The organism is Aeromonas sp. FDAARGOS 1411, from assembly GCF_019047125.1.
GTDB lineage: Bacteria > Pseudomonadota > Gammaproteobacteria > Enterobacterales > Aeromonadaceae > Aeromonas > Aeromonas veronii.
On record NZ_CP077214.1, the window covers coordinates 1265425 to 1380767 of the forward strand.

Below are 115343 nucleotides of genomic sequence, written 5' to 3' on the forward strand. Positions count from 1 at the left end.
GATCCTCGACAAGCCTGCCAGCCTGACGAAAGAGGAGCGGGCAATCATCAATACCCATAGCTTCGAGACTTACCAGATCTTGCGCCATATCGAAGGGTTTGAAGAGATTGCCTGTTGGGCGGCCTATCACCATGAGGAGCCGGACGGGGAGGGCTATCCGTTCCACCTGCCGGCATCCGCCATGGCGCTCGAAGCGCGGATCCTGCGGGTTGCCGATATTTTTCAGGCAATGGTGCAGGACAGACCTTATCGCCGCGGCCTGCCTGCCCGTGACGCATTGACCTTTATGCAGCAACTGGCGGATCAGGGGCGGGTCGATCCCGCTGTGGTGGCGGTGCTGGCCGATCACCTGCCGCAGATGATGATGGCAGCCATTCCGGATCACGAGCCGGATCATGCCATCAATTGAGGGAGAGGCTGGCCGCTGACTCATACCGCCGCGAGCCAGCTATGCTTGGAACAAGCCGAGCATGGTGCCGGTACCGGCGCACAAGACGCCAGCTTGATGGACTACCGTAGGGGAGCAGATATGGAATCGCTAAAAGCCAAGGATTATATGCAGAGCAGACCCATCACCTTCACTGCCGACATGATGGTGCAAGCTGCGGTCGAGAAATTTTTGAACAGTCATCAGCTCGGTGGCCCGGTGGTGGATGGTCAGGGCCATCTGATTGGCTGGATCTCCGAGCAGGATTGCATCGCAGTGCTGCTTAAGGAGGCCTATCACTGCGAACAGGTGGCACAGGTCAAGGATGTGATGCGCAAGGAGGTGTTGTCGGTGGGACCCGAAACCAGCATTTTGAGCCTGGCGGAGATGATGATGGGACAAAAGCCGAAGATCTATCCGGTGGTGGAGGATGGACGCCTGCTCGGTGTCATCAATCGCCACAACGTCATGCAGGCCATTCACGCCCAGCTCACTACCTGTTTTGTCCATCACACCCACGGTTAACCCTGTTTTCCTCTCTCCCAAGGCAAGCTTCGGCTTGCCTTGGCTATTTCATATTCTGCGATTTATTCATGTTATGCCATCTTACAATGGTTGTTTTGTCATGTTTGAGGATCGGCCAATCTCTCTGTCTTCCCATATATAACGCTACGTTAAGGCTTGCACCGTTCCCGCTCGCTCTTTAGGATCGCTCGCAGCTAATCGATATGGCCCCTCTGGGCACCTATTTAAGGAATTCGTACCTTGTCTCTCTCTATCGAGGCGCTGCGCCGCCGTCTCTCTGCCTGCATGAATCTCGACGCCCGCCGCCTTTCCAGCCGTCTGCACGGGGTCAAGAAGCTGCCTGAAGGCAAACAGGCTGCCGTGCTGGAGACCATCGCTGCCGATCTGGATGCCGCGCAAGCGCGCTATCAAACCCGTCTGGCCGGAGTGCCCAAGGTCACCTATCCGGACAACCTGCCGGTCAGCCAGAAGCAGGCGGAGATCGCCAAGGCCATTCAAGAGCATCAAGTGGTGATCATTGCAGGGGAAACCGGCTCGGGCAAAACCACCCAGATCCCCAAGATCTGTCTGGCGCTCGGGCGCGGAGTGAAGGGCTTTATCGGCCACACCCAGCCACGCCGTTTGGCAGCCCGCACCGTGGCGGCCCGTATTGCCGAGGAGATGGAGTCCGAGCTTGGCCACTACGTGGGTTACAAGGTGCGCTTTACCGATCAGGTGAGCGAGCAGACCCACATCAAGCTGATGACCGACGGTATTCTGCTGGCGGAGATCCAGAACGACCGGATGCTCACCCAGTACGACACCATCATCATCGATGAGGCCCACGAGCGCAGCCTCAATATCGACTTCATCCTGGGCTATCTCAAGCAACTGCTGCCAAGGCGCCCCGATCTCAAGGTGATCATCACCTCGGCCACCATCGACCCGCAACGTTTCTCCCGCCATTTCAACAAGGCGCCGGTGATCGAGGTCTCCGGCCGCACTTATCCGGTGGAGGTGCGCTACCGTCCGCTATTTGTTGATAAAAAAAGCAGTGACAAGAGCGAAGGGCTGGAAGAGCGCGACGAACTGCAGGGGATCTTCGATGCGGTGGAAGAGCTGGCTCGCGAAGGGCTGGGGGACATCCTCATCTTCATGAACGGCGAGCGGGAGATCCGCGATACCGCCGATGCCTTGCGCAAGCTCAATCTGCGCGATACCGAGGTGTTGCCGCTCTACGCCCGTCTCTCCAACGCCGAGCAGAACAAGGTGTTCCAGCAACATGCCGGGCGGCGTATCGTGCTCGCCACCAACGTGGCGGAGACCTCGCTGACGGTGCCGGGCATTCGCTACGTCATTGACCCGGGCACCGCCCGCATCAGTCGTTACTCCTGGCGTACCAAGGTGCAGCGCCTGCCCATCGAGCCGGTCTCCCAGGCCAGTGCCAACCAGCGTAAAGGGCGCTGCGGTCGGGTGGCGGATGGTATCTGTATCCGCCTCTACTCCGAGGAGGATTTCAACGGCCGTCCCGCCTTTACCGATCCCGAGATCCTGCGTACCAATCTGGCCTCCGTCATCCTGCAGATGCTGGCGCTCGGCCTTGGCAATATGGAGGCGTTCCCCTTCGTCGAGCCGCCAGAATCCCGCCATATCAAGGATGGCCTGACTCTCTTGAAAGAGCTGGAGGCGGTGCGCGAGCTTCCCGCCACCGGCGATCGTGAGGCCAAACTGCAGCTGACCGAAACCGGTCGCCAGCTCTCGCGCATCCCCCTTGATCCGCGTCTGGCGAAGATGGTGATCAGCGCAGCGCAGACCGGCTGCTTGAGCGAGGTGATGGTGATCACTGCGGCCCTCAGCATTCAGGATCCCCGCGAGCGGCCCATGGAGAAGAAGCAGGCCGCCGACGAACAGCACAGGCGCTTTGAGGACAAGGATTCCGACTTCCTCGCCTTCGTCAATCTGTGGAACTACCTGAAAGAGCAGCAGGATGCCCTTGGCAGCAATCCATTCCGCCGCATGTGCCAGAAGGAGTTTCTCTCCTACCTGCGGGTACGCGAATGGCAGGACATCCACTTCCAGCTGCGTCAGACGGTCAAGGAGCTGGGTTTTAAAGCCAACCAGGAGCCGGCGGATTTCAAGACGGTGCACTGCGCGCTGTTGACCGGCCTCTTGAGCCACATCGGCAACAAGGATCTGGAAAAGCCCGAGTTCCTTGGTGCTCGCAATGGCCGCTTCCACCTCTTCCCGGCCTCGGGCCTGTTCAAGAAGCCGCCCAAGTGGGTGATGGCCGCAGAATTGGTTGAAACCTCGCGCCTCTACGCCCGCATCAATGCCAAGATTGAACCCGAATGGGTGGAGCCGCTGGCAGGCCACCTCATCAAGCTGCACCACAGCGACCCTCACTGGTCGAAGAAAAACGGCGCCGTAATGGCCAAGGAGAAGGTGACCCTCTATGGCCTGACGCTGGTCAATGAGCGCACCATCAACTTCAGCCGTATCGATCCGGCGCTGTGCCGCGAGCTGTTTATACGCCGCGCCTTGGTGGAGGGGGATTTCGAGACCCGTCACCGCTTCTTCAGCGACAATCGCAAGCTCCTGGCCGAGGTGGAGGCGCTGGAGCACAAATCCCGTCGGCGCGACATCCTGGTGGATGACGAGGACTTGTTCCGCTTCTACGATGCCCGTTTGCCGGAGGAGGTGATCTCCGCCCGCCACTTCGACAAGTGGTGGAAAGAGGTGCAAAAGCAGGATCCCGAGCTGCTCAACTTCGAAAAAGAGATGCTGATGAAGGGGGATGCCGCTCACATCAGTGATCTCGACTACCCCAACTTCTGGCAGCAGGGACGCCTCAAACTCAAACTGACCTATCAGTTCGAGCCGGGAGAGGCAGCCGATGGCGTGACCTTGCATATTCCGCTGCCGCTCTTGAATCAGGTGGAGGTGAAGGGGTTTGAATGGCTGATCCCGGGGTTGCGTCATGAGCTGCTGGTCGCCCTGATCAAGTCGATGCCCAAGCCGATGCGCAAAAACTTTGTGCCGGCGCCGAACTACGCCGATGCGCTGCTCGCCAGCCTCAACCCCGAGCAGGGGCCGCTGCTGGACGAGATGGAGCGCCAACTTCGCCGGATGACCGGCGTGACCGTGCCCCGCGAATCCTGGGACTGGAATTCGGTGCCCGATCACCTGAAACTCACCTTCCGGGTGGTGGACGACAAACACAAGAAGGTGGCCGAAGGGAAAGATCTGGAGGCACTTAAAGAGTCCCTGCGCGGCAAGGTGCAGGAGACCCTGTCACAAGTGGCGGACGATGATATCGAGCAGTCCGGCCTCACCCTGTGGAGCTTTGGAGAGCTGCCCCAGGAGTACAGCCAGAAGCGGAGCGGCTTCGAGGTGAAGGCCTATCCGGCGTTGGTGGACGAGAAGGACTCGGTTGCTATTCAGCTGGTGGAGAGCCCGTTGGTGCAGCAGCAGCTGATGTGGGCGGGCCAGCGCCGGCTGGTGCTGCTCAACGTGCCATCTCCCATCAAGTATCTACAGGAGAAGCTGCCCAACAAGGCCAAGCTCGGGCTCTATTTCAACCCGTTTGGCAAGGTGGCGGAGCTGATTGACGACTGCATCGCCTGCGGCTGCGACAAGCTGATCGAGCAGCATGGCGGGCTGGCCTGGGACGAGGCCGGTTTCGAGGCGCTCAAGGAGTTTGTCCGCGCCGAGCTCAATGATGCGGTAGTGGAGGTGGCCAAGCAGGTGGAAGCCGTGCTGACGCTCTCCCATGAGATCAAGAAGCGGCTCAAGGGCAAGATGCAGCTTGATACCGCCTTTGCCATGTCCGATATCCAGCAGCAGCTCGGCAACCTCATCCACAAGGGCTTTGTCACCGAGACCGGCTGGCAGCGGTTGCCTGACTTGCTGCGTTACCTGCGGGCCATCGAGCGTCGCCTGGAGAAGCTGGCTATCGATCCCAACCGGGATCGGGTCTACATGCTCAAAGTGCACAGCGTGGAGTCGGAGTACAAGGCGCTGCTCGCCAAGATCCCCAAATCCCAGCTTATTCCCACCGAGGTGGCCAATATTCGCTGGATGATCGAGGAGCTGCGGGTATCGTTTTTTGCCCAGAATCTGGGAACCCCCTATCCGGTCTCCGATAAACGGGTGCTGAATGCTATCGCTCAGTGCTAAGCTGCTATCTGTCTGTTTTAACTGCGTGATATAGAGTGTGGGAAGGGGCTGCCAAGGTGGCGGCCTCTTTTAAACGGAAGTCAGGGAGGCAAGGATGCTGGGGATCTGGTTGAGTGTGGCGCAGGTGGTGATCAGCGGTTATCAACCCATCGCGGAACAAACTTGGGTGCAGTTGAACCCGGAATATTACCCGCTGGCGCGCACGCCGCCTGCGATGTTTGTGGCTTGGCGTGGCAATCAGTTTCCGCCGCTGGCCCAAAAGCAAAAGCACGGTCGCTGGCAGATCCTCTTTCCAGCCCGGCTGGTCCCCCCTTTCGATCTGTTCGAGGGGGAGGCGCAGATCTCCAAAACCTATCTGGCAAGGCTGCGGCGCATCGACGAGATGGCTTACGGGGTTGTCCCCGGGCAGGCTGTTGCGGCTGGTGCAATCGTGCAGCAGGGGAGTGGATTCCCTGCTTATCACGCGCAACCTGTCGCGCCCTTTATTGCCGAGTTTCGCACACCCCAAGACGCGTTCGGTGGTGTTGATATGCCCAGCGACCCCGACGAGAGCGAACCTCTGCTCGCTCAGCTGGGGGTGACCTTTCGCACGGCGGGGATGAGTGGTACCCAAGAATATGAGGGAGTAGCGAGCGCCGATATGGCGCTCGCCAGCCACACGGCTAGCTTATCCGCAGGCAGTGACGCCATGCTTACCCTCTCGGCTCCTGCGGCCGGCGGTCCACAAACTGTGTGTCATCAGGTCGCCGCAGGGGAGACCCTGTGGCGTATAGCGAATCAGTTATCCAGCGCTCAGGGAGCAGATACCTACAGCTATTTGCTGGCGCTGGTGGCAGAGAATCAGCCGCGGTTTGGCAAGAGCATTCGGGTCAGAACGGGGGAGGGACTCTACTGCCCGCGCGCCGAGACCCTGGCGCGGTTTGATGCCCTGAGCCCAGCCCAGCGTCAGCAGCAGTTCGCCCGGTTGGAGCAGGGGCGCTAAATGCAGAGTCAGTACCTTGTATCCGAATTTGGCCCGTGGTAGTATTCGCGCTCGTTTTGCGAGGTGCTGACCGGTCGCAGTTAGCACCATAAATTCATCCAAAAGAGATACATACTATGTCTTTCGTATTCCAAGCTGAAGTCCGTTCTGACCTGGGGAAAGGTGCGAGCCGCCGCCTGCGTCAAGCTGACCAAGTTCCTGCCATCGTTTACGGTGCAGGCAAAGAAGCCCTGTCCATCACTGTTGACCACAAGAAAATGATCCTGGCTCAAGAGAAGCCGGAATTCTATGAGTCTGTACTGACTCTGGTTGTCAACGGTGAAGAAGTTAACGTAAAAGTGAAAGCTATCCAGCGTCACCCGGTACGTTACAAGCTGATCCACCTGGACTTCGTTCGCGTTTAATAGCGAACCGTCAGGTTGAAGAAAAGCCACTCTCAGGAGTGGCTTTTTGCTATCTGGCATCTTGTGAGCAGGCTGAAGGGACTTACCTGATAAGCCAGCAAGGCGGTTATCCCAGCTGGCTAAGGGCCTGTTGGCAACGCTGCTCGGCGGCATCAAGCTCCAGCAGTACCATCCTGATATCTTCCATCTGCTGTTGCAGTGTCTCCCGTTTTTCCTTAACCAGTCCCAGCATGGTTTGTAACTGGGTGCGGCTGCTCTTGTCGGCATCATAGAGATCAAACAACTCGCGGATCTCGGCGAGGCTGAACCCGAGCCGCTTGCCGCGCAGGGTGAGCTTGAGGCGAACCCGATCCTGCTTGCTGTAAATGCGGGTTTGTCCCTCTCGGGCGGGATTGAGCAACCCCTGATCCTCGTAGAAACGGATACTGCGCGTCGTAATATCAAATTCCCGGGCCAGCTCACTGATGCTGAAGCGTCGTCCTTCATCCTTGTTGTTCATACAGACTTCTTGGCGAACTAAATCCTGTCTGCACCTTACCTAAACGTAAACTGCACCGCAACTCTTGTTCCATCGCGTCAGAACCCCTATGTTATGGCCATGTAACAAACAGAGGCAGGCAAATGGATATTGCAATTGTGGCGGCAAAACGGACTCCGATGGGGGCGTTTCAGGGGGCATTGGCAGAGGTAACTGCGCCTGAGTTGGGTGCCTGTGCCATTGAGGCGGCACTACAGCAAAGCGGGCTGCGTCCGGAGCAGGTCGATGAAGTGTTTATGGGCAATGTGCTGGCGGCGGGCGTGGGGCAAGCGCCAGCCCGGCAAGCGTTGTTGAAAGCAGGGTTGCCAGATAGTGTGCCTGCTACCACGGTCAACAAGGTGTGCGGATCCGGCATGAAAGCTGTGATGCTGGCGGCGGATACCATCCGCCTTGGTGACAACAGGGTGGTGGTGGCAGGGGGGATGGAGAGCATGAGCCGTGCCCCCTATCTGCTGGATAATGCTCGCAGCGGCTTTCGGATGGGGCATCAAAAGGTGCTGGACCACCTATTCCTCGACGGTTTGCAAGATGCCTATGATGGCCAGCTGATGGGGATACATGCCCAGCGCAGCGCCGATCAGGCCGGTTTGACCCGCACTGCCATGGATGAGTTTGCCTTGGCGTCATTGCAGCGGGCCCGCGATGCGCAGCAAGCCGGCGCGTTTGCATCCGAGCTGGCAAGTGTCTATCGCGGTGATCGCTTGTTGCTGGCCGAAGACGAGCAGCCTGGCAAGGGCAGACCGGAGAAGATCCCGACCCTGAAGCCTGCATTTGGCAAGGAGGGCACCATTACGGCGGCCAATTCGAGCTCCATCTCGGACGGTGCGGCGGCGCTGATATTGATGGATGGCGCCACGGCGCAAGCCTGGCAGGTACCAGTGCTGGCACGGATCGTCGGTTATCAGAGCCACGCGGCGTTGCCCGCCGAATTTACCTCTGCGCCCATTGGCGCCATTTCACGCTTGCTGGCGCGTCTTGCATGGTCGGTGGAAGAGGTGGATCTCTTTGAGATCAACGAGGCCTTCGCCATGGTCACCATGCTGGCCATGAGCGGGGTCGGCATCCCTCATAACAAGGTTAATGTGCATGGTGGGGCCTGTGCGCTTGGTCATCCGCTGGGGGCGAGTGGCGCACGCATTCTGGTGACGCTGATCGCCGCGCTGCGGCAACGGGGTTTGCGGCGAGGCGTGGCCGCGCTCTGTATCGGGGGCGGGGAGGCGACCGCTATCGCGGTCGAGGTGAATGACGAGACGAATTAATTGGTGGCTTCCATCGCCAGCAGTTGTTCCGTGACCCAGGTGGTGGCGGCCAGATAGAGGTGACTCACCTTGTCCTCGCTCAGCCCCAAGCGGGCTGTTCTGGCCGTTACCCGTGACCAGTTGGCGCTCTCGTAATCTTCACAAAACGCGAGGTAGAAACCGAGATTGCCTTTTCGCTCCAGCAGCGCCAGCCGAATATCGTCGATAAGAGGGATAGTGCCGAGCAGCTTGTCCATCGGCTGTTCCATCAGTACATCCAGCAGGGAGAAGAGACCGGTGATAAAGGCTTGTTGTGCCTGCTGGCTCGGGGCGTGGGCGTGGGCCAGCAGTTCACAGAATCGGGCTCGGATCATCGACATCTGGTAGAGCTCGGCGCTCTTGCCCTTGCCGGCGCTGGTCGCGGCTACCAGCGAAACAAATCGCTTTAGTTGGGTGTTTCCCAGATAGATGGCAGCCTGGCGAAATGACGAAATAGGGTTGGTGTGGCCTTTGAGATGGTTGACATAGCGCAACAGCTTGAGAGAGAGGGAGATATCCTGACCGAGTAGCTGCTCAATCTTGTTGATATCAGGCTCTGCCTCGTTGACCACGTTGAGCAACTGCATCACCACGACTTGCGCTGGCTCCATGGTGGCTTGCTTGACCATCTCGGGTCGACTGAAGAAAAAACCCTGGAACAGCTGGATCCCCAGCTGTTTGACCCGCTCGAACTCTGCCTTGTCCTCTACTTTTTCTGCCAGATAGGTGAGCCCCAGCGTCTGATGCCGCTGGATAAACACTTTGATCTGCATCAGGGGGGTGGCACGAAGATCAAACTTGATGATGTGGATAAAGGGGAGAAAGCGCTCCCAATCCGGTGACATGGTGAAGTCATCGAGTGCCAGTTGATATCCCAGCTTGTGCAGCTGTTTCACCTTTTCCAGCAGGGCATCATCCGGTGGGGAATCTTCCAGAATTTCAATCACCACTTTTTCGGGCGGCAGGCACTCTGCCAATCCCTCCAGCAGCAGTGAGTGGGGGAAATTGATAAAGCAGGGGCGGCCTCCCAACAGCTGATCGATATTTTGTTGGAGGAACTGTTCGACCACCAGGCGTGACGTCGCCTGCTGGGAGGAGATGCTCGGGAAGACATTATTCAGACTATCGCGAAAGAGCAGCTCATAGGCATGAGTGTTGAGGTCTCTGTCGAGGATCGGCTGTCTTGCTACGTAGGAATACATGCCTTGCTCCAGTAAAGGTACTGGGTTGATTTTATGGTGTTGCAGAACACTATGCCAGTGTTCACCTTATTGAGTAAGGCAATAATTGGCATAGCGTTTTTTGCAGGGAAGGAATTTAGAAGAGATAGCTCAATTGTGCACCAGCCAGCCAGGCATCCCCTTCAGAAGTGCCCTGGAAGGTGGAGGTCGTCATCGGATTACCCGGTTGCAGCTCCATTTTTTCAGTGACATCCACCTTTTTACCATCGATCAGGGTCAGCCCCAGATCCACGGTCAGGTTGGGCGTGAACTGATACCCCATTCCCACGCTGTACCAGAGGCGATCGGCATCCGGGATGGAAATGGTACGACGATCGGCTGGCACAGGGCTGGCGTCATAGGCCACACCGGAGCGCAGTTGCCATTTGGGAGTGACCTGATAGGTCATACCGATGGCGTAGCGCCAGCTATCTTCCCAGTGCTCGTCCTTGATGTGCATGTTCTGCAAATTGTTGAGATCAGCTTCCAACTGAACGAATTTGCTCCAGTTGGTCCAGTTCAGGCTGCCGTGGAGAGCCAGCTTGTCAGTCAGCTGATGGAACGCCGCCAACTCTGCCGTCGCTGGCAACGGCAGATCCAGACTACCGGTATCTCTGATCTCGGTAACGGAGCCATCTGCATTGGGTCGGCCCAGGATAGCATCTCCCGAGAGGGTCAAAGTGACATCGTGACGGTAGGAGAGGCCAATTCGGGTTTGCTCGGACAACTCCAGCAAGGTGCCGACATTCCAGCCCCATGCCCAGCCATCCCCTTGCAAATGTTTTGCGATCAGGTTGCGAGAAGGGAAGGTGCCACCGACTTCGCCTTCGCCCTGAATAGCAGAGATCCCGGCACCAATTGACCACATCTCATTGATGCGATAGGCGAGTGAGGTACCCAGATCCATGGTCTTGATATCGGAGACATTGCCAAAGTGTCCCGCGCTGTAGTTATCCGGCATCTTGACGCCAAGGCCGTAGTAAGAGGTTGCCGAGAAGCCGAGTCGCCACTGCTCATTGAGTGGAATGATGAGATAGGCGTTGGGTACCCAGGCTGCGGCGGCGATATCGTGTGCACTGGCATCGGAGGTGACGATACCGGCTTTGGTCGGCAAGCGGGTGTTGCCTTCAATATTGACGTCAGGACTGACATAGATGACTCCGCCAGAGAGCGCCATCTGATCGAAGCGGGTCATGGCTGCTGCATTGCGGGAGAGTACACTGGCGTTATCCGCGATGGCTGCCTCACCTGCAAAGGCGCGTCCCAGTCCTGTAGCGGACTGTTCAGCCAGCTGGAACCCGGCGGCATGAGTCTGACCCGCGATCACCAACAGGGCGATGGCGGACGGTTTGATGATGGGATACATGGCAAAATCCTTGCTGTTACCCGAAGGTTCAATAGGTCATATGAATGGAGGCAGGATTTTATATGGTATGACCAGTAAGGCAACGGTAATGGCCAGTATCTGGATAAAACAAGATTAAATGCTGGAAGGATGCATTCTAATAGCTTGATTAAAAAAGAAAAATAAACAGCTGTGTGCTACATGTGTGCGCTGAACTGGCTTTTGCGGATAAAAAAAGAGCGCCGTCAGGCGCTCTTTCCATTCTATCAATAATCAGAACTTCATGTTGAACTGGGCAGAAGCCAGGAAGGCGTTGCCGTGGGAAGTTCCTTTCCAACGCAGGCTGTCGGAGTGGCTACGCAGACCTTCGTTGACGTCAACTTCTTTACCGTCCAGATAAGCCATACCAAAGTCAACGCTCATATCGGTGTTGATATGGTAGGTGGCACCGGCGCTGTACCAGATACGGTCTGAGTCGGGAATGCTCAGGCTGCGGTAGTCAGCTTCGATCGGGGTGTTGTCATAGGCAAAGCCCATGCGAGCTTCCCAGGCCGGGTTGATATACCAGGTACCGCCGATGGAGTAACGAGTAGAGTCTTTAAACTTCTCATCTTTTTGCAGACATACGCCGCCTGCACATTGGCTGCTGGTTGCTTTCAGCTCCTGGAAGGCGCTCCAGTCAGTCCAGTTTACAGAGTAATGAACAGCAAACTGTGGGCTCAGGCGATGGTAACCGGCGAACTCGGCTTGTGCAGGCAGATCCAGCTTCAGGTTGCCATCCACTGTGCGATTCAGTGAGCTCGCGCCTTGGAAGTCACCGTCAAAGCTCATATCGACTTGTGAACGGTAGGTCAGTGCAAAGCGATGGTTTTCATTGACTTCATACAGGGTACCAACGTTCCAGCCAAAGCCCCAGGTGTCGCCTTTCAGGTGAGCCAGACGAGTATCTGTCGGCAGCGGGCCACCTTGGCTAGGTGGATTCAGCGGGCCCAGCAGACCGGCATAGCGGTTGAGTTCGGCGGCACCGTAAACGGCGTTGATACCGGCACCGACACTGAAGTGTTCGTTGACACGATAGGCAATGTTCGGGTTGATATTGAAGGTCATCAACTCGGTATCACCAGCACCGGCACCAGCCGGGAAGGTTTTGGAGTATTCGGTGGAGAGACCGTAGTTGGAGAAGATGCCAATGCCCCAGGCCCACTGGTCATTCAGCGGCTGAATAAAGTAGGAGGCGGGAACGAAGGCTGCCGGAGCAATGCCACTTTCGCTGGCTGGAGCCATTTTGTTAGCGCCAGCGTAAACAGCACCATCCACATCCACATCCGGTTTGATGTAGGTGCCAGAGACAGAAACTGCCATCTTGTCGAAGGTGGTCATGGCAGCCGGGTTACGGGCCAGCACGGAGGCGTTGTCGGCAATAGCTGCTTCACCGGCATAGGCGCGACCCAGACCGGAGGCAGAGTGCTCGTTCAACTGGAATGCCGCAGCATGGACTTGACCGGTGGCCAGCGCGATGGTGGCGGCAATCAGGCTCTTCTTGAAAATAGTTGTCGTCATGGTGTTCTCTCTTGTAGGCAGATTTTTTTGCCGATATTGGCTGCACGTTCAATGCAAACCTCGACAAAATCCGTTTTTATTTCAGCTTCTTCCCAATCAATTCTGGCGTGATTCTATGGATCTGGTAGGAGGTAAGAAATCAGACCAGTGACAGCAGAATACATAAAAGTGATCGATGTGTTAATCATTTGTTTTAACTTGCTGTTTAATTCACCGTTTTCAGGGGCTAAAGATGGATTATTGACCTGGATTGCCGATCTCCGTCACAAAAATAATTTTGTCAATTTTTCGAAATCTTGAGGCAAATGAGTGACAAAGGGGAGTAATCAGGGGGGGAACAGGCAGCGGCTCGTGACCGCCGCCTGCTATTGAGGATGGATCTGAGGTTGTTAACCGGCGATGTTAAATGTCCCACTGCAGACGTGACTGCAGGGCGTTGGCAACGGGGGCAAGTGGCTCTTTCATCTCGCCAATCAGTACCATATTGGCGCCTTTGAGCTGGACTATCTCCCCTTTGAGGGTGCCATCTTCAAAGGTGGCCTGTTGCAGGGTTAATGGAACATGTTTGGGCACTAAAAAGAGGGTGACAGGCCCCATCTTTCCCTGGATCACCATGTGCAAGGCTGGTCCCTGATAAAACGAGCAGTGATTGACATAGGTCACCTTGAGCCCATCCATCCCGCTTAAGGTGGCGCCATACTTCTCCATCTTGGCATTTATGTTATGCAGATTGACCTGCTCATCGACACCTTCAATAAAGGGTTCTTCGCCATAGACATGAGCCATCGCCACCTGTGCGAGGGAGAGAGCCGCAGGAGCCGTTTCTGGCAGCGTGATCCAGCGGGTGCTCATTCCCAGCAGGAAGGCGACCGATGCAGCCAGGGCGATCTGGCGCCAGGATGTCGATGTCCGGATCTTGACTGGCTCTGTGCCAAGGGGGCGGGATGGCGGCATATCATCTGGCGCGTCACTGTCTTGCAGCATGGCTTGCCTGAGCAGGATCCGCTCGGCCAGTCCGGCGGGGACCTCAACCTGCATGGCGTGCTTGAGAGTTCTGTCGAACTGCTTCATCTCGTCGAGGTAGTGCCGATTGGCCTGGCTTGCGTCAGCGGCTTTGAGAAAATCCGGCAGTTTATCGTTGGGCTGGATCATGGCGTTGCGGCGAAATTCGAGTTCATCCATGTCCGTGTCCTCTTGCTTGGTTCTTCTGCTCCATCGCCTCCTTGATCTGGTTGCGGGCGCGAAACAGTCGGGTCATGACGGTGTTCTTGTTGAGGCCGAGCATCTTGGCAATCTCCTCACCACTGAATCCTCCCACGACTTGCAGCAGCAGTGGCTCCTGGTACTCCTCGGGCAACCGGGCGATGTGACGGTGCAACCACTCGTTCTCCATCTCCTGTTCGCTGTGCAGCGCATCGTGCTGGGGTTGAGGGTGATCGTCGAGATCAATCAGCTCCAGCTGTTTGCGTTCAAAGCGGCGGGCGTTTTCCCGTCTGAGGATGGTGATCAGCCACCCTTTGGCTGCCTTGTCATCCTGCAGGGTGTCGATAGCCTTCCATGCACGCAGAAAGGTCTCTTGCACCAGATCTTCCGCTACGTTGGGATCCCGGGTCAGCCAGTAGGCATACCGGTAGAGATCGCCGTGCAGCGCATGAACCAGTGCTTCAAATTTGGTTTGTTTGTCAGCCATGGGATCAGAGACCGGCGAAATGGCCGGATCATTTCCACCAATATGCTGCTGAGCACGTTTTTTTCTAAAAAACAGCTGTGCCATAGAGCAATCCTTGTCAGGGGGCGTGGCGGCGGGAGCGGGAACTCCCGTGCGCCAGCAGGTAAATCAGGTGCGCAATACCGGCAGCTTCATCTGCCCTGAGGGTACGCGCCAGAGCGCGCCACTCGATGGGGGGGCCAGAAGAGGGTCGTGAAAAACAGGCTCGCTCGAGTGCGGCTAGCGCGTTGCCGACCCGATTATGCCCAGCGTCAGGCAACTGGCCTAATTGATAATAGGAGACCTGCCAGCGCAAGGTCGCCCACCGGATCAGCGTCTTGCGACTGGCATCCGGCTGGTGTCGGGCAAGGGCTCGTTGCAGTTGATAGAAGGCGCGCCAGCGGGGCCAGTGGCGCCATAGCGCACGCAGCGTTATGGCCAGCACGACCCACCAAAGGCTCTCTCGCAGTGCCATCTGCGATGTCTGCTGATCAGGTTGCCGATTTGTCGTTGCCTGAAACGTCAGCGTGATGGCAGGTAGGCTGGCCTGCTCAATCCGGCCACTTTGGGTATTAAACCAGGGCAGATCAATGGGGGGCAGCTGGTAGTCGCCGCTCTGCTCCGCGACCAGAGTCTGGCGCCACTGTCGCTTAAACAGCAGCTTGCCATCTCGGTAACGCTCCTGCTGTTGCTCGCCATCGGGATGTGCCTGTATGCCGCTTGGCAGTTGATGGGCCATCAGGGGGGCAAGCTGGATCTGGGCACTGTCACCATTTTCCATGGTCAGGGTGAGGATCCGGATCAGCGGTTCACCCACTTCCCCCGTGGTGGCCGGTTCAAGTCGTTGACTCAGGGTCAGCCGGGTGGCCACCGGCGTGGCGGGGGCCTTGTCAACCCTTACCTCGAGCGGTGCCGCGCGGGCCGAGAGTTTTTGGGGCTTGCCCCCTTTCTGCGTGAGCTGCCCCTGCAAGCGGGGCGAGTCGAGGTGCCAGAGCCCAGGCGCTTTTGCCTGAACGAGCCAGCTGCGGGTGAGCCTGCCGGGCAGACCAGCCTGAGCGGGGGCGATCCACTCGTCGCGACCGAGGCGACGGATAGTGAAGTGGGCAGAGCTGAGTTCGCTCAGGGCCGGGTTTTGCATACTGGTGGGCAGCCATAGTGTCAGCCGGTAGATCACCGGCTGGCCGGGATAGAGCGGGCCCTGATGATCAAGGCTGGCCTGCATCTCGAGGGGCGAGGGGGCTGCGGGTTGCGGCAGCGCCGCTGTTTTCACCTCTCTCAATGGCAGGGTGAGCGAGGGAGTGAACTCATTTCCCAGCTTGAGCGGGGCAATCACCACCTCGGTATTTGCGGTTGAATTGCTCTGGTGCAGCGGGATCTGCCAGCGAGTCAGTTGTTGTACCGGGGTCGTGACCCGGCTCATGGTCACTCTGCCCACTGCAAATTGGCGCAGTAGGGGGGAGATCTCCAGCTCGTTGCTCTGGCGCTCGCCATCCGCTTCGATGATCAGCAGCCAATCGCTGGGGTCAGCCCCCGGCAGCAGCTCTGCCCGGGGGGGTAAGGCCCAGCAAAGTGGACTCGCCAGTGCGAGCAACAACCCCCATCCTGCCCGCGTCACCAGGGCTCCTCCACCTTGATAAGATCCCGGCGCAGCGCCTCTTTACGCAGTCGCTGCTCCAGTAGCAACACCGGGGGAGAGGAGGGCAAGGGCATTGCCGTCGCCTGCTGAGCTGCCGATGGTTCGGGCTGCTTGCTGTTGCTGGTATCGGGAGCGGCCGCCGCTGTGCCCTGTAACAGAGAGAGGTTATAGAGCGCATCTTCATGGCCGGGTTCAAGCGCCAGAGCGGCCAGATAGGCCTCTTTGGCGGCCGCAAACTCCCCCAGTTGCAGCAGGGCATTGCCGCGGTTGTAGTGGGCGGTGGCGCTCGTCGCTTCCTGATAGGCTGCGATGGCTTGCCGGTAGGCACCAGCCCGATACCAGGCGTTGCCGCGCCAGACTGGATCGTTGAAGGTGCGGGCAGCCCGCTTAAAATCCCCCTCTTGATAAGCCTGCATCGCTTGTAGATCTCCCTTCTCTGCTGCTTGCAGATCTTGCGGCGCAAGCAGCTGAATTCCCACCATCAGCGCCACCATCAACCGGGCGCCGACTCTGGCCAGCAAGGCGAGCGGTAACAAGGGGATTAGCAACCAGGGGCCAAGATCCAGTGGCGCCGGGGTGAGGGCCGAGGTAGTCGTGGGCAGCGGTGCAAAGCGGGGGACATCACTGGCAAGCCACTGCAGCTCACCGCCGAGACGGTTGGCCAGTGCGGCAATGGCCTGACTATCGGGGGCGGGCAACTGCGCGGGCATGCGGGCGGCAAATCCCAACTCATTGGCCGGAATGGCGGGCATGGGGGCCGGTTGACCACTGCTGGCGAGCAGAATATCGAGGCGTGCTGACTGGGTGTCGCGGCAAAGAAGGCGTTGCTGGCAGGGCCACAGGGCGGCGATTTGGGTCATCTGATTCCGGGTGAGGTCGTCGGTGATCAGCAGTAGACGCGCTTGTTCTCCAGGGGCCAGCTGCTTCATGGCAAGTTCCACCGCCCGTGCCGGATTGCTGCCTTGCAGCGGCATGATATCGGGGCGCAAATCGGGCAGCAGTAACGCGAGGGCCTGATGATCCCGGGTGGGCGGCATGGCGAGGTAGGCATCGCCTGCGTAGAGGATCAGCGCAATGCGCTCGCCCTTGGCGTGGCTCAGCAGCTGCTGCAACTGCCATCTGACCCGGGTCGCCCGATCTGGTTTGAGGTCGGTGGCGGTCATCGAGCGTGACAAGTCCAGCAGCCAGATATCGAGCGGCGCCGCAGGCTGCTGTTGCAGCTCGCCGCGCAGTGCGGGGCCACTCAGGGCCATAATCACGGGCAGGGTTGCCAGCCAGAGCCAGGGGCGCTGAGGACGAGATGCTGGCAGCAGATAAGCCTGCATAGCAGGTGCGAGCAGCGGAGGCCGGCGACGACGGCGCCACCCTTGCCAGAGCCAGGGGATGAGTGCGATCAGCCACAGGGGGCGGAGCAAGATCAGCTCCATCTGCGCGTGCCTTGTGCCAGCCAGTTACGCACCATGCGAAACTCCAGTCTGCTTTGCCCTGATGGCAGAAGCAGCAAGCCACAAAGCAGTGCCAACGGCCAGGGGTAGAGCTCGAACACCGGCTGGTAGTGGGCAACGGGCATAGGGGCAGGTTCAAGGGCATTGAGAGTCGCGTTGATGGCATCGAGATCGCTTTGGGTGCGTGCCCGAAAGTAACGCCCCTGGCCTGTCTGGGACAGCGCTTGAAGAAGGGGCTCGTCCAGTTCGCTGCTGGGATCGGCCTGACCGCTGCCCACCTCATCGTAGGGTTGGATAAAGGTATCGGGATCGGCCCCGACCCCCAGCGTGTAGATCCGTATTCCCTGCGCTGCGGCGAGTTTGGCCTCCTGCAGCGGGTCGGCACTGCCTGCGGTATTGCGGCCATCAGTGACCAGCAGCAGGGCGGTGGGGCGACCCGGATCCCCATGCTGACGTGCCAGCTGGATGGCTTCGCCAAGGGCGGTGGTTCGGCCGACCAGATCAAAATCGAGCTCGTCGCTCAAGGTCAACAGCGCCGGGATCTCCTGAGTGAGGGGAGAGAGCAGGTAGGCGTGATCGGCAAATACGATGAGGCCCACCCTGTCTCCGGCCCGTTTGGCGATCAGCGCCTTGATCTGCTGGCGCACCGCCGTCAACCGAGCTTGCTGCTCTCCGTTATCGAGCATATCAGGGGTGCGCATACTGTCTGACAGATCCACCGCCAGCAGCAGATCCCGACTCCCTTCATATTGGATAACCGGTTCCCCCCACCACTGGGGGCGGCAGAGGGCGAGGATAAGGGCGCACCAGAGCAGCATGGCGCGCCAGAGCGGCAATCCGGCGTGGGGGCGCAGCAGCGCAAACCCGGGGTGAGCCAGATAGCCGCGGCGCAGGGGTGGCAAGCCGAAGCGCACCAGCAAGGGGAGCACCAGCGCCAGCGCAAACCAGGGCCAGGCCAGGATCATGGATGCCTCCGTCCGGCTTTACGCCCCGAGCGGGGGTGAAGTTGGAAGAAGAGGGTTTGACCCCAGCGGCGATAATGTTGCCGAAGCTGTTCGCTCTGCTCACTGCTCGGGTTCTGGCTGCCATAGAGCCAACTGCTCCAGTGAGACGAGAACTGGCTGAAATCGCTGCCGCCGTGACGATCGACGAAGGCGAGCCAAGCCTCTCCCTGTAACTGGCGCGCCTCGGGCCAGCGTTGCAGTGCTTCATGACGCAGGGCCTCCTGTATGCGTGCCACCAGTAGTGCCGGATCTCCCTCCAGCTGGCGACACCAGCGGCGGTAACGTATCACCCTGCGGGCAATCAGGATGATCAGCAGCAGCAATAACCCTGTGATCAATAGCCACAATAGCGCCTGCACTCTGGGGTCAAGACTCTGTTCAATCAGAACCGGCCCCGGGTGGATGTCTCGCATCAGGGCGACCAGCGGCGGAGTGATGGCGTCGGAGGCTGGACTGGCGCTGTCGAGTTCGGCGGGCGAGATCATCCCTGATGACATAACCCCTCCTGCCACTGCTGTTGCAGAGTCTGGCTGTTATCGAGCAGATAGAGGCGCTGCACCAATGGCAACAGCAACTGTTTGCCGTGGGCCAGCTGCTGCTCGGCGGCATACCGGTAGCGCTGGGAGAAACCGGCATGGCCCCCATCCAGCCAGCCCTGATAGTGTTGCCCTGGCCGATCGATGGCCACCGGCAGCTGGCCGTCAGGAGGAAGGGCTGCCTCGAGGGGGTCGCGGATCTGCCAATAGTGGATATCGTGGCGGCGGGAGAGCAGCTGCAACTGCTGACAGAGCGCTGACTCACAGGGTCTGTGGTCGGTGATCAGCGTCAGTTTGGCACCATGGGGCAGCTTCACGCTGGCCAAGGTGTCGGCCAGTGAATGGGATAGTACCCGACGTGCCAGCCCTTGCTGGTAGTGATGGCAGAGGGATTCGAGCAGGGGCAGCACGCTGCCGCGCTGGCTCTGGTGATTTGGGACAAGCCCGTGGCAGATCAGGGTGTTGTGCTGCCTCTCCCCTTGCCAGATCAGGGCTGCCGCCAGCTCGCATCCCAGACGCGCCTTGAGCTGCCGAGTGGAGCCGAAATACATGGCGGGAGAGAGATCGAGCAGCAGCCAGTGCGCCTGATCGAGCTCCTCGCTATAGAGGCGGGTATAGGGACGACCGAGGCGCGCCGTCACTCGCCAGTCGATATGGCGTACCTCGTCACCAGCCTGATAGGCGCGCAGCTCGCGAAACGTGAGTCCGGGAGAGCGGCCCAGTTTGCCGCGTTCGCTGCTGCTTCTGCCTGCGTGAGGTGGCTTCCTGGCCTTGGCCCAGAGCCGGATATTGAGCAGCCGTGGCAGCGACAGGGCGATATCGGGATGGAGCTCCGGCGCTAGGGACATGGCACCTGATCCAGCAGTTGGGCGATCAGGATGTCGTTATCCAGATTGTCGGCCAGTGCCTGATAGCTGGGTAAAAGGCGGTGGCGCAGCACCGGATAGGCTTGCAGCTGGATATCTTCAGGCAGCACATAATCTCGTCCGGCAAGCCAGGCGCGGGCGCGGGCGGAGCGAGCCAGCCCAAGTGTGGCGCGGGGGCTGGCCCCTACGGCAATCAGTGGCTCAAGGGCAGGGCAAAGGCCACTACCCGGGCGGGTGGCGCAGACCAGCTCCACCAGATAGTGCTCCAGTCTGCTTTGCATGGTCACCGCCAGCACTTCGCTGCGAGCACCTTGCAAGCTGGTCTGGCTCAGGGTCACCGGCGCCGCGCCAAGTTGTTCGCCGCTGGCGTTGAGCTGCAAGATGGCGAGCTCCATCGTGGGGCTCGGGTAATCCACCATCAGCTTGAGCAGAAAGCGGTCTAGCTGGGCCTCCGGCAGGGGATAGGTCCCCTCCTGCTCGATAGGGTTCTGGGTGGCGGCCACCATAAAGAGAGGTGGCAGCCGCCAGCTCTTTTTGCCCACGGTGATCTGGTGTTCGGCCATGGCTTCAAGTAGCGCTGATTGCACCTTGGCCGGCGCGCGGTTGATCTCGTCCGCCAGTATCAGATGATTGAACAGGGGGCCGGGCTGGAATACAAAACTGGCATCCTGCGGGTGAAACACCTCGCTGCCGGTCAGATCTGCCGGGAGCAGATCAGGGGTGAACTGGATGCGAGCGAAACGCCCCTCGACAGAGCCAGCAAGCGCTTTGACGGCACGGGTTTTGGCAAGGCCGGGAGCGCCTTCGATTAATACATGTCCTTCACATAACAGGGCGATCAACAGCCCTTCGATGAGCTCATCCTGACCCAGAATTTGACTGGCAAGATAGTCCCTCAGTTGTTTGAACTCCGCCGCTGCCATGTGATAAACCCGTTGTTTTTATGGAAGTTGATCTTTTTATACTCCAGTTGAGCCACAAGGGCGAGTGAAGGGCGCCAGCCTTGCTGAATTTAGTTTCAATCAGCTGTATGAAACTTGTGATTGGATTGTTAAGATGTGGCGCAATGAGGTCAGACCTCTCCCTTATAAACCCAAGGAGCCAGGATGAAACAGCCATTGAAACTGACGACTCGCCAGGGCGAACGGATTGCCGTCGTGGCGGGGCTGCGTACCCCCTTTGCCAAGCAGGCTACCGCCTTTCATGGCGTGCCTGCAGTCGATCTCGGCAAACTGGTGGTGAGCGAGATGCTCGCCCGTACCGATCTCGATCCCAAGCTTATCGACCAGCTGGTGTTTGGTCAGGTGGTTCAGATGCCGGAAGCCCCCAACATTGCCCGCGAGATCGTGCTCGGTACCGGCATGAGCGTCAATACCGATGCCTATAGCGTCTCCCGCGCCTGCGCCACCAGTTTCCAAGCGGTGGCCAACGTCACCGAATCCATCATGGCCGGTACCGTAGACATCGCCATCGCCGGCGGTGCTGACTCCTCCTCCGTGCTGCCTATCGGGGTGAGCAAGAAGCTGGCTCGCGCCTTGGTGGATCTCAACAAGGCGCGCAATCTGCAGCAGCGCTTCAATATTCTGCGTCAGCTGCGAGTCAAGGATCTGCTGCCGGTGCCGCCCGCTGTGGCGGAATACTCTACTGGCCTCTCCATGGGGCAGACCGCCGAGCAGATGGCCAAGAGCCACCAGATCAGCCGCGAGGCGCAAGATGCGCTGGCTCACCGCTCCCACACTCTGGCCGCGCAGGCTTGGGCTGATGGCAAGCTCAGCGGTGAGGTGTTTACCGCCCATGTACCGCCCTACAAATCACCGCTCGAGCGGGACAACAATATCCGTGAAAGCTCGGATCTCGCGAGCTACGCCAAGCTCAAGCCGGTTTTTGACCGGGTCCATGGCACAGTGACTGCGGCCAACGCCACGCCGCTGACCGATGGCGCCGCCGCAGTGTTGCTGATGCGCGAAGGTCGGGCGAAAGAGCTTGGCCTCGAACCGCTTGGCTATATCCGCAGCTTCGCCTTCTCGGCCATCGATGTCTGGCAAGACATGCTGATGGGCCCCTCCTATGCCACGCCGCTGGCGCTGGACAGAGCCGGCATCACGCTCAGCGATCTGACCCTGCTCGACATGCACGAAGCCTTTGCCGCCCAGACGCTGGCCAACCTCAAGATGTTTGCCAGCCACGAGTTTGCCCGTGACAAGCTGGGCCGTGATCAGGCCATCGGCGAGGTGGACATGGAGAAGTTCAACGTCCTCGGCGGTTCGCTGGCCTATGGCCACCCCTTTGCCGCGACCGGTGCGCGGATGATCACCCAGACCTTGCATGAGCTGCGTCGTCGCGGTGGAGGACTGGGGCTCAACACCGCCTGTGCGGCGGGTGGATTGGGCGTGGCTATGGTGTTGGAGGTTGAATGATGAGCGCTAAGACTTTTTCCCTTGATGTTCGCAAAGATGGCATCGGCATCCTCACCATGGATGTGCCGGGCGAGAGCATGAATACCCTGAAAGCCGCCTTTGTCGAGGAGATCCGCTCCGTACTGGACGAGGTAAAACGCAACAAGGATTTGATCGGGCTGGTGATCACCTCCGGCAAAAAGGACTCCTTCATCGCTGGTGCTGATATCACCATGCTGGCCGCCTGCACCAGTGCCAAGGATGCCGAGACCCTGTCACGAGAAGGGCAGGAGATCTTTGCCGAGATCGAGGGGCTGACCATTCCGGTGATCGCCGCCATTCACGGCCCCTGCCTCGGTGGCGGGCTGGAGCTGGCGCTGGCCTGCCATGGTCGGGTGGTGACCGATCACGGAAAATCTGTGCTGGGGTTGCCGGAAGTTCAGCTCGGTCTGCTGCCGGGCTCTGGCGGTACCCAGCGTCTGCCGCGCCTCATCGGGGTGGCCAAGGCGCTGGATCTGATGCTGACCGGCAAGCAGGTGCGGGCCAAACAAGCCAAGAAATTGGGGCTGGTGGACGATGTGGTGCCGCCGTCAATCTTGCTGGATGCAGCCATCAAGCTGGCCAAGAAGGGCAAACCGCGCCATCAGTTGAAACGGGATCTGCAGGGCAAGGTGCTGGAGACCAACAAACTGGGTCGCAAGGTGCTGTTCGATCAGGCCAGCAAGGGGGTGAAAGCCAAGACCCGCGGCAACTACCCGGCGCCGGAGCGGATCCTGGACGTTGTGCGCATCGGCGTGGAGCAGGGGATGAAGGCCGGCCTGGCCGCTGAATCCCGCCACTTTGGCGAGCTGGTGATGACTGCAGAGTCTGCCGCCCTGCGTTCCATCTTCTTTGCCACCACCGAGATGAAGAAAGAGGTCACCTATAAGGGGGCCGAGCCGCGCAAGGTGGCCCATGCCGCCGTGCTGGGCGGTGGTCTGATGGGGGGCGGCATCGCGTTCGTCACCGCTACCAAGGCGGGCGTGCCGGTGCGGATCAAGGATGTGGCAAGCGCTGGGATCGGCAATGCCATGCGCTACAGCTATGACATTCTGGCCAAGAAGCTCAAGCGTCGTCACATCTTGCGCAGCGAATTGGAAAAGCAGATGAGCCTGTTGACCGGCACCCTCGACTACTCCGGTTTCCACCGGGTCGACATGGTGGTGGAGGCTGTGTTTGAAGATCTCGCGCTCAAACACCAGATGGTGAAAGACGTGGAGCGTGAGTGCGGTGAGCACACCGTGTTTGCCTCCAATACCTCCTCTCTGCCCATCAACCAGATTGCGGCAGAGGCGGCGCATCCGGAGCGGATCGTGGGGCTGCATTACTTCAGCCCGGTAGACAAGATGCCGCTGGCGGAGATCATCCCCCACGCTGGCACCAGTGCCGAGACGGTCGCCACCACCCTGGCTTTTGCCCGTGCTCAGGGTAAAACGCCTATTGTGGTGAAGGACGAAGCCGGTTTCTACGTCAACCGTATCCTGGCGCCCTACATGAACGAAGCGGCGCGACTGGTGCTGGAAGGGGAGCCGGTGGAGGTGCTGGATAGCGCGCTGCTGGACTTTGGTTTCCCGGTTGGTCCCATCACCTTGCTGGACGAGGTGGGGATCGATGTAGGGGCCAAGATCTCCCCCATCCTCGAGAAAGAGCTGGGCGGCGAGCAGTTCCAGGCGCCCAAGGCGTTCGACAAGCTGCTGCAAAATGATCGCAAGGGACGCAAGAACGGCAAGGGCTTCTACCTCTATGGCAAGGCTGCACCGCGCAACAAGCTGACCGGCAAAGAGGGCAAGAAGACGGTGGACGAGAGCGTCTATGGCGTGCTCGGTATCAAGCCGTCTGCCAAGCTGGCTCGTCAGGAAATCGCCGAGCGCTGCGTGTTGCTGATGCTCAACGAAGCGGCGATGGCGCTGGATAGCGGTGTGGTGGCGTCGGCCCGTGATGGCGATATCGGCGCCATCTTCGGTATCGGCTTCCCGCCATTCCTTGGCGGCCCGTTCCGCTACATGGACACGCTCGGGATCGATCATCTGGTTGGCCGTCTGGAGTATTACCAGAAGCGCCACGGCGACCGGTTTGCCCCCTGTGCCAGCCTCAAGGCAATGGCTGCAGAGCAGCAGACCTTCTACTGATAACCGCTGCAGATTGACCGCAAGACCACGAGGCCCGCACCCCATGTGGGCCTCTTTCTATGTTGTGGTTTGTTCGGGTTGTACGGCTTGGGCAGCGCTCATGCTGGCAGAAGCAACCGATTAAAAAACGGCCCACCGAAGTGGGCCGTCGAGATATAACGTCACGGATCAGATCCCCGGTTTGCGCTCCGGGCAGCGGCCGATGATATCGGGTGGCAGATCGCCGTTATCCTGTTCCAGCACCACGTCGAATCCCCACAGCTGATGCAGGTGTTTGAGCACCTCATGGCGTGAGTCGCCAAGGGGGATGCGGTTGTGGGGCACATAGCGCAGGGTGAGGGAGCGATCCCCCTTCACGGCGACGTTGTAGACCTGAATATTGGGCTCCAGATTGCTGAGGTTGTACTGGGCCGACAGAGTATTGCGCACCTGACGGTACCCCTCGTCATTGTGGATGGCGGAGACCTTCAGATAGTTCTTCAGATCGTCGTCATCAATGGCGAACAACTTCATGTCCCGCATCACTTTGGGACTGAGGAACTGGCTGATAAAGCTCTCATCCTTGAAGTTCTGCATGGCAAAGTGGAGGGTTTCGACCCAGTTGCTGCCGGCATAGTCGGGGAACCAGTATCTATCTTCCTCGGTCGGGTTCTCGCAGATGCGGCGCAGGTCGGTAAACATGGCAAACCCCAGCGCATAGGGGTTGATCCCCGAGTAGTAGCGGCTGTTGTAAGCCGGTTGATAGACCACGTTGGTGTGGCTGTGCAGCACCTCCATCATGAAGCGATCGCTCAACTTGCCCTCGTCATAGAGGTGATTGAGGATGGTGTAGTGCCAGAAGGTGGCCCACCCCTCGTTCATCACCTGAGTCTGCTTTTGCGGATAGAAATATTGGCTGATTTTGCGCACGATACGCACCACTTCCCGCTGCCAGGGCTCCAGCAAGGGTGCATTCTTCTCGATAAAGTAGAGAATGTTCTCCTGGGGCTCTGCGGGGTAGCGCCTGTCCTCCACGCCAGCGGCTTTATGCTGCTTGGGCAGGGTTCGCCACAGCTCGTTGACCTGAGTCTGCAGATAATCTTCCCGCGCCTTCTGACGCCGCTTCTCCTCAGCCATCGAGATCTTCTGGGGACGCTTGTAGCGATCCACCCCGAAGTTCATCAGGGCATGGCAGGAGTCGAGCAGCTGTTCCACCGCCTCGATGCCATGCTTCTCTTCGCACTGGGTGATGTAGTTCTTGGCGAACAGCAGGTAGTCAATGATGGAGGAGGCATCGGTCCAAGCCTTGAACAGGTAGTTGTTCTTGAAGAAGGAGTTGTGACCGTAGCAGGCGTGTGCCATCACCAGCGCCTGCATCGGCATGGTGTTCTCCTCCATCAGGTAGGCGATGCAGGGATCGGAGTTGATGACGATCTCGTAGGCCAGCCCCATCTGGCCGCGCTTGTAGTTGCGTTCGGTATGGATAAAGCGCTTGCCGAACGACCAGTGCTGGTAGCCGATGGGCATGCCAACGCTGGAGTAGGCATCCATCATCTGCTCGGCGGTGATCACCTCGATCTGGTTGGGGTAGGTATCCAGCTTGTAGAAACGGGCGACCCGGGCGATCTCCTGGTGATAGGTCTCCAGCAGATCGAAGTTCCAGTCTGGTCCGTCATCCAGTGGCGCTACACGTTTTTCTGTTTCGATCATGTGACCTCCTCACGCCGCTTGTTTCTTGAACAGCTCGCGGAACACCGGATAGATATCCTCGACCTTGCGAATGTGCTCCATCGCAAAGTGGGGGAACTGGCTGGCTACCGACTCATATTCGTGCCACAGGGTCTGATGGGCACGGGTAGTGATCTCGATGTAGGAGTAGTACCGCACCCTTGGCATGATATCCCGCGCCAAGATCTCCCTGCACTGCGGTGAGTCATCAGCCCAGTTGTCACCATCCGACGCCTGCGCCGCATAGATGTTCCACTGGTTGGCCGGGTAACGCTCGTTGATGATGTCATTCATCATTTTTAGCGCACTGGAAACGATGGTGCCGCCAGTCTCCTGGGAGTAGAAGAACTCGTGTTCATCCACCTCCTTGGCCTGGGTGTGGTGGCGGATATAGACCACTTCGACGTTCTTGTAAGTCCGGCTCAGGAACAGATAGAGCAGGATATAGAAACGCTTGGCCATCTCCTTGGTGGCCTGATCCATGGAGCCCGAGACATCCATCAGACAGAACATCACCGCCTGGCTGGAGGGGACGGGCCGTTTGACGAAGTTGTTGAATTTGAGATCGAAGGTGTCAATAAACGGCACCGCATCGATCCGTCGTTTCAGCTCCCTGATCTCCTTCTCGAGCAGGGTGATTTCTGCAAAGTGCTCGTTGGGATCGGCGGCCAGCAGAGCCAGCCTATCTTCCAGTTCATGCAACTGGCGTTTCTTGCCAGCTTGCAACGCCATGCGACGCGCCAGCGAATTTTGCAGGGAACGCACCACGTTGATGTTGGCGGGCACCCCGTTGGAGGTGTAGCCCGCCCGATAGGTTTTCACCTCCATCAGCTGATTGAGCTGGGTTTTCTGCAGCCTGGGCAGCTCCAGATCTTCAAACAGCAGATCGAGATACTCATCCTTGGAGATCTGGAACACGAAATCATCGGCCCCTTCACCCTGATTGGATGCCTGTCCCTCGCCGGAACCCTGTCCGCCGCCCCCTCCTTTGGGACGGTCAATCTTGTCGCCGGAGACGAACTGGTCATTGCCGGGATGCACCATCTCCCGTTTACCACCGTGCCCCTGATGAAAATGGGGCTCGCCGATATCCTTGGTCGGGATGCTGATGCTCTCGCCCTTGTCTACGTCCTGAATGCTGCGCTTGGAGACAGCATCCGAGACCGCTTGTTTTATCTGCTTCTTGTAGCGGCGGATGAAGCGCTGCCGATTGACAGCGCTTTTGTTTTTGCCGTTGAGCCTGCGGTCGATAAAATGCGCCATAACTCCCCCTTGAACAGTCAGGGTCAGGATGACTTGCGTACCCTGAGATACCATTCGGAGAGCAGTCGCACCTGTTTGCGGGTGTAGCCTTTCTCCATCATCCGTTCGACAAAGTTATCGTGCTTCTTCTGCTCCTCGGCCGAGGTTTTGCTGTTGAAGGAGATAACCGGCAGCAGCTCTTCCGTGTTGGAGAACATCTTCTTCTCGATCACGGTGCGCAGCTTCTCGTAACTGGTCCAGTTGGGGTTACGGCCTGCATTGTTGGCCCGGGCACGCAGCACGAAGTTGACGATTTCGTTGCGGAAATCTTTCGGGTTGCTGATCCCGGCAGGTTTTTCGATCTTCTCCAGCTCGCTGTTGAGGGACGCTCTGTCAAACAGCTGGCCGGTTTCGGGGTCACGGTACTCCTGATCCTGGATCCAGAAGTCGGCGTAGGTAACGTAGCGATCGAAGATGTTCTGACCGTACTCGGAGTAGGACTCGAGATAGGCGGTCTGGATCTCCTTGCCGATGAACTCCACATAGCGCGGGGTCAGATAGCCCTTGATGAACTCAAGGTAGCGATCGTGCAGCTCTTGCGGGAACTGTTCGCGCTCGATCTGCTGCTCCAGCACATAGAAGAGGTGCACCGGGTTGGCGGCCACTTCCGCGTGGTCGAAGTTGAAGACGCGGGAGAGGATCTTGAACGCAAAACGGGTAGAGAGACCATTCATCCCTTCGTCTACACCGGCGTAGTCGCGATACTCCTGATAGCTCTTCGCCTTCGGATCGGTGTCCTTCAGACTTTCGCCATCATAGACCCGCATCTTGGAGTAGATGCTGGAGTTTTCCGGCTCTTTCAGCCGTGACAACACCGAGAATTGGCCCAGCAGTTCGAGGGTACCCGGGGCGCACTTGGCCTCGGTCAGTTCGCTGTTGACCAACAGTTTTTCGTAGATCTTCACCTCTTCCGAGACGCGCAGGCAGTAAGGCACCTTGACGATGTAGACCCGGTCGAGGAAGGCTTCGTTGTTCTTGTTGTTGCGGAACTGCTGCCACTCGGATTCGTTGGAGTGAGCGAGCAAGATGCCGTCAAAGGGGAGGGCTGAGAGCCCTTCGGTACCGTTGTAGTTACCCTCCTGGGTTGCTGTCAGCAGCGGGTGCAGCACCTTGATGGGCGCTTTGAACATCTCAACAAATTCCATCACCCCCTGGTTCGCCTTGCACAGCGCACCTGAGTAGGAGTAAGCATCGGCATCATCTTGGGCGAAGTGCTCCAGCATGCGGATATCGACCTTGCCGACCAGTGAGGAGATGTCCTGGTTGTTGTCATCACCAGGTTCAGTCTTGGCGATGGCGATTTGATCGAGGATGGAGGGGTTGACCTTCTCCACCTTGAACTTGGTGATGTCGCCACCAAACTCGTGCAGACGCTTGGCAACCCAGGGCGACATGATGGGGCGCAGATAACGGCGCGGGATGCCGTACTCTTTTTCTAGGATTTCGCCATCCTCTTCGATGTCAAACAGACAGAAGGGGTGATCGTTGACCGGTGAGCCCTTGATGCGATAGATGGGCACCTTCTGCATCAGGGATTTGAGTTTTTCTGCCAGCGAGGATTTACCGCCGCCAACAGGGCCCAACAGATAGAGGATCTGTTTCTTCTCCTCCAGCCCCTGGGCGGAGTGTTTGAGGTAGGAGACAATCTGCTCGATCGCCTCTTCCATACCGTAGAAATCTTTGAATGCCGGATAGCGTGCTACGACGCGGTTGGAGAAAAGCCGGCTCAGTCTGGGGTTGGCAGAGGTGTCTACCATCTCAGGTTCACCGATGGCGGTCAGCAGACGTTCGGCCGCAGAGGCGTAGCAGGCTTTGTCCTGCTTACACATATCTAGGAACTCCTGGATGGTATATTCCTCTTCTCTCGCTTTTTCATATCGCTGTTGGTAATGCTCGAATATGCCCATAACTTTGCCCTCGTTATAGTCGCTTACCCTGAAAAAAGTGGATGACTGCTTTTGTGTTGTGCGCTTTTAAAGCCTAGTCAACAGACTCCAGTAATCCATCACGGTTGATAGGTTAAATTCTGAAGAAACCTGCCCGATCCTTGTGCGGGGAGGGTCAGTCAACAACACCGCTATGTTACTGACTGTTAAATTATTTTTGCCACGATAGTGAGGTAAATGTCAAAGACATAAAAAATAAATGTTTATGGGAAAGAGGGAACTTATTGCGAAAAGATTAAGGGGTTTGACGAAAGGCAATGGGGCTGCGGGTTGGCGGGGTTATGGATGAGAATGTCATTACGTGAACGTCAACGTAAATTACATTATTTGGAGTTTTGACTCTAATTTTTACATTGACGCTACATTTTGAGTGCCCTAGATTGGCGATGTGTGAGCAGCAAGATGCTTTAGCAAGAGAGTTGACTGTTGCCTCACCAAGCTCTGTTTAAGCACGTTTCCGTTGGCTTGACCCTCGCAACCGCGAGGGTCTTCTTTTTCTGCGTCTGTAAACGCTTGTTTCTGCTGGTGGCTATTGAAGCCACCAGCACTCATCTATCAAGGGTAGGCTTGTTGCACTGCCGCCAGGACGCGGGCAAACGGGTGGGCGGCCAACTGGCCTGCGCCCGCCAGCGATTTGGCCTTGACCCGGCTGGTCAACGGTGTGGCGATACCGCACAAGAAGCGGGCCAGAACACGCGCATCCACGGAACCTGTCTTGGCAATCAGCGGATCGCACCAGGCGCGGATCCCCGCCTCGTTTGGCATGGTCAGTGAGGGCAGGGGCGGGAGATGCGCCACCTCGCCGCGACAAACCGAACAGTGGCCACAATGAACCGGCGCCACCTCATCGGCAAAATAGCGGGCGAGGCGGTGGCTCAGGCACTCACTTGAGGTGAAAAAGTCGAGCATGGCTTGCAGTCTGGCCAGCTCGCTCTGCTCTTTTTGCAGGAACAGGGCATGCAGGGCATTTGCTTCCTGCTCGTTGTCCCACCCCTGACGGGTGATCCGGTAGACCTCGGTCATCTGTTTGCTTTCAAGCTCGATCCAGCCTTGCTGCTGCAGGTAGTCGAGCGCCGCAACCGCCCGCTGTCGCTCTCCCTGATAGCCCTGCCAGAGGGCGTCAAAGTTCATGGTGCACCAGCTGCGCGCTTGCGGGGCGCAGGCGAACAGTTGCTCCAGAAACTGGCGGCGATCCGGATTGAAGCGGCTCACTATCTCGCCTTTATCCAGCACAAATTTGAAGCGGTAGTCGGCGTAATAGCTATAGGCCGGAGTGATGATACCTGCCATCTCCAGATAGACCAGCAGGGTTTTAAGGGGCAACTGGCGGATATTGGTGTCGTTGGAGAGGCGCAGCAGGGTGAATTCCCACTCGCTCCCGCTCTGCTTGATGATGGCAAGCAGCTGGAGGATGGCACTCAAATCCGGCGTATCGCCGTAGACGAAGTTCTCCAGCACCGGTAGCTGGCTCTGGTTGGCCAGCACGATACAGCGCGATGGCTGGCCATCCCGTCCGGCGCGGCCAATCTCCTGGCTGTAGTTTTCAATGGACTTGGGCAGATCGTAGTGAATGACCCGCCGGATATCCGCTTTGTCGATCCCCATGCCAAAGGCGATGGTGGCGACGATGCAGTCCACCTTGCCCGCCATGAAATCGTGCTGGATCTGACTGCGCAGCGCCGAGTCGAGTCCGGCATGATAGGCGCGGGCGTTGATCCCTTCTCTCATGAGTTGCTCGGCACAGGCTTCTGCGGTGTGTTGCAAGGTGACGTAGACGATGGTGGGGGCCGCCGGATCGTTGGCCAGCTCCTGTGCGAGCCAGCTATCCCGCGCGTCGGGCGACAGGGGAATGACTGCCAGATCAAGATTGGGGCGATAGAAACCGGTGACCACGACCCCCTCCGGCGCGATGCCGAATTTGGTCTGCATATCCTGAATCACCGCCGGTGTGGCGGTGGCCGTCAGCAGCAACACCTGCGGGATCTTCAGGTCATGGCGATAGCTCGGCAGCTTGAGGTAGTCGGGGCGAAAGTTGTGGCCCCACTCCGAGATACAGTGCGCCTCATCGACGACCAGCAGCGAGAGCGGCACTTGCTGGATAAAGCGGCGAAAGCGCTCGTTCTTGAGTCGCTCCACCGAGATCATCAGGATCTTGAGCTGGCCATCCAGCGCCTGCTGCATCACTTGTCGGCTCTCCTCCGGGCTCTGGCTCGAGTCGAGGGTCGCGGCGCTTATTCCCTTGCTTTTAAGGAAGGCGAGTTGATCGTGCATCAGCGCCAGCAGCGGCGATATAACCAGGGTCAGGTGAGGCAGGGCGAGGGCAGGCAGTTGATAACAGAGTGACTTGCCGGAGCCGGTGGGAAAGATGGCGGCGGCACTCTGACCAGCCAGCACCCGGCTGATCACCGCCTCCTGGCCTGGCCTGAGTGCGGAGAAACCAAAATATTGCTTGAGCAGGGATGGGATCATGGCAAGGCTCCGCAGCAAATGGGGGATGATAGCACAGCGACGCCGGTCACGGATGACACAGGAATGGTCGTGAGGGCAAGGGCAGAGAGTGTTGATAAAACGTACAAAAATGGGTGGTTGCGCTGTGGTTAAGGTTTTGTTGCGGTTTTTTGTGATGGAAACGGGATATTTTTTGGTGAGTCTCTGGAAAAAAAAGATGGCGAATGGGATATTCCGTCATGCAATCCGGTGACTGGCGGATCGGCCCGACAGAAGGCTGGCCACAGACACCACATTCGGGCGACAGGGGTCTCCCGATGGGTGGTTGCAGACAGGACTCATGATTCATGCACTACGGTGCTTAGGGACTTTTTTGATGACACAACAACACCCCCTCCTTCGGCTGGTCAATAGCACCAGTCTGGTCAGCCAGATCCTGGTTGGTCTGGTATTCGGTATCTTGCTGGCGATGTTTGCCCCCGAGTGGGCGAAAACGGCTGGTCTGCTCGGCAGTCTGTTCGTTGGCGCACTGAAAGCGGTAGCCCCGCTGCTGGTATTCGTACTGGTGATGGCGGCCATCATTGGTCACAAGCAGGGTCAGAAGACCAATATGCGACCGATCCTGCTGCTCTATCTGTTTGGTACCTTCTCTGCGGCCGTGGTCGCGGTGATTGCCAGCTTCCTGTTTCCCTCCAACCTCCATCTGGTGGCCAATACTGCCGAGATCACCCCACCAGGCGGGATCACCGAGGTGCTGCAGACCCTGCTGTTCAACGTGGTGACCAACCCGGTCAAGGCGCTGATGGATGCCAACTATATCGGGATCCTGGCGTGGGCCATCGGTCTGGGTATCGCTATGCGCCATGCCAACGAGAGCACCAAGGCGCTCATCACTGACCTGTCTCACGGTGTCTCCGCCATCGTGAAAGCGGTGATCCGCTGTGCTCCGCTCGGGATCCTGGGTCTGGTTGCCTCCACGCTGGCTGAGACAGGCTTCGATGCCCTGTTTGGCTATGCTCAACTGCTGGTGGTGCTGATCGGCTGCATGCTGTTTATCGCCTTTGTGGTCAACCCGTTGATCGTCTTCTGGAAGATCAAGCGCAACCCCTATCCGCTGGTGCTGACTTGCCTGAAAGAGAGTGGTGTAACAGCCTTCTTTACCCGCAGCTCTGCGGCCAATATCCCGGTCAACATGGCGCTGTGTGAAAAACTGCGTCTGCCGGAGGATACCTATGCGGTCTCCATTCCGCTGGGTGCCACCATCAACATGGCGGGTGCTGCCATCACCATCACTGTGCTCGCCATGGCGGCGGTACATACCCTGGGGATGGAAGTGGACATGGCAACGGCTGTGCTGCTCTCCGTGGTTGCCACCGTCAGCGCCTGTGGCGCATCCGGTGTCGCCGGTGGCTCCTTGCTGCTGATCCCGCTGGCCTGCAGCCTGTTTGGCATCAGCAACGACATCGCCATGCAGGTGGTGGCCGTCGGCTTTATCATCGGCGTGTTGCAGGATTCTGCTGAGACAGCACTGAACAGCTCCACCGACGTGCTGTTCACCGCCGCTGCTTGCATGGCCGAAGATGAAACCCTGCTGGAACCTTCCGCGCTGCCCAGCAGCGAGGCGTGAGCCGGTAGCTCGATTTTTCGATTCAGCCCCTCTCTGTGAGGGGCTTTTTATATCAGCGGGCCTAAATGTGTTGAGGAGAGGAGTGCGCAAGAAAACATTCATTTTGATGAAATGTTTGGTTACAAATAGCCGACAGACAGTGCGGGTGCTGCCCCGTTAAAATAGCTGCGGAATAATAAGGTTCAGGCTAAAAAACGAGATTAAATAATGAAAAAAACTACGCTTTCGTGGGCAATTATTGGTGCATTAGGTTTGGTTGGTTGCGGTGGTGGTGGCGGAGATAGTGGTGGTGGTGGTACCACGCCACCGGAGCCGCAACCGAGGGCGCTGCCGGTGGCTGGCGTTTATCTCCCCGTCCTGATGGACGCTCAGGGGCAGTTAATCAACCGTCCGGTCAACGACAGTTATCGTGCGGTCGGTTTTGTCTATCCGGCGTCCACAGAGGGCACGGGTTGGGCGATGAACATTGCTGAGAAAAGAAGTGCCACAGTCAGCACTTATACCTTCCCTCAAGGCTTCTCTTCTCTGAATAAAGGTGAGGGTTACCCACTGACGTTGTCGTTGCTGGTGAACAAAAGCCAACCCAGTACCTTCGACTCGGCTGAGCAAAAGTCCAATACCAATGTTGATGGGTTGGTCAAGGTGGCGTCTGTGCCAGATACGGCGGGAAGCAGCCAGTCACTCTGGGTACTCGATTATCGACCCGTCAAAGCCAAAATCGATTCTGCACTCACTATTCAGAATTGGGGCGGCCAAGTGGCATTGCAGCCGATGGTCACTGCGCCTATCAACGCGGACTCCTGGTACAACCTTGGGGAGAGTGCACTGTTTCAAGATTTCAAAACCGAGCGCAGCAACAATGGCTTGGGGATCAAGCTGACCATCCTGTTTAAAGAAGGGTGTTCTGTAAGCGGTGAGACAGAGGCCAACACTCAAGGTTTGAACAAGCTGACGCTGACCGGTTGGAATAATCGCTCATGCAGTTTCAATACCTTGACAGGGCCTGCTGATATCAAAGAGGGAAAAATTTATGAGGGGCTCTGGGAAAAAAGGATGCGTGATTTTGCCGATCGCAACGCCAGTGTCACCGCATATCTGACCATGAAACCGGGTAGTAATGGCCAGAAAGACACTCTGGTGCTCGGTATTCCGGAAATTACCGGCATCACGCCGTTCCTGTTGGAAGCGCAGCCACTCTAATCAGCCAGAGAGAGTGTGTGTTTATCAAGAGATGCCAGTCGCTTGCCCGACTGGCATTTTTGTTGGTCGAGTTTCGGAGCGAAGCCCGAAATATGATGATGCTGGAGCAGGATAAGGTCTGTGTCCCAAGTTTTGTGTGAGTGTGGATTACGTAACCCTGTGATGAGAGGCAAGACTATTCAGGGCGGGATAACGCAATAAAAAAAGCCAGCCGAATGTTCGGCTGGCTTTTTTGCTATCAGAGCAGGTTGCGAAGATTAACCAACCAGCTGATAGAGGATGGCAGAGATGGCGATCATCCCCATGGTCGCAACGAAGGCGTTGCTGATATGGCCCTGATACTTCGCCATGGCCGGGACGCGCTTGATGGCGTACATCGGCATGATGAACAGGATGGTGGCGATAATCGGGCCGCCCAAGGATTCAATCATACCCAGGATGGAGGGGTTAGCCACGGCGGTGCCCCACAGGGTCAGGATGAAGAAGGCGATGATGAACATCTCGACTTTCTTGGCATTCGGCTCTTTGCCAGACTTGCGCATGTTCTGCACGATCATCCCTTTCAGACCTTCACGGGCACCCAGATAGTGACCGAAGAAGGAGGAGACGATGGCCACGAACGCAACCAGCGGACCGAAGTAGGAGATGATGGGGCTGGCATGCTGGTTGGCCAGATAGGAGAGCACGGCGATGTTCTGGGCCTTGGCTTCTGCCAGCTGGGCCGGTGTCAGGCTCATGACGCAGGAGAAGACGAAGAACATCACGAAGCCCAGCAGCACCATGGCGGTACGCTTGAGGATGGCATCGGCTTTCTGGACGGCGTGATCACCGTGATCGCGGCGCTGTGCCAGGGAGAAGCTGGAGATGGCCGGGCTGTGGTTGAAGGAGAAGACCAGTACCGGGATGGTCAGCCACAGGGTGGTGGCGAAATCTTTGGCAGAGGGTACTTGCTCCAGCGCGGCGCCGGTCCAGTCAGGGATCAGGTACAAAGAGATACCGGCCAGAATGGCGATCAACGGATAAACCAGCAGCTCGGTCACTTTCAGCATCAGCTTTTCACCGGCCAGCATTACCGACATCATGCCCATGATCAGCACAATGGAGAGGATCCAGCGCGGTGGGGCACTCATCTGCAGCTGATTGACCATAAAGCTTTCCACGGTGTTGGTGATACCCACGCCATAGATCAGCACGATGGGGTAGATGGCGAAGAAGTAGAGCAGGGTGATTAATTTACCGGCACCCACGCCAAAGTGCTCTTCCACCACTTCGGTGATGTCTGCATTTGGCTTTTTGGAGGAGAGCACGAAGCGGGCCAGACCACGGTGTGCCAGATAGGTCATGGGACCTACCAGCAGCGCCATGACGACCAGCGGCCAGAAACCGCCCATACCCGCGTTGATCGGCAGGAACAGGATCCCCGCGCCAACCGCGGTCCCGAACAGACTGATGACCCAGGTAGAGTCGCGTTTTTCCCAACGAGTGGTTTGAGTAGAGCGGATCCCTTGCTCTGTTGACGCCGCAACTCCCTGCGTGCCAGTGACTGTGTTTGACATCTATCTCACCCCGAATGTGTGGTTCTTATTAAGTCGGCGCAAGGATACGGTTTTTCTAATCAAAAATGTTGATCAAATTCATCTTTACGGCACGAAAAACCGCACTTTCTTATGGAAATGTGATCAAAACAAGAAAAATTCAATTATTGTTTATCAATTAGCACGTTATTTTAGTGTTAATGATTAAATCTCGCCCAGCCAAATGTAGGTAAATTGTTATTTTGCGAGATGCTGGGCTAGCTGGTTGATCATGCTGGCGGTGGCCCCCCAGATAAAGTGCTGTTGCCAGGGGATCCAGTAGATAGTATGCGCTTTCCCCCCTCTGTAAAGGGTCAGGGGGATGTGGTTGCGCCGATCCAGCAGATGGGTCAGCGGCACTTCAAAGGCGTGATCCACCTCATCCGGACTCAGAATGAGGGGATAGTTGCCATCGAGCAGCCCCAGCACCGGCAGTACCTCGAATCGTGACACCGTATTGAGCGGGTTGAGGGTGCCGATCACTTCAATCAGTCGGGCCGGAATGCCGAGCTCCTCTTCGGTCTCCCGCAGCGCCGTGGCAATGAGGTTTTCGTCGCCGGGATCCTGTCGCCCGCCGGGAAAGCTGATCTGCCCCCCATGATGGCGCAACCGGGGGCTGCGCCGGGTCAATAACAGGCTGAGCCCCTCATCGCGCATCACCACCGGGATCAACACCGCCGCCGGACTGAGCCCGCCGATGGCGAGGCGATGGGCCGGGGCGGGTCGCTGCAACTGGAAGCGGGTCAGCAGTTCGTGGCGATCCATGGCGGGGAGCTCTCCTGTGCGTTGGCCAGACAGTGGGGAGGGTTACAGCGCCGACAGCGGCGGCAGGATGCGGGCAACCTTGTCATAGGTCTCCTGATATTCGCTGTCGGCATCGGAGTCGGCGATGATGCCGCCACCGGCCCAGCAGTGCAGGCGACCCGCTTCGGCGATCAGGGTACGAATGCAGATGCTGGTATCCATCCGGCCATGCTGGCTGAGATAGCCGATGCTGCCGCAATAGGCGTTGCGGCGCTGGGGCTCCAGCTCTTCGATGATCTCCATGGCCCGGATCTTGGGGGCGCCGGTGATGGAACCACCCGGGAAACAGGCCCGCAGCAGATCGACTCCTTGCCAGCGTGCATCCAGCTCACCGTGGATGGTGGAAACCAGATGATGTACCGCCGGAAACGACTCGACCGCAAAGAGATGAGGCACGCTGACCGAGCCCGGCCGGCTGACCCGACCGATGTCGTTGCGCAGCAGATCAACGATCATCAGATTCTCTGATCTGTCCTTGTCCGCCTGCGCCAGCTCCTGCGCGACTTGCCGATCGATGGCCGGATCGGGGTGGCGAGGGCGAGTGCCCTTGATGGGTTTGGTTTCGATATGACGGCCATCAAGCAGCAGGAACCGCTCGGGGGAGAGGCTCAGCAGCGCGCTCTCCGGCAGGCGGATAAAGGCAGAGAAGGGGGCCTTGTTGGCGGTTGCCAGAAGACAATAGGCCTGCCACTCATCCCCCTGATAGGGGGTGCTGAAACGCTGGGTCAGGTTGATCTGGTAGCAATCCCCCGCAGCGAGGTATTCCTGAATACGGGCAAACTTCTCGCCATACTCGGCACGGCTCATATTGCTCTGCCACGACCCCTGCAAGGCAAAAGAGGGGGCCGGGTTGGCCTGCTGCTGTTCAAGCCAGGCCCGCCGGTTGGCAAGGCCTGCTTTATCCCCCCAGTGCACCAGCTGCCAGTCGCCGGTCGCCACATTGCGCAGCAGCGCCCAGTCGTAGATACCTACCGCCATGTCCGGTACCGCGATATCGGCGGCGGCCTGCACTGGCAGTCGCTCGAAGCGACGGCCGAGATCATAGCCAAACAGGCCGAGGGCGCCGCCAATAAAGGGCAGGTGAGTGGCACACAGATCCAGTTCCCCCAGCAGCTGTTGCTGGGTATGGGCCAGCAGGGCGAGGGGATCTTCGTGGTGTTTGCTGATATTCGCCCCGATACGCAGAGTGGTCACTTCGCCGCGGGTTTCGAGGGTCGCCAGCGGATCGGCAGTGATGATATCAAAGCCGTTATCGGTACCGAGTGGTCCCGCCGATTCCAGCAACATGGCCCACGGCTGATGTTGCAGGCGGGCAAAAAGCTGATGTAGTTCAGCACTATGGTCTAGATGATGGATATGAAGTGTTGGCGTCATTTTATGTTACACAGGCAACAGTTTGGTTCCCGAACCCTAGTCGGTGCTGGTGGGCAAGCGTATCATAGGTGTCGGTGACTTAAGAAAAAACTGCCGTGTCGTTCGTTTTTTGCTGGTTGATAGTTTTTAGCCAGCACGTCAGCACGGCCCATCATATGGAAGCCCTTGCCCTGCTTTGTGGCAGAGACAAGGACCAGTGAGGATGATATGAGCATTATAAAAAAACAGGATTTCATCGATTCTATCGCAGATGCCCTCCAGTACATCTCCTATTACCACCCGTTGGATTTTGTTCAGGCTGCCAAAGCGGCGTATGACCGCGAGGCCAACCCGGCCGCCAAAGATGCGCTGGCCCAGATCCTGATCAACTCCCGCATGTCCGCCGAAGGTCATCGTCCGCTCTGCCAGGACACCGGCATCGTGACCTGTTTCGTCAAGATCGGCATGCAAGTTCAGTGGGACAGCGACATGACAGTGCAGGAGATGGTGGACGAAGGGACCCGTCGTGCCTACACCAATCCTGACAACCCGCTGCGCGCCTCCGTGCTGGCCGATCCGGCCGGCAGTCGCAAAAACACCAAAGACAACGCCCCTGCCGTGGTTCATATCGACATGATCCCCGGCAACAAGGTGGAAGTGAGCATCGCGGCCAAAGGCGGCGGCTCCGAGAACAAATCCAAGATGGTGATGCTCAACCCCTCTGACGATATCGTCGAGTGGGTGCTGAAAACCGTGCCGACCATGGGCGCAGGCTGGTGCCCGCCCGGCATGCTGGGCATCGGCATCGGCGGTACCGCCGAGAAAGCTGCGGTACTGGCCAAAGAGGCCTTGATGGAGCACATCGACATTCAGGAGCTGATCGCCCGTGGCCCGCAAACCACTGAAGAGAAGCTGCGGGTCGAGCTCTACGACAAGGTCAACAAGCTGGGGATCGGTGCCCAGGGGTTGGGCGGCCTCACTACCGTGCTGGATGTGAAGGTGAAATCTGCGCCGACTCACGCCGCTTCCAAGCCGGTGGTGATGATCCCCAACTGCGCCGCCACCCGCCACGTTCACTTCGAACTGGATGGTTCAGGCCCTGCCGAACTGACTCCGCCGAAACTGAGCGACTGGCCGGAGATCACCCGTGAAGCGGGTGGCAACGTGCGCCGCGTCAACGTCGATGGCATCACCAAGGCCGAACTGGCAAGTTGGAAGAGCGGTGATACCGTGCTCCTCTCCGGCAAGATCCTCACCGGCCGCGATGCTGCCCACAAACGTATCGCCGACATGCTGGCCTGTGGCGAAGGGCTGCCGGAAGGGGTCGATTTCACCAACCGCTTTATCTATTACGTTGGCCCGGTCGATGCGGTGCGCGACGAAGTGGTTGGCCCGGCTGGCCCCACCACCTCCACCCGGATGGACAAGTTCACCGACATGATGCTGGGTGAAACCGGCCTTATCGGCATGATCGGCAAATCCGAGCGTGGCCCGAAAACCGTCGAGAGCATCAAGCAGCATAAGGCCGTCTATCTGATGGCCGTCGGCGGCGCCGCTTATCTGGTGGCCAAGGCCATCAAGAAGGCGCGCGTGGTAGCTTTTGCCGATCTTGGCATGGAAGCGATCTACGAGTTTGAAGTGGAAGATATGCCGGTGACCGTAGCGGTCGACTCCGAAGGCAACAATATCCACGAAACCGGCCCGGCCTACTGGTCTGCCAAGATTGCCGAGCTGGACGGCAAACTCTCCTCCTGAGTGACCGTTTCCGCTGCCGGTTAACGGCATCGGCAATGAATAAAGAAGGCGCGTCCATCCGGATGCGCCTTGTTGCTTTGGTTGGCCTGTTATGGGCTCAAGTTGGCCGTTTGCGGCAAGCGGATATAAAAAAGGATGGCGTGACGCCATCCTTTTTTCGTTGTGCTTGTGCTCTGTCAGCAGCGCAATCGCGCTTGGCTTAGGCCTTTTTCAGGTAGGCAGCAACCAGTACGATCTGCACGCCGTTGACCTTGCCTTCGATATGAAGCGGGTTGTTGGTCAGACGGATGCCCTTGACCAGGGTACCGCGCTTGGCGGTGAAACCGGCGCCTTTCACATCCAGATCCTTGATCAGGGTGACGGAGTCGCCCTCTTGCAGCACGGCGCCGTTGGAGTCAACGGTCGGTACGCTGTCGTCATCTTCGTCAGCAATACCAGCTTCAGCCCAAGCCTTGGCTTCGTCTTCCATGTACATCATGTCCAGCAGATCCTGAGCCCACACTTCACCCTTGCCGGAGAGTGCTTTGAGCTGGCGCCATGCCATCACCTGCACTGCAGGCACCTGGCTCCACATGCTGTCACTCAGGCAACGCCAGTGGTTGACCACCAGGGTATCCGGTTGTTCCAGCTGACCACGGCAGGTGTCACAGATAGCAACGCTGTGATCATCGTCGCTGGCGGGGGAGTGAGGCACCACGAAGGCGGTCAGCGCCTGCTCGGCGCTGCACAGTTCACACTTGGCGCCCGCGCGCGCTTGCAGAATGGCGTTGATGGTCATGTTGTTGGTCCCATAGCTAGTGGTAAAGCGACCCGCGTTGGACGGGGCGCGTGAAAGAGGGGGCGGAATATAGCATAAAACCCCGCACTTTGTCAGGTCTGCCCTGGCTCACAGGGTTGGCTGTGCTGTTGCGCGGCGCTGATCGTCAGGTATTGAGAGTGCAATTTGAAGCGGGATCGCTAGAATGAGCCTCCTTTTTGACTGCAAGGCAGGGGCATTCGTGCTGGCTCAACGTTTTCAACAACTGGATCGACTGCTCACCCGCTACAAACGCTGGTGGCAGTATCAGCCATATCATCATCTGACCATGGCCTTTGTCGATGAGGCGCCCGAACTGGCGGCACTGCTCAATGGGCTGACCCTTGCCCAGTTGGCGGAGCTCGATGCGGATATGGATGCACTCAGCAGTCTGCTTGCCCCCTGGATTGCCGAGGGTACCGAGCTGCAGCAACTCAGCCAGCTTGCCCCGTTTACCCCGGAGCCCATCACCTGCAGCAAGGAGATGGCGCTGCATATGCCGGGGCGCAAGCAGGCCCAGATCGAGTCGTTCACCGCCTGTCTGCCTGCCCATCAGGGCCCCTATCTGGAGTGGTGTGCCGGCAAGGGCCACCTTGGGCGGCTGGTGTCACTTCATCGACAGGCTCCGATCCTCAGTCTGGAGTTGCAAGATCAGCTTTGTGACGAAGGTCGGCTGCTGGCCGAGCGGGATGGCGCCAATATGACCTTTACCTGCGCCGATACTTTTGCCCCCGAGTCGGCGGCGCTGATCGCCCCCGAACATCACGCTATGGCACTCCATGCCTGCGGCGAGCTGCACACCCATCTGCTGGAGCGGGTGGCCGAGCGCGGTGCCCGCGGAGTGACCATCTCTCCCTGCTGCTACCACCTGATCCGCACCAGCCACTATCGCCCGCTGTCAGCCGCGGCCAGCGCCAGCGAGCTGGTGTTGAGCAAGGCGGATCTCAAGTTGCCGCTACAGGAGACGGTGACTGGCGGTGCGCGGATCGCCCGCCTGCGCGAGCAGGAAGTGGTGTGGCGGCTCGGGTTTGACTGCCTGCAGCGTCAGGTGCGCGGGGTGGATGAGTATCTGCCGGTGCCCAATATGCAAAAGAGCCTGCTGACCGGCACGTTTGAGGCATTCTGCGTTTGGGCTGCTGAACGCAAAGGGATTGTGCTGCCCGCCGGGCTCGACTACTCCGCCTGGCTGGAACACGGGGAGCGCCGCTTTGGTGATGTCGCCCGCATGGAGCTGGTGCGTCATTTGTTTCGCCGTCCCCTCGAGATCTGGCTGGCGCTGGATCGCGCGCTCTTTTTGCAAGAGCAGGGCTATCGGGTCGAAGTGGGGGAGTTCTGTGCCAAACCCATGACCCCGCGCAATATCCTGATCCGTGCCGTGCGTGCCGGACATCCGGCTATTTTGAGCATTTTTCTTGAACATTGATGATGGCTGACAGGTTGAGCCTGTCAGCCATTTTTTTTATCACGAACAATGACCGTATGGCAGGTCACCTGGCTGTCTCAACTGTTCTAAAAATGGGCGACAGATCACGCTGTAGCGTTTTCGTTTGGGTTCTTTTTCTTTGTTTCAGCTGCACTGAATATCACAAGGTGAAATGGCTCACAAATTCTGCTTATTTCTTAATTCTCATCGTGAATTTAGTTGTTGAAACACCTACTCTTGGAACGCATTAATTCAAACAAGGACGATAAACATGTTCAAACCCAAGCGTTGTGCCTGGCTGATCGCTGCCGCCTGCGCATTGCCAAGCTATGCCGCAATGAGTGCAGCCATGAATATTCAACCCGATCCGCAAAATGCGGGAGGATATGTCATTGCGGCCCCGGATCTGGCCGCCATGGAAAAAGCCAAGACGGCTAATCCCATGTATGCAATATGGGCCAAGGCATTGGCGACCCGGTCAAATAAAATCGTTGATGCCATTGAACCGGGTCTGGCAAGCAATCCTGACAACGTAAAACGGGTTGAACGGGTATTTCCCCAATCTGAATGGGAATATTTAACCCAGATGGCAGCGCCGGAATATACTTATGTCCGCTTCTTGCGAGCCATCGGTAAATTCCCTGCGTTCTGTGGTGAATATACTGACGGGCGTGATTCTGATGCGATCTGTAAAAAATCCATCGTGACCGCCTTTGCCCACTTCTCTCAGGAGACCGGTGGCCATATTGCCAAGGAGAACGTCTCCGATAACCCGCTGGGGCTGGAGGAGTGGCAACAGGCGCTGGTGCATGTGCGGGAGATGGGCTGGTCAGAGGGACAGACCGGTTATACCACCGGCTGTGGCCAGAACGACTGGCAGAACAAGAAGTGGCCCTGCAGTACGGGTCAGGGGTACTTCGGCCGCGGCGCCAAGCAGCTTTCTTACCACTTCAACTACGGTGCCTTCTCCGAGGCGATGTTCGATGGCGATGCCTCCGTGCTGCTCAACAACCCGGGGCTGGTGGCGGACTCCTGGCTCAACCTCGCTTCTGCCATCTGGTTTTTCCTTACCCCGCAGGCCCCGAAACCGGCCATGCTGCACGTGATTGATCGCACCTGGGTACCCTCCAAGCGGGAGGCCGATGCGGGTATCGGCTATGGCTTTGGTACCACCATCAACGTGATCAACGGTGGTATCGAGTGTGGTGAACAGAACAAGGACAAGGGGCAGCCGGTCAATCGTATCCGCTACTGGGAAGGGCTGGCCAACCACTACCAGATCCCGATCAAGGCGGATGAGAAGAACACCTGCTGGCAGCAGACTCCCTATGGCAGCCTCAATCTTAACGGCGCTACCGACGTGCTCTACACCAACTGGGATGGCAACTGGAAATACTATCCGGATCGCCCGGGCGGTTACTCCTTCGAGTGCGAGCTGGTGGGCTTTCAGACCGCTTATTCTGCGCTGGTGCCGGGTGATTACGAGAAGTGCGTGACCAACTTCTACGGCTCCCACGCCAACTGGCCGAAAGTGCGGATCGTCGCCAAGCTCGATCCCGCCCCGGTCGATCCGGTTGACCCGCCGGTTGATGGTCAGCCTGCCTGGGATGCCAGCAAGGTCTATACCGCTGGCAGCAAGGTGAGCTACAAGGGCGCCGTCTATCAGGCAAAATGGTGGACGCAAGGGGATGATCCCGCCAAAGGTGGCCCCTGGGCGTTGGTGACAACCCAATTAAAGAGATAGTCCATCCATTGATAAGGAGAGGGGGGCTTAGCCCCCTTTTTATATATTTTTATGGTATGGATAATATGTGGTAGTGATTAAAAAGAGAACCATCAATCTGGAGGGGGAGCTGTATTTTTCGGCCAACTTTGATTTCCCGCTAAAAGTGACGTAAACGGTCCATATCAAAATTTATTGATGGCCGGGTTTAATGTTTGAACCTTGCGGCTTAGTAATATCAAGAAACGTTTTGTGATGTTTTGCTAAACGATGGGTTCGCAGAGCACACCCATGACGCTATCCTTCTCGTATTTATGATGAGGGTGTTTATTCTTCCCATCTATCAACTCATGGTATCACCCAGCTCGCTATTTATTTCACGGAGTGAGAAATGAACATGTTGGATGTAAAAGTCATATGTATCTATTTGTTTACGGATGAGTGTGCGTAGTTCAGCAGATTATTTTCACTGGGAGCGAGGCAATCTTGTTCGATTTTAAAGAATCGTTAAGGTGCGCAGATGAATGGGGATTGTCGTCTCGTTATCTGAATGGGAAGTCGTATGTGGTTTAATCACTAAGCAGATAGTAGGAAAGAGGAGTGCACCATGGAACTGGTGGTGATCCGCCATGCAGAGACGCAGGCCAATGCGGAAGGGCGCTATCAGGGCGCGCTGGATATCGGGCTCAATGACGATGGCGTGCGCCAGATCTCTTGTCTGGCTGAGAAGGTAGCTGTGACAGAGCAGCCGTTCGATCGGTTGCTGGCATCCCCTCTGCTTCGAACAAGGGAGAGTGCTACCATCTTGTCTCGTCAGTTGGGATTGCCTGTGGAGCTTGTGCCTGCCTTTCGTGAGCGGGATGTCGGCCTGTTTGAAGGGCTGACGCAGGTAGAGGCAAGAACACGCTATCCCGAACTGTGGGCGCGCAATATCACCCGGCGCTGGGCTGAAGCGCCTCCCGGTGGTGAAACCATTGATGAGGTGATTGCCCGGGTCTCGCAGGGACTAACGGCACTGGCTTCGACCATGCAAGGGGTACGGATACTGCTGGTGGCGCACGGTGTGGTCGCCAAGGTGATCCGCGCCGTAACGATTGCCGGATTTGATGACTTCTTCGAGTGGCAATTGCCCAACGGCGGCATGCTGTCGGTGAGGCTCTCTCTGGCTGATGGTGGCCCACTGCGCTTTAGCCGTCCCCTTGATGGTTGTGATTGAAAAGCGCACTAAAAGCAGAACGAAAAAAGCGCTACCGAAGAGAGTAGCGCTGCTTTTTGTGTTCGCTGCGGTTGGTTATCTCTGCAGGCACAGGTTAGTAGTGTCACCAGAGGGCAGGGGCGTGCGCCATCAGGTCGGCTCCGGTTCCTCTTTGCGGCAGCAGTTGCGCCCCTGTTTCTTGGCCAGATAGAGGGCGGTGTCGGCTCGTCTAACCATCTTCTCTACAGTGTCATGGCTGCCCTTGCTGGCGCTGATCCCGATACTGATGGTGAGGGAGATCTCAAGAGCCCCGTCCAGTGCATGGTGCTGGGATTCGATGGCGAGCCTGATCCGCTCGGCGCTGGCCCAGGCGAGCTCGAGGGAGGTTTCCGGGAGCAGCACGATAAACTCTTCGCCACCCCAGCGACCCAGCATGTCCACCTCCCGCAGCTGTTTGCTGATCCGTTTCACCAGACTCAGGATCGCCAGATCTCCCTGTTGATGGCCAAAGGTATCGTTGACTTCCTTGAAGTGGTCGATATCGATCAGCAGCAGGCTCATGGTATGGCCAAAACGCTGACAGCGCTGCATCTCGGCGTTGACCAGCTCGTTGAAGCGGCGCCGGTTGGCAATGCCGGTCAGGGGATCCGTGGTGGCGGCGACCTTCAACTCCTCCACCAGGCGGGCTCGCTCCGAGATATCCCGCAAGATGGCGGTCATCTCGGTGGTCGGGCCCAGATTGATCTTGTCGATGGTCACCTCCAGCGGAAATTCGCTACCATCGCGGCGCAGACCCATCACCGAGGCGCGGGCATGCATCGGGCGCGAATTGATGGGGGAGCTGCTGAAGGCTTTGAAATAGGTTTCGTGATTGGCGCGAAAACGCTGTGGCAGCAGGGTTTCCAGCCGCTTGCCGAGATAACTCTCGTCGATCCCGAACATCTCGCAGGCGGCGGTATTGATAAGCTCGATGCGTGACTCGCTGCTGACACTGATGATGCCGTCATAGGCAGAGTTGACCACCGCTTCGAAGCGACGGCGACTGGTGGTGAGCGCCTCTTCCAGCTGCATCCTGGCGGTGATGTCGATGGCGGTGACGATGATCCGGTTGATCCGTGCCTGCTCGGGGATGATGGGGGAGAGAATAAAGCGCCACCAACTGGTACGCGACAGGCTGTCGATAGGCAGCTCGCTCTCGAGCCCTGTCTGCATGCGCACACATTCGTGCATTGGCGGCTCGATGGTATTGGTGATGTAGCGGGGAAACATCTCGCTCAGCTGTTTGCCAATGCTGCCAAGGACATCCAGCTCGAACGCCTTGGCAAAGGTATCGTTGGCAGAGACCAGCACAAAGTGATCATCCTTGTCGAGGCTGAACACCGCCACGGCAGCGCCGATGGCGTCGAGAGATGACTTTATGTCGGCATGGGAACCCTGTGTAAACATGCGACCTCCACGGCGAATAACATATTGATATTCAGTATAGTGTGGTCGTTTGGCTAACTACTCTTCGATATCCAGCAACACCAGAATGGCGCTGTCGCCGCCCCATTCGCGGGGAGCCTGATGGAAGGCGCGCACATTGGGGTGCTGGGCCAGCCAGCTGGGAATGCGCTGCTTGAGAATATGTTTGCCGATGCCGTGCATCACCGAGGCGACGTGAATGTTCTCTTTCTGGCAGAGGGTGAGCAGGGCGGCCAGCTCCTGTTTTGCCTGCTGCTGGTTCATGCCGTGCAGATCCAGGTAGATCTCCGGCGGATAAATGCCCCGCTTGAGCTTTTTCAGCTCAAATTTTGACACATCTTCCCGCACGTAACGGGTCGGCCCATCATCGTCGAGATGGGGCTGATACTCATCGCTGAAATAGTGGTCAACCCCAAGCTTTTCGCGGGTTTCGCGCAATTCGCGTTTCTGCTTGACCGGGCGTAACTCGGCCCTTATGGTATCTTGCTTGATTTTCCGGGTACCTTTTATCGCATCGCGGAACAGCAGGGTTTCCTCGTCTGTCGGTGAGGGCGTTTTTTTCATCAGATGCTCATGTATTAGGTATGCGTCTTGCCCGCAACGTAAACGGGGCTCGGGCCGGATATTACTCGACTTGGAGGTGGATTTGGACAAGATATTTATCGATGAGGTGGTTGCCGAGATGCACACCATCCAGGACATGTTGCGTTGGGCCATGAGTCGTTTCAACGACGCCGGGATTTTTTACGGTCATGGAACCGACAACGCCTGGGATGAAGCTGTGCAGCTGGTACTGCCCGCGTTACATCTGCCACCGGATGTAGACCCGGCCATGCGCCACTCCCGTCTCACCAGCAGCGAGCGTCACCGTATCGCCGAGCTGATTATCCGCCGCGTACAGGAGCGGGTACCGGCCGCCTATCTGACCAACAAGGCCTGGTATGCCGGTTGGGAGTTCTACGTGGACGAGCGGGTGCTCATTCCCCGTTCCCCCATTGCCGAGATGGTGGCCAACCGTTTCGCGCCCTTCCTCAAACATGAACCGACCCGGATCATGGACCTGTGCACCGGCTCCGGCTGTATCGCCATCATCATGGCCCACGAGTTCCCGGAAGCGGAAGTCGATGCCATCGACATCAGCGTCGATGCGCTGAACGTGGCCGAGCGCAATATCAACGATCACGGGCTTGAGCAGCAGGTCATTCCGATCCGCTCCGATCTGTTCCGCGATCTGCCGGCGGGCGACAAGTACGATCTCATCGTCTCCAACCCGCCCTATGTGGACTCCGAAGATATGTCGGATCTGCCGGATGAATTCCGTCACGAGCCCGAGCTGGCGCTGGCGTCCGGCTCCGATGGTCTCAAGCTGACCAAGCGTCTGCTGGCCCATGCGGCAGATTTCCTCAAGGATAACGGCGTCCTGGTGGTCGAAGTAGGCAACAGCATGATCCATCTGGAAGCCCAGTTCCCCGAGATCCCCTTTACCTGGGTTGAATTCGAAAACGGCGGTCACGGCGTCTTTGTGATGACCCGTGACGAGCTGGTGCAGTATCAGGATCATTTCGCCATCTACAAGAACTAAGCAGGAGCTCGCATGGCAGGGAACAGTTTTGGTCAACTCTTTCGGGTCACTACCTTTGGCGAGAGCCACGGCCTGGCGCTGGGCGCCGTGGTTGATGGCTGCCCGCCTGGGCTGGAGATCTGCGAGGCGGATCTGCAGGGGGATCTGGATCGGCGCAAGCCGGGCACTTCCCGCTACACCACGCCGCGCCGCGAGCCGGACGAGGTGAAGATCCTCTCCGGGGTGTTCGAGGGCAAGACCACCGGCACCTCCATCGGGCTGCTCATCGAGAATACCGATCAGCGCTCCAAGGATTACTCCGATATCAAGGATCTGTTCCGGCCGGGTCACGCTGACTACACCTACCACCAGAAGTATGGTCAGCGGGACTATCGCGGGGGTGGTCGCTCCTCCGCCCGCGAAACCGCGATGCGGGTAGCAGCGGGGGCCATTGCCAAGAAGTACCTCAAACAGGTGCATGGCATCGAGATCACCGGTTTTCTCTCCCAGCTCGGCCCCATCAAGGCCGAGGCGTTTGACGCGGCGCAGATCGAGCAGAATCCCTTCTTCTTCCCCGATGCGGGCAAGCTGGAAGAACTGGATCAATACATGCGCGACCTGAAAAAAGAGGGCAACAGTATCGGTGCCAAGGTGCAGGTCATTGCCAGTAATGTGCCGGTAGGCCTGGGTGAGCCAGTGTTTGATCGTCTCGACGCCGATATCGCCCACGCCATGATGGGCATCAATGCGGTGAAAGGGGTGGAGATCGGTGACGGCTTTGCGGTAGTGGAGCAAAAAGGCTCCGAACATCGCGACGAGATGACCCCGGCGGGCTTTGCCAGCAACCATGCGGGCGGCATTCTGGGTGGCATCTCATCCGGGCAGGATATCGTGGTGAGCATGGCGCTCAAGCCAACTTCCAGCATCACTGTGCCGGGCAAGACCATCAATACCGAAGGCGAGGCTATCGAGATGATCACCAAGGGTCGTCACGATCCTTGTGTCGGCATCCGCGCCGTGCCCATCGCCGAAGCCATGCTGGCGCTGGTGTTGATGGATCACCTGTTGCGCCATCGTGCCCAGAATCAGGGGGTGTTGACTCATACCCCGCAGCTGCGCTGATCGCTGTTGCTGCTCATCGACTGATCGCTCCCTGTTTGGGGAACAAGTTCGACAATACCAAAAAGGCGACCTTCGGGTCGCCTTTGCTATTTCAGGTGGCGGCTTATCCCGTCAATGCTTGCGGAGAGTGCGGGTCAGCAGATCCGCGGCGCCCGGATCGGCATTGAGGCGACACCTGGGGGGCGAGAACTTGTTGTGGGGTTTGGGCAAGGCATGAATGGCCTCGTTGACTTTGAGGATCTGTTCTTCGCTCACGCTGTTTTTGGCAAACATCAGACTGACCGGCTGGTGGTGTAGCAGCAGTTGGCAGCTGATAAACTCTTCGGCCCCCAGCTGGGCCAGCCGGTAGCGGGCATATTGCCACTCCATGATGATGCCATCGAGGCGGCGAGCCAGCAGCAGATCGATCATCCGCTCATCGGCGTTGTATTCGGTCGCCATTTTAAGCGCCGGGCAGCTATCCATCTGATGCATGGGGCGAGTGCCGCGCAATTTGCCTATCTTGAGCCCTGTCTCGTTGCACAACGCGGGCAGATTATCGAGCTGCGCCCAGCGATCCTGATGGCCGGGAATCGGGTCATTGCTCAGCAGCACATAGGCACTCTGGCGGTAGGGGGTCGAGAAGCGGGCATAACTCTGGCGCTCCGGCAGAGGGAGGGCGGCCATCGCCACATCCAGCTGATCGTGTTCTACCAGATGCAGTGCCCGCGCCCAGGGAAGCTCGCGAAACTTGGGGGCAAAGCCCGCCTGGGTGAGGATCTGGCGGGTCAGGCTGACATCCAGCCCATCCAGCTCACCCCGGTTGTTGATTTGGCTGAAGGGGGGCCAGTGACTCCAGGCCACGGTCAGAGTCTGACTGGCCTGCAGCGCAGGGCTTAGCAGCAGAAGCAGCAGGCCAATCCTTGCCTGCCAGCTGCCGCGGGGACGATATGGCGTGGTCATAGCTAAACCTCGTTATTGTGTTCTTTTATCCCGTGCGTTTGCCCCGCGAGCCATGCCTGCGAGGGCTGATATTGTGTTGCCAGTTAATAGTGTGGTGCGTGCTACATCAATCAACGGGATTATTCGGGGGGCAGGAGGGGGATTTTCTGTTCGTGCTGGGAGGAGCATCACATTTTTCTCGTTTATCCCGGACAACTCCGTTAGACTGCGCCTCTATTCTTTCCCCTTTGCTCTGCTCCCCGGGGAAATCGTTGTTTTCTCAATAGGCCCAGATCTTGTGAGATGGCATCGGCTCAGCAGAGGAGCCCCACCACAAATCCCCGGCGCCCCTATCTCTAGCAGGTAATTATGAGTTTTACTTCCCTCGGTCTGGCCGAACCCTTGTTGCGTGCCGTTGCCGAACAAGGCTACGACACCCCGTCTCCCATTCAGCAGCAAGCGATCCCCGCCGTTCTGGCTGGCCGCGATCTGATGGCGGCGGCCCAAACAGGGACCGGCAAGACCGCAGGCTTTACCCTGCCGATGCTGCAACGTCTGATGGAGAGCAAGCGCAAGGTTTCTCCGAACCGCATTCGTGCGCTGGTGCTGACCCCGACTCGCGAGCTGGCCGCCCAGGTGGGCGAGAGCGTGCGTAACTACGGCAAACACCTGCCGATGCGCAGCCACGTCGTGTTCGGCGGCGTCAGCATCAATCCGCAGATGATGGCGACTCGCCGTGGTCTGGACGTGCTGGTGGCCTGTCCCGGCCGCCTGATGGATCTTTACAACCAGAACGCCGTCAAGTTCGACGAGGTGGAGATCCTGGTACTGGACGAAGCGGATCGCATGCTCGACATGGGCTTTATCCGCGACATCCGCCGCATCCTGGCCCTGATGCCGAAGAAGCGCCAGAACCTGCTCTTCTCCGCCACCTTCGCCGACGAGATCCGCGAACTGGCCACTGGTCTGCTGGATAACCCGGCTGTCATTGAAGTTGCCCCGCGCAACAGCACCGCCGAGCGTATCGAGCAGCTGGTGCACCCGTGCGACAAGGCCAACAAGATTGCCCTGCTGAGCCACCTGATCTCCAGCAACAACTGGCAGCAGGTGCTGGTCTTTACCCGTACCAAGCACATCGCCAACCGGGTTGCCGAGAAGCTTGAAAAAGACGGCATCAGTGCTGCCGCCATTCACGGCAACAAGAGCCAGGGCGCCCGTACCCGCGCGCTGGCCGGTTTCAAGGATGGTAGTGTGCGCGTGATGGTGGCGACCGACATCGCGGCCCGTGGCCTCGATATCGACAAGCTGCCGCAGGTAGTGAACTTCGAACTGCCGAACGTGGCGGAAGATTACGTGCACCGTATCGGTCGTACCGGTCGTGCCGGCGCGGCCGGTCACGCCATCTCCCTGGTTGCGGCCGATGAAGGCAAACTGATCAAAGCCATCGAGCGTCTGACCAAGCAGAACATCCCCTGCGAGCAGGTGGCTGGTTTTGAAGCCTCCCGCGAGACCCTCGACAACATCGCCCGTGGTATCGGCGCGCCGCTGCGCAAAGAGCCGCGCGATCCGAGTGAGCAGCGCCGTGCGCCGCGTCAGCAAGGTCAAGGCCAGCGTCAAGGCGCCGGTCGCTCCGGCAATGGCGCCGGTGCTAACGGTGGTGGCAATCGCACTGGCAACGGTGGCAAGCCCAAGCCGCAAGGTGGTCAGCGTCCGGCTGATGGCGCCGCCAAGCCGGCTCAGGCCCGTCGTCCCCGTCGCGCCAGCCACAACCAGTAAGGGCAAGGAGAGTCACTCTCCCGCTCTGAACGGTTAAACGAAAAGCCCTGCCATATCGGCAGGGCTTTTCTATTTCTGTTTCGGCGGCTCCGCGTTTGGCTGACCTGCTCTGGTCAGGAGAGCAGGGCGGTGAGCAGGAGACAGGCCGCGCTCACCAGGATCACCGTGAAGTTCAGCCCCATTCCCACCACCCGATAGCGGAAATTCTCCGGTGTGCGACTCATGCCAAAGGCGTGACAGAGGCGACCAAGCAGCAAGGCACTCCCCAGCAGATGAACCAGCCAAGAGGCATGGCTGCCGGTTTCGACGAAATAGATGAGCAGCAGGGCGAGGGGGACATACTCGGCAAAGTTGGCGTGCACCCGCATGGCCCGCAGCATGGCGGGATCATCGCCATGGCCGAGCGCTACTTTCTGGCGGTGACGGGTGCGAATGGTGCGCACGCTGAGCAGGACAAAGAGCAGGGCAAGCAGGGCCGCATAGATGGGCAGTATGGTCATGGCATAGGGCTCCCGAAGTGATGGATGAGCATGGATCTGTTGTGCGCTCAATGGCTTGCCCTTGAGGGTAGCAGTAAAGAGGGCTCGGCCATGGCGTCCTGATCGCCCTTGCCGGATAAAAAAAGCCCCGCCGGTCTGGCAGGGCTTGTTGTCTGGTTTTAGGTGGCGAGCTCTGTCAGCTGCGCTGTGCCAGTCAGGCGCCGTAGGGGAGAGAGGAGTGATGCAGCACGATGCGCACCTTGCCATCATCTCCCTTCTTGAAACCCCAGCTTTTGTCGACCGTGGTCTCCTTGTTGTCGCGATCCACCAGATGCACCTTGCCCATGGTCAGCGCCATGTTGCCATTGATATAGACGGCGGCATTGTCATAGCGGTAGCTCTGCCAGTTTTTCAGGGCAAAGCCGCTGTCGGCCGGATAGGCGCTGTTGTTGCCGACAAAATAGGCCAGCGCCCCCTCACGGGTGGTGCGAAAGGTCTGCTCGCCACCGGCGAGGGTGGGTTTGAACAGCACCGGCCCCTGCTGGTAACCATAAGCGCTGTCGAGTACCGCCTCGGCGGTGGCTTTGGCGCGCTCAATGCCGCCGGCCCGATAGTCATCGCTGATCTTGATGAGCGCCGCGCCCCAGGCATCCTGCGCCGCCTTGATGTCGGCCTCGGTGATATTGTTGTTGGTGATTTCGGCCGCGCTGAGGGCGCCGCTGGCAGCAAGCAGAACAAGGGCAAGGGAACTCTTCGTGAGATGCAACATCATTGTTTTCAAACTCCTGAAAGCGATAAACGAGGGGGCAGTGTAGCGAGCGGGCATGAACGGGTTTTGAACTGTCCGTTCAGGTTTTGCTGGCAAAAAAGATTGTATAAAACACGGTTCTTGGCGGTTTGTTCGGTGGTGCCCTGATCAGCGGACGGGGGTCAGCAGAGCCGAGAAGTAGCGCTCCTGCATCTGCTGCCAGCGGCCGCTCGCTATCAGCTGCTGCTGGGATTGGACAAGGGCGGCGATATCGGCCTGGCGGCTCTTGTTGAGGTAGAGATAGACCTCGATATCGGAGACCAGTTTCCATGGTGCGGCAAGGGGGGATTGATTGGTGGGCAGCAGCCGGATCACCCAGTCGGTTCTGCCGCGTTGGAGCAGGGCGAGACCCTGCTTCTCATCGTTGAACCAGACGATGCGCCGACTGTCGAGATAGCGGCTGCACCACTGAATGCCGCGCAGGCAGCCAACCCGCTCCTGACTGGCGGGGGGCCAGCTGGCGTCCTGCTTGCTCTGGGCATAGATGGTCACTTCGCCAATCGCCGTGCCGACCGGGATCATATGCGGATGGGTCTGCTCAAAGCCCTTGATCCGGGCGATATCGCTAGCGATGGTGCTATCGGAATCAAGCAGCTTTTTGCAGCGGGCGCTGGTACAGGGGATAAAGGTAAAATCGACCCTGGCCTTGCCAAACCACTCCTCATAGAAGGGGCGCAGCAGGGGGATATATTCCACGGGCGCCGCCAGCGTCAGGGGCGCGCCCTGGGCAATCGAGTTCAGGCAAAACAGCAGCCACCAGCCAGCCCACTTCATACCTTGCTCCCCACTCCATTGCATATGGAAAAAGCGTAGCTGAAACGTCCTTTATCCCTCTTGTGCGAGGAGGGAATGGGCAGAATCATGGCAGCGTTGATAGCACAAAGCCCCGCCAAGTTAATTGGCGGGGCTTTGCTTTCAGTATCGGGGATTACAGCGCGGGCAGCAGTCCCATGCTGACGCTGATCTGGACGCCGACAATCAGCACCCCCATGGCGGCGGCCACTCCCAGCGCCACTACGCCACCCGGAGCGCGATAGTGGTGGGCAGGCGCCTGTTTGCGGCTCTGCCATACCAGCGTCACCGGCAGCAGTACCGCGAGGATCGCCAGCGCAATGGCAGCGTATCCGAGGGCCATGATAAAGCCCTGCGGGAAGTAGAGGGCAAACAGCAATGGCGGCACAAAGGTGATGAGGCCGGTCTGGGTGCGGCCCTGCCAGTTGTCCTTGCGGCGGGTCACCTTGGCCATAAAGTCGAACAGCCCCAGAGTCACCCCGAGGAAGGATGTGGCGAGTGCCAGATCGGCAAACAGGTGCATCGCCTGATTAAACGCAGGCCAGCTCACCAGCTTGCCGACGTTGGCCAGCAGGCTGTCCAGCGCGCCGCCTGTTTGCAGCAGGGCTTGCTGGCCGAGCAGACCGAGGATCGCCACCTGCCACAGCACGTAGAGGATCAGCGGCAGGGCTGAGCCCCAGACAAAGACCCGGCGCAACTGCTTGGGGCAGTCACCAAGGTAGAGCATCACACTCGGAATGGAGCCGTGAAAGCCGAACGAGGTGAAGATGACCGGCAGGCCCGCCAGCAACAGGCCCTGACCCAGCGGCATCGAGAGCAGATGCTGCCCTTCGGTGCGTGGTAGCAGCAACGCCAGCACCACCACCATGATCACCAGTTTGACGGTGAACATCAGCCGGTTGAGGTAATCCACCGAGCGGGTACCGACACAGACCATGCCGCCAAACAGCAGGGTAAAGGCCCAGGCGGCCTGCTCCTGGCTCAGGGTCATGCCTGCATCGGCCAGCGCTTGTGCCAGCAGGCTGCTGCCACCGCTGATGTAGGCGGAGGCCAGCGAGTAGAACAGCATCAGGATACAGAAGGAGGCGATGCGCTTGCCCCAGGGGCCGAGCAGATGGTCCGCCAGCTGGTGCAGGTACCATTTGCCGGTGTTGAGGCTTGCCTCTACTTGCAGCATGGCGGTGAAGGCCATCAGGGCCCAGAGGCCGACCATCAGCAGCAGGGTGGCGGGGCCGCCGAGGGAGGAGGAGGCCAGCGGCAGGGCCAGCATGCCGGCACCTATGGTGGTGCCGGCAATCAACAGGGTACAACCCAGGGTTTTGGTATTCATGTTATCCATCCGAACGTAGCGGTGTCAGTGCAAACAGGCGATGTCAGCAGTGACGTCAACAAGAGGGGGCCGATTGGCGTTATCAGAAGGTGCCTCCGGGGATAGGGCCGGAGGCTAGCAATATCGGAACGGGAACATCTGTACCTAAAACCTGTCACTTGTAAAATATGGTTGCCACATTAGCGGATCAAAATAGCGGAAACAACCCCTTTTATACGGATCTTGTGCTGGCTTGTGGCAATAAGTGGAAATAAATGATGACGGTGGTAGCTAATTGCAGAAAAAATCACCGAAAAATGGCTGGCAGGGGCTCATTGATACAGGTCAGCCAAGTGGTTGCTGCACGGATGGGGGAGTGCCTTGTCGTGGCGTTGGCGTTTAGTTGTGGGGTGAAAGGAGTGTGGAGGCCAGTTGTTTAGTCGGCCAGACGGTAGAGAAAGCAAAGCGGGCGGGTAGGGTTGTGGGGGAAAACAATAAGGCTGCCGATGCTGGCAGCCTTATTGTCATCTGCTTTCTTTACCCACCCATTGACAGCAAATCGGGTCTGCTTCGAGCAGGTTAGCGACGGCGCTTGAGGGTGCGGCTTACATAGTGCAGCCCGCTCTGGTATTCGCCGTTCACCGCCTTGAGCGCTAGCTCCAGCGCCTGCTTGGCCAGCGCGTCGTGCTGCTGGGGCAGGGAGTTGATGCCAAAGGGGAGGAAGTCGAGCAGCCGATCGTCCCCGAAGGTGGCCATGGCAAGCTGGCTCATGTCGATTTCTTGCTCCAACAGGTAGTCCAGCACCCCCTCCATCAGGATATAGGAGGTGGTGATCAGCGCTTCGGGCAACTGGCCCAGCTGCTGGTGCAGATCCTTGATCAGGCGATACCCCTCAAGACGGGAGAAGTGATCTCCCTCGCACAGGTGGCGAGCCGCGCTGTGACTGGCGACCGCCTGCTCGAAACCGGCTTTGCGCTCCTGACTGATCGTGAGTGCCGGCAGCGCGGTGATCAAGGCGATATGGCGCAGAGTCGGGGTGAGCAGGGAGCTGGTGAGATCAAAGCTCGCTTTCTCGTTTTCACTGGCGACGGTGACGAACTTGTCGGCGGCCATCGCCCGGTCGATGGCAAGGATTTGGCTGCCTTGCGCCTGCAATTTGCCGTAGAAGGGGTCGTCTGGCGGCAGGCAACTGGCCACCAACAGGGCATCCACATGGCGGCTCACCAGCATCTGGGCCAGCTCTTTTTCGGTGGCGGGCTCATCTTCCGAGCAGACGATAAGTAGCTGATAGCCCTGCGCCCGGGCCCCCTGTTCCAGCCGTTTGGCCAGTTTGGCGTAACTGGCGTTCTCAAGGTCTGGCAGGATAAAGCCCAGAGTCCTGGTCTGGCCGCCACGCAGGGAGGCGGCGCGGCTGTCCGGCTGGTAGTTATGGGCGGTGACCACTGCCATCACCTTGTCGCGGGTGGCCTGACTGATGCGGTATTGGTCGGCCTTGCCATTGATCACATAGCTTGCCGTGGTGCGCGAGACACCGGCGAGGGCGGCGATTTCATCCAGTTTCATCATATTGGCTCTGTTTGAGTTGCAAGGCCCACGGTCACTGCCGGGTGAGGGCACCGAAAAGTGTGCGCGGGATCATATCATTGAAAAGCACTCTTTGTGGGTACTTGATCAATTCGCTGAAACGATTCAGTCTGAGTGTAAGTGAAACGATTCAGCCTGTCAGCAACGAAGAGACCCAGTGGCCTGAAAATCGGGCCCCGATCACAGTGAACCGTGTTCGGGTCTATTGTCAGCTGGCGAGTTATCCGAATGTTCAATTGTGACGTACCGGCGCGGCCGGAACCTGATGGAGAGTCTCTATGTTGAAGTTGGCGCGAGAGCAGATCTTGCTGGGACAGTCGGTGGCAACCAAGTCGGACGCCATTGCCCTGCTGGCAGGCAAACTGACCGAAGCCGGTCTGGTGGAAGCGGGCTATGTCGATGGCATGCTGGCCCGCGAGGCGCAGCATGCCACCTATCTTGGCAGCGGCATCGCCATTCCCCACGGCACCACTGATACCCGTCATCTGGTGAAGAGCACCGGCGTCATGGTGGCCCAGTTCCCCAATGGTATCGAGTGGGATGAGGGGCAGATCGCCTATGTCGCCATCGGCATCGCCGCCAAGTCCGACGAACATCTGGGCATTTTGCGCCAGCTCACCCATGTGCTGGGTGACGAGCAGGCGGCTGCTCAGCTCAAAGAGGCCACCGATGCCGACACTATCATCAACATCCTGACTGGCGCCACTGCCGCCAAAGAGCTGCAATACCTGACCTTGGCTGACTTCCCGGCCGATGATCGCGACCAACTGCTGCTGGGAGCAGCCGCTCGCGCCAAGTCTGCGGGCTGGGGCGATGCCGCCATGGTGAGCGCCCTTCTGGCAAGCGAACCGGCCTATCTAGGCGAGGGCGTCTGGCTCGCCCGGGTGCAAGCGGTCCAGACCGGTTGGGTGCTGGCCACCCCGAGTAGCGCCCTCACGGCAGGGGAGCTGCCGGTCAGTGCCATGCTGCTGCTGTGTGCCACAGATAGCGGCCATCTGCCGCAACTGGAGAATCTGGCCAAACTGGCGGCTGCCGGCCAACTCGCTACGCTGGCGGGCAGCGAGGGGCTGGCCATGCTGCAAGCTGGCCCCGCGAGCGGTCTTTCCGAAACCTTCACCATCATCAACCCCCACGGCCTGCATGCCCGTCCCGGCGCCATGCTGGTCAAGGTGGCCAAAGAGTTTGCATCCGACATCCGGGTTGCCAATCTGGATGGCAGCGGCGAGGCAGTCTCCGCCAAGAGCCTGATGAAGGTGATCGGCCTTGGGGTCAAGTGCGGTCATCGTCTGGCATTTCGCGCCGAAGGGGCGGATGCCGAAGCGGCTCTCAAGGGGATCGGTGAGGCCATCGCCGCTGGTCTGGGCGAAGGGGCGCATTGATGAAGATTGTCACTATTACCCTCAACCCCGCCCTTGATCTCACCACCCGTCTCGAGGCGATGAGCCTTGGCGAGGTCAATCTGGTGAGCGAGGCCAACCTGCGTGCCGCAGGCAAGGGGATCAACGTCGCCATGGTGCTCAAGGACTTGGGCCGTGAGGTGGGCGTCACCGGTTGGCTGGGCGCTGACAATGAACAGAGTTTTGTCTCCCTGTTTGCAGAGCGTGCGCTTGATGATCACTTTGTCCGTGTCATGGGCAGCACCCGCATCAACGTCAAGATTTCCGAGCAGTCTGGTCGGGTCACCGATCTCAACCTGCCGGGGCTCACCATCGAGCAAGGGGAGGTGAGCGCGCTGGAGCAGGCCATCGACCAATTGGCTGCGCATGCAGAGTGGTTCGTACTGGCGGGCAGCCTGCCCAAAGGGGTGGCCCCCGATTACTGCGCCCATCTGATCCGCCTGCTCAAGGCCAAGGGTAAGCAGGTGATCTTCGATTGCAGCGGCGCGGCCTTAAGCGAAGGGATCAAGGCGGCGCCGACCCTGGTCAAACCCAATCTGGAGGAGCTGAGCCAGTGGGCGGGCCGCCCCATCAAGACCCTGAGCGAGCAGGCCGAGTGTGCCCGCGCGCTTCAAGCAAGCGGGATCCCCAACGTGGTGATCTCCAACGGCGCCGATGGCCTTATCTGGTTTGCCCCGGATGCCGTCTGGCAGGCCATTCCACCGCGGATGCAGGTGGTCAGCACGGTTGGTGCTGGCGACTCCCTAGTGGCCGGTCTCGCCCATGGTCTGAGCCTTGGCTGGGCGCCGGAACAGACCCTGCGGCTGGCCACCGCCGTCTCGGCCTTGGCGGTCAGTCAGGTGGCGGTCGGCTTTGACGATATCGATGTGCTCAACCCCTTGCTTGAACAGGTGCGCGTACAGCCTCTGGATGAGCTGGCACCGGTTCAATGCAATACCCCCTCAATGGAAAACTCAGGAGATGCCCAATGAAAGCAATCTTGGTTACGGCTTGCCCTGCGGGCATTGCCACCAGCTTTCTCGCTGCAAAACGGATAGAACAGCAGGCCAAACTGGCTGGCTGGGAACTCACCCTCGACGTCGGCTCCAGCATGCAGCCCCGCCAAGTACCGAGCAAGGAGCAGATTGCCGCCGCCGATCTGGTGCTGGTTGTCGCCAGTGCCCCGGTGGATCTCGCCGCCTATGATGGCAAGCGAGTCTATCAGGGGAGCATGGATCTCGCCCTGCAGGATCCGGCCGCCTTGCTGGAAGCCGCAACCAGCGGCGCCAGCCTCTATCGCCATCAAGCCGCGCCTGCTGCCGCCAAATCGACCGCCGCTGGCAAGCGTATCGTGGCGGTGACCGCCTGTCCGACCGGGGTGGCCCACACCTTTATGTCGGCAGAAGCGCTGGAGACCATGGCCAAACAGCTGGGTTATCAGATCCGCGTCGAGACCCAAGGCTCGGTCGGTGCCCAGAACGCTCTGACCGCCGAGGAGATTGCGGCTGCCGATCTGGTGTTCCTCGCCACCGATATCGAGGTGGACATGGCCCGTTTTGACGGTAAGCCGGTCTATCGTACCAGCACGGGCGCGGCGCTCAAGAAAACCCGCGCCGAGCTCGACAAGGCGTGGAACGAGGCGACACTCTATCGCCACAGTGGTGCCAGCCAGCCCAAGAAAGAGGAAAAAGCCGGCCCCTACAAGCACCTGTTGACCGGCGTCTCCTTCATGCTGCCCATGGTGGTGGCGGGCGGCCTTATCATCGCGCTCTCGTTCGTATTCGGTATCGAAGCGTTCAAGGTGGAGGGCACTCTGGCCGCCGCGCTGATGAAGATCGGTGGTGGCTCAGCCTTCGCCCTGATGATCCCGGTGCTGGCCGGTTACATTGCCTACTCCATCGCTGACCGCCCGGGTCTCGCTCCCGGCATGATCGGCGGTATGCTGGCAAGCTCGCTGGGCGCCGGTTTCCTCGGCGGTATCGTGGCCGGTTTCCTGGCCGGTTACAGCGCCAAATACCTGAGCGACAAGGTGCGCCTGCCGACCACTCTGGAAGCGCTCAAGCCCATCCTGATCATTCCGCTCTTTGCCAGCCTCTTTACCGGTCTGGTGATGATCTATGTGGTGGGTGGCCCGGTGGCCGGCATCATGAATGCCATGACCGAGTTCCTCAACAACATGGGCTCTGCCAACGCCGTGCTGCTGGGTGTCATCATCGGGGCCATGATGTGCTTTGACATGGGCGGCCCGGTCAACAAGGCGGCCTACGCCTTCGGGGTCGGCCTGCTTGCCTCCAAAACCTACGCCCCGATGGCCGCCGTGATGGCCGCCGGTATGGTGCCGGCACTGGGCATGGGTATTGCCACCTTCCTGGCGCGCACCAAGTTCATTAAGGCGGAGCAGGAAGCGGGTAAAGCCTCCTTCGTACTGGGACTGTGCTTTATCTCCGAGGGGGCCATCCCGTTTGCCGCCAAGGATCCGATGCGGGTCATCCCGGCCTGCATGGTCGGCGGTGCCCTGACAGGTGCGCTCTCCATGCTGTTCGGCTGCGAGCTGATGGCACCCCACGGCGGTCTGTTTGTGCTCTTTATCCCGCACGCCATCAGCAACGTTATGATGTATATCGTGGCCATTGCCGCAGGCTCGCTGTTGACCGGTGTCTCCTACGCCATGCTCAAACGCGGCGAAGAGCAGGCCAAGCTGGCAACAGCCTGACAGTTAGTTCTCAATAACAGAAGATGTTCAATGCCGCCCGGTTGCAAAGCCGGGCGGCATTTTTATATGCCTTTAAACAGAATCGTTGAGCAGCGGTTACTGAGGTCTCGCGTATTGGGGCCTGCGTCTTGCTCAGTTTCAACACTTAATTGTGTGGGGAAGGGCCGTAACCAATATCTCATGCATTGATTGTGTTGCCGCTAGGATAGGGGGAAACTGGCGAGCTTTCGGGAAGCAAATCTGTATCAGCGACAGTTACCTATATGTAAATCTGTGTAGATGCAACCTGAGTTGATCATCAGTTGAACAAGACCTGAGGCAGGTTTGCTATATGACAAACCTCCTCAATTCTGCGAAAGGGGGATTCAGGTTTCGGTACAACCGAATGCCCTGGTTGGCAAGTATGCATTGAACCAGAGGGTTCCATATCAAATGGATCTTGAACCCTACACCAGCCCATTGTAGATCGTCATATATACAGTTTTTGTATGCCAACAAACAAGATGTTAAACAGACAAAATCAGTCGGCCTCATGCTGAACATAAGCGCTGAAAAACTGACATTCTCTGTTACGTGAAAAAGTAAACATGAGTTAACGCAGTGTTCAATGATAGAGAGATAACAGACAAAGCGGCTTTGCAGAACATGGGTATTAATGTGTCTGTGAGTGCACAGGGGAAAAGAGAAATAAAAAAGCCACACCGGTTGGTGTGGCTTTTGTTTAGGGGATCAACCCGGGTTGCTTAGGGGCGACCGGCCGGGCAGGTGGCCACGTTGACGGCGGCAGTGCTACCACCATGACGACCTGATGTGCTCACTTCGTTGCGTACCAGCGGCGGGTAGTTAACCGGCTCACGAACAGGCAGGGCAGGGGCTTCGGCAGGGGTTGCCATCGGGGCGGATGCTTTGCGGGCACGAGCCAGCAGGCCAGCACCGTGAGCTACCTGTTTGGTCACGACCGGAGTCTCTTCCACCACAACCGTAGCGACAGGTGCCGGGGCAGCAACTGGCATTTCGACTGCAGCCGGTACAGCTTCCACGACAGGAGTGCTGACAGCAGGGGTTTCTTCAACAACCGGAGCAGTTTCAACGACTTCAGTGGCAGCCATGTCGGCAACCGGAGCGGCGACAACGGCAACTTCCGGCTCTGCTGGCACCACGACCTCAGCGACAGCGTCAACAACCGGGCTAGCGATCACATCGGCTTGAGTTGCTTCGACCTGGGCAGCAGCCTGCTCGGCAGCTTCTTCAGCAACGGCTTCGACAACCACATGCTCGGTCAGTGCCGCAGAGGCTTGCAGGGCAGCAGCGACGGCTTCAGCGCTCGGGATGGTAACAACAGGCACTACCGGCTCTTCAACCTGCGCTTTGGCAATATCTGCCTGGGCTGCGGTGGTCAGAGTGGTGGTATCTTGCTGTTCTTCGTCACGCTGGCTGCGGGCATCTTCGTTGATGCGCTTGCGGCGCTGACCTTCGATACGCTGGCTGCGCGGAGTGCGGCGTGAACGGCGCTGGCCTTCACTCTGCTCTTCCTGCTCGTTACCCACGGTGGCATCGATCACTTCAGCTTGCGCTGCTACTTCGTCAACCGGCAGGGCAGAGGTGTCAGCAGCGGCGACATCGACACGGATCTGCTTGCGCAGTTGACGACGTTCGCGGCGCTCGGCCACTTTCTGCTCTTTTTCCTGACGTGGCTGGGCGGCAGCTGCATCGACGGTATCTACTGCGTCAACAACGACTTCGGCACGCGGCTCACGGGGAGCACGAGGTTCACGGGCTGGACGTGGCGCACGTTCCTGACGCGGTTCGCGAGGCTCTCGCTCCTGACGGGGTTCACGTTCCATGCGCTGTTCGCTGCGCACTTCGCCACGAGCTTCACGCTCCTGACGAGGCTCGCGCTCTTTACGTGGACGGCGATTGCGGTTTTCACCAGCTTCGCGGTTACCACCTTCACGCTTCTCGCCAGCTTCCGCATTGTTACGGTTGCCACGATTGTCGTCACGACGAGGACGCTGACCACGGCCACGGCCTTCTTCGCGCTGGTGACGTTGACCTTCATCCTTGCGAGCTTCACGAGCTGCAGGTTTCTCGGTGGGTGCTTTCACGTCGGCAGGGGCTGCATCGCTGCTAAACAGGCCGGTAATGCCTTTGATCAGCTTGCTGAAGAAGCCGGCTTCGGCAGGGGCCGCAGCAACGGGTGCCGCCGCTTGTTGCGGTGCAACAGGGGCCGGTTGTGCCGGTTGGGCAAAGCCTTGCAGCAGCGGTTGCTCACGCTCGATCACCTGAGCTTGCTTCGGTTGGTAGACAGGCTTGGCAATCTCGGTTTTCAGCTCGTAGCTGGCCGCTTCCGGGATCTCGTTCTGACGAATACGAGTCACTTCGTAGTGCGGGGTTTCCAGATGCTGGTTCGGAATGATGTAAACACGCACATCATTGCGCTGTTCCAGACTGGCGATGGCGGCGCGCTTCTCGTTAAGCAGATAGGCGGCAACATCCACCGGCACCTGAGCATGCACCTGCTCGGTGTTGTCCTTCATCGCCTCTTCTTCGATGAGACGCAGGATGGACAGGGCGAGGGATTCGTTGTCACGGATCACGCCTTGACCCTGGCAACGGGGGCAGATATGGCTGCTGGACTCGTTGAGGGAGGGGCGCAGACGCTGACGAGACATCTCCAGCAGACCGAAACGGGAGATCCGGCCCAGCTGGATGCGGGCACGATCCTGATGCACCGCTTCACGCAGACGGTTTTCTACTTCGCGCTGATGGCGAACCGGGGTCATGTCGATGAAGTCGATTACGATCAGGCCACCCAGATCGCGTAGACGCAATTGACGGGCAATTTCGTCGGCCGCTTCCAGGTTGGTTTGCAGCGCCGTCTCTTCGATATCGCCGCCCTTGGTGGCGCGGGAGGAGTTGATATCGATGGAGGTCAGTGCTTCGGTCGGATCGATAACGATGCTGCCGCCGGAGGGGAGGCGCACTTCACGCTGGAAGGCTGATTCGATCTGGCTCTCAATCTGGAAGTGGTTGAACAGGGCAACTTCACCCTTGTACAGCTTCACACGGTTGAGGAAATCGGGACGTACCAGCTCGATATGGGCCTTGGCGCGTTCGAAAATCACCGGATTGTCGATCAGGATCTCGCCCACATCGCGACGCAGATAGTCACGGATGGCACGCACGATGACGTTGCTTTCCTGGTGGATCAGCACCGGCGCAGCGCGCTCCTGAGAGGCCTTGTGGATGGAGTCCCAGTGGTTGAGCAGAACGTTCAGGTCCCACTCCAGCTCTTCCGGAGACTTGCCCACACCTGCGGTACGTACGATCAGGCCCATGCCTTCCGGCACGGTCAATCCGCTCAGTGCTTCTTTCAGTTCAGTCCGCTCATCACCCTCGATACGGCGGGAGATACCACCGGCACGGGGGTTGTTGGGCATCAGTACCAGGTAGCTACCTGCCAGGCTGATAAAGGTGGTGAGGGCTGCACCCTTGGTGCCACGCTCTTCCTTGTCGATCTGGACGATAACTTCCTGACCTTCGCGGACCACTTCTTTGATGTTGGGACGACCCTGATAGGAGTAACCGGAGGGGAAGTAATTGCGGGCGATCTCCTTCAACGGCAGGAAACCGTGGCGCTCGGCGCCGTAGTCGACAAAAGCAGCTTCAAGGCTGGGTTCTACGCGGGTGATCTTACCCTTGTAAATGTTCGCTTTCTTCTGCTCGTGTCCCGGACTTTCAATATCCAAATCGTAGAGCTGTTGTCCGTCAACCAGCGCTACGCGCAACTCCTCTTCTTGAGTTGCGTTGATAAGCATTCTTTTCATTGAGTTCTCATTATTGTGTCATTTTGATTTCCTCCATCTGGGTCCTGCCAGCGCCGGCCTCGGGTCTTCAGCATACTGGGGCAACCTCCCGGTTGGGGTATGCATGAGGCGCAAACTAAGGGCGTTCTGGTCATCACTTCTCGAGAAGGAATGAATAAGGATGCCGAAATGGAGACAAATAAACGGTGATGTTTGTGTTCTCCATGCGTTGTACCTCGCACCCGGGAACCGTCATGTTCTTGTATACACGGTGTTTCGGGATTGGGTGGCATACTTTTTGGCCACTTAGTACAAGGCTTGAACACAATGACAAAACCTTGTTTATTATCCCATTTAAACCTCTTTTATAGCAAGGCGCCATTTTTCAACAAACCATGCAGCCAAGGGGCGCTGGCAGTGTTAAAATCCGCGCCATGACACAGATACAACAACAAGTGCAGCTGCTCACCATCGAAGCTGAGCATGACGGGCAGCGCATCGACAATTTTCTAAAGACTCAGCTAAAGGGCGTCCCCAAGAGCCTGATCTATCGCATCCTTCGTAAAGGCGAAGTGCGAGTAAACAAAAAGCGCATCAAACCGGAGTACAAACTCTGCGCAGGTGATGAGGTGCGGGTGCCCCCCGTGCGCGTTGCCGAGAAGAATGAGCTGCCTTCGGCAAACCTCGGGGTTATCCAGCGTCTGGAGAGCCAGATCCTGTTCGAAGACGATGCCATGATCGTGCTGAACAAGCCCTCCGGCATGGCCGTACACGGTGGCAGCGGCTTGAGTTTTGGCGTTATTGAGGGGCTGCGTGCACTGCGGCCGGAAGCCCGTTTCCTCGAATTGGTTCATCGACTGGATCGCGACACCTCTGGTGTATTGCTTGTTGCCAAAAAACGCAGCGCCCTGCGCAGCTTGCATGAGCAGTTGCGCGTTAAGACCATGCGCAAGCAGTATCTGGCGCTGGTGCGTGGCAAGTGGCAGGCTCACGTCAAGGTGGTCAATGCGCCGCTACGCAAGAACGATCTGCAATCCGGTGAACGGGTAGTGCGGGTCAGCGCCGATGGCAAGCCCTCCGAAACCCGGTTCCGCATCGTGCGTCAGTTTGCCGAAGCGACCCTGGTCGAGTGCAGCCCCATTACTGGCCGTACCCACCAGATCCGCGTGCATACCCTGCATGCCGGTCATCCGATCGCCTGTGACGATAAGTACGGTGAAGCGGCGTTTGACGAGAAAATGCGCAGCCAAGGGCTAAAACGGCTCTTTTTGCATGCCTGGAAGCTCAGCTTCACCCATCCGGCCGATGGTCGCGAGATGCAGGTAGAAGCGCCGCTGGCACCTGAACTCGACAACTTCCTCAACGGCTTGCCACGCTGATGCAGGATATCCGGCTCGCCATTTTCGATTGGGACGGCACCCTGATGGATTCGGTGGGCCGGATTGTTGCCTGTGTGCAAGGAGCTGCTAGAGATTGTGAGCTGGCGGTACCTGCACCAGCCCAGATCCGGCAGATCATCGGATTGAGCCTTGATGTCGCCATGCCCCGTCTGTTCCCTTTAAGTAGTGGCAGTGGCAGTGCCTTTGATGAGCGCCAGATTGCCGCACTCATCGATCGCTATCGTCATCACTATCTGCACGATGCGACCCCCAGCCCGTTGTTTTCCGGGGCAGGGGAGTTGCTGCATGATTGGCGGTCACGAGGGCTGCAACTGGCCGTCGCGACCGGCAAATCACGCCGTGGGCTGGATCGGGTATTGGATGAGACCGGACTGCGCCCGTTGTTTGTGACCAGCCGAGGGGCTGATGAGGCTCGCTCCAAGCCTGATCCGCTGATGCTTGAGCTGATCCTGGACGAGCTGGGGCTGTCACCCCGGCAGGCCGTCATGATCGGCGACTCTGTTCACGATATGGCAATGGCCGAGGCGATCGCCATGCCGCGTATTGGCGTTACTTGGGGTGTAGATAGTCGGGATGCCCTCAGTCGTCACGGGCCAGTGGCAGTGGTGGACTCCATGACGGCTCTTCGCACCTTGCTGTAGACGCTTCTCTTTCAGAGACATCAATAATCTGATTGATAAAAAGCCCGGCCAATTAACCGGGTTTTTTATATCTCTCATCTATCTAGGTTATCTATTCGCCCGCAATCAGGGCAGGGTGATGCCATGACGCTCAAGCAGTTCGATCAGGCCGATCAGCGGCAGACCGATCAAGGCGTTAGGATCGCGCCCCTCCAGCCCCTTGAACAGCACGATGCCCATACCTTCACATTTGAAGCTGCCAGCACAATCTAGTGGCAATTCTGCCTCTACATAGCGGCGAATGGCGGCTTCATCGAGGTTGCGAAAATGGACAGTGAAGGGTTCCACCAGTTGATGAGCCTCATTGGTTGCGGCATTCACTACGCACAGGCCTGTGTAGAAGGTGACACTGCGCCCCTGGGCCGCCATCAGCTGGGCGATGGCATTGTCGATGGTACCCGGTTTGCCGAGGATGTGACCATCGCATACACACACCTGATCAGAGCCGATAATCAAGCCGTGATCACGTTGCCCGGCGATGGCATCAGCCTTGGCATGGGCCAGCCTAGCCACCAGCGCCTCGGCAGATTCGCCAGCCACTGGTCGCTCATCCACATCGGGGGCGGCACATTCAAAGGGGAGGCCGAGCTTCTCCAGCAGGGCTTTGCGATAGCGAGAAGTTGAGGCGAGGATCAGATTCTGTGGCATAATCAGGTACCGATGAAAGCAGGTACCGGCATTCTAGGGACTTGTGACGTTAAAATCATCGGCGGTAAGGACTTTTTCCTTTGACTATCAGTTGTTGGACCTATATTATTCGCGCCCTATGCAAAAGGTGAAGTTGCCCGTTAAGGTTGATCCAGTCCGTAGTGCCTTGAAGCTGCTCGATTACATCGGGATAGTGGAAAAGTCGCAGATGCCCAGGCTGGAGGAATCAACCGCTGGCTTGCAGAGTGATATCGAGGTATCACTGCACTTTGGCAAAGATGTCCAGAAGTTGACCGTTATGAAAGGCACTGCCCATGCCAAGGTTGACCTGGTTTGCCAACGTTGCGGAGAGACATTCGAACACCTCTGTGAAGCTGAATTTATCTACACTCCGCTGTTCGAAAGAACAAACGAGGAAGAACTGCCGGAAGCTTATGAGCCCATTGAGTTGGACGAAAACGGCGAGATAGATCTTCATCAAATCCTGGAGGATGAACTCATCCTCTCGTTGCCTCAAGTCGCAATGCATTCTCTGGATGCATGCCCGAGAGGAAACATGGAGATGACTTGGGGTGAAATCGAACCTGCTGATGAGCGGCCGAATCCCTTTGCAGTTCTTGAAGAGCTTAAACGTAAGTGAATTTAGGAGTTAGCCTACAATGGCCGTACAACAGAACCGTAAAACCCGTGCCAAGCGTGGCATGCGTCGTTCCCACGATGCGCTGACCACCGCTGCCCTGACTGTTGATCAGACCAGTGGCGAAATTCATCGTCGTCACCACGTGACTGCCGATGGTTTCTACCGCGGTAAAAAGGTAATCGCTTAAGGATTGCCTTTGTCTACGCAAACTGTCGCGCTAGACATCATGGGGGGAGATATTGGCCCCTCGGAAACAGTGCCTGCCGCCGTGCAGGCACTGTCTCTTTTACCCCAGCTAAAACTGATCCTGGTCGGTGACCAACATCAGACCTCCTCTCTGCTGCAGCAACATGCCTTGCTGAATCATCCCCGCGTCCGTTTCGTACATGCATCCCAGGTGGTTGGCATGGGCGATAAACCGATCGTGGCGCTGCGTACTCTGAAAGACTCCTCCATGCGGGTGGTTCTCAATCTTGTGAAAGCCGGTGAGGCCGATGCCTGCGTGAGCGCCGGCAATACAGGGGCCTTGATGGCGATGGCCAAGTGCGTGCTCAAATCTCTGCCCGGGGTCGATAGGCCGGCACTTATCAAGGCGCTGCCGACATTGAGCGGCAAGCGCACCGTAATGCTGGATCTCGGTGCCAACGTCAGTTGCGATGCGGATACCCTGTTGCAATTTGCGGTGATGGGCTCCGTGGTGGCCGAGAAAGTCGAAGGCATCACTTCTCCTCGAGTTGCCTTGCTCAACATCGGGGAAGAGGAGATCAAGGGGAACGACCTGGTACGCCACAGTGCCGAATTGTTACGCCAGTGCAACGCGCTTAACTATGTCGGTTTCATTGAAGGGGATCGCATCTTCAGCGGTGAGTGCGATGTGATCGTCTGCGACGGTTTTGTTGGCAATGTCGCCCTCAAAACGGCCGAGGGGGTAGTGCGGATGATGGCTCAGCTGGCGGGATATCCCCGCAAGAAGCGCACTTTTCTTGGCCGGATCGCCGGTTTTATGTTCAAACGGCGTTTTTCTTACCTGAACCCCGACCAGTATAACGGGGCAAGTCTGTTAGGATTGCGCGGCATTGTGGTAAAAAGTCATGGGCGGGCCGAACGGCGCGCCCTGTGTAATGCGATCCTGCTGGCCGCACAAGAGGCCAAACATCAACTTCCACTGCAAATAGCAGATCGCCTTGAAGCTGTCTTCTCTGACAGGGATCTATAAGAACTCTATGCATAGCAAAATTCTGGGTACTGGCAGCTACCTGCCGAGTTCAGTGCGTACCAACGCCGATCTTGAGCAGATGGTTGAGACCAGTGATGAGTGGATCGTGGAACGCACCGGTATCCGTGAGCGCCGTATTGCCGGGGCTGACGAAACCGTTGCCACCCTCTCTTACCAGGCCGCCCTGCGGGCCCTGGAAGCAGCCGGTCTGACCGCTGCCGATCTCGATATGATAGTGCTGGCCACTACCAGTGCTGAAAATGCCTTCCCGGCTGCTGCCTGCGAGCTGCAGGGGCTGCTCGGCGTACCGAGCATTCCTGCCTTTGACGTGGCTGCTGCCTGTGCCGGTTTCACCTACGCACTCTCTATTGCCGATCAGTTCGTCAAATCGGGCGCCGCCCGCCATGTGCTGGTCGTCGGGGCCGATGTACTCTCCCGCATGTGCGATCCACAAGATCGCGGCACCATCATCCTGTTTGGTGACGGGGCAGGGGCTGTGATTGTCGGTGCCAGCGAGACGCCGGGTATCCTCTCTACCCATCTTCATGCCGATGGCCGTTATGGCGAGCTGCTCAAGCTGCCGCACCCTCGTCGCGGCATGCCGGGTGCCGAGCTCGAAGCCTACATGTACATGAAAGGCAACGATGTCTTCAAGGTCGCGGTCACCCGTCTGAGTGAGATCGTCACCGAAACGTTGGCCGCTGCAGGTATCGAGCCGAGCGAGCTGGACTGGCTGGTGCCGCATCAAGCCAACTTCCGCATCATCAGTGCCACCGCCAAGAAGCTCGGTATGAGCCTCGATAAAGTGGTGCTGACCCTCGACAAGCACGGCAATACCTCTGCCGCTTCTGTTCCGGTCGCCTTCGACGAAGGGGTGCGGGATGGCCGGATCAAACCGGGTCAGCTGGTACTGCTGGAAGCCTTTGGTGGCGGTTTCGCTTGGGGCTCTGCGCTGGTTCGCCTCTGATCTTCGGCGGGATGGTGCGCCCATCATCCCGTCACCGATTTCATTTTTGTCTTATCTAAAAGGAATCAATGATGACCCAATTTGCCATTGCCTTCCCGGGACAAGGTTCCCAGTCCGTTGGCATGCTGGCCGAGCTGGCCGAACAACATGCCGTGATCAAGGAGACCTTCGCCGAGGCGAGTCAGGTGCTGGGTTATGACCTGTTTGCCCTGGTGATGGATGGTCCGGTTGAAGATCTGAACAAAACCTGGCGCACCCAGCCTGCGCTGCTGACGGCCTCTGTCGCCCTGTGGCGCCTGTGGCAACAGCAGGGTGGGGCAACTCCTGCCATGATGGCGGGTCACAGCCTGGGTGAGTACTCCGCGCTGGTTTGCAGCGGCGCACTCGATTTTGCCGATGCGGTCAAACTGGTCGAGTTGCGTGGTCTGGCTATGCAGGAAGCGGTACCGGAAGGCACCGGCGCCATGGCGGCCATCATCGGTCTGGATAACGAATCCATCGCCGCCAACTGCGAAAAAGCGGCACAAGGGCAGGTGGTCTCTCCGGTCAACTTCAACTCCCCGGGCCAGGTGGTTATCGCCGGTCACAAAGAGGCCGTTGAGCGCGCCAACGTGCTGATGAAAGAGTCGGGCGCCAAGCGTGCGCTGCCGCTGCCGGTCTCCGTGCCTTCTCACTGCGCCCTGATGAAACCTGCCGCAGAAAAATTGGCAGCTGCGCTGGACGGGATCGAGATCAAGGTTCCTGCCATCGCTGTCATCAATAATGTCGACGTATCCTGTGAACAGGATCCGGCCGCCATCAAACAGGCTCTGGTGCGTCAGCTGTTCAGCCCGGTTCGTTGGACCGAGACTGTCGAGCGGATGGCCAATGAGGGGGTTACCCTCGAGATCGAGATGGGACCGGGCAAGGTATTGACCGGGCTCGCCAAGCGCATCGACAAGCGCGTGGAAGGTATTCATGCCAACGATGCCGCCTCTTTCGAGCAGGCGCTGGCCCAGATCAAGTAAACAGGAGCAAGTAATGAGCTTTACCGATAAGGTTGTGTTGGTGACCGGTGCCAGTCGTGGCATCGGCCGTGCAATTGCCGAAACTTTTGCGGCCCGTGGCGCCAAAGTAGTCGGCACGGCGACCAGCGAGAGCGGCGCCGAGGCGATCAGCGCCTATCTGGGTGAACAGGGTTGCGGCATGGCACTGAACGTGACCAGCCAGGAATCCATCGAAGCCGTCTTCGCCGCCATCAAGGCGCGTTTTGGCGACATCGACATCCTGATCAACAACGCCGGCATCACCCGTGACAACCTGCTGATGCGGATGAAGGATGATGAGTGGAACGAGATCATCGACACCAACCTCACTTCTCTGTATCGACTGAGCAAACCGGTGCTGCGTGCCATGATGAAGAAGCGCAATGGCCGCATCATCAGCATCGGCTCCGTGGTGGGAACCATGGGCAACGCCGGTCAGGTCAACTATGCTGCCGCCAAGGCGGGCCTGGTTGGTTTTACCAAGTCGCTGGCCCGTGAAGTGGCCTCCCGCGGCATTACCGTGAACGCGGTTGCCCCCGGTTTCATCGAGACCGATATGACCAAGGCGCTCAATGAAGAGCAGCGTGCCGGCATCATGAGCCAGGTGCCTGCCGCTCGTCTGGGCGACCCGAAAGAAATTGCCGCTGCTGTGGTATTCTTGGCATCGGATGATGCCGCCTACATCACTGGCGAAACCCTGCATGTTAATGGCGGGATGTACATGGTGTAATCAATTTGTCGTGAGATCTGTTCAAATTTGCGATAGTACGCCGAAGTTTGGCGAATTTCGTGGTTTGACCAGCGGCAAGCCACTTGCAAACTCACGTCAATTGAATAAACTACCCCAACCAGACGCAATAGCGTATTTTTAAAGGAAAATTCAGGTCATGAGCAACATCGAAGAACGCGTAAAGAAAATCATCATCGAACAACTGGGTGTTAAAGAAGAAGACGTTAAGAACGCTGCCTCCTTCGTCGACGACCTGGGCGCTGACTCTTTGGATACCGTTGAACTGGTAATGGCGCTGGAAGAAGAATTCGATACCGAAATTCCTGATGAAGAAGCCGAGAAGATCACCACTGTTCAAGCGGCTATCGACTACATCACCGCTAATCAGGAATAAGTTCCTGTTCTGAAAGAAGCGGCCCAAGGGCCGCTTCTTTTATATTTACCCCTTTTCAAAACACCTCTCGGAGACTACCTCAGTGTCAAAACGCAGAGTCGTGGTGACCGGCTTGGGGATGCTTTCCCCGGTAGGCAACACTGCCGAATCCAGCTGGCAAGCCCTGCTCAACGGGCAGAGCGGCATTTCTCCCATCGAACACTTTGATGCCAGCGAGTTTGCGACCCGTTTCGCAGGCCAGGTCAAGGATTTCGATCCCGAGCAGTACGGTATCAACCGCAAAGAAGCTCGCAAGATGGATCTCTTCATCCAGTACGGTATCGCCGCAGGCATACAGGCACTGGATGATGCCGGTCTCGTCATCAACGAGGCAAATGCCGAGCGCGTCGGTGTGGCGATCGGTTCCGGTATCGGCGGCCTGGGTCTGATTGAACAGAACCACAGCAGCCTGGTCAACGGCGGCCCCCGCAAGCTGAGCCCCTTCTTCGTACCGTCCACCATCATCAATATGGTGTCCGGTCATCTCTCCATCATGAAGGGTCTGCAAGGGCCGAACATCGCCGTGACCACCGCCTGCACCACAGGTACCCATGCCATCGGCATGGCCGGCCGGATGATCGCCTACGGTGATGCGGACGTGATGGTGGCCGGCGGCGCCGAGAAAGCCTCCACCCCGATGGGGATGGGCGGTTTTGCTGCCGCCAAGGCACTCTCCAACCGCAACGACGAGCCGCAAAAAGCGAGCCGTCCGTGGGATAAAGATCGCGATGGTTTCGTGCTGGGTGACGGTGCCGGTGTATTGGTACTGGAAGAGTACGAACACGCCAAGGCCCGTGGCGCCAAGATCTACGCCGAGCTGGTCGGTTTTGGCATGAGCGGTGACGCGTACCACATGACTGCGCCTCCTGCAGATGGCAACGGTGGCGCTCGTGCCATGAAAAATGCCATCAAGGATGCGGGCATTGCCCCCGAGCAGATTGGTTACATCAACGCGCACGGTACCTCCACCCCGCTGGGTGATGTGGCTGAACTGCGTGGCATGAAGTCGGTGTTTGGTGAGCACGCCAAATCCCTGATGGTCAGCTCCACCAAGTCCATGACCGGTCACCTGTTGGGCGCCGCCGGTGCCATCGAGGCGATCATCACTGTGTTGGCCCTGCGTGATCAGGTGGCTCCGCCCACCATCAACCTGGACAACCCGGATGATGAGTGCGATCTGGATCTGGTACCCCATGTGGCCAAGCCAGGCAGCTTCGAGTACGCCCTTTCCAACTCGTTTGGTTTTGGCGGCACCAATGGCTCACTGATCTTCAAACGCGTATAATTTGCCGCAGGGCAAAGACACAGGCCCGATACTGCCGGTATCGGGCCTTTTTTATCGGAGGGATCCCTTTGCTTATCAATGGCATGAAGCTTGATACCATCTCGGCCTATGATCGGGGGCTGGCTTATGGTGACGGTCATTTCACCACCATGGCGGTCAGGGAGGGTCGCGTGTTGCAGTGGCCTGCCCATCTGGCACGGTTGCAGCTGGCCAACAACCGGCTGGGATTGGTTGAACCGGACTGGGATCTCTTGACCCGGGAGGTTGAAGAGATGGTGGCCGACCAGCCACAATGCGTGGCCAAGGTGATCCTGACCCGCGGCGAAGGGGGGCGGGGCTATGATGGCAGCGGATGTCAGCACACAACCCGGATTGTCACTCTGGCGCCATTTCCCACTCACTATGGCCAGTGGCAACAGGAGGGGATCGAGATGGTGGTGTGCCGCCAGCGGATCGGTGATGCCCCCATGTTGGCCGGGCTTAAAACCTTGAATCGTCTGGAGCAGGTATTGCTGAAAAGCGAACTTGTCAGCCGAAATGCAGTCGAAGGGATAGTGCTTAACAGTCGTGGTTTTCTCATTGAAGGGGTCAGTGCCAATCTGTTTTGGCGTCGGGGCAAGACGGTGTTTACGCCCGATCTCGCCCGCGGTGGTGTCGATGGCATCATGCGCCGCCAGGTGATGGCGATGCTGAAACAGATGAGTATTGAGTTGCGTGTGGTAGAGGCTCCGCTGGAGTCACTATGGCAGGCTGAAGAGGTGTGGCTCACCAATACCCTGATGGGGATCGTGCCGGTCAATGGCATAGAGGATATTCACTATCCCCCAGCGGTATTGAGTCGCCGTTTACAGGAGCGTTTGGTCATTGAAGTTTAATCGGCTTTACACCCTGCTCGCGGGGGCGGCACTGACGGTAGCCGCTGCCGGGGGCTATGTACATTACAAATGGCAACAGGTAGAGACGCTCACCAACAAGGGGCCGACCCGGCTCTTTACGGTGGAGAAGGGCGCCCATGCGGCGCGCCTCATCGCCGAACTGGGTGAGGAGGAAACCAGCCCCTGGGCGGTACGGCTCTGGCTGCGCAGCCACCCCGAACTGGTGGCCATCAAATCGGGCACCTACGAAATCAAGGAAGGGGCCCCTCTCAAGGAGACCCTTTCCCTGTTCGCATCGGGCAAGGAGTTTCACTTCAGCCTCACCTTCGTCGAAGGTTCCCGTTTCGAGGATTGGCAGAAGCAGCTCTCCAGCGCCCCATACCTTGAGCGATTGACCGTCGAGCAATCCGAAGCCGACCTGGCGCAGGAGCTCGGCATCGAGAATGGTAAGCTGGAGGGGTGGTTCCTGCCGGAAACCTACGCCTATACCACCCATGCCAGCGATCTCTCGATCTTGCGTCGCGCTCATCAGGATATGGAGACTTTCCTGCAGCAGAGCTGGGAGAAACGTCAGGCCAACCTGCCTTACAAAACGCCCTATGAGGCGTTGATCATGGCCTCCATCATCGAGAAGGAGACCGGCCAGCCGGATGAGCGGGCGCAGATTGCCTCGGTGTTTGTCAATCGTCTGCGTCTGGGCATGAAGTTGCAAACCGATCCCACCGTCATTTACGGGGTGAAAGATCGCTACGATGGCAACATTCGCCGCAGCGATCTGACCGACAAGAATCCCTACAACACCTATGTGATCGACGGTCTGCCGCCCACGCCTATCGCCATGCCGGGCAAGGCCTCCATCGAAGCTGCGCTTAACCCCAAATCGACCGACTATCTCTATTTTGTCGCCAAGGGGGGCGGTGCCCACTATTTCTCCAAGACCCTCGATGAACACAATCGGGCGGTTCGCGAATACATATTGAAGAAACCCTAATGTCTAAATTTATTGTGATCGAAGGATTGGAAGGGGCAGGGAAGAGCTCGGCCGTGCGTTATGTGACCGACTATCTGCAGCGCCACGGCATCAACCGGATCGAGTGCACCCGCGAGCCGGGTGGTACGCCGCTGGCCGAGCGGATGCGGGCCATCGTCAAAGAGGTGCACGACGAGCGCCTCACCATCGAGGCGGAACTGCTGCTGATGTACGCCTCCCGGGTACAACTGGTGGAGACCCGCATCAAGCCGGCACTGGCCAACGGTGTCTGGGTGGTGGGAGATCGCCACGATCTCTCCTCCCAGGCCTATCAGGGGGGGGGACGTGGCATCGATGCTGCTCTTATCGGAGCCATCAAGCAGGCGGTGCTCGGCAACTTCAAGCCGGATCTCACCCTCTATCTCGATATCGATCCCGCCCTTGGCTTGCAGCGCGCGCGCCATCGTGGCGAGCTGGATCGCATCGAACTGGAGCAACTGAGCTTCTTCGAGCGTACCCGAACTCGTTATCTCGAACTGGCCGCCAAGGATGATTCCATTGTGGTGATCGATGCGGCGCAAACGCCGGAACAGGTCAAAGCTGCCATCGAGCGTGCATTGGATCACTATCTGTCGAACGAGCCGCTATGTATCCCTGGCTGATCCCCGACTGGCATGCCCTGAGCCAGACGGCCCAGTCCGGTCGTCTCGGCCACGCCTGGTTGTTGCTGGGGGATCCCGGTCTTGGCAAGGAGCAACTGGCCGAGCGGCTGGCGCGTTTGCACCTTTGCCAACAACCGGATCGTGGAGAGCCGTGTGGTCAGTGCCACTCCTGCCAGCTGTTTGACAAGGGCAACCACCCGGATCTCGGCACCATAACGCGCGACAGCAAGACCATCGGGGTCGAGGCCATTCGCGAGATCTGCACCCGGCTGCAGGGCTCTGCCCAGCTCGGCCGTGGCAAGGTGGTGATCATTCCTGATGCGGAGCGGATGACCGAATCGGCAGCCAATGCCCTGTTGAAAACCCTGGAAGAGCCGGCCGGCGACAGCTTGCTGTTGCTGATTGCCTCCCAGGTTTCCCGGTTGCTTCCCACCATTCTCAGTCGCTGTCACAAACATGTCTGTCAGTTGCCTGCGGAAGGGGAAACAGTACGCTGGTTGGCCGAGCAGGGTCATCAGGCCACTCTGGCTCAGGTGCGGATCTGTCAGGGGGCCCCGCTGCGGGTACTCGACTATATCGAGCAGCAACAGGACGGTACTCGCCGCGAACTGCTGGAGCAGTTTGTCGCCCTGAGTCAAAGTCCGGTCAAGGCGACGGCATTGTGCAGCCAGCTTGGTCAGGAGACGCAGGTCAGGTTGCACTGGTTGCAGCTCTTCTTGTGCGATGCCCTGAAAACCCAGGCCGGATGTGGTCACCATCAGCTGGCAATGCCTGATCTGGCCATCTTGAGTCAACGGTTGGCGGAGCAGCACTCCAGCGAAAAACTGCTGGAGGCAGAACAAGATCTGGTTGCCCTGAAAGCGGCATGCCAGCCGGGCCAGCTCTCCAATCCCACCATCCATCTGATGAACTGGCTCAGTCGCTGGTTATAAGTACCGACAAGCAGAAAGGTTTTATATGTTACTCGTTGATTCCCACTGTCATATCGATCGCCTCAGCTATGGCAGCAAGCAGACCAGCATGGCTGATGTACTGGCCAAGGCCGCGAAACTGGACGTGGGATATTTTCTATGTGTCAGTGTGACTCAGGCACAGTTCCCGACCATGCTCGAGGCGATCGCCCCCTATCCCCAAGTGTTTGCCTCTTGCGGGGTACACCCGCTCAATCAGGAACCCGGTGTCGATGCCGAGTTGCTGCTCAAGCAAGCTGCCGATCCACGTGTGGTGGCCATCGGTGAGACCGGTCTCGATTACTTTTACTCGCCCGAAAACAAGGACGTTCAGCAAGCCTCTTTCCGCGAACATATCCGGGTTGCTCGCGCGCTGAACAAGCCGCTGATCATCCATACCCGCGATGCCCAGCAAGATACCTTGCAGATCATGCGTGAAGAGGGCGCTGATCAGGTTGGCGGTGTGCTGCACTGCTTCACCGAATCCCTCGAAATGGCAGAAGCAGCAATGGCGATGGGGTTCTATATCTCCATCTCGGGGATCGCTACCTTCAAAAATGCGTCTGCCCTGCAAGAGGTGGTCAAGACTCTGCCCCTCGACAGATTGCTGGTCGAGACCGACTCGCCCTATCTTGCCCCCGTGCCGCATCGGGGGAGGGAGAACGAACCCGCCTTTGTGCGAGACGTTGCCCAGTTTATTGCCGACCTGCGCCATATTCCGCTTAACGAATTGGCAGAAGCAACTAGCCGAAATTTCTTTGAACTCTTCAAGCTGGCGAAAAAATAACACATAAGCCCCGTTGCTCGGGGCTTTTTATATTTCAAATACCAAGCTGATTACCCACCTGAATATCAACACCACCTTGCGTTATCTCTCACTTCTTCCTGCCAATTTTACTTTTTCGTTTCTGCCAAACTGGGTTGAATGATATTCCTATGTTTCCTTTATTCAGCGTGGTCAAAGGGCATTAAAACAAGATGTTCTAAGTATCGATAATATTCATTATCGATACTTGATGTATGGGGAGGATCCTGTAAGATCCTCTCAAACTTCATATGAATCATAGAGTTCCGTGGCATATCCATCCTTGTCCAATCCAGCTCATCAGTCACTGCAGACTGTTTTTGATGCTCAGCTAAATAGTCGGGCACGCCGCTTTTTGCGCAGTGCAAAAGCGGATTCCACACTCAATGCCTATCAGGCGGATACCCGTATTTTTGTCTTCTGGTGCAAATTGCACGGGCTGGACCCATTGCAAACCACCCATCACGACATCATGAATTTTCTCGCAGATCAGGCTGACGGCGTATTGGCCGACTGGGTATGGCTGGATAAAGAGGAGGGGAAGGGGGAGCTGCGTAACGGTGAACCTCGAAAACCGGCAACCCTGGTGAGACGGCTTGCCGGGATCCGTTATGCCTTCAAGCAGAAAGGGATTCACCCCATGCCCACCGAACATCCCGAAATCAAGGAGATGATGCGCGGTATTGTCAGGTTGGGGGATAACCGCAAGCGCAAAACCGGTGCCCTGACGCTGCAGCCTTTGACCCAGGTGCTGGATGGCATCGACACCAATGACCTCGCGGGCTTGCGTGATCACACCCTGATACTGCTGATGTTCAGTGGCGCCTTGCGCCGTTCGGAAGCGGCCCGAATTGAGGTGAGCGATCTCGATTTTATGGGGCAGGGGATCCGCCTTCGCCTCAAACCGAGCAAACATCAGCTGCATGAAACCGAGATAGCCCTGATCCCGGGCAAGCACTACTGTCCCGTCTCGGCACTGCAAAAGTGGCTACACAAAAGCCGGATCAGCGAGGGGCCGCTGTTTCGGCGCATGAACCGCTGGGGCCAACTGATGGCCGAGCCACTCGGCCCCCAGGGCATCAATCTGATGATCAAGCGGCGAACCGGCCAAACCATCGACGATCTCTACGTCAGTGGCCATAGCCTGCGCCGTGGATTTATCACCTCGGCGGTAACTGCCGGCAAACCGATGAACAAGATCATTGAGGTGACGCGCCACAAGGATATGCGGACCCTGCAGGAGTACTTCGATGACGCCCATAAATTCTCCGATCATGCCCTTGATGGCTTGCTCTGATATAACTGCGCCACTGAATTATTTATGTTAAATGATATCCTGTTGATCTAATGATATATTTGGCGCGCAGCCAGCAGCCCAAAGGGGAAGGGCATCTTCCAATGGATAATGGCATGTGATGAGAGATAACAAACTCGGAAACGTAATATCGCAAGGACTATGAGCCAAGAAATGACAGTGCGTGAAGAGCAAGAGGCGGGGCCCCAAAACAATGCCGAGCGGCAGCGCCAACATGTAAAACGCAAGCAGGAGACCCATACCCGGCTGCAATGCTGGATCAGCAATCGCCACGCCGAACGATTGGCCGCACTGGGTCTTCATCTCGAAGACAGTCAGGCGTCACTCATCGAGCAGGCGATCGATCTGCTCTACCAACATGAGCTGGGTAGAGAACCTCCGTTTGAAAACAGAGTCGCCATACAGGTCGAAGAGACTGTTGAATAGACACAAAAGTGAAGTAACAGCGATAGGTGAAGAGATAAAAAAAGCCAGGTACGAATTCCTTGTACCTGGCATAGGGGAATTGGCTCCTTGCAGAGCCGTGCGCTAACTGGTGTTCGGATTGCCTTAAGCTTAGACAAGGCTCAAGGCTTTTCAAGATCCGAAGAAAAGTTCAACCAGAGTGTGGGTATTTCAGACTCGTTCAAGTGCTGATGCACCGAAAGGCCCACTACGCATTGAACAGATTGTTGTCACGCACCAGCTCGCGGGGGAGGGCATTCTTGACCCGACTCCCCACCCATTTCCCCATGCCCAGGGTATGCCCCTGATAGCGGACGATCACCTCGCCAGTGCCAGCATCCTGTTCTGGCCAGACATCCCGCCCCATCATGAATTCCCGCGCATTGGCGCTATCCAGCTCGACCACGCCCTTGCTCGCTTCATCGCCATAGGCCAATGCCCACTCATGAGTGAGGCGATAACCTTTCTTGAAGGTTTCGGCCAACTTGATGCCGATGCGATCGAAACGCAGCTTGCCCTGCACCTGATCAAACTGCTGGGGAAAGAGCCAGATCTCGTCATTGCGGCCAAACAGTTGACCCTGCGGTGCCACTCCGAAGTTGGCTTCAATCTCGCGCAGCATGGGCTCTGACTCTTTTGCTGCCAGTGGCAGGAAGGGGAATTTGCCCAGCTTGCCCGGCTTGAACATGGTGTTGGGCACAGAGTGATGCTTGCGTAATCTGGCGACGAAAAAGCCCTCACTGTCGAAGATCTGGGGCCAAACGTGCAGGTATCCCTCGGATGTACAGGCCTGTTCTGCATGGGGGAACAGGTCTGCCAGCGAGTCAAAACTCAAGGCATCGCCAAACTTGTCCAGCAGGGATTGGCAGACCGCCTGATTCTCCTGCTCACTCAAAGTACAGGTGGAGTAGACCAGCACACCGCCCGGTTTCAAGGCATGGAAGGCGCTCTCAAGTAACCCTTGTTGCACCGCTGCAATCTCGTCGATGCTCTCGATACTCCAGTTGCGCAGCGCATCTTCATCTTTTCGCACCGTCCCTTCACCGGAGCAGGGGGCGTCGAGCAGGATGGCATCGAAGGTCTCCGGCAACCACTGGCCAAACACCTTGGCATCAAAATGGGTCATCCCCACATTGGTCACGCCGCAGCGCTGGATATTGGCGCTAAGCACTTTCAACCGGCTGCTGGAAAACTCGTTGGCAACCAACATCCCCTGATTGTTCATCAGGGCGGCTATCTGGGTGGTCTTGGATCCGGGGGCCGCCGCCGCATCCAGCAACATACCATCCGTTTTGATCTTGTCGCTGGCAAAGAGCGCCGTCACCGGCAGCATGGAGCTCGCTTCCTGAATGTAGAAGAGCCCGCTCAAGTGCTCGGCGGTATTGCCAAGGGGGACGGTTTCGTCGCTGCGGGTCAGCCAGAAGCCGGTGTCACACCAGGGGACAGGGTCAAGCTGCCAACCCAGTGGCTCCATCAGGGCGACGAAATCCGAGACGGCGATCTTCAAGGTATTGACCCGAATGCTGCGGCGCAGCGGACGTCGACAACTGGCCACAAAGTCATCCATCGAGAGATGGGCCGGCATGATGGCCGCAATGTGGCGTAAAAAGTAATCGGGAAGGAAGGTGTTGTCGTGCACTGTGCCGTCTCGTTGACCGAAAAAGAGGGGCGATATCCTACCACAAGGCTAAGAATATTCTGAATCTGAACCCTATCAACAGGCACCGGAATATAAAAAAGCCCGGCACGGGGCCGGGCTTGGATGAGATACAAAGGGAAGGGATTAGGGCTGGATGCGCGGGCTCCACTCCAGCCACTCTTTCTCGGCCTTGCCATAGAGCGGATAGCTGTGGCCCGCTTTGACGGTTGGACCCATCTCTCTCTCCGGCGTATTGAAAGCAATGCCGCCGGCCAGCAGGCTCTGCACCGTCTCCACTTCGATAGTGCCGCCGGTCAGCCCGATATCCGCCTTGACCCCGGAGACATTCCAGAAGCGGGAGTTGGCACGCACCAGATGGGCATACTCCTGATCCACGTTAACGTCGATCACCACCTCGCTGCCATCCCGAGCCAGCGCCACCTTGGTGACACTGCCCACCACCATCTTGCGAAACAGTAGCGGACTGCCGACGCTCAGGCCATTGACGGAGGGGCTCTTGAGGGTCAGGGCCAGACCCACCGGGCCGACCTGACTCAAGGGGAAGCGATCTTTGCCAGCGCCTTTACCCGGTTGTGCCTCAACAAACGCCCCCTTGATCAGGGTGTCGAGGTGCGCAACCCCGCCCAGCCCCAGCTTGGCTTGCACTAAGGTAAAGCGGGCACCGGACTGCAGGAAACGCTCGGCATAGTGGCCATCGAGCTCTGCCTTGAAGATCACCTGACCCAGAGACGGCTCCAGCTCGATCTCTTCAATTTTGCCGATATCGACCCCACGATAGCGGATCGGGCTGCCAATCCCGAGCCCCGGGTTACTCTCTGCCACCAGTGACAGCTGGCGCACCTTGGCCTTGGCTTGCTCCCTGGAATCGAACAGTTGATGACTGCTGCGGCCGTTGGCCAACCGATCGAACTCGATGGCACCGCGCAGCAGGGTACCGAGGTTGCCCACCTTGACCTGCACCCCATCGACCCGCACCTTGGTGTCGATGGCCGGTTTTTTCCAGAATTGGGGTTGCTGGGCGAGGAGGGGAGCATAGATTCCATCAATCTCGAGTTCGATCTCGACCCCCTCTTTGGCGGCGCGCAGCTGTTTGACCTTCCCCGCTTCCAGCCCCAGATAGAGCACAGGCGAGCCAATGCCGATGCCATCGGCCTGATCTGCCTTGAGCAACCAGCGCTGCGGCTTGGCATCACGGGTACCGAGCAGTGCCAACTCCTGACTCGGGTAGAGACGGTTAATCCGCTCGCCACTGCTGGCTTGTACCAGCTTGATCCCGCCCCCCAGCCAGGCACTGGCCGGACTGGTTTCTACTTTGATGCCGCTCAGATCGGCATCGATCTGCAACGGGGCGGCGCGATAGAAGCGGGCACGGTTGAGCAGATGGCCATAGTTCGGCGCCATCACCAGCTCGACGCTGGCATTGCCGCGCGCATCCAGGGTGAGCTGGCTGATGCGGCCCACCTGCAACCCCTTGTACCAGACAGGGGCATCCTGATTGAGCCCCGCCAGATCGTCAGCCTGCAGCGTCACCTTGGTGCCGTTCTGGGGGGCGCGATCGGTAAGTGTCATCTTCTCTACCGGTTTGCCTGCCACATAGTCGAGGCGAATGGCCGGGCCGGAGAGCAGGCGATCTGCATGCTGCACACCGGTCGCAGAGAGGGAGACACTCTCCCACACCAGTTGACTCTTGTCGGTAATGCGATAAGCCTGCTCCGGGTTGATCAGCGCTGTGACCACTCGGCCTTTATCGGTAAGGCGAATGGGATCGATACGACCAATCTCGATCCCCTCATAGAGGATGGGCATCCCCTCCTTGACCGGGAGATCGCCAGCCGCAATGTCGATACGCGCACCGCGCGCCGCTTCCGCCAGCCCTTTATAGAGGACGAAGGTCTGTCCCTTCTCAGGCTCTGGTGAATCTTTGGGCGAGTCAAAGGCAATGCCGCCGCTCAGGATGGAGGTGAGGCTGCCAGCCTCCACGCTCACCCCAGCCAGACTGAAGGAACCCTTGATACCGCTGATATTCCAGAAGCGGGTATCGGCTTTGACCAGATGTTCGAAACGCGGCTCGATCACCAGATCCAGAATGACGTTCTGGTTGTCCTGACCCAGGCGGGTATTGATGACGCTGCCCACCTCGATACCGCGGAAATAGAGCTTGGCGCCAATCCCAACCGAACCCAGCGAATCGGCGGTCAGGTGCAGCATGCGACCCTGAGCCTGATAGCCAGGAGGAGGGCCCTCCAGTGCATCGAAGGTCTCCTCCAGCGGATTGCTTTCACGCCCCGGTTGCAGGTTGATGTAGTTGCCGGAGACCAGGGTATCGAGGCCGGAGATCTCGGTGAGCGACGCCTTGGGGCTCACCAGCCAGAAGTCGGATCCCTTACGGATCAGCGGTCTGGCACGGCTGTCAATCTTGGCCATCACCGCAATCTTGCGGCCATCTTCAGCCAGCTCCAGCTCCTGCACCACACCGATGGCCACCCCCTGATAACGAACCTGGGTTTTACCCGGCAAGATGCCGTTGCCCTGGGCGAAGTTGATCTGGATAAGCTGGCCACGGCTCAATACCTGCTGATAGAGAAAGCCACCTGCCAGCAGCAGGGCTATCAGGGGTAACAGCCAGACCGGCGATAACCAGCGACGCTTTTCGATGACGGGTTCAGCCCCGATCATAGTGACTCCTTATTGGCTGGATTAAACAGCACATCAGACAAAAACAGAGAAATCATCAACGGGCCGCCTTGTCCCACAGTAAACGGGTATCGAGCATGCGGGCCGACATCATGGTCAGCATTACCACACCGGCAAAGGCGGTGGCCCCCGGGCCTGCGCGGACACTCAGCAGCACACCCCGATCGACCAGTGCCACCATCAGCGAAATCACGAACAAGTCCAGCATCGACCAGCGACCGATAAAATCGATCACCCGATACATCACCAGTTGGCGCTTGCGCCGCACCGGTTTGGCCCGCTGCAACTGCCAGCAGATCCAGCCCAGTCCCAATATTTTGCCCACTGGCACCAGTATGCTGGCGGTGAGAACTATGGTGGCAATCCCGCTCATTTTGCTGCGATAGAGCATCATGATACCGCTGAAGATGGTATCTGACTGCAGCAACCCCTTGTTGTAGAAATGGGTTATGGGCAACAGATTGGCAGGCAACAACATGAAGGTGGCGAGTGCCAGCAAGCCCCACGACCAGGCGAGGGAACGGGGAATGCGCACCTGCAATTTGCTGCTGCAACGGGGGCAGACTGCCCCGGCTTGATAGCGCACCAGCAAACCACAGGTATGGCAGCGGCAGAGTCCCATCTCACGGGCGCTGGTCATGTTCCGGCTCCTTTAACGGGATCCGCGCCCAGTAGGGGGCGGGGTCAAACAGGATCAGCAGGGTCATGTTGAGCAGCATCAGGATGCCGAGGCTGAGCAAGCCGCCACCGAGGCGTACATCGGCGATGTCGATCAGTTTGAACAGGGCAACCAGCAGGCTGACGATATAGACCTCCAGCATGGCCCAGTGGCGAAACACCTCGACCAGCTTCAAGGTGACGGGAAGAATGTGCCAACGTTTGGCCAGACCCGAAGCCAGCACAAAGATCCCTGCCAATAATCCCACCGGCGCCAACACCGCGCACCAGAGCACCAGGCTGGCCACCCACAATTCGCCCTCGCCAAATAGTACCAGAATACCGCGCAGCAGGTCGGCGTCGGTGTTGACCCCAGCCAGCCGCAGATAGATCAGCGGTTCAAAAAAGGCGGAGGGCAGCAGCAGAAATCCGGTGATGGTCAGGGCCATCAACTGGGAGGGACGAAAGGCATAACGGCCATAGAGATGTTGGTGACAACGCGGGCAGTGGGCATGGCGACGCAGCGGCAGTGCTTTGCGCTGGATCAGCAAGTCGCACGCCGGACAGACAATCACGGAACCGGGCTCCATCATACAATTCAACCTGTTGAAGGAATTGGTGAAATTTACCCTAAAACCGGTTTCCTGTCTTGCCTGCGGCCGGAATGTTACGAAAGTATAATTGACGTTAACGTAAACGTGATATTAGATAGCCAGACTAGACAGGTGAAAGGAGTCATGATGTCCAGTTTGTCCCCCTCGGCAGGCTTGCGCTTTCGCACCGCCCTTGCCAATGAACATCCCCTGCAGATCGTCGGCACCATCAATGCCTATATGGCGCTGATGGCCGAACGCAGCGGCTTTCAAGCTCTTTATCTCTCCGGCGCCGGAGTGGCCAATGCCTCCTACGGCTTGCCGGATCTCGGCATGACCTCCCTCAACGACGTGCTGATCGATGCCGAGCGGATCACCGCCGCAACCCGTGTGCCGCTGTTGGTCGATATCGATACCGGCTGGGGGGGGGCGTTTAATATCGCCCGCACCATTCGCGCGTTCGAGCGCGCCGGAGTGGCGGCCGTGCACATGGAAGATCAGGTTGCCCAGAAGCGCTGTGGTCATCGTCCCAACAAGGCGGTGGTGCCGCTGGAAGAGATGTGTGATCGCATCAAGGCCGCAGTGGATGCCCGCGAGAATAGCGAGTTCGTCATCATGGCCCGCACCGATGCACTGGCGGTGGAGGGGATGGAGTCGGCTCTTGAACGCACCGCTGCCTATGTGGCCGCCGGTGCCGACATGATCTTCGCCGAGGCGGTGACCGAGCTTGCCCAGTACGACCAGTTCAAGCTGGCGGCCAACGTGCCGATCCTCGCCAACATGACCGAGTTCGGCAAAACCGCGCTGTTTGACAAAGAGCAACTGGCCGCCCACGGGGTCGACATGGTGCTCTACCCCTTGAGTGCCAACCGGGCCGCCAATCAGGCCGCCCTCAACGTCTATCAACATATTCGCCAGGATGGCCATCAGCGCGCTGTCGTGGAGACCATGCAGACCCGGGAGTCACTCTACGACTTCCTCGGATATCACCACTACGAGCAGACACTGGATCGTCTGTTTACAGCCAAGGAATAGGAGGCAGCTTATGGGACAGCAAAAACCGTTGGGCGGGGCCGGTCTGCGCGGTCAAAGCGCAGGGGAGACCAGTATCTGCACAGTAGGCAAGAGTGGCACCGGTCTTACCTATCGCGGCTATGACATCAAGGAGCTGGCCGACAGCGCCCAGTTCGAGGAGGTCGCCTATCTGCTGCTCAAGGGGGAGCTGCCCGATGAGCAGCAGCTTGACGCCTACAAGCGCGAACTGTGTCGCCTGCGCACCTTGCCCCAGCCGCTGTTGGAGGTGCTGGAGCGCATTCCCGCCGATGCCCATCCCATGGATGTGCTGCGCACCGGCTGTTCCATGCTCGGCGATCTGGAGCCGGAAGATGGCTTCGAGCATGAACACGAAGTGGCGGATCGGCTGCTGGCCGCCTTTCCGGGCATTCTGATCTACTGGTACAAGTTCAGTCACGAGGGAGTTCGCATCGCCCTCGATACCGATGAAGAGTGTATCGGTGGCCATTTCCTCGCGCTGCTGCACCAAAAAGCGCCGAGCGAGCTGGAGCGCCGGGTGATGCATGTCTCTCTCATCCTCTACGCCGAGCATGAGTTCAATGCCTCCACCTTTGCCGCGCGAGTCTGCGCCTCAACCCTTTCCGACATGTTCTCCTGCATCACCGCCGCCATCGGTACCCTGCGCGGCCCGCTCCACGGCGGTGCCAACGAGGCCGCCATGGCGATGATCGAAGATTGGCAAGATGAGACGCAGGCAAGACGCGAACTGCTGGCCAAGCTGGCGGCCAAGGAGAAGATCATGGGCTTTGGCCACGCAATCTACCGCACGTCTGATCCGCGCAACGTCATCATCAAGGAATGGTCGGCCAAACTTGCCGAGGCAGTGGGTGATGATCGCCTCTATCGCGTCTCCTGCGAGGCGGAGAAGGTGATGTGGGAGGAGAAAGAGCTCTTTCCCAACGCCGACTTCTTCCATGCCAGCGCCTATCACTACATGGGGATCCCGACCAAGCTGTTCACCCCCATCTTCGTCTGCTCGCGGGTCACCGGCTGGTGCGCCCACGTGATGGAGCAGCGCGAGCACAACCGGATCATCCGCCCGAGCGCCGATTATGTCGGCCCGGCCCCCCGTCACTTTGTCTCTCTACAACAACGATAAGGAATCACGATGTCCGCCAACGTCGACGTCAACCACAGACCAGACCCCGATCAGGTGCTGGTCGATATTGCCGATTATGTCTGCAACCACCCCATTACCAGCGAGGCGGCTCTCGACACCGCCCGCTACTGCCTGATGGATACGCTCGGCTGTGGCCTGCTTGCCCTGCGCTTCCCCGAGTGCACCAAGCACCTTGGCCCCATCGTACCCGGTACTGTCGTGCCCCATGGTGCCCGGGTGCCCGGTACCCAGCTCTGCCTCGACCCGGTCAAGGCGGCCTGGGACATCGGCGCCATCATCCGCTGGCTCGATTACAACGACACCTGGCTGGCCGCCGAGTGGGGTCACCCCTCCGACAATCTGGGCGGTATTCTCGCCACTGCCGACTGGCTCTCCCGTACTCGCGTGGCCGAAGGCAAGGCGCCGCTCACCATGGCCGATGTGCTGGTGGCCATGGTCAAAGCCCACGAAATTCAGGGGGTGCTGGCGCTGGAGAACTCCTTCAATCGGGTCGGTCTCGATCACGTGGTACTGGTCAAGGTCGCCAGCACCGCAGTGGTGACTCATATGCTGGGGGGTACCCGTGATCAGGTGATCGATGCGGTCTCCCAAGCCTGGGTCGATGGCCAGAGCCTGCGGACCTACCGTCATGCCCCCAATGCAGGGTCGCGCAAGAGTTGGGCGGCGGGGGATGCCACCTCTCGCGCAGTGCGCCTCGCCCTTATCACCATGAGCTGCGAGATGGGCTATCCCGGTGTGCTGAGCGCCCCCAAGTGGGGCTTCTACGATGTGCTGTTCAAGGGCAACCAGTTCGCCCTGCATCAGGGGTACGGCAGCTATGTGATGGAGAACGTGCTGTTCAAGATCTCCTATCCTGCCGAGTTCCATGCCCAGACCGCGGTGGAGTGCGCCATGAAGTTGCATGGTCAGGTGAAGGGGCGGCTCGACGAGATAGACCGTATCGAGCTCACCACTCATGAGTCGGCCATTCGCATCATCAGCAAGGTCGGCGCCCTCAACAACCCGGCCGATCGGGATCACTGCCTGCAGTACATGGTGGCGGTGCCGCTCATCTTCGGTCGCCTCATTGCCGAGGATTACGAGGACGATGTTGCCGCCGATCCCCGCATCGACGCGCTGCGCAGCAAGATGGTGGTGCAGGAGGACAAGCGTTACAGCCGCGAATATCTGGAGGCGGACAAGCGTTCCATTGCCAACGCCATCCAGATCTTCTTCAAGGACGGCACTCACACCGCCAAGGTAGAGGTGGAGTATCCGGTCGGCCATCGTCGCCGGCGGGAGGAGGGGATCCCGCTGCTGGTGGAGAAATTCCAGCACAATCTGGCCACCCGCTTCCCGGCCAAACGGGTCCGCGATATTCTCGCCCTCTGCCAGGATGGCAAGCAGCTGGCCAGCACACCGGTGCACGCCTTTATGGATCTGCTGGTGATCTGACCGATATCTACCGGCAAACAGTGATAAACGAAAAGCGGGCTCATCGGCCCGCTTTGTTATTCCGGCGGCTTATCCCTCGATAAGCCTTACCCCAGCGCACTGCTGTCGCCGTTAAAGAGCGCCGTCATGATGGCCGTCTCGCGACTGGCGATGGTCTCGAGGAACTCGTTGGCACGCCCCATGTGATGACACACCTGATAACCACGATCGACAAAGGAGAAAAGCTCGCCAAGCCCCGCCAGATGGGCGGGCCCTGACACCAGCTTGAGGGTTGCCCCCAGCAGCGGTTTTCTCGCCAGCCTGTCCAGCGTCATCCCAAGCTCGCTCACCAGCGCAATCTGATGTTCCCGGCGCGCCTGTTCACCCACGGCACGATAGGCGATGGTGTAATGATCCGGTGTGATGGGAGCTATGCCATCAATGCGCCGCAGCGCCACCACCATCAGGTAGTCCAGCTCTTCGGAGAGAGCGTCGAGCTCGATCGCCTGCGCCAGCACCTTGAGGCCGGACTCCGGCAACAGTCGCTCGGCGGTTGGCATCACCCGCATCACGTCCGCATCGCGGCGGGCGCAATCCCCCGGGCCATAGAGGTCGGTCAGGAAGAACTCGGCGGCAGGGCCGTAGCGGTCACTCTCCAGCAGATCACGATGGGTTCGCCCCAACCGGTCGGCCTGCCACTGGCGTAGCCGATCCCGATCCTGCTGATCTTCCGGGTGGGCACGCATCTGCTCGCGCAAGGCTGCAACCCGCTTGAGCTGGCGGTAGAGCCGACCCAGGGTGCTATCGTCGTCGTGGGCATGTTCTTGATGCGTCATCTACAGCTCTCTGGCCTTGGGCCCATTGATGGGGATTCGGTGATACGAAGATACAAATGAATGAAAAACAAGCAGCTTTTGCTGACCGTTCCGTGACAAGTGTAGCGCGCACGGGGGAGGGAATAAATGCCATGCCCCGCTGATGGCCTGTATCCCTCTCGACTCTGTTAAGTGAGTCCCATTTATGTGAACCATCCTTTCATTTGTTGTGAACATGTGTTTAATATCAATAACTAACTTATGACCCAGAGTAACGACCATGTTCTTCAACTCGCTCGCTGGCAGCAGCGCACTCTCTACCATCCAGATCAGCCGTCAGCATCCGCTGGGATTGGCCGCCGCCCGGCTCGCGGCCGAAGCCATCGCTGCGGACATGAGCGAGAGCTATCAACTCGATTGCGAATGGGCAGATGAAGAGGAGACCGAGCTACACTTTCGCGGCTCAGGGGTACATGGCACTCTCACCCTGGACGAAGATACCCTGGAACTGGAAGTGCATCTTGGTTTGATGCTGTTGCCGGTACGCAGCGTACTGGAGCAAGAGATCCTCGATTATGTCGACAATCGCTTACCTTGCCCCAAACCTGTTTGAAACTTTTCGTTGCACTGGCTTTAAATAAACCAGCTGTAAACGATGGCTGTTTGAAATAAGTTGGCAAGCCATATGGTTTGTCAGATTTATTATTCGGCGAGGTCTCGATTCAATTTTGTAAGTAATCTTTCATCTTTATTTCATATTTCGAGTCGGCACTCATTAAAGTCATTCTGATTGCATCAAGTCTTCATCCGGATATGAGGACAGGAGCAATTTGCCGCCTCGGTAAATTCATTTTGTAGGGAAACAACCATGCCACTGAGTGAATTTATCTCCTGCGTCGATACCGCCTGGTTACGCATGGACAGACCCAACAACCTGATGCAGATCATCGGTGTCCTGATGTTTGAAGGAGAGCTTGATGAAGCGCGTCTGCGGGCCGGATTGCGCCATACCATTTCGGTGCAACCCCGCTTCCACCAGCGGGCCGTGCTGGAGGGGGGCTCCTACTACTGGCGCCATGATCCCGATTTCGATCTCGATCAGCACCTCAAGCGAGTGATCCTGCCGGGTGAAGCAGGCAAGCTGGAGCTGGAGAAGCTGGTGGCCGATCTCGCCTCGACGCCGCTCAACCACCAGCGCCCCCTGTGGGATATGCACCTGACCGACACGTCGCTGGGTGGGCAAGCGCTGGTGGTGCGCATTCACCACGCCATGGGCGACGGCTTCTCGCTGGTTCGGGCCATGCTGACCATGATGGATAACACCCCGGAAGGGGCGCCGCGACCACCGTCACCGGAGCCACTGGATGACAGCGATGACGAGGATGATGAGGATTGCCACCAGGGCAGCCGTCTGGTGCGAGCCGGTCTCAAGCTGACCGGTAGCCTCTGGTCCAAATATGTCGAAGTGGTCACCCATCCCACCAAAGCGGTGGATTACCTCAAGACCGGGCGCGATCTGGCGAGCGAGCTGTGCAATATCGCCACCCTCGGTGATGACTCCCCCTGCCGCCTGCGGGGCAAGACCACCAGCACCAAGCGGGTGGCCTGGTCGGAACAAATTGATCTGCCGGATATCAAGGCGGTGGGCAAGGTGTTGGGCTGCTCGGTCAACGATCTGCTGATCGCCGCCACCGCAGGGGCGTTTCGCCACTACCTGCAGGAGAAGGGGGATGATGCCAACAAGGTCAAGATCCGCGCCCTGGTGCCGGTCAATATGCGTGCGCCGGACGATGAGGGGGCACTTGGCAACCGCTTCGGGCTGGTGGCCCTGGACTTGCCACTGGATGTTGAACACCCGTTGCAGCGGCTCTATACCGTACGTGACCGGATGCAGGCGCTGCGCACTTCTCTACAACCCGTGGTGGTGCTCAACCTGTTACATGCCCTTGGCATGGCCCCCAATGCGGTGCAGCAGCAGGCCGTCGAGCTGCTCACAGCCAAGGCCAGTGCCGTGATCACCAACGTGCCCGGCCCGCAGCAGACCCTCTATCTGGCTGGAGCAAAATTGCGTCAGCCGCTGTTCTGGGTGCCGCAATCGGGGGATATCGGCGTCGGCGTCTCCATCCTCTCTTACGATCACAAGGTGCAGCTTGGCCTTATCACCGACAAGAAGCTGGTTCCGGATCCTGATCGGGTGGTCGAGCGGTTTGCGGTGGAGTTCGAGCAACTGCTGTTGCTGGTGCTGATGGAGCCAGAGCTACTGTTTGACCCCAACGGACTGGATGCGCTGCTCGGTTGAGCGTGCACTTGAGCGACCGGTGACGGCGTAGCCAACCGGTCAGCTCCCATCATAAAAGAGGCCAACCCGCGGGTTGGCCTCTTGTTTTGTTGTCTATCCGTGGCAAGAGTGGCGGTTAATCCTCCAACTCTTCTCGCGCTGCCTCCACATCGAGGCGCTCCATCGCATCCATCGGTTCGCACTCGGCCGCTTCGGCATAGAGGGCTTCGGCCGCTTTCAGGCGGCTCTTGCCGTGCAGCATTACCTGAGCGTTGGCGTACTCCATGCGGGCGATAGCCGATTCGGGGATCAGCGCCAGCGCCTCATTGAAGTGACGCTCTGACTCCTCCTTCTTGGCGCCATAGGTGAGGCCGCCGATCATGGCCCCCAGCTTGTCGACGATCTCCGCATGCCAGGCGCCAAAGGCAATATGGGCCTCGGCGTGATCGGGCGCCAGCTCCAGCGCCTTCTCAAGGCTTGCCTTGATCTTGTCGCCAATGCCTTGCGAGAGGGCCTTGGAGATGGAAATGACCTGACTGTAGCGACCGAGTGCCAGCGCGTGGAAATACCAGGCGTTGGCGTTCTTGGGCTGGCGTTTTTGCAGCTTCTCGGCATGGCTGGCCGCCCGCTCGAAGGCGGCGCGCTTGGCATACTTGTCCTCCAGCAGGTAGCTGGCGTGGATCACTAGTGCCTTGTTTGCCACATTGAGGCCAGCCTCACCGACCGCTTCGCCATGGGCGACGGCCCGGGCAAAATCCCCGGCATGATAGGCCCGCCAGGCATCCTGTACCTGTTCATCCTCGGGCCAGGGTTCGGCATCCCCCTGATGGAGTCGATCCCAGTTGTCCGCCAGCTTCTGGCCGGCATAGTCATAGGCCGCATCCGCGTAGGGGAAGGGGACAAATTCGAGTTGTGAAGTGGTCATGCTTGTTCTCCCTGTAGCATGTGAATCAAACCTTGTCGGTATAGTGGTGGGCGAGGGCGCCCAGATGAGCGCGGGCATCGGCCCGCAAATAGGGGGCGACCAGCTGCATCACCTGAAAGACGCCGAGGGCGATATCGGCATCCGCCTTGGGATGCAGTGCCCGCTGATAAGAGATCCAGAATGTGCCCACCAGCGCCACATTGGCCGCCAGCGTGCGCATCTGTTGCGCCGTGCCCTCCATCAGCCCGACCGTTTGCAGATGGTTGCAAATGGCGATGGCGGTCTGCTCCTTGCGGCGCAGCAGGGCGGAAAAGCGCTGTTCCACCTGATGATAACCACTCATCAGGGTCGCGATATCGTAGTAGAGGAAACGGTACTGCCAGATGGCTTCAAACATCAGGTGGAGAAAGAGCCAGATATCTTCGGGCTCATCGGACGGGGTGCTGACCGCCTCCAGCAGGCGATCCATCTGCTGTTCAAATTCGCAGAACAGGGCGTTGACGATCTCCTCCTTGTTGTGGAAGTGGTAGTAGAGATTGCCCTGGCTGATCTCCATCTCGGCCGCAATGGCCGAGGTGGTGACGCTGGGTTCCCCTTGTCGATTGAAGCAGGCGAGGGCAGTGGTCAGGATCCGCTCCCGGGTACGACGTTTGGGTTTGCGATCCATGCTACTCCTTTGGTGATGAACGGCGCACGCCGTGGCGATAGCGTTTGGCAAGCCAGTGCTGCAACTGCTCCAGCGACTTGTCGAGGGCGGCGACCGAGCCAATGCCGGGGGCCAGCAGGGTGCGATCTTCATCGGCCAGCGCGGCCAGATTGAGCTCAAGGCCATGCTTGGCCAGCACCGGCGCCAGCTCGTCACGGCGCTGCCAGAGATCGCGGCGGGTATGCTGATAAGCGTGCTCGCAGAGACGGCGACGATCCCGGTAACTGAACACATTGGTGAAGAACATCTCGCCATCGGCAGAAGAGGGCTCAAACAGCAATGCGTCAGCATCGGGATATTGGTGCTTGTAGCGATCCATCCCCACATGCATGCGGGAGTGGATGATGGCGCGAAAAGTCTGGGCCAGTACCACCGGCAGACCGCTGTCCACCAGATTGGTCGGCGCGCCGGCGGCCATGTCCGCATCATAGGGCACCAGCGGATTGATGCAGAACACCAGATCCGCCCCCTCTTCCAGCGCTACCGAAGCGTGCAGAGTCTTGATCAGCGCCCCGTCCACATAGTAACGCCCGTTAATCAATGAAGGGGGAAAGAGGCCGGGCAGGGCGGCTGACGCCTGTACCGCCGCCGAGATGGGCACATCATCGAGCCCCGGGCTGCCGAAGGCGACCGGATGACCGGTGTCGAGTTCGGTGGCTACCACAAACAGTCGACTGCGCAACTGGCGGAAATCGTTGCTGCGGCCGGGGCGAGAAAAAAACTGGGTCAGGGTGCGATCCACCCCGCGGTTGTCGAACAGTCCGGTCGGAATGGCCTTGGAGAGCCCCTGCAGCGATTCAAACAGGCTGCGCTTCCAGGGCGCCGCCAGATAGTAGGTCAGGCTCTGCCACGCCAGTGGCGGGATCGAGGTCAGGCGGTCGGCATATTCACGAAAGGCGGGGCGCAGCAAGGTGGCCGGGTCAAACATCTCCCCCGAATCATCGCTGAGCAGGATCCGCACCAACTTAGCCGGCGAGATGCCGTTGGCCAGCGCCGATGCCACCACGGCCCCCGAACTGACGCCGACATAGATATCGGCATGGTCAAGGCGCAGGCCGTTGATGCTGTCAGAGAGGGCAGCGCAGGCACCGATCTCGTAGATGCCGCCGAGCGGCCCGCCGCCAGCAAGGGCAATTGCGATGGTACTCATAGCGTTGCCTCCCTATCCATGACATTCATCATGACAAGACCGGCCCAGCGCAGGGCATGGGCCGGTATCAATCACCTTCCGTCACCGCGAGGGATCAGGGCAGGACGCTCTCTGCTTTAGCTTTCACCTCTTTCACCGCATCTTCAGCGGCGGAGAGGAGATCGGCGGCCTGCTCAACCACGGCCTCTTTAGCCTTGGCTACCGGCGCCTTCTTTACCGGAGGCTTGCGGGCAGCGGGCTTTTTGGTGGCAGCCGGTTTGGCTTCAGCGGCAGGGGCTTCCTCTTCCTGCGCATCCAGCAGTTGTTGGACCACGTCGGTCAGCTCGGCCATGCGCTTGGAGAGCTTGTCGATATCCTTGCGGGTCGGAATGCCGAGGCTGGCCACTGCGCGGGCCACGCGATCTTCAAATACCTGCTCCAGACGGCCCCAGGTATTGGCGGTCTTGTCGGTCACAGCGGCAATCTTCTCATCTGCGCTCTGACGGGTTTTGGCTTGCAATGCTTCCCCTTCCTGCACCAGGGCTTCAAAGATCTTGCCACCCTCTTCCTGTGCTTTGGCATAGGCACCCAGACCCGCCAACCAGATCTGCTGGGTGGACTCCTTGATGGTGGAGGTGAGTTGGTTGTCGGTTACTGACCCTGCCAGCGCTTTCAATTTCTTAGCCATGATCTTCTCCTTGAATAACGACAGTTAAATGTAATGGCGACAACGAAACTGCAATCGGGTTGTGGCATTACTGATTTTTCAACTTCAGTCTAGGGAGAAAAAATAGAGGGTTCTACCTAATAACGGAACAGGCACACCACCGAAATTAGGGTTTGCTCACGAACCGACAATCAAATTGCGGATTCCCATATGAATCGTGATATATCTAACAACCTAGTAACACCCTAATCAGTAGCAGGATTCTCTTTATGAACTATTTCATTACTGGCGGTAGTGGTTTTATCGGGCGTCGATTGATCAAAAAGTTATTCCAACAGCATCCCGACTGTACCGTCTATTTTCTGATGCGCGCCTCTCATCAGGAAAAATTGCCAGAGCTGTTCTCATTCTGGAATGTGGATGAATCGCGCGCAGTCCCGGTTTTTGGCGACATGACGCAACCGCTGCTGGGGGTATCGGTCGAGATGCAGGAGCAGTTGATCGGCAAGATCGACCACTTCTTCCATCTGGCTGCTATCTATGATCTCAACGCCAAGGCCGGGATCCAGCAGCAGGTCAACACCGAAGGGACCCGTCAAGCCGTTCAACTTGCCGAGCGGCTGGGGGCGGGGCAGTTCCACCACTGCAGCTCCATCGCTGCAGCGGGCCTGTTTGACGGTCTGTTTCGCGAGGACATGTTCGATGAGGCCGAACACCTCGACATGCCTTACTTCCAGACCAAGCACGAAGCGGAAGGGATTGTGCGCAACGAGTGCACAGTTCCGTGGCGAGTCTATCGACCGGGGATCGTTGTCGGTGACTCCAATACCGGCGAGATGGACAAGATCGACGGCCCTTATTACTTCTTCAAGACCATCCAGAAGCTGCGCCGTCTGCTGCCGCCCTGGATGCCAGCCATCGGGGTTGAGGGCGGGCGCATCAACATAGTGCCGGTCAACTTTGTGGTCGATGCCATGGAGCATATCGCCCATCAGGAGGGCGAGGAGAACAAAACCTTCCACCTGACCGACCCCAACCCGATGCGGGTCGGCGACATGCTGAGCACCTTCTCCCGTGCCGCCCATGCGCCGGAGCCTGCGATCCGCATCAACGCCTCTCTCTTTAACTTCATTCCCCGCCACCTGACCGCCATGCTGATGACCATGGCGCCGGTGCGCCGCATCCGCGATGCCGCCATCGCCGATCTGGGTCTGCCCAAGGATGTGTTCCGCCTTATCAGTTATCCCACCCGTTTCGACAGTCGCGAAACTCAGCGGGTACTGAAAGGGACTGGCATCGAAGTACCGCCCCTGCACAGCTACGCCTGGCGGTTGTGGGATTACTGGGAGCGTCACCTCGACCCGGAGCTATTCATCGATCGCTCCCTGCGTGGTCGGGTAGAGGGCAAGGTGGTGCTGGTGACCGGGGCAACCTCTGGTATCGGCCGTGCAACCGCGCGCAAGCTGGCGGGGGCGGGGGCCAACGTCGTTACCATCGCCCGCGACGAGCAGAAGATTGCCGAGACTAAAGCGGAGTTTGCCGAGCTGGGGCTGACCATCGAGATCTATCAGGGGGATCTCTCCAATCTGGCGCAGGCCGAGGAGATCACCGCTCGCATCGTGGCCGATCACGGCGGCGTCGATATTCTGGTCAACAATGCCGGCCGCTCCATCCGCCGCTCCATCGAGGACTCCTTCGATCGCTTCCACGATCTGGAGCGCACCATGCAGCTCAACTACTTTGGTGCGCTCAAGGTGATCATGGGGGTGCTGCCCACCATGATCGAGAAGAAAAAAGGGCACATCATCAACATCTCCTCCATCGGGGTGTTGACCAATGCACCGCGCTTCTCCGCCTATGTTGCCTCCAAATCGGCCCTCGATGCCTGGGTGCGTACCGCCGCCTCCGAGTTTGCCGACAAGGGGGTCAGCTTCTCCATCATCAATATGCCGCTGGTGAAAACGCCGATGGTCGCACCGACCAAGGTCTATGAGCAGGTGCCGATGATGACGCCGGAAGAGGCGGCCGATCTGGTGTGCGATACCATCATCAACAAGCATGTGCGACTGGCGACCCGCCTCGGGGTATTTGGCCAGGTGGTGCATGCCCTGGCACCTCGTGTTGCGCAGGTGATCATGAACACCAGCTTCCGCACCTTTGCCGATCCCAAGGATGGCGACAAGTCCAAGGCGACCGCCGATCAGGTTGCCGTCTCGACCCTGATCAAGGGGATACACTTCTAACTGGGTGATACGATAAAGAGATCAACAGGGGCCTGAGCAATCAGGCCCCTGTTTTATTTGGAATAGCAGTTGAAGAACGGTTAAGGAGGGTCAGACTCTGGATAGCAGATCAAGCAGCAGATCTGTCGTGCGACGGGAGTAGAGCAGAGAGAGATGGCCAATGGCAGGCAACTCAATATCTTCCATTCCCGCCAATCGTTGCCGCTCCTGCGGCATCACCACATTGTCGTGACTGGTGCGCACCGAGATTCCGGGCACGCAAAGCGGCACAGAGGCAAAACGCTGCAACCAGCCGGAACCGGGCTCCATCTCGCGGGCATTAGCTCCAAGCCCAAGGGCGGCCAGCTGACTGCCCTGATGAGGCGTGGCCAGGGTGATCAGGCGCACGACCTTGTCACCACCATGGATAGCCAGATAGTCGCGGCAGACCAGCCCGCCCATACTGTGGCCGACCAGCACCAGCTTGTCAGCCCCGGTCTGCGCCAGCACATCGTCAATCCGGGTGGCCAGCAGCGGCACCATCTCATCGATATGACCAAATGGTGGCATCAGGGTAATGGTGGCAACCACATGGCCTGCGGTCTCTAGCCGGGTGCGCTGGGTGCGCCAGATCCCGCGGCTGCAACCGTAACCATGTACCAGCAATACGGGACGCTGGCATGGACGCAGCCGATCGGGTGCCATCAGCAAAGGCTCGAATGGCAACAGCAAGGTGAAGGTGTAGAGGTAGGCCAGCATCTCCTGCGCCATCATCTTCACCCGGCGCCCGGGGCCGATAGCCGGGGAGGGGTAGAAGCGGGTAAACAGCCAGCTGCCGAGCACCACCAAACAGCGCAACCCAAGCAGGGCAAACACGACAAACAGCAGGGTCAGCAACCAAGAAAGTCCCACGACCAAGTGGGCGATACTCCCGAGGAGCAGCACCTCTACCATCAGCAGGATAAACAGGTGTCGTACGATCGTCATAAGGCCATGATCCGACCAGTCAGGCGTGGAAGTCAAATGGCACTTTGAGACAGCTTGATCCAGAGCGGCTTTTGTCGCTAACCCCCGGCGAACTCTTTTCCGATGAGGTTATTTGCAATACTGTATATCCATACATATACTCTATCCATCATCACCAAGAGGAGGCCATCATGGCTGTCGAGATCAAATATGTGGTTGTTCGTGGGGGAGTGGAAAAGATGACCTTTGCCAGCAAAAAAGAGGCCGATGCCTATGACAAGCTGCTGGATACAGCCGATGAGTTGATGACCCTGTTGGCTGGCGCCCCGATCGAGCTGGCACCAGAGCAGCAAGAGAGTCTGGCATTCTACTTGGCAGAACAGCGCGATGTGCTGCAAACCCTGCTGCGCGGCGGCAAGGTTCAGGCGGGCACGAAAGAGGAAGATGCCCCAGCAGCCAAGCGCAAGGAGAAGCCACTCAAGCAGGTGGCCTGATTGCACAGACCTGCTATTTCTCGGGATAAACAGCTCGCGGCATTCACTTTATTTGCATTTAAAACTAATTTTACGGCTATTTCCCCCGAGAATTTTCTAACAACGGTGCATATCTAATGCATAACTAAATAGCGTGCACCACTGAGCGACATCAGCCAGATCTATGAGGAAATCATGAGCAAACAGTGGAGAAAACGTTATCCAGATCGTTCCTGGTGACCTTAATCAGCAACAACAAGAGGTAGTACCAATCCCAATAGAAGCCGCATTCATGTATCACGAGCCCTTTTCTAGCAACTCGGCTCACAGTCTCATATCGACTCATCTCAGCATCAACAAGCAACAAGCAACAAGCAACAAGCAACAAGCAACACCATGATTCAACAACCATTATCCTTGCCGCCAGCCATGCCGCTGTTTGACAGCCTTATCTATCTGGAGGCCGGTAACCCACAAGTCAATCAGTACCTTGCCAACCTCAGCCTCAACGATGTTCCCGATGCAGGGCTGGTTTACGAACTGGCGGTCGATTGGCTGCTGGAGCAGCGCAACAGCGAAAACAACTACAAAACCTATCGCAGCGAACTGACCACTTTTTTGCACTGGTGCTTTCGAGAGGCGGCCATCAGCCCGAAAGATCTCACTCGCCGCATCATGATCCGCTATCTCGACTATTGTCAGTCCCCCCCTGACGAGTTGATCGCCTATCGCAACGTGGCGCAATTTGTCCTCGACAAGGAGTGGGGAGAGCGCTTGCCCAATCCGCAATGGCGACCGTTCCTCGGCAAGCGGGAGCTGGGCCGCACCTTGCCCTATCGTCTTAGCGAGCAGGCGATGAAGACCAAGCTCGCCATCCTGTCGGCCTTCTTCCAGTTCCTGATCCAGGAGGAGTACATGGACAGGAATCCCGCTCTGCTGCTGCAGCGGGTCAAACGGCCGCAACAGCAGGAGGCCGATGATCAGGTGCAGGCCTTCAGCGAATTGCAGTGGTCATACGTGATGCAGGCCGCCGATACCCTTGCCAACGACCATCCGGAGCAACACGAGCGCAGCCGTTTTCTCACCATTCTGATGTACGCCTGCTATCTGCGGATCTCTGAGGTTGCAGCCCGGCCGGGCTTTACCCCTGTGATGGGGCAGTTCAGGCGGGATCGCAAAACCGGCGTCTGGGGCTACTTTATTCCGCAAAGCAAAGGGGGCAAACGGCGTACCGTAGCGGTATCCCAAGCACTGTTGGCGGCACTTGAACGCTACCGCCGCTTCCTCGGTCTCTCTCCCTTGCCGACACCGGATGAACAGACGCCACTGTTCGTTCGCCATAAAGCGGCAGCCCACGGTCGCGAGCAGGGGGAGATCAACGCCAACCTCGGCATTCGCCAGCTACGGGATTTGATCATGGTGATCATCGGTAAAGGGGCAGAATTGGCAGAGCAGGATGGATTTGCCCAGGATGCAGCCGAAATGCGGCAACTATCTCCCCATGCGATCCGCCATACCGGGATCACCCATGACATCAATCTGCACGGGCGGCCGCTCTCCCACGTACAGGCCGATGCAGGACATGACAGCATCGACACCACTTCGAAATACCTGCACACCAGCAACAGTGAACGACATGAGAGCGCCCAGCAAAAGCCGCTAGACCGACTGAAGCAACAAATGAGAGATAACGTTCACAAAAGCTAACGAACAACGTGACATTAACCCTTGATTTGTATTGACTGCTCTTAGAAAACACAATGGCTTGTTTGGGGTGTCATAGAAGTTGGCTCGGCAATGTTGTACTTCTCTGGATGACAATCGGTTCAGGAAATATTTTTGGCACACATGGATGATTCAGAACAGGCACCTTGCCATCTGCGGGATACATATTTATCCCGTAGCAGAGAAGCAAAAAACGAAATTGCTTGCTGAAACAACGAGAACACCCGATGCCGGAAGCAATCATATTCGGTTGAACAGCGCCTTGTTATCACACTTGCATATCCAGTCATCATTGGTGATATTGATGTCAATATTAATGAGATACCAAGGAGCAGGTATGCAAGTGGCAGTGGTGGAAAACACCTTCAGGATCGTTGGCAAAGGGTCGCTCATGGCCCAGTTCACCTTTATCTCTTCAGGCCCACTGCAAAGAGTTGCGTATTGAAGATTGCACCATTATCTATACCAATGGCCTCTATCACGGCCAGCCCAGAGCACTCTGGTCCTTAACCCTCCATCCCGATGATATGAACGAGCTCAAACGCATATTGCAGCAATTCAACAGCAACCTCTACTTGACCTGCCAGCCACCCACATTGGCCATCGCCAAACGTGCCTTGAATATGAATTGACCAAACTTCCAAAAAGAAATGCAAAATACTCTTCAAGCCGCAATCATACCAGCCACAACAATAAGCCGTGACGATTAAGGGGAGGGGAATCTATCGCGATAGTCGGCATTTTATGGCTGTTTTACAAGAAGGAGTATCAATATCTCCAGAGAGAGACATTTCAAGTAGGGGGCAGATATTTCTAAGAATATTCATTGTAATAACGAGGGTTATAACTGTGAAAATCAAACATAATGTTCAATAAGTGAGGGGGATTCCGCACAACGTCTTGATTTAATAGTGGACTCTTGTCTCAAAATGGGACATTTCGGTGATGTGGGGCAGGGCGGTTGATGTGTTATTCTGTTATCGCTGCAAGAGCATCTGCAGGGGGAATCAACCAGATATTGTCCTTCTGCTTTGGGCAGTAAGATTGCTGGAGGTCTGTGTGTAGCCTCGATCCAGATCGATTTCCGAACCTTTTAGCTAAGGAAAAGCTGCGGGCTACTGCTTTTAACAAGCCTTGTTATCTCTCACAATGATGCCGATAACCCTATTTATCGGCGTCTTGTCCCTGACGAGGGATTTATGAACATTTTTGAGCTTAGGAAGCACGCTAGCGACTTTCGTCTGGCTTTGGAACGTTGAGACTGGGGTTCTATGCCAGCGAACTTCAGACAATTTCCGGCTGGGACGTGTGGGGATATCAGCGATATTCTCGCCGAATACCTTTATAAACAAGGAATCAATGACATCGATTACGTCAGCGGCTCAGCTGATAACCAGCAATCCCATGCTTGGTTAGAGGTCAGTGGATACATTATCGATATCACTGCAGACCAGTTTCCTGATTGTAGTGATCCGGTCATCGTGACTGATGACCACTCATGGCATCAACGCTTTGAAGAATCGGCAAGAAGACCGGCTGGTTTTCTAGATGGATTTAAATCAACCGACAATATGACCCTGAATATTACTCGAGATCTGAATATCGTCTATAAAGCAGCTCTCGCTTACCTATAAACATAGTTTTTGGCATAACAAGGAATGATGATGCAAAAATACCAATACTTCTATCCTGGGCAAGTCGTTACACTGTCGGGCGGTAGTTACCCCATGACCGTTAAACCTGCCGAAGATGAAGATGACAAAGGGATTGACGCTTGCTGTGTCTGGTTCAACACCGACATGGGCGGCGAACCTATAGAATGGACTTTCCCAAGCCGCATTCTGAAGTTGCAAGAAAATCAGGAGCAATATGGCTATTTGCATACTCGTTTTGAGCCTGGTGCAGCAGTAAGGCTTCGTAGTGGCGGGCCGTCGATGACAGTGCAGAATAGCCAAAGCCTTACCGGTGTGACCTTGGTGTTTTGCATCTGGCACGATAAGAAAAGCCGAGAACCTTTGATGTCTTCATTCCCATCGGAAATGCTCGTGGCAGTATAGATCATCAAAATCTGCTGTGACTTCGTATATAGGGGCCTCCGGCCCCTTTGTCATGCCCCTAAGCATTACTGCGCATAATGCGACGTTTTGTTAAATGCCCATCCGAAACCCGCCGATAAGCCAATCCACGCAATTTTGCTGGTTTATCAGGTATTTACTTGGATGGAACGAGAGTTGACCAAAAACTTCATTTTTCGTTGGTTTGAGTGCGGTTTATCAGTTGAAGAGACGGCCAATCTTTGTTTTGTTTCTGTGAGGCAGGTCACATATTGGGATAAGGGCAAAGAGATCCCACCTGCCTATAAACGGCTGATGCGTATGGCTTCGGGTAGAGAGTTGCCCACTATCTGGAAGGAATGGGAAGGCTGGCGTATGAAGAATGATTGCCTTGTATCACCGACAGGAGTCACCTACGACAGGCGAAGGCTGGAGGCTATAGCCATCATCCAAGCGGAGAGATCCGAACGGCAGATGGCAGCGTACTACTGGAGAAAGAAGCTAGGAATAAGCTAAGAGAATGGTGATAGATGATGTATTTTTTGGGTAGCGAATACTTGCAACGCTTTCCATTTGCGTCTATGAATTAGTGAAATTGCTCTTGATCTAGATCAAGTAAGGAGTAGCAATGAGCTTCAAGATAGGTGACTACGTTCAGTTAAGAGACACTGATGGACCCTGTATGACAATCATTGGTGCAGCTCACAGCAGAGGTTTGATGTGCTGCTGGTTTGATGGGCATGAGCTACAAGAAGCAATCGTGCTCAATGACTCTCTTGTCACTTGCGAACACTTAGATGCGAACGCAACAGTACTTCAAGGCATCTTGAGCTTCAACGAGCTTTAGCTACGTCACAGTGTTAAATCCACTTCAGGGGGCTTAGGCCCCCTTTTGATTGCTTATTGAACGAGCAAACCATTTTATTGACTTAACACACAAAAAGAAGGGTTCCGAAGGGAGAGGGGTAGAGGTAGAATTCCCCCCGTATTACTACACGGGGGGGGTGCCCCACAGCATGAGAAATGACCAAAATGGAAATCTTATATAAATATACAAGTCTTTTTCCTTTAGAATATTTTAATGAACCTACGATAAAAATTGCATCTATAGAATATTTAAACGATCCTTTTGAGTTCAACACCAGTGAAAATATATTATATTCAATTGAAAAATACTGTGAAAAAATCAACTTAAGTGCTGATGAGATTGCTAAATGGAAAGATGATTGTATAGCCGAAATTAATTTATTAATAGCGTACAATGGTATTGTCTCTTTCTCAGAAACACCACGAAACAGCCTCATGTGGGCCCATTATGCAAATCATCATAGCGGCATGTGCATCGGCTACAAAAAAGACTTATTAGAGCACATCAATACTGATGATATTACAAATGGCGACGGAAAATACTTATTGCCCATAGTTACACCAAAAAAAATAAACTATGACAACTTAAGATTTGAGACGGACTATGATTTTAGCGCCCCGATGGATGAAATTAGCATTGAGGCAACAACCAATCATTTATTTAAAAAAAGCGATGAATGGATGTATGAAAAAGAACATCGTTGCATTGTCCCATTTTGTAAAGCAGAGATCCTTCAAGTTATTAATGAAAATGCAATACTAAATAGAAAGTTTCAACCTACCAGAAGAAGGAAAACCAGAATTAAGCAAGGGACCTCATACAAGACCTTAATATCATATGCACTTACCAATGATTTCATCAAAAAATCAGAGACTGCTAACAAGTATTACATTAACACAAAAGACCCTGTGCAATGTGATCTTATCAAGTCAAGTAAAGATGCCTTAATGCTAGTTAAGATTGACCCCGACGCGATACATTCAATTTACTTTGGTTGTAATGTCGAACTAGAAAAAATAAAACCATACTATGAAAATCTTCATGACAAATATAGAATTTACAAATTTGAACTATGTAAACAACGGTTCGAATTAGTGCCTAAATTAGTGACATCGGATCTATTTACATGAAGTAAACAACCTAAAAAGCAAATGCAACGGTGCTATTGAGCACTTGGGCAGGGAAGTGATTACTCCTGCTGTCGCGCTTCCCGAAAATTTGCAGCGGGTTTGCGTCGCTTCGCTAGCACCCTTGCATTTTCGTCTATTTGGGCAGCTAAAGACGGTTTAGCAGGGAAGGGGGAGGAGGGTCATTCTCGAGAAAGTTCAGAGCCGCCTATCGGCGGGCGCCGCGCTTGGAGACCTGATCTCTCGGGGTGAGTGCGAGGGTTGCGCTTCTATGGCTGCGCCATGAAAGACAAACACCCCGCCATCCCAGTAAAAATGCGACTTCAGTAATCGTATTTAACATAAACAATGCAGTGACGCAGTTATATTAATTTATGTCCGGTCATCACTGGGTTTGTTTTTGGTATCACCGCCAGCAAAGAGGGCAGCATTGTATTTACGGCGCAGGGCGTCACCCTCTGGATCACAGTAAACGTCAACAGGCTTGCCCTGGTACTTCACTACGGCATGGCAACCGCTCACCGCATCGACACTGGCAAGCTCATCCGGCCAATCATCGCTGTAAACAGGCTGCACATCGTCACCCTTGCGCAGGGCAAAGCAATAATCCACCCGATATGATCCCCGTTCATCCTTTACCAGGACATGGCAGCTGATGATCAGCTTATGCCCTGCAAAAGGCCCTACAGAAAGAACCCCGCCAGGAGCCGCAGCAGGAGCGCCGCCAGGACGTACCCCAGTACCGGACGTATCACCCACTTCCCCAGGAGCCGGAACAGCGGTAGGAGAGGGCGCAGGGGCCTTGTTAGGCTTGTCGATATACTCAGGCTTAATGAAGCCAAAGAAGATACATACCCCCATAACTGCCAGAAAAAAAAGTATTTTAGGATCTCGGAGTATCGAGCTACCCGCGATTGTATCCGAGACCTTACCTGTTGTAGTTGAGTCATAGAGCTTGAAAACATACTTCGGCACCTTGTTGAATGGCTTTGCTTGCAATACATCGGACATGGACGACCCGCTGTTATCAGCCAGATGCAAAACCGTCTTATAGCGGCCCCCGATGCCCAGGAGGCCCATATTGGTATGGCGGATTGCAGTTTCAGCAGCGGCGCGGATAACGGCGTGAACCTTTTTGATGTTCGGGGTAGTAAAGACGAAATCCCAGTTGTGGTGACGGTGCATATCAAATGCCACGTCTATTGTTTCCGGTCGGCCATCTTCCTTAGCCACATCTGGCCCACCTGGATAATCCAGGCGGTCTAAATCACTCTGGCGCCAGGAAGGCGGAAAGATCCGTTGTACCTCATCGACCAGGAAGAAAGCGCCTTTGGGAGCCCAATGATAGAAGCGAGCGAAATGATCCCGCCCATCCTGGGATTCAGTTTCGATATACGTTACCTGGAAGCTCTCAGGAACAGCCTTGCCCAGTACCTCCCGGCAACGCTCGGCGGTGAAGCCCCGAACGTTGGTGATGATGTGGCGACCTGCCTTGATGGCGGGCAGCACATCGGTATGAATGGCCCCTGACGACTTGTAAGAGCCTGGGGCGCCGTGGTGGATCTTGATGGACATTTACCACCCCATCATATTGAGCATGAAGCGGGTGACAAATGCCTGGGAAAGTATCGCCAGACCTTTATCAAAATGCAGGTATAGCAATATCCCCCGAACACTGGGCGGCAATGAATTAAAGGACGAGGACAGTAATTCACTGAAATGGATGTTCAATAGCACTTCCCTGGCAACGTCCCAGGTAAACGTCAGCAGGAACAATTTAAACTCGACCCATTGCACAGCCATTCGCACGGCAAACCAAGCGGCAAACTGCACCGCCAGTTGGTATATATCGTTAAAGAACGAATTAAAAAACTCACCAAGCCATTCCATGCCATCACCTCTTAAAGATAATCATCAGAGCCACAAAGTAGAAAATAAACAGCATCAACGCCGCTAGGGTTTTCCAGTAATCACCAGATGGCGGACAGACGGTGTATTCCTTTCCCTGGTGCGTGAATAGATCCAAACACTCCATCGGGTCAGCAGAGCCAGTGAGGTTAAAGGAAAACACCTGTTTCACATCCTCGGTGATGGAGGTGTATTTATCAGCCAGGGATTTGTTTGTTTCGGCCAACTTTTTTTCCATACCAGGAAGATCAAAGAAACAGTTATCCCCTGAACAGGCAGATTTATAATCAGCATCACCGACAGAAAGAGGGTTGGAAGATGATCCTGGCATCTTAGAATAATCAACACCAGAACCTTCACCGCTACCGTTGCCAGCCTTCTCGGCCATAATCTCAAGAGCAGTGCGCATATCTTGCAAAACATACGTCTGTTGCTCAGATTGGTTTGCAGTCGTTGCGGCACTTTCAACAACAGATGCGATATCCGAGTTACTCCAATTAGAAGAACCACCACCAGAACCAGAACCACCACCCAGGGAACGCTCGATATTCTCAAGCGAGGTTTTCATATCCTTGGCAAAATAAGAGGTTGCCTTAGTATTTCCAGAAATGTCGTCAAGCTTATTATTGAGACCGTTTGTGTTGCCCTGAATACTGGACATCATATTTAAAGAGGCACCCATCATTGAGGAAATACCAGCAACGTCAGACGCAACAGAAGAAGGAACGCCACCAGAAGAACCAGAGCCAAGATTACCCAACTTCACATCTATAGATTGCAAATAGTCCCTTGTGGCACTAAGAGCTGCAGCCACACCGCCGAGATTCCCATTAACCTGATACAATTCGCTAGATGATTGCTTTATATGATAAAGCGCATCTTTCATATCACGAGAAAATGACTCTGCATTATGAGCAATAGAATTGAGATTGGCTGTATCTGACTTAGTGCTTTCTACAACTTGACGCAGAGCAACACCCAAGTTTTTATTTAACTTGGCAACAGCACCCGAAACAGATGTTCCGGTGGCATCACCAATCACAGGTTCAAAATCAACCCAACCAGCAATCGGCTTAGTGCCGGAAGCGCCTTCATCTGGCGTATTACCACTACCATCTGAATCACCATCACCACTGCCATAGCCTGTAAACTTACAAGCCGTACCTGTGGTCTCCACTGGCCCGCGTTGATTAAGCAAGGGGCGATCAATACAAACCCCCACGCAATTAACCTCACAGCCACCCAGTTCGGAACTTTCGAATTTAAGACAAGCTGGCAAAGGCGTTGCCAAAGTAACGTTACCCAATTGCACACCAACAGGACAGCCCGCAATAGCAAATGCCAGCGATGGAAATAACAATAAAAGCCAACCTATGCGCACACAGCCCCCAATATAAAAAAAGGCGACCGAAGCCGCCTTAGATTGAAAAGGATGTTCGCCATCCCTCGACAAAGAACAAAAACCAGAGCGTCCCGATAAGCAGGGACATGGTTTAAGCCTTGCGAATAAGGCTGACCAGGATCCCGACACCAACCACCGCAGCAACGACCAGCATCACCTTGGGAGAGGTGGCGTTAACGTCTGACAGCGCGGTATCGAGCGCAGCACCCGCAGCGGCAGCAGTACCACCTTCACCAGCAGCATGGGCAACACCCATCGCAGAGAGAGAAGCCACAGCAGCGATACAACCGTTACGGAACAAGCCTGATACGTTTTTCATTTTTATTTATCCTCTTTTTGCACCAACAATAACACGGGCAACAGCGCCCAATTTTAAACCGACAACCCAGATGGCTAATCCAAAACCAAAGGCTACGGTTACGGTGGATTTATCGAACTCAAACCAGCTCGATATATCCGTTAACTTGTTATGCTCCTGAACAGTCAGGAGCACATATTCGCAGGAATCCCCCTCGGATAATCGAGCATATCCTTCGGAGGTAATATCTAGACAAAGCATTATCGCGCCCTCGTCGTCGCTCGCTGCGCGCTCTCGCTCCTCCTCCTCGGTGCGCGGCGGTTATACCGGCTTTTTGTTAGGCTGGAAGCCAACAACCACATTTCGGGTCGGATTCTGGGGATCGGCTTCCAGGACAAGATCAATAGCGACCAGCTTGGGACAGTCGGCCATTTCTTTAATGGTCGCAGCGTCATTACGAAGGGCCAATTGGCGAACCTCATAACCCCAGGAGTGGATATTGCACTCAGGCTTATTGACGTTGTTTGCCGGAGCCAGGTATTCCACCTGGGCAAAATCATAAGGCACAGGAGCGCCGGATTTACGGGACACACCATAACCATGAGTAACACGAGTTACCAGAACACCAGTGAGCAGGGACATAATATTAACCTCGTTGAAGAACCTATTTTTTAGGTCGAAACTAAACAATGCTCACCCGATATAAACTCGGGCGGTAGCGGCATTCTTAACCGCGCTGGAATATCATCTTCTTTAAGATGCGCTGTTAATTGGTGAACAATCGTTTCAGGGGCGAGCCCCTCAACACTTGCTAACCAATTAACAAGGCGGCCCGCCATCCGAGACATATGGAAAACCGCATTGTCCCGACTGGTCTTGAACTTGTTTTTAAAGGTGGTCACCCGTACCGGAACAGATTCCGACTGCTTAATAGCATCAAGCCATTTGGCAAATTGCGGATACATCCCCGCGAAATAGGGATCTGGGTTTACCAGGACATCTAGCGGAATAACACGATCCTTATTGTGTAACTCGCCTTCGGCGCGTACCCAATTTGGGTTCTCTGCCGATTGCATCTGTTTACCCTTTTCGTATACCCGAGCACATTTACCGTTGATCCGGCTGCCCACATAAAAAGAACAGCCCTTGGTCGGTGCCATGCCAAACCGCTTTACGATGCCCTTGGCGATCTCGGATATAACGAACTCACCGGATTCGATTTTCATCCACGCCGGAGCGCGGCCCCGCTCTGGATGAAACTCGCCAGCCTGGGCACCATCAATTGCTCCCTGGTAACTGATCACCTCACCTCTGTAGTCGTCCAGGGCAAGATCCACCCGGGTGATACGAACAGACGGAATGTGAGAGATAACGGAGTGCAAAGCCTGCATATCGAGGGCGGCACAACCCACACCGGAAAAACTCACCATGCAACCGTGGTTGGCAGCACCCCAACCAATCAGGCCACAGGGGAGGCCATCACACAGCAGGTCGGCCGAGTTGGCGTAACCATGCAGACCGGAGCGGCGAGGGCGCATAGTGAAACGAGGCTCGGGGATAGGCACCCCGATCTTGGTGTTCAGCTCTTCCAGCCACAGCTCGATCTCGGAACAGCACAGGGCATCCAGGAACTGCACCCCGTAGCAGTCGATCAAATCGTTGTAGGCTTCCCAATACTTGGCACCCTCGACAACTTCGAACTGGGAGAACTTGAGCAGGGATGCACAGACAGCTTTAAGCTCTTTGCGCATATCGGCCCGAGAACGGTAGTTAGAGTGCAAAGCCCGCTCCATCATTTCGGTCATGGAAGGGGTAAAGACGGGGGCAGGGGACTTGGCCACCCCCTTGAGGCTCAACCGCTCGGTGGCCTTGTCGTAGACACGCGCCACGGTAGGGGCAGGGGTTGCGCCCAGGCGTTCGGCTTTGTTGCACAGCCGCTCTGACACCTTGTCGAAGTGGGTGAGGGGAGCGAAACCGACCGGACGCTTCCACAGGTAACGCAGACCCTCGACAGGAGGCTCAGAGAAAGCGGCTTGCAGGGCCTTTACCTGGGTGTCAAAGCGCGGGATAGCCTTCAAGAGCGCACCTTGTTTGGCAAGCTCGGTCATCTGGCGCAGTTCGGTTGGTGCCCAGGTAAAGGACAGATAGTCGATCAGGGTTTTGGTGCCGATAACGCTATTTATCGGCATCACGGAGTTATGACCAGTCATCGAAAAAGACTCCCTGGTCATAGAACCCTTGCCAGGTGTCCTCGGTCACTTCGACCAGCTCGAACACGGTATCGGGGTACGTCATAGACAGATAGACCCGCAGCTCATGCAGATCCCGAAACATCTCAACCTGACCCGCGACACAGGCGGAGAGATCGCCAGTCGGTTCAGCCTGCCAATAAACCTTTCGCTCAATGAGAGCAGGCAGATCAAGGTTTTGTGGGCTAAAGTGGGTCATGGTTCATGCATTCAAATGATTTGTTGAATGGATTCAATCATACGAATTGTTGAATGGGAACAAGCCGTTTTTTGCCAAAATCGGTATGATGGGCCGATTGTCTAACCACTCAGGAGACAAAAAGATGGACTCGAATACGCTGATTCAAGCCTACATGAGGGCCAAAAAGTACAGCCAGTTGCAGGAAGTCGCCGCAGACTTGGGATTTACCACTTCCTATATCTCTGCGGTGAACAAAGGAAAGTCGCAACTCACTGATGCGACTGCAAAAAAGATTGCCGAAGAGATCGGCCTGGACGTGCAAGAAGTACTGCTAAATCTGGCCGCAGTCAGGGAAACCAATCCCGAGCTAAAACGCGCTTGGTATGACATTTTAGCGAAGTACACAAAAGGTACAGGCACGGCTGTAGCCCTTGCGGTTGCTATGTTCCTGAGTCCTAGCCACGGGCCAGACAACACTGCGCATAATGTGGCCGCGGTATTATGTTGAGGGTTTTCCCCCTGCGATAATCCCGAAGGGGCAGGGGGACGCGACTAGGCAGGGACGTGGGACAGCTTGCTGGCATCGTCCCAACGCCGGAGCGCCCGTAACATAATCCGCATTTATGCGCAGTGACCATAAAACAGATAGCAAAATGAACATAGTGTGGGATGAGACTATAAAGTTCCATCCTGACTTACCGTGCCCCCTCAGTACCTGTTGATATGGCACCGAGCTGAATGATGGGAGAGGATGCTATACATGGCTAGACCTAAAACAATTCGTAAGCGTGAACTTGATTTATTGGAGGCGTTGAGAGCCGCTGATGGTAGTGAGTTGCAGAAGGAGATTGTTTGGCGTGCCGGTTTTCACGTGGCTGACCTTAAAGAGCCAGTGAAGACCTTGAGAAAGAAAATCAAAGAGGGTCTTTTTAATACTGAGCGGCGTTCCTTGTGGCTGGAAAGCAGAACCACGCAGGCTCCCTACGGGTACAGGATTATAGGTGGGGATGCTGAGCCTACTACCCCCGATCTAATCAGGTTCGATTCGATCTCAGAGCCACATTTTGTTTTTTATGAGGAACTGATGAAGCAAGGTTGGGTTTGGGATGAGTCTAACAAGAAGCTAACTAAGCCCAAAAACTAGCGATGCTTTTTTGAACAGTTTTACCCCCCTTTTGCTAGTCGCAACATGTGGTCAGTTGCTTCAAGATGCAGCTTCTACTTATCCTCCAGGAGAAGCTCATGGTTTTTGTATTGATGAACACCCTTGCTACGAACCCGCCTATTGCAAATCTATGTTTTGCTTTGGCTGTGCTAGCTATGACTGAGTTTGTGAGGTCTATAGTAGGATGAAACTCTATTTTCATCTGAGAAGTCGATAGATGCGCTCACTCCGATTCAAAGATGATACTTTGCTTCCCCAAAGGGCCAAATGCCGCCTTTATTGGCGGCATTTGGCAGACAGTTGATTTTCATCCCACATGTAGTGGTTCTTGCCATCACTTATTGTCCCACCACCATTTCAACACATACCCAAGAGCAATTACCCCCACGGTCATCAGCGTTTGCCAGCCATCCTTTCCGTACCAAGCTGGTTCAATAAACAGCGGGTCGCCAAATCGGCCACCTGCCCAGTGTTTTAAGATCGGGGAGAAGACGATCACAGAGGTACCCATGAATATGGGCCAGCTGTCTTGTATCCTCCCCGGGAGATCATTTGCTTGAAGGTAGAAGAACGCAATGCTCACCAACACTGCCCATATGCCCATTCGATACAGGGCTTCTACAGCTACCGGCAACGGTACTTCAAACGCGGACATTACCCAGCGCAATGCCAAGAACACCAGCCCGCCGAACACCACAAGTGCAATAAGAGCAATACTACTCGTGTCATCTGATTTTGAACTCATAACTCATTTCCTCTTGGTAGTTAAAACAAGCGAGCTGTACATTCATACAGGTTCCCCGCAGGTCTCATAATACACAGAGTTGACACGATGTAAACACTCGAACTATTTGTTTTAATTAGATTTTTTATTAAAAAATCGGCAGCCAATTAATAATAAATTTCCCGCCTTTTAAAAAAGAAAAGGGGGCTATAAAAGCCCCCCTGGTGGTGATGACTACTCGTCGCCTTCACTATCTTTTAGCTCCCTGAGCTTCTCTAAGTCTTTCAGGAAAAACCGCTCACTTACCCTCATAGCTTGGAGACCGGCAATCAGTTTCGCAATGACGATAATCTCGTCATCCTTCAGCGTTCTGATGTTGTAGAGGCTAAACATGGCCGCTTCTGCAACTTTGTTCCTTCGGCCATCGAACATGAGCTTCCCTTTTTTCACCATGTCCTTGTCTTCGCCAAACATGAGATAGACGGGTGATTCTTGGGTTGCTTCCGCGATCTTCTCCAGCTCGCTCGCGTAAACGTCCCTTTTGCCAGATGCGATACGCTTGAGTGTCGTTATGTTGACCCCAGTCATCTCCTCAATGCGTTCATATGTAGAGTGGGTTGTTATGGCCGTTTTGATGCGCTCAGCCCTTTGTAGGTCGGTCATAGTCTCTTCATCATGTTGCTGGTTGGGTACACCAGTCATTCTACCCTCCTGTTTTTTCCATTCTCGCCAAAGGATCTTATTTGACACTTTCCAGTGTCATTTACCTTGATTCTAGCACAGGCTCTCACGTAACATATGTGACACCCTTTAGTGTCTATATTGGTATTGCCAAGGTTTCTCGTGATAGACCTCCTCAAGCTCGATTTACCCTTCAAAAGCGAATGGCAGTTGGTATCTCCAACGGCCGATCATCGCTCGGGGGTCTACATCGATCTGGAGCAGGTCGCGAAGCAGGGGAGGCTAAAACTCTCCGCAATGGCCGTTGAGTATGAGACTGATGGGGATTTGACCGTTTCCGGCCTGTCCCATCCCTTCGAGTCACTGCCAAGTCACTTCGGCAGCCTTGCAATGAAGATCCATCAAGGGGGTAGCAACCGCCTTCCAGGTGTCGAACTCAAAGCCTCTCCAGCAAAACTGTTGCAAGGTCACAATGTGTTCGGCCCAACGAGCATCGAGCTCTGCTCGACCGAACTGCTGGCAACACTGGCATGCGCCTGCCCTGAACTGTTTGAAATGCTGGACATTCCAAACACCACCCTTGAATGGATCGATGTAACGTTCTCCGCCCGGGTGAATACAGAAGAGCAGGGGAAACAGGTCATTTCTGCACTCAAGAACATCCGTTCCGGACAGACCAAGCAGAGCCGGATGAACCGTGATCATGAAACCACTGCCGAGTGGAACACCGGCAGCCGTCATCGCTCCCTGAAAGCCTATTTGAAGGGCCCAGAGTTCCAGCGTCAGCTGGCTGAATACATGAAACGCCTTCAAAAACAGCCGAAAAATGAATCACTGCGCCGCTGTGTTGAGGTCATGAAAAACCCAGCATTGCAGCTCTATGCGAGCCTCTGTGTTCGCTTTGAAGCCCGATTGAAGCAACGGGCGCTGACCAAGCATGGCGTCCCGTTCAGATTGTTTGACGCCATCCAGTACCAAAAAGACTACGAGCAAGACGGCCGCTGTTTGATTGCCGATCTATGGAAAGCCGCATTTAAAGAACTGTTTGATGCCCTGGGGGAACAGCCCATGAAGGTCTACACCGACGACGAGATCCGTAACGCGCTCTACACCAGTTATCAGCGCATCACCCCGAAGGGGAACACCAGCTATGCCAAGGCCCAAAGGGTTCATGGCTTTTATCGCCGGCTACTCAATGAAGGGTATGAAACGGTTTATCGCAGCATGAGCCGAGAGACTTTCCGCCGTCACCTCACTGACTTGATGGCAGTGGGCCTGACCAAGGCACAGTTGCAAAATCTCTCTGGCGAAGCCTCCAACGTGGTACCGCTGATCCAGGTGATCAATATCGATTTTGGTCGGCAGCACCCCGACTGGTATGTCGAACCAGTCAGCACACTAGACCGCATGGCCACAGCAGCACAACCAACAGAAGTCGTCACCATCGAACGTGACCCGTCCGGTGTTCCTATGGTCACCCGAACTCTTGTCGAACCCATACCAGGGGCAATGCCGCCTCGTTCTTATCCATCATCACCTGGGCACCGCCTCAGGGCCGTCAGTTAAGGAGTGTCATTTATGCATCAAGGTGTTCTCATCCGTGGCCGTATGCTCGGCTCTCGTCAGCAAAACACACAGGGGCGGAACGGCCCTATCACTCGCCATGAAATCGGCATTGCGGTGAGCCGTTCGAATGGCTTTGGCGGCTTCCAGGAAGAACAAATAGTGATCCGTGTTCCCAACGCCCTTGCCCAAGCAGGCATCCCGC

103 protein-coding genes (2 of these 103 only partly in view) are annotated in these 115343 nt (G+C 57.1%); 54 read left to right on the forward strand and 49 right to left on the reverse strand.

The window, feature by feature from the left end:
- The 5 genes from I6L41_RS05560 to rplY form a co-directional block, all read left to right on the forward strand.
- A protein-coding gene (locus I6L41_RS05560; RefSeq protein ID WP_216962563.1) for an HD-GYP domain-containing protein crosses the window boundary here: on the forward strand, window positions 1-409 show its final stretch. It extends 869 nt beyond the left edge of the window; only the last 409 of its 1278 coding nucleotides appear in the window; the start codon falls outside the window, past its left edge; its stop codon occupies window positions 407-409.
- Between the two features lie 120 nt (window positions 410-529).
- Window positions 530-952, forward strand: a complete 423-nt coding sequence (locus I6L41_RS05565; protein WP_216962566.1) for a CBS domain-containing protein — start codon at window positions 530-532, stop codon at window positions 950-952.
- Between the two features lie 240 nt (window positions 953-1192).
- Complete coding sequence (gene hrpA / locus I6L41_RS05570) at window positions 1193-5107, forward strand: ATP-dependent RNA helicase HrpA (protein WP_216962569.1); 3915 nt, start codon at window positions 1193-1195, stop codon at window positions 5105-5107.
- A 94-nt stretch (window positions 5108-5201) separates the two neighbouring features.
- Complete coding sequence (locus I6L41_RS05575; protein WP_216962573.1) at window positions 5202-6089, forward strand: hypothetical protein; 888 nt, start codon at window positions 5202-5204, stop codon at window positions 6087-6089.
- Between the two features lie 116 nt (window positions 6090-6205).
- Window positions 6206-6493, forward strand: coding sequence for a 50S ribosomal protein L25 (gene rplY / locus I6L41_RS05580; protein ID WP_005360320.1), 288 nt, complete (start codon window positions 6206-6208; stop codon window positions 6491-6493).
- A gap of 106 nt (window positions 6494-6599) precedes the next feature.
- On the opposite strand, the gene I6L41_RS05585 is transcribed toward rplY, so the two are convergent.
- A complete protein-coding gene (locus tag I6L41_RS05585; protein WP_202002752.1) occupies window positions 6600-6992 on the reverse strand; it encodes a MerR family DNA-binding transcriptional regulator in 393 nt (130 codons plus the stop codon).
- Between the two features lie 122 nt (window positions 6993-7114).
- Between I6L41_RS05585 and I6L41_RS05590 the strand changes: the two genes are divergently transcribed.
- Complete coding sequence (locus I6L41_RS05590; protein WP_202002755.1) at window positions 7115-8290, forward strand: thiolase family protein; 1176 nt, start codon at window positions 7115-7117, stop codon at window positions 8288-8290.
- On the opposite strand, the gene I6L41_RS05595 is transcribed toward I6L41_RS05590, so the two are convergent.
- The 11 genes from I6L41_RS05595 to I6L41_RS05645 form a co-directional block, all read right to left on the reverse strand.
- Window positions 8287-9510: an EAL and HDOD domain-containing protein gene (locus I6L41_RS05595; protein WP_005360324.1), complete on the reverse strand. Its 1224-nt coding sequence runs from the start codon at window positions 9508-9510 to the stop codon at window positions 8287-8289. The two genes, I6L41_RS05590 and I6L41_RS05595, sit on opposite strands and share 4 nt — an antisense overlap.
- A gap of 115 nt (window positions 9511-9625) precedes the next feature.
- The gene (locus I6L41_RS05600; RefSeq protein ID WP_216962576.1) at window positions 9626-10894 is read right to left on the reverse strand and encodes an OmpP1/FadL family transporter; all 1269 of its coding nucleotides are present in this window, start codon (window positions 10892-10894) and stop codon (window positions 9626-9628) included.
- Window positions 10895-11146: 252 nt separating this feature from the next.
- Complete coding sequence (locus I6L41_RS05605; RefSeq protein WP_005360328.1) at window positions 11147-12433, reverse strand: outer membrane protein transport protein; 1287 nt, start codon at window positions 12431-12433, stop codon at window positions 11147-11149.
- Window positions 12434-12835: 402 nt separating this feature from the next.
- Complete coding sequence (locus I6L41_RS05610; protein WP_216962578.1) at window positions 12836-13615, reverse strand: DUF3379 domain-containing protein; 780 nt, start codon at window positions 13613-13615, stop codon at window positions 12836-12838.
- Complete coding sequence (locus tag I6L41_RS05615; RefSeq protein ID WP_216962580.1) at window positions 13608-14207, reverse strand: sigma-70 family RNA polymerase sigma factor; 600 nt, start codon at window positions 14205-14207, stop codon at window positions 13608-13610. The genes I6L41_RS05610 and I6L41_RS05615 overlap by 8 nt, the downstream gene beginning before the upstream one ends.
- 13 nt (window positions 14208-14220) lie before the next feature.
- Window positions 14221-15732, reverse strand: coding sequence for a BatD family protein (locus I6L41_RS05620; protein WP_216963840.1), 1512 nt, complete (start codon window positions 15730-15732; stop codon window positions 14221-14223).
- 20 nt (window positions 15733-15752) lie between these two features.
- The gene (locus tag I6L41_RS05625) at window positions 15753-17204 is read right to left on the reverse strand and encodes a VWA domain-containing protein (protein WP_216962582.1); all 1452 of its coding nucleotides are present in this window, start codon (window positions 17202-17204) and stop codon (window positions 15753-15755) included.
- A complete protein-coding gene (locus I6L41_RS05630; RefSeq protein ID WP_164536745.1) occupies window positions 17195-18187 on the reverse strand; it encodes a VWA domain-containing protein in 993 nt (330 codons plus the stop codon). The genes I6L41_RS05625 and I6L41_RS05630 overlap by 10 nt, the downstream gene beginning before the upstream one ends.
- Complete coding sequence (locus I6L41_RS05635) at window positions 18184-18723, reverse strand: DUF4381 domain-containing protein (protein ID WP_216950747.1); 540 nt, start codon at window positions 18721-18723, stop codon at window positions 18184-18186. Before I6L41_RS05635 ends, I6L41_RS05630 begins: the two co-directional genes overlap by 4 nt.
- Window positions 18708-19610: a DUF58 domain-containing protein gene (locus I6L41_RS05640; protein ID WP_216950748.1), complete on the reverse strand. Its 903-nt coding sequence runs from the start codon at window positions 19608-19610 to the stop codon at window positions 18708-18710. The genes I6L41_RS05635 and I6L41_RS05640 overlap by 16 nt, the downstream gene beginning before the upstream one ends.
- Complete coding sequence (locus tag I6L41_RS05645) at window positions 19601-20551, reverse strand: MoxR family ATPase (RefSeq protein ID WP_216950749.1); 951 nt, start codon at window positions 20549-20551, stop codon at window positions 19601-19603. The genes I6L41_RS05640 and I6L41_RS05645 overlap by 10 nt, the downstream gene beginning before the upstream one ends.
- 183 nt (window positions 20552-20734) lie before the next feature.
- Here I6L41_RS05645 and fadI point away from each other — a divergent pair, with 183 nt between their 5' ends.
- Together fadI and fadJ are read left to right on the forward strand one after the other, a co-directional pair.
- Window positions 20735-22045: an acetyl-CoA C-acyltransferase FadI gene (gene fadI / locus I6L41_RS05650; RefSeq protein ID WP_164536749.1), complete on the forward strand. Its 1311-nt coding sequence runs from the start codon at window positions 20735-20737 to the stop codon at window positions 22043-22045.
- Window positions 22045-24192, forward strand: a complete 2148-nt coding sequence (fadJ, locus tag I6L41_RS05655; protein ID WP_216963843.1) for a fatty acid oxidation complex subunit alpha FadJ — start codon at window positions 22045-22047, stop codon at window positions 24190-24192. The genes fadI and fadJ overlap by 1 nt, the downstream gene beginning before the upstream one ends.
- Window positions 24193-24360: 168 nt before the next feature.
- On the opposite strand, the gene I6L41_RS05660 is transcribed toward fadJ, so the two are convergent.
- From I6L41_RS05660 to I6L41_RS05675, 4 genes are all read right to left on the reverse strand, one after another.
- Window positions 24361-25881 carry a SpoVR family protein gene (locus tag I6L41_RS05660; protein WP_216962584.1) on the reverse strand — a complete coding sequence of 507 codons (1521 nt, stop codon included), beginning with the start codon at window positions 25879-25881 and terminating at the stop codon, window positions 24361-24363.
- A gap of 9 nt (window positions 25882-25890) precedes the next feature.
- Complete coding sequence (locus I6L41_RS05665) at window positions 25891-27162, reverse strand: YeaH/YhbH family protein (protein WP_216962587.1); 1272 nt, start codon at window positions 27160-27162, stop codon at window positions 25891-25893.
- Window positions 27163-27185: 23 nt separating this feature from the next.
- Window positions 27186-29108 (reverse strand): PrkA family serine protein kinase, encoded by a 1923-nt coding sequence (locus tag I6L41_RS05670; RefSeq protein ID WP_033113275.1) that lies wholly within the window; start codon window positions 29106-29108, stop codon window positions 27186-27188.
- 594 nt (window positions 29109-29702) lie between these two features.
- Window positions 29703-31616: an ATP-dependent DNA helicase RecQ gene (locus I6L41_RS05675; RefSeq protein ID WP_216962590.1), complete on the reverse strand. Its 1914-nt coding sequence runs from the start codon at window positions 31614-31616 to the stop codon at window positions 29703-29705.
- Between the two features lie 355 nt (window positions 31617-31971).
- Between I6L41_RS05675 and sstT the strand changes: the two genes are divergently transcribed.
- Both sstT and I6L41_RS05685 read left to right on the forward strand, forming a co-directional pair.
- A complete protein-coding gene (gene sstT / locus I6L41_RS05680; RefSeq protein WP_216962593.1) occupies window positions 31972-33222 on the forward strand; it encodes a serine/threonine transporter SstT in 1251 nt (416 codons plus the stop codon).
- A 207-nt stretch (window positions 33223-33429) separates the two neighbouring features.
- Entirely contained in the window at window positions 33430-34422 is a 993-nt protein-coding gene (locus I6L41_RS05685; RefSeq protein ID WP_216962597.1) for a hypothetical protein, read from the forward strand.
- Window positions 34423-34679: 257 nt separating this feature from the next.
- Here the strand turns inward: I6L41_RS05685 and I6L41_RS05690 are convergent, their stop codons facing one another.
- From I6L41_RS05690 to pabB, 3 genes are all read right to left on the reverse strand, one after another.
- On the reverse strand, window positions 34680-35978 hold the full coding sequence (locus I6L41_RS05690) for a serine/threonine transporter (RefSeq protein ID WP_216962600.1): 1299 nt from the start codon (window positions 35976-35978) through the stop codon (window positions 34680-34682).
- A gap of 216 nt (window positions 35979-36194) precedes the next feature.
- Window positions 36195-36761 (reverse strand): CoA pyrophosphatase, encoded by a 567-nt coding sequence (locus I6L41_RS05695; protein WP_201991596.1) that lies wholly within the window; start codon window positions 36759-36761, stop codon window positions 36195-36197.
- A 42-nt stretch (window positions 36762-36803) separates the two neighbouring features.
- Entirely contained in the window at window positions 36804-38087 is a 1284-nt protein-coding gene (gene pabB, locus I6L41_RS05700) for an aminodeoxychorismate synthase component I (protein ID WP_254203404.1), read from the reverse strand.
- A 294-nt stretch (window positions 38088-38381) separates the two neighbouring features.
- Here pabB and I6L41_RS05705 point away from each other — a divergent pair, with 294 nt between their 5' ends.
- Complete coding sequence (locus I6L41_RS05705; protein ID WP_216962605.1) at window positions 38382-39908, forward strand: fumarate hydratase; 1527 nt, start codon at window positions 38382-38384, stop codon at window positions 39906-39908.
- A gap of 199 nt (window positions 39909-40107) precedes the next feature.
- Here I6L41_RS05705 and I6L41_RS05710 read toward each other — a convergent pair whose 3' ends face one another.
- Window positions 40108-40686, reverse strand: a complete 579-nt coding sequence (locus I6L41_RS05710) for an alkylphosphonate utilization protein (RefSeq protein WP_005333203.1) — start codon at window positions 40684-40686, stop codon at window positions 40108-40110.
- Window positions 40687-40870: 184 nt separating this feature from the next.
- On the opposite strand from I6L41_RS05710, the gene I6L41_RS05715 reads away from it, so the two are divergent.
- The 3 genes from I6L41_RS05715 to I6L41_RS05725 all read left to right on the forward strand — a co-directional run bounded on the left by I6L41_RS05715 (window position 40871) and on the right by I6L41_RS05725 (window position 45066).
- Window positions 40871-42127 (forward strand): methyltransferase, encoded by a 1257-nt coding sequence (locus I6L41_RS05715; protein ID WP_216962610.1) that lies wholly within the window; start codon window positions 40871-40873, stop codon window positions 42125-42127.
- A 271-nt stretch (window positions 42128-42398) separates the two neighbouring features.
- Window positions 42399-43871 carry a chitinase gene (locus tag I6L41_RS05720; protein WP_111900924.1) on the forward strand — a complete coding sequence of 491 codons (1473 nt, stop codon included), beginning with the start codon at window positions 42399-42401 and terminating at the stop codon, window positions 43869-43871.
- Between the two features lie 586 nt (window positions 43872-44457).
- A complete protein-coding gene (locus tag I6L41_RS05725) occupies window positions 44458-45066 on the forward strand; it encodes a histidine phosphatase family protein (RefSeq protein WP_216962613.1) in 609 nt (202 codons plus the stop codon).
- A 129-nt stretch (window positions 45067-45195) separates the two neighbouring features.
- Here the strand turns inward: I6L41_RS05725 and I6L41_RS05730 are convergent, their stop codons facing one another.
- Window positions 45196-46491, reverse strand: coding sequence for a diguanylate cyclase (locus I6L41_RS05730; RefSeq protein WP_216962616.1), 1296 nt, complete (start codon window positions 46489-46491; stop codon window positions 45196-45198).
- Between the two features lie 57 nt (window positions 46492-46548).
- Complete coding sequence (gene smrB / locus I6L41_RS05735; protein WP_005333198.1) at window positions 46549-47073, reverse strand: endonuclease SmrB; 525 nt, start codon at window positions 47071-47073, stop codon at window positions 46549-46551.
- A gap of 82 nt (window positions 47074-47155) precedes the next feature.
- Here smrB and prmB point away from each other — a divergent pair, with 82 nt between their 5' ends.
- Both prmB and aroC read left to right on the forward strand, forming a co-directional pair.
- A complete protein-coding gene (gene prmB, locus I6L41_RS05740; protein WP_058051987.1) occupies window positions 47156-48091 on the forward strand; it encodes a 50S ribosomal protein L3 N(5)-glutamine methyltransferase in 936 nt (311 codons plus the stop codon).
- A 12-nt stretch (window positions 48092-48103) separates the two neighbouring features.
- The gene (aroC, locus tag I6L41_RS05745) at window positions 48104-49192 is read left to right on the forward strand and encodes a chorismate synthase (RefSeq protein ID WP_047440279.1); all 1089 of its coding nucleotides are present in this window, start codon (window positions 48104-48106) and stop codon (window positions 49190-49192) included.
- A gap of 111 nt (window positions 49193-49303) precedes the next feature.
- On the opposite strand, the gene I6L41_RS05750 is transcribed toward aroC, so the two are convergent.
- Window positions 49304-50134: an ABC transporter substrate-binding protein gene (locus I6L41_RS05750; protein WP_216962620.1), complete on the reverse strand. Its 831-nt coding sequence runs from the start codon at window positions 50132-50134 to the stop codon at window positions 49304-49306.
- A gap of 348 nt (window positions 50135-50482) precedes the next feature.
- Between I6L41_RS05750 and I6L41_RS05755 the strand changes: the two genes are divergently transcribed.
- The gene (locus tag I6L41_RS05755; protein WP_216962623.1) at window positions 50483-51889 is read left to right on the forward strand and encodes a DEAD/DEAH box helicase; all 1407 of its coding nucleotides are present in this window, start codon (window positions 50483-50485) and stop codon (window positions 51887-51889) included.
- Window positions 51890-52002: 113 nt separating this feature from the next.
- Here the strand turns inward: I6L41_RS05755 and I6L41_RS05760 are convergent, their stop codons facing one another.
- The 5 genes from I6L41_RS05760 to cra all read right to left on the reverse strand — a co-directional run bounded on the left by I6L41_RS05760 (window position 52003) and on the right by cra (window position 56843).
- Window positions 52003-52389, reverse strand: a complete 387-nt coding sequence (locus I6L41_RS05760; RefSeq protein WP_216962626.1) for an MAPEG family protein — start codon at window positions 52387-52389, stop codon at window positions 52003-52005.
- 193 nt (window positions 52390-52582) lie between these two features.
- Entirely contained in the window at window positions 52583-53140 is a 558-nt protein-coding gene (locus tag I6L41_RS05765; RefSeq protein ID WP_041207857.1) for a hypothetical protein, read from the reverse strand.
- A gap of 144 nt (window positions 53141-53284) precedes the next feature.
- Window positions 53285-53950, reverse strand: a complete 666-nt coding sequence (locus I6L41_RS05770; RefSeq protein ID WP_216962629.1) for a hypothetical protein — start codon at window positions 53948-53950, stop codon at window positions 53285-53287.
- Window positions 53951-54104: 154 nt separating this feature from the next.
- Window positions 54105-55298, reverse strand: a complete 1194-nt coding sequence (locus tag I6L41_RS05775; RefSeq protein WP_216962632.1) for an aromatic amino acid transport family protein — start codon at window positions 55296-55298, stop codon at window positions 54105-54107.
- 558 nt (window positions 55299-55856) lie between these two features.
- Window positions 55857-56843: a catabolite repressor/activator gene (gene cra / locus I6L41_RS05780; protein WP_216962634.1), complete on the reverse strand. Its 987-nt coding sequence runs from the start codon at window positions 56841-56843 to the stop codon at window positions 55857-55859.
- A gap of 296 nt (window positions 56844-57139) precedes the next feature.
- Between cra and fruB the strand changes: the two genes are divergently transcribed.
- Genes fruB through fruA form a run of 3 tightly spaced genes read left to right on the forward strand, consistent with a single transcriptional unit; the run spans window position 57140 to window position 60950 of the window.
- The gene (fruB, locus tag I6L41_RS05785; RefSeq protein ID WP_216962636.1) at window positions 57140-58240 is read left to right on the forward strand and encodes a fused PTS fructose transporter subunit IIA/HPr protein; all 1101 of its coding nucleotides are present in this window, start codon (window positions 57140-57142) and stop codon (window positions 58238-58240) included.
- Entirely contained in the window at window positions 58240-59229 is a 990-nt protein-coding gene (pfkB, locus tag I6L41_RS05790) for a 1-phosphofructokinase (protein ID WP_216950765.1), read from the forward strand. The genes fruB and pfkB overlap by 1 nt, the downstream gene beginning before the upstream one ends.
- Window positions 59226-60950, forward strand: coding sequence for a PTS fructose transporter subunit IIBC (gene fruA, locus I6L41_RS05795; protein WP_216962639.1), 1725 nt, complete (start codon window positions 59226-59228; stop codon window positions 60948-60950). Before pfkB ends, fruA begins: the two co-directional genes overlap by 4 nt.
- Before the next feature lie 743 nt (window positions 60951-61693).
- Here fruA and rne read toward each other — a convergent pair.
- Entirely contained in the window at window positions 61694-64777 is a 3084-nt protein-coding gene (gene rne, locus I6L41_RS05800) for a ribonuclease E (protein ID WP_216962641.1), read from the reverse strand.
- Between the two features lie 413 nt (window positions 64778-65190).
- Here rne and rluC point away from each other — a divergent pair, with 413 nt between their 5' ends.
- Both rluC and I6L41_RS05810 read left to right on the forward strand, forming a co-directional pair.
- On the forward strand, window positions 65191-66135 hold the full coding sequence (gene rluC / locus I6L41_RS05805; protein WP_005351815.1) for a 23S rRNA pseudouridine(955/2504/2580) synthase RluC: 945 nt from the start codon (window positions 65191-65193) through the stop codon (window positions 66133-66135).
- Window positions 66135-66797 (forward strand): HAD family hydrolase, encoded by a 663-nt coding sequence (locus I6L41_RS05810; RefSeq protein WP_216962643.1) that lies wholly within the window; start codon window positions 66135-66137, stop codon window positions 66795-66797. The genes rluC and I6L41_RS05810 overlap by 1 nt, the downstream gene beginning before the upstream one ends.
- Before the next feature lie 105 nt (window positions 66798-66902).
- Here I6L41_RS05810 and I6L41_RS05815 read toward each other — a convergent pair whose 3' ends face one another.
- The gene (locus I6L41_RS05815) at window positions 66903-67484 is read right to left on the reverse strand and encodes a nucleoside triphosphate pyrophosphatase (RefSeq protein ID WP_216962646.1); all 582 of its coding nucleotides are present in this window, start codon (window positions 67482-67484) and stop codon (window positions 66903-66905) included.
- 118 nt (window positions 67485-67602) lie between these two features.
- Here I6L41_RS05815 and yceD point away from each other — a divergent pair, with 118 nt between their 5' ends.
- The 15 genes from yceD (at window position 67603) to I6L41_RS05890 (ending at window position 79783) form a co-directional block, all read left to right on the forward strand.
- Window positions 67603-68124 (forward strand): 23S rRNA accumulation protein YceD, encoded by a 522-nt coding sequence (gene yceD, locus I6L41_RS05820; RefSeq protein WP_005345553.1) that lies wholly within the window; start codon window positions 67603-67605, stop codon window positions 68122-68124.
- A 19-nt stretch (window positions 68125-68143) separates the two neighbouring features.
- The gene (gene rpmF / locus I6L41_RS05825; RefSeq protein ID WP_005300935.1) at window positions 68144-68311 is read left to right on the forward strand and encodes a 50S ribosomal protein L32; all 168 of its coding nucleotides are present in this window, start codon (window positions 68144-68146) and stop codon (window positions 68309-68311) included.
- Window positions 68312-68320: 9 nt separating this feature from the next.
- A complete protein-coding gene (gene plsX, locus I6L41_RS05830; protein ID WP_216962649.1) occupies window positions 68321-69340 on the forward strand; it encodes a phosphate acyltransferase PlsX in 1020 nt (339 codons plus the stop codon).
- 7 nt (window positions 69341-69347) lie between these two features.
- Window positions 69348-70307 (forward strand): beta-ketoacyl-ACP synthase III, encoded by a 960-nt coding sequence (locus I6L41_RS05835; RefSeq protein WP_064337923.1) that lies wholly within the window; start codon window positions 69348-69350, stop codon window positions 70305-70307.
- Window positions 70308-70378: 71 nt separating this feature from the next.
- Entirely contained in the window at window positions 70379-71314 is a 936-nt protein-coding gene (gene fabD / locus I6L41_RS05840; RefSeq protein ID WP_216963846.1) for an ACP S-malonyltransferase, read from the forward strand.
- A 13-nt stretch (window positions 71315-71327) separates the two neighbouring features.
- A complete protein-coding gene (fabG, locus tag I6L41_RS05845) occupies window positions 71328-72062 on the forward strand; it encodes a 3-oxoacyl-ACP reductase FabG (RefSeq protein WP_005300916.1) in 735 nt (244 codons plus the stop codon).
- A gap of 157 nt (window positions 72063-72219) precedes the next feature.
- Window positions 72220-72456, forward strand: coding sequence for an acyl carrier protein (gene acpP / locus I6L41_RS05850; protein ID WP_005300909.1), 237 nt, complete (start codon window positions 72220-72222; stop codon window positions 72454-72456).
- 82 nt (window positions 72457-72538) lie between these two features.
- Window positions 72539-73780, forward strand: a complete 1242-nt coding sequence (gene fabF, locus I6L41_RS05855) for a beta-ketoacyl-ACP synthase II (protein ID WP_216962652.1) — start codon at window positions 72539-72541, stop codon at window positions 73778-73780.
- 68 nt (window positions 73781-73848) lie between these two features.
- Window positions 73849-74655, forward strand: a complete 807-nt coding sequence (pabC, locus tag I6L41_RS05860) for an aminodeoxychorismate lyase (protein WP_005333157.1) — start codon at window positions 73849-73851, stop codon at window positions 74653-74655.
- Window positions 74645-75646, forward strand: a complete 1002-nt coding sequence (gene mltG, locus I6L41_RS05865) for an endolytic transglycosylase MltG (RefSeq protein ID WP_058057046.1) — start codon at window positions 74645-74647, stop codon at window positions 75644-75646. The genes pabC and mltG overlap by 11 nt, the downstream gene beginning before the upstream one ends.
- Window positions 75646-76287 (forward strand): dTMP kinase, encoded by a 642-nt coding sequence (gene tmk / locus I6L41_RS05870; RefSeq protein WP_139730895.1) that lies wholly within the window; start codon window positions 75646-75648, stop codon window positions 76285-76287. Before mltG ends, tmk begins: the two co-directional genes overlap by 1 nt.
- Window positions 76272-77219: a DNA polymerase III subunit delta' gene (gene holB / locus I6L41_RS05875; protein ID WP_069526838.1), complete on the forward strand. Its 948-nt coding sequence runs from the start codon at window positions 76272-76274 to the stop codon at window positions 77217-77219. The genes tmk and holB overlap by 16 nt, the downstream gene beginning before the upstream one ends.
- Before the next feature lie 25 nt (window positions 77220-77244).
- Entirely contained in the window at window positions 77245-78024 is a 780-nt protein-coding gene (locus I6L41_RS05880) for a TatD family hydrolase (RefSeq protein ID WP_216962655.1), read from the forward strand.
- 373 nt (window positions 78025-78397) lie between these two features.
- Complete coding sequence (locus I6L41_RS05885) at window positions 78398-79339, forward strand: site-specific integrase (RefSeq protein WP_254203405.1); 942 nt, start codon at window positions 78398-78400, stop codon at window positions 79337-79339.
- Window positions 79340-79510: 171 nt separating this feature from the next.
- Window positions 79511-79783 carry a RepB family protein gene (locus tag I6L41_RS05890; RefSeq protein WP_151286039.1) on the forward strand — a complete coding sequence of 91 codons (273 nt, stop codon included), beginning with the start codon at window positions 79511-79513 and terminating at the stop codon, window positions 79781-79783.
- A gap of 226 nt (window positions 79784-80009) precedes the next feature.
- Here the strand turns inward: I6L41_RS05890 and rsmF are convergent, their stop codons facing one another.
- The 4 genes from rsmF to I6L41_RS05910 form a co-directional block, all read right to left on the reverse strand.
- The gene (gene rsmF / locus I6L41_RS05895) at window positions 80010-81440 is read right to left on the reverse strand and encodes a 16S rRNA (cytosine(1407)-C(5))-methyltransferase RsmF (protein ID WP_216962660.1); all 1431 of its coding nucleotides are present in this window, start codon (window positions 81438-81440) and stop codon (window positions 80010-80012) included.
- Window positions 81441-81584: 144 nt separating this feature from the next.
- Window positions 81585-84137, reverse strand: a complete 2553-nt coding sequence (locus I6L41_RS05900) for an MlaD family protein (protein WP_216962663.1) — start codon at window positions 84135-84137, stop codon at window positions 81585-81587.
- A gap of 55 nt (window positions 84138-84192) precedes the next feature.
- A complete protein-coding gene (locus I6L41_RS05905) occupies window positions 84193-84795 on the reverse strand; it encodes a paraquat-inducible protein A (protein ID WP_216962666.1) in 603 nt (200 codons plus the stop codon).
- Window positions 84779-85405, reverse strand: coding sequence for a paraquat-inducible protein A (locus I6L41_RS05910; protein ID WP_216962669.1), 627 nt, complete (start codon window positions 85403-85405; stop codon window positions 84779-84781). Before I6L41_RS05910 ends, I6L41_RS05905 begins: the two co-directional genes overlap by 17 nt.
- A gap of 147 nt (window positions 85406-85552) precedes the next feature.
- Between I6L41_RS05910 and prpB the strand changes: the two genes are divergently transcribed.
- Genes prpB through I6L41_RS05925 form a run of 3 tightly spaced genes read left to right on the forward strand, consistent with a single transcriptional unit; the run spans window position 85553 to window position 89033 of the window.
- The gene (gene prpB, locus I6L41_RS05915; protein WP_216963852.1) at window positions 85553-86440 is read left to right on the forward strand and encodes a methylisocitrate lyase; all 888 of its coding nucleotides are present in this window, start codon (window positions 85553-85555) and stop codon (window positions 86438-86440) included.
- A 10-nt stretch (window positions 86441-86450) separates the two neighbouring features.
- Window positions 86451-87578: a 2-methylcitrate synthase gene (gene prpC, locus I6L41_RS05920; RefSeq protein ID WP_216962672.1), complete on the forward strand. Its 1128-nt coding sequence runs from the start codon at window positions 86451-86453 to the stop codon at window positions 87576-87578.
- Window positions 87579-87587: 9 nt separating this feature from the next.
- Complete coding sequence (locus tag I6L41_RS05925) at window positions 87588-89033, forward strand: bifunctional 2-methylcitrate dehydratase/aconitate hydratase (RefSeq protein WP_216962676.1); 1446 nt, start codon at window positions 87588-87590, stop codon at window positions 89031-89033.
- 86 nt (window positions 89034-89119) lie between these two features.
- Here I6L41_RS05925 and I6L41_RS05930 read toward each other — a convergent pair whose 3' ends face one another.
- Window positions 89120-89848, reverse strand: a complete 729-nt coding sequence (locus tag I6L41_RS05930; protein WP_216962680.1) for a hypothetical protein — start codon at window positions 89846-89848, stop codon at window positions 89120-89122.
- 259 nt (window positions 89849-90107) lie between these two features.
- Here I6L41_RS05930 and I6L41_RS05935 point away from each other — a divergent pair, with 259 nt between their 5' ends.
- Entirely contained in the window at window positions 90108-90440 is a 333-nt protein-coding gene (locus I6L41_RS05935; RefSeq protein WP_216962683.1) for a polyhydroxyalkanoic acid system family protein, read from the forward strand.
- Between the two features lie 255 nt (window positions 90441-90695).
- Complete coding sequence (locus I6L41_RS05940) at window positions 90696-92126, forward strand: wax ester/triacylglycerol synthase family O-acyltransferase (protein ID WP_216962687.1); 1431 nt, start codon at window positions 90696-90698, stop codon at window positions 92124-92126.
- A 115-nt stretch (window positions 92127-92241) separates the two neighbouring features.
- Here the strand turns inward: I6L41_RS05940 and I6L41_RS05945 are convergent, their stop codons facing one another.
- The 4 genes from I6L41_RS05945 to I6L41_RS05960 form a co-directional block, all read right to left on the reverse strand.
- Window positions 92242-93030, reverse strand: a complete 789-nt coding sequence (locus tag I6L41_RS05945; protein ID WP_216962690.1) for a hypothetical protein — start codon at window positions 93028-93030, stop codon at window positions 92242-92244.
- Window positions 93031-93055: 25 nt separating this feature from the next.
- Window positions 93056-93697, reverse strand: a complete 642-nt coding sequence (locus I6L41_RS05950) for a TetR/AcrR family transcriptional regulator (protein ID WP_005345492.1) — start codon at window positions 93695-93697, stop codon at window positions 93056-93058.
- 1 nt (window position 93698) lies between these two features.
- Window positions 93699-94886, reverse strand: a complete 1188-nt coding sequence (locus tag I6L41_RS05955) for a patatin-like phospholipase family protein (RefSeq protein WP_040065538.1) — start codon at window positions 94884-94886, stop codon at window positions 93699-93701.
- A gap of 94 nt (window positions 94887-94980) precedes the next feature.
- Window positions 94981-95553, reverse strand: coding sequence for a phasin family protein (locus I6L41_RS05960; RefSeq protein WP_110303671.1), 573 nt, complete (start codon window positions 95551-95553; stop codon window positions 94981-94983).
- Between the two features lie 248 nt (window positions 95554-95801).
- Between I6L41_RS05960 and I6L41_RS05965 the strand changes: the two genes are divergently transcribed.
- Window positions 95802-97775 carry an SDR family oxidoreductase gene (locus tag I6L41_RS05965; RefSeq protein ID WP_216962693.1) on the forward strand — a complete coding sequence of 658 codons (1974 nt, stop codon included), beginning with the start codon at window positions 95802-95804 and terminating at the stop codon, window positions 97773-97775.
- A gap of 90 nt (window positions 97776-97865) precedes the next feature.
- Here I6L41_RS05965 and I6L41_RS05970 read toward each other — a convergent pair whose 3' ends face one another.
- On the reverse strand, window positions 97866-98741 hold the full coding sequence (locus I6L41_RS05970; protein WP_216962696.1) for a triacylglycerol lipase: 876 nt from the start codon (window positions 98739-98741) through the stop codon (window positions 97866-97868).
- A 170-nt stretch (window positions 98742-98911) separates the two neighbouring features.
- Between I6L41_RS05970 and I6L41_RS05975 the strand changes: the two genes are divergently transcribed.
- The 7 genes from I6L41_RS05975 (at window position 98912) to I6L41_RS06005 (ending at window position 104970) form a co-directional block, all read left to right on the forward strand.
- Window positions 98912-99214, forward strand: coding sequence for a YebG family protein (locus I6L41_RS05975; RefSeq protein WP_216962699.1), 303 nt, complete (start codon window positions 98912-98914; stop codon window positions 99212-99214).
- 408 nt (window positions 99215-99622) lie between these two features.
- Window positions 99623-100900, forward strand: coding sequence for a tyrosine-type recombinase/integrase (locus I6L41_RS05980; protein ID WP_216963855.1), 1278 nt, complete (start codon window positions 99623-99625; stop codon window positions 100898-100900).
- A 1289-nt stretch (window positions 100901-102189) separates the two neighbouring features.
- A complete protein-coding gene (locus tag I6L41_RS05985) occupies window positions 102190-102552 on the forward strand; it encodes a hypothetical protein (RefSeq protein WP_216962703.1) in 363 nt (120 codons plus the stop codon).
- A gap of 30 nt (window positions 102553-102582) precedes the next feature.
- On the forward strand, window positions 102583-102975 hold the full coding sequence (locus tag I6L41_RS05990; protein ID WP_216962706.1) for a DUF2158 domain-containing protein: 393 nt from the start codon (window positions 102583-102585) through the stop codon (window positions 102973-102975).
- Window positions 102976-103137: 162 nt separating this feature from the next.
- Window positions 103138-103488 carry a DUF3653 domain-containing protein gene (locus I6L41_RS05995; RefSeq protein ID WP_216962709.1) on the forward strand — a complete coding sequence of 117 codons (351 nt, stop codon included), beginning with the start codon at window positions 103138-103140 and terminating at the stop codon, window positions 103486-103488.
- Between the two features lie 166 nt (window positions 103489-103654).
- The gene (locus I6L41_RS20870; protein WP_367947677.1) at window positions 103655-103819 is read left to right on the forward strand and encodes a hypothetical protein; all 165 of its coding nucleotides are present in this window, start codon (window positions 103655-103657) and stop codon (window positions 103817-103819) included.
- Window positions 103820-103995: 176 nt separating this feature from the next.
- Window positions 103996-104970: a DUF2971 domain-containing protein gene (locus tag I6L41_RS06005; protein ID WP_216962714.1), complete on the forward strand. Its 975-nt coding sequence runs from the start codon at window positions 103996-103998 to the stop codon at window positions 104968-104970.
- 369 nt (window positions 104971-105339) lie between these two features.
- On the opposite strand, the gene I6L41_RS06010 is transcribed toward I6L41_RS06005, so the two are convergent.
- From I6L41_RS06010 to I6L41_RS06040, 7 genes are all read right to left on the reverse strand, one after another.
- Complete coding sequence (locus I6L41_RS06010) at window positions 105340-106542, reverse strand: zonular occludens toxin family protein (protein WP_216962717.1); 1203 nt, start codon at window positions 106540-106542, stop codon at window positions 105340-105342.
- Window positions 106543-106857, reverse strand: coding sequence for a DUF2523 family protein (locus I6L41_RS06015; protein WP_129504058.1), 315 nt, complete (start codon window positions 106855-106857; stop codon window positions 106543-106545).
- 4 nt (window positions 106858-106861) lie between these two features.
- Complete coding sequence (locus I6L41_RS06020) at window positions 106862-108328, reverse strand: hypothetical protein (protein WP_216962720.1); 1467 nt, start codon at window positions 108326-108328, stop codon at window positions 106862-106864.
- A gap of 40 nt (window positions 108329-108368) precedes the next feature.
- Window positions 108369-108596 (reverse strand): Flexible pilin, encoded by a 228-nt coding sequence (locus I6L41_RS06025; RefSeq protein WP_129504056.1) that lies wholly within the window; start codon window positions 108594-108596, stop codon window positions 108369-108371.
- Between the two features lie 300 nt (window positions 108597-108896).
- Window positions 108897-109217: a hypothetical protein gene (locus I6L41_RS06030; protein WP_023583768.1), complete on the reverse strand. Its 321-nt coding sequence runs from the start codon at window positions 109215-109217 to the stop codon at window positions 108897-108899.
- 29 nt (window positions 109218-109246) lie between these two features.
- Entirely contained in the window at window positions 109247-110785 is a 1539-nt protein-coding gene (locus I6L41_RS06035) for a replication initiation factor domain-containing protein (RefSeq protein ID WP_216962723.1), read from the reverse strand.
- Complete coding sequence (locus I6L41_RS06040; protein WP_216962725.1) at window positions 110772-111023, reverse strand: hypothetical protein; 252 nt, start codon at window positions 111021-111023, stop codon at window positions 110772-110774. The genes I6L41_RS06035 and I6L41_RS06040 overlap by 14 nt, the downstream gene beginning before the upstream one ends.
- Window positions 111024-111147: 124 nt before the next feature.
- On the opposite strand from I6L41_RS06040, the gene I6L41_RS06045 reads away from it, so the two are divergent.
- A complete protein-coding gene (locus I6L41_RS06045) occupies window positions 111148-111513 on the forward strand; it encodes a helix-turn-helix domain-containing protein (protein ID WP_216962728.1) in 366 nt (121 codons plus the stop codon).
- Between the two features lie 252 nt (window positions 111514-111765).
- Window positions 111766-112149 (forward strand): hypothetical protein, encoded by a 384-nt coding sequence (locus I6L41_RS06050; protein ID WP_216962731.1) that lies wholly within the window; start codon window positions 111766-111768, stop codon window positions 112147-112149.
- Between the two features lie 355 nt (window positions 112150-112504).
- On the opposite strand, the gene I6L41_RS06055 is transcribed toward I6L41_RS06050, so the two are convergent.
- Entirely contained in the window at window positions 112505-112915 is a 411-nt protein-coding gene (locus tag I6L41_RS06055; RefSeq protein ID WP_216962734.1) for a hypothetical protein, read from the reverse strand.
- 213 nt (window positions 112916-113128) lie between these two features.
- On the reverse strand, window positions 113129-113596 hold the full coding sequence (locus I6L41_RS06060; RefSeq protein WP_201889999.1) for a helix-turn-helix transcriptional regulator: 468 nt from the start codon (window positions 113594-113596) through the stop codon (window positions 113129-113131).
- A gap of 141 nt (window positions 113597-113737) precedes the next feature.
- Here I6L41_RS06060 and I6L41_RS06065 point away from each other — a divergent pair, with 141 nt between their 5' ends.
- A complete protein-coding gene (locus I6L41_RS06065) occupies window positions 113738-115141 on the forward strand; it encodes a phage/plasmid replication protein, II/X family (protein WP_216962737.1) in 1404 nt (467 codons plus the stop codon).
- Window positions 115142-115153: 12 nt separating this feature from the next.
- Window positions 115154-115343 carry the 5' portion of a DNA-binding protein gene (locus tag I6L41_RS06070; protein WP_042023432.1) on the forward strand. The gene runs 155 nt beyond the window's last position, so only the first 190 of its 345 coding nucleotides appear in the window; it begins with the start codon at window positions 115154-115156; its stop codon lies off the right edge, out of view.

Coding starts and splice junctions, on each gene's coding strand:
- I6L41_RS05565 (WP_216962566.1), top strand. CDS start 530: ATGGAATCGCTAAAAGCCAAGGATTATATGCAGAGCAGACCCATCACC.
- I6L41_RS05575 (WP_216962573.1), top strand. CDS start 5,202: ATGCTGGGGATCTGGTTGAGTGTGGCGCAGGTGGTGATCAGCGGTTAT.
- rplY (WP_005360320.1), top strand. CDS start 6,206: ATGTCTTTCGTATTCCAAGCTGAAGTCCGTTCTGACCTGGGGAAAGGT.
- I6L41_RS05585 (WP_202002752.1), bottom strand. CDS start 6,992: ATGAACAACAAGGATGAAGGACGACGCTTCAGCATCAGTGAGCTGGCC.
- I6L41_RS05590 (WP_202002755.1), top strand. CDS start 7,115: ATGGATATTGCAATTGTGGCGGCAAAACGGACTCCGATGGGGGCGTTT.
- I6L41_RS05595 (WP_005360324.1), bottom strand. CDS start 9,510: ATGTATTCCTACGTAGCAAGACAGCCGATCCTCGACAGAGACCTCAAC.
- I6L41_RS05600 (WP_216962576.1), bottom strand. CDS start 10,894: ATGTATCCCATCATCAAACCGTCCGCCATCGCCCTGTTGGTGATCGCG.
- I6L41_RS05605 (WP_005360328.1), bottom strand. CDS start 12,433: ATGACGACAACTATTTTCAAGAAGAGCCTGATTGCCGCCACCATCGCG.
- I6L41_RS05610 (WP_216962578.1), bottom strand. CDS start 13,615: ATGGATGAACTCGAATTTCGCCGCAACGCCATGATCCAGCCCAACGAT.
- I6L41_RS05615 (WP_216962580.1), bottom strand. CDS start 14,207: ATGGCACAGCTGTTTTTTAGAAAAAAACGTGCTCAGCAGCATATTGGT.
- I6L41_RS05625 (WP_216962582.1), bottom strand. CDS start 17,204: ATGGAGCTGATCTTGCTCCGCCCCCTGTGGCTGATCGCACTCATCCCC.
- I6L41_RS05630 (WP_164536745.1), bottom strand. CDS start 18,187: ATGATCCTGGCCTGGCCCTGGTTTGCGCTGGCGCTGGTGCTCCCCTTG.
- I6L41_RS05635 (WP_216950747.1), bottom strand. CDS start 18,723: ATGTCATCAGGGATGATCTCGCCCGCCGAACTCGACAGCGCCAGTCCA.
- I6L41_RS05640 (WP_216950748.1), bottom strand. CDS start 19,610: ATGTCCCTAGCGCCGGAGCTCCATCCCGATATCGCCCTGTCGCTGCCA.
- I6L41_RS05645 (WP_216950749.1), bottom strand. CDS start 20,551: ATGGCAGCGGCGGAGTTCAAACAACTGAGGGACTATCTTGCCAGTCAA.
- fadI (WP_164536749.1), top strand. CDS start 20,735: ATGAAACAGCCATTGAAACTGACGACTCGCCAGGGCGAACGGATTGCC.
- fadJ (WP_216963843.1), top strand. CDS start 22,045: ATGAGCGCTAAGACTTTTTCCCTTGATGTTCGCAAAGATGGCATCGGC.
- I6L41_RS05660 (WP_216962584.1), bottom strand. CDS start 25,881: ATGATCGAAACAGAAAAACGTGTAGCGCCACTGGATGACGGACCAGAC.
- I6L41_RS05665 (WP_216962587.1), bottom strand. CDS start 27,162: ATGGCGCATTTTATCGACCGCAGGCTCAACGGCAAAAACAAAAGCGCT.
- I6L41_RS05670 (WP_033113275.1), bottom strand. CDS start 29,108: ATGGGCATATTCGAGCATTACCAACAGCGATATGAAAAAGCGAGAGAA.
- I6L41_RS05675 (WP_216962590.1), bottom strand. CDS start 31,616: ATGATCCCATCCCTGCTCAAGCAATATTTTGGTTTCTCCGCACTCAGG.
- sstT (WP_216962593.1), top strand. CDS start 31,972: ATGACACAACAACACCCCCTCCTTCGGCTGGTCAATAGCACCAGTCTG.
- I6L41_RS05685 (WP_216962597.1), top strand. CDS start 33,430: ATGAAAAAAACTACGCTTTCGTGGGCAATTATTGGTGCATTAGGTTTG.
- I6L41_RS05690 (WP_216962600.1), bottom strand. CDS start 35,978: ATGTCAAACACAGTCACTGGCACGCAGGGAGTTGCGGCGTCAACAGAG.
- I6L41_RS05695 (WP_201991596.1), bottom strand. CDS start 36,761: ATGGATCGCCACGAACTGCTGACCCGCTTCCAGTTGCAGCGACCCGCC.
- pabB (WP_254203404.1), bottom strand. CDS start 38,087: ATGTTGCTGGAATCGGCGGGACCACTCGGTACCGATAACGGCTTTGAT.
- I6L41_RS05705 (WP_216962605.1), top strand. CDS start 38,382: ATGAGCATTATAAAAAAACAGGATTTCATCGATTCTATCGCAGATGCC.
- I6L41_RS05710 (WP_005333203.1), bottom strand. CDS start 40,686: ATGACCATCAACGCCATTCTGCAAGCGCGCGCGGGCGCCAAGTGTGAA.
- I6L41_RS05715 (WP_216962610.1), top strand. CDS start 40,871: ATGAGCCTCCTTTTTGACTGCAAGGCAGGGGCATTCGTGCTGGCTCAA.
- I6L41_RS05720 (WP_111900924.1), top strand. CDS start 42,399: ATGTTCAAACCCAAGCGTTGTGCCTGGCTGATCGCTGCCGCCTGCGCA.
- I6L41_RS05725 (WP_216962613.1), top strand. CDS start 44,458: ATGGAACTGGTGGTGATCCGCCATGCAGAGACGCAGGCCAATGCGGAA.
- I6L41_RS05730 (WP_216962616.1), bottom strand. CDS start 46,491: ATGTTTACACAGGGTTCCCATGCCGACATAAAGTCATCTCTCGACGCC.
- smrB (WP_005333198.1), bottom strand. CDS start 47,073: ATGAAAAAAACGCCCTCACCGACAGACGAGGAAACCCTGCTGTTCCGC.
- aroC (WP_047440279.1), top strand. CDS start 48,104: ATGGCAGGGAACAGTTTTGGTCAACTCTTTCGGGTCACTACCTTTGGC.
- I6L41_RS05750 (WP_216962620.1), bottom strand. CDS start 50,134: ATGACCACGCCATATCGTCCCCGCGGCAGCTGGCAGGCAAGGATTGGC.
- I6L41_RS05755 (WP_216962623.1), top strand. CDS start 50,483: ATGAGTTTTACTTCCCTCGGTCTGGCCGAACCCTTGTTGCGTGCCGTT.
- I6L41_RS05760 (WP_216962626.1), bottom strand. CDS start 52,389: ATGACCATACTGCCCATCTATGCGGCCCTGCTTGCCCTGCTCTTTGTC.
- I6L41_RS05765 (WP_041207857.1), bottom strand. CDS start 53,140: ATGATGTTGCATCTCACGAAGAGTTCCCTTGCCCTTGTTCTGCTTGCT.
- I6L41_RS05770 (WP_216962629.1), bottom strand. CDS start 53,950: ATGAAGTGGGCTGGCTGGTGGCTGCTGTTTTGCCTGAACTCGATTGCC.
- I6L41_RS05775 (WP_216962632.1), bottom strand. CDS start 55,298: ATGAATACCAAAACCCTGGGTTGTACCCTGTTGATTGCCGGCACCACC.
- cra (WP_216962634.1), bottom strand. CDS start 56,843: ATGATGAAACTGGATGAAATCGCCGCCCTCGCCGGTGTCTCGCGCACC.
- fruB (WP_216962636.1), top strand. CDS start 57,140: ATGTTGAAGTTGGCGCGAGAGCAGATCTTGCTGGGACAGTCGGTGGCA.
- pfkB (WP_216950765.1), top strand. CDS start 58,240: ATGAAGATTGTCACTATTACCCTCAACCCCGCCCTTGATCTCACCACC.
- fruA (WP_216962639.1), top strand. CDS start 59,226: ATGAAAGCAATCTTGGTTACGGCTTGCCCTGCGGGCATTGCCACCAGC.
- rne (WP_216962641.1), bottom strand. CDS start 64,777: ATGAAAAGAATGCTTATCAACGCAACTCAAGAAGAGGAGTTGCGCGTA.
- rluC (WP_005351815.1), top strand. CDS start 65,191: ATGACACAGATACAACAACAAGTGCAGCTGCTCACCATCGAAGCTGAG.
- I6L41_RS05810 (WP_216962643.1), top strand. CDS start 66,135: ATGCAGGATATCCGGCTCGCCATTTTCGATTGGGACGGCACCCTGATG.
- I6L41_RS05815 (WP_216962646.1), bottom strand. CDS start 67,484: ATGCCACAGAATCTGATCCTCGCCTCAACTTCTCGCTATCGCAAAGCC.
- yceD (WP_005345553.1), top strand. CDS start 67,603: ATGCAAAAGGTGAAGTTGCCCGTTAAGGTTGATCCAGTCCGTAGTGCC.
- rpmF (WP_005300935.1), top strand. CDS start 68,144: ATGGCCGTACAACAGAACCGTAAAACCCGTGCCAAGCGTGGCATGCGT.
- I6L41_RS05835 (WP_064337923.1), top strand. CDS start 69,348: ATGCATAGCAAAATTCTGGGTACTGGCAGCTACCTGCCGAGTTCAGTG.
- fabD (WP_216963846.1), top strand. CDS start 70,379: ATGACCCAATTTGCCATTGCCTTCCCGGGACAAGGTTCCCAGTCCGTT.
- fabG (WP_005300916.1), top strand. CDS start 71,328: ATGAGCTTTACCGATAAGGTTGTGTTGGTGACCGGTGCCAGTCGTGGC.
- acpP (WP_005300909.1), top strand. CDS start 72,220: ATGAGCAACATCGAAGAACGCGTAAAGAAAATCATCATCGAACAACTG.
- tmk (WP_139730895.1), top strand. CDS start 75,646: ATGTCTAAATTTATTGTGATCGAAGGATTGGAAGGGGCAGGGAAGAGC.
- holB (WP_069526838.1), top strand. CDS start 76,272: ATGTATCCCTGGCTGATCCCCGACTGGCATGCCCTGAGCCAGACGGCC.
- I6L41_RS05880 (WP_216962655.1), top strand. CDS start 77,245: ATGTTACTCGTTGATTCCCACTGTCATATCGATCGCCTCAGCTATGGC.
- I6L41_RS05890 (WP_151286039.1), top strand. CDS start 79,511: ATGACAGTGCGTGAAGAGCAAGAGGCGGGGCCCCAAAACAATGCCGAG.
- I6L41_RS05900 (WP_216962663.1), bottom strand. CDS start 84,137: ATGATCGGGGCTGAACCCGTCATCGAAAAGCGTCGCTGGTTATCGCCG.
- I6L41_RS05905 (WP_216962666.1), bottom strand. CDS start 84,795: ATGACCAGCGCCCGTGAGATGGGACTCTGCCGCTGCCATACCTGTGGT.
- I6L41_RS05910 (WP_216962669.1), bottom strand. CDS start 85,405: ATGATGGAGCCCGGTTCCGTGATTGTCTGTCCGGCGTGCGACTTGCTG.
- prpB (WP_216963852.1), top strand. CDS start 85,553: ATGTCCAGTTTGTCCCCCTCGGCAGGCTTGCGCTTTCGCACCGCCCTT.
- prpC (WP_216962672.1), top strand. CDS start 86,451: ATGGGACAGCAAAAACCGTTGGGCGGGGCCGGTCTGCGCGGTCAAAGC.
- I6L41_RS05925 (WP_216962676.1), top strand. CDS start 87,588: ATGTCCGCCAACGTCGACGTCAACCACAGACCAGACCCCGATCAGGTG.
- I6L41_RS05930 (WP_216962680.1), bottom strand. CDS start 89,848: ATGACGCATCAAGAACATGCCCACGACGACGATAGCACCCTGGGTCGG.
- I6L41_RS05935 (WP_216962683.1), top strand. CDS start 90,108: ATGTTCTTCAACTCGCTCGCTGGCAGCAGCGCACTCTCTACCATCCAG.
- I6L41_RS05940 (WP_216962687.1), top strand. CDS start 90,696: ATGCCACTGAGTGAATTTATCTCCTGCGTCGATACCGCCTGGTTACGC.
- I6L41_RS05945 (WP_216962690.1), bottom strand. CDS start 93,030: ATGACCACTTCACAACTCGAATTTGTCCCCTTCCCCTACGCGGATGCG.
- I6L41_RS05950 (WP_005345492.1), bottom strand. CDS start 93,697: ATGGATCGCAAACCCAAACGTCGTACCCGGGAGCGGATCCTGACCACT.
- I6L41_RS05955 (WP_040065538.1), bottom strand. CDS start 94,886: ATGAGTACCATCGCAATTGCCCTTGCTGGCGGCGGGCCGCTCGGCGGC.
- I6L41_RS05960 (WP_110303671.1), bottom strand. CDS start 95,553: ATGGCTAAGAAATTGAAAGCGCTGGCAGGGTCAGTAACCGACAACCAA.
- I6L41_RS05965 (WP_216962693.1), top strand. CDS start 95,802: ATGAACTATTTCATTACTGGCGGTAGTGGTTTTATCGGGCGTCGATTG.
- I6L41_RS05970 (WP_216962696.1), bottom strand. CDS start 98,741: ATGACGATCGTACGACACCTGTTTATCCTGCTGATGGTAGAGGTGCTG.
- I6L41_RS05975 (WP_216962699.1), top strand. CDS start 98,912: ATGGCTGTCGAGATCAAATATGTGGTTGTTCGTGGGGGAGTGGAAAAG.
- I6L41_RS05980 (WP_216963855.1), top strand. CDS start 99,623: ATGCCGCTGTTTGACAGCCTTATCTATCTGGAGGCCGGTAACCCACAA.
- I6L41_RS05985 (WP_216962703.1), top strand. CDS start 102,190: ATGCCAGCGAACTTCAGACAATTTCCGGCTGGGACGTGTGGGGATATC.
- I6L41_RS05990 (WP_216962706.1), top strand. CDS start 102,583: ATGCAAAAATACCAATACTTCTATCCTGGGCAAGTCGTTACACTGTCG.
- I6L41_RS05995 (WP_216962709.1), top strand. CDS start 103,138: ATGGAACGAGAGTTGACCAAAAACTTCATTTTTCGTTGGTTTGAGTGC.
- I6L41_RS20870 (WP_367947677.1), top strand. CDS start 103,655: ATGACAATCATTGGTGCAGCTCACAGCAGAGGTTTGATGTGCTGCTGG.
- I6L41_RS06005 (WP_216962714.1), top strand. CDS start 103,996: ATGACCAAAATGGAAATCTTATATAAATATACAAGTCTTTTTCCTTTA.
- I6L41_RS06010 (WP_216962717.1), bottom strand. CDS start 106,542: ATGTCCATCAAGATCCACCACGGCGCCCCAGGCTCTTACAAGTCGTCA.
- I6L41_RS06015 (WP_129504058.1), bottom strand. CDS start 106,857: ATGGAATGGCTTGGTGAGTTTTTTAATTCGTTCTTTAACGATATATAC.
- I6L41_RS06025 (WP_129504056.1), bottom strand. CDS start 108,596: ATGAAAAACGTATCAGGCTTGTTCCGTAACGGTTGTATCGCTGCTGTG.
- I6L41_RS06030 (WP_023583768.1), bottom strand. CDS start 109,217: ATGTCCCTGCTCACTGGTGTTCTGGTAACTCGTGTTACTCATGGTTAT.
- I6L41_RS06035 (WP_216962723.1), bottom strand. CDS start 110,785: ATGACTGGTCATAACTCCGTGATGCCGATAAATAGCGTTATCGGCACC.
- I6L41_RS06040 (WP_216962725.1), bottom strand. CDS start 111,023: ATGACCCACTTTAGCCCACAAAACCTTGATCTGCCTGCTCTCATTGAG.
- I6L41_RS06045 (WP_216962728.1), top strand. CDS start 111,148: ATGGACTCGAATACGCTGATTCAAGCCTACATGAGGGCCAAAAAGTAC.
- I6L41_RS06050 (WP_216962731.1), top strand. CDS start 111,766: ATGGCTAGACCTAAAACAATTCGTAAGCGTGAACTTGATTTATTGGAG.
- I6L41_RS06055 (WP_216962734.1), bottom strand. CDS start 112,915: ATGAGTTCAAAATCAGATGACACGAGTAGTATTGCTCTTATTGCACTT.
- I6L41_RS06060 (WP_201889999.1), bottom strand. CDS start 113,596: ATGACTGGTGTACCCAACCAGCAACATGATGAAGAGACTATGACCGAC.